This is a genomic window from Paenibacillus sp. (assembly GCF_035645195.1).
In the GTDB taxonomy this organism is placed as follows: domain Bacteria; phylum Bacillota; class Bacilli; order Paenibacillales; family YIM-B00363; genus Paenibacillus_AE.
The window spans coordinates 1-113,931 of record NZ_DASQNA010000041.1 but is presented as its reverse complement, the minus strand read 5'-3'; the positions used below and the strand labels follow the sequence as shown (position 1 = coordinate 113,931).

Here is a 113,931-nt window from a genome sequence, read left to right as displayed (position 1 = left end):
CCTCGATGTTTCCACCATGATAACTCCTTTCTCACATTATACATCTTTGCGCCCGCTTTCTGATTTTTTTCTTCCGCCTTCCGACGACCCCCGGAGCCGTAGGTTCGACTCCATAATAAAAGCGCTTACATTTCACGTAAACGGAACGTTTTCCCCCGCCTTCGGTTCCTCCCCGTCACTTGCGAACAACAGGCAAAATTCCCGGCCGCTCCGCGTTTTTTTCGATGTAGAAAATGATAAACTGGTGGAAAATGAAGAAAAAAGCCGCTTCGCCGGATGCGGCGAAGCGGCTGTCCCTCACAACTCGTTCCACAGGGTCCGTACGCGTTCCAAGCTGAGCCTCGAGCCGTACCGGCATTCCTCCAACCCTTCGAATTCGATGGAGATATACCCGTCGTAGCCGGAGCGCTTCACTTCCCTAAGAATCGCTTCCAGCGGCATGTCGCCGTGACCGGTGATCGCGCCTCGCAAGTAATCGCCGCCGGCCGTCCGGAACCAGCCTTCGCCCATGCGCGACGATGCGGGCCGCAGGTAAAAGTCCTTCAGATGCACCATCGAAGCGATCGGCAAATTTTTTCTCACCGCGACCAATGGGTTCTCATCGGCGCACATGAAATTGCCAACGTCCAGCGTCGTCCGGAAATTCGGACGATTCACCGCCGCCACGAGCCGTTGAACGCGGTCGGACGCCTGGATGTAATAGCCGTGGTTCTCCACGCTCGTCGTAATGCCGTATTGCGCCGCGTAATCGGCGATTTCCCGGCATGCGTCGGCCAGCCTCTCCAGATCGGCTTCGAACCGGTGGATCGTCGCTTCCTCCGGCGGCAGCGACGCGACGTCGTGCCGCATCAAGCGGACGCCGAGCCGCGCGGCGACGTCGACCTGCGCCTTCGCCGCTTCGATCGCGCGCCGGTATTCGGCTTCCGTCGGCTGGAGGAAGTTCGCCCCGACCGCGTAGTTCGATACGTCGATCCCCGCCTCCCGCGCCGCTTCTCGAATGTCGTCCGCGAGCGACGGACGTTCGATCAAGTCGAACCCGAGCGGCACGATCTCGACATGTTCGCCGCCGTGCTCCGCGATCCACCGCACCGCGTCGACGATCGTCATGCTGCCGCTTTTGATGCCCCGGTATAAGCTGTAGCTGCTAAGCCCCAATTTCACGCGAATCTCCCCTTTCCCTCGGCCGAGCCTGATCTCGTCACAATCGGATTTCCCGCCCCGTGCGTGCGGATTCGTAAATCGCGGTCAACATTTTCATCAGCTCGACGCCGTCTTGGACCGGGCTGAGCGTTTCCGCTTCGCCGCGCGCCGCCGCGATGAAATGGTTGATTTCGCGCTGGAACGCGTCTTTGAAATTGAACGTCACATCGTCGACTTGCGGCGTCGCGTTCAAAATCGTGTCGTGCCGCTCCAACACGAGCTGCAGCTCCGGCTCGAGCTCCGCGCCGCCGCGGTCGCCGTACAGCTTGACGGACAGTTCGTCTTTCTTCGCGTGCAGCGTGAAGCTGACGTCCACCATGAGCGACGCCCCGTTCTCGAACCGGATGAGCGCGTTGGCGAGATCCTCGACCGTGTTTTTGGCTGCGTCGTAATCGGCCGCCTTGTAGAACGACAACCCCTGAATATTGCTGCGGTTGCCCAGGCGGTTGTATGCGTTGCCGCTTACGCTGACGACCTTCGGCCGACCCATCAAATACCAGCAAATATCGATAATATGTACGCCGAGGTCGATGAGCGGCCCGCCGCCCGAGCGCTCGACGTCGGAAAACCAGCCGCCGGGATTGCCGAGCCTGCGAAGACAGGACGCTTTCGCGTAGTAAATGTCGCCGAGCTCGCCGTCGTCGATGAACCGCTTCAAGAGATTCGTATTGGAGGCATAGCGGCGCACGAACCCGACCTGCAGCACCTTGCCGCTCCGCTTCGCCGCCTCCTCGACGAGCAGCGCTTCCTCCACCGTCTTGGACAACGGCTTTTCCACCAGCACATGCTTACCCGCGTCCAGCGCCGCCGCGGCGATCGCCGCGTGGGTGTTATTCCACGTGCAGACGCTGACGGCATCCACTTCGGGCAGCGCCAGCAACTCGCGATAATCCGCGAACGTCTTCGAAGCGCCGTATTGGGCCGCTTTCGCTTTCGCCCGCTCCTCGTTCAAATCGCTGATCGCGTATACCTCGACGTCGGGATGATTCGCATACGATTGCAAATGCACATCGGAAATCGAGCCGGCGCCGATAACGCCGATTTTCATCTTTTCCATTTCGTAACCTCCGGTTCGCTTGGGAATTATCGAAGCATTCCTTTGTACACGCCTGGCTCCGAGCCGGGAATCGCCGCAGCGCCGACCGTCTTCTCGTAAAACGCCGTCGGGCCCGCTCCGCCGATGATCGCGTAGCCGTACCCTTCGTCGCGCATCGCGCGCAGGGCGGCGAGGAGCAGCAGCTTGCCGATGCCTCGCCCGCGCTCTGCCGCGTCGACGCCCGTCGGGCCGAAGAATCCTTTCATCGTCGCGTCGTAGCAGGCGAAACCGAGCAGCCTGCCGTTCTCGACGGCGATCAAGCACGTGATCGGCGACCTCGCGAACGACGCCTCCGCCTCGCTCACCCATCCGTCGTTGAAATGTTCGCCGATCCAGCGCGTCACGACGTGCTTCTCGGGCGCGATCGGGCGGCGGATCGTCACGCCGTCCGGGATGGCGAGCTGCGCGTCCGGCAGCTCGTACAGCTTGACCAACATATCCGGCATTGCGGCACCTCCAGAAGCTTTCAATTCGGTATCATTATATACATTTGAGATAGCCGTTTCGATTCCTGCTTTTTCCGGCGGTCGAAAAAAAGAATGATCCGTTCGCCCGCAGCCCGGCGCGGCTCGGACGGCCGCTTTATTCGACGAGTAGAATTTGCGAAAGCGGTAGAAAAACGGGAAATCGCGAAAAAACCCTGCCGCGCTGGCGGCAGGGTACCGGGTTACGATGACGCGAACAAATCGGAGGACAAATATCGCTCCCCGCTGTCGGGGGCGATGCTCAGCACCCGCGCCTCGGGCGGCAGCGCGCGGGCGACCTCGAGGGCGAAATAGGCGGATGCGGCCGACGAAGCGCCGACCAGAATGCCTTCTTCCTTCGCGAGCCGGCGGGCCATCGCCTGCGCGTCCTCGTCGCGAATATGCAAGATGCGATCGAAGACATCGCGATTCACGATGACCGGCACGAAGCCCGGCCCCGTGCCGGGAATTTTATGCGGCCCGGGCTGTCCGCCCGACAGGACCGGCGAGCCGGCCGGTTCGACGACGTAAATGGACAGCCCCGGGATTCGCTTCTTCAGCTCTTCGCCGACGCCCGTCACCGTGCCGCCGGTCCCTGCGGTTAGGACGAGCGCGTCGAGCTTCCCTTCGAACGCGTCGTAAATTTCGACGGCCGTCGTGTGCCGGTGCGCGTCCGGGTTGGCCGGATTTTCGAACTGCATCGGCATGAAGGCGCCCGTTCGCTCCGCCGCGAGCTCCTTCGCCTTCGCGATCGCCCCTCGCATGCCGAGCGGCGCCGGCGTCAAATGCACCTCGGCGCCGTACGCCTTCAGCACGTTCACCCGTTCCTTCGTCGCGTTCTCGGGCATCGTGATCATGCACGGGTAACCTTTCGCCGCGCACACCATCGCAAGGCCGATGCCGGTATTGCCGCTCGTCGGCTCGATGATCGTCGAGCGTCCGGGCGTGATGCGGCCTTCCGCCTCGGCGGCGGCGATCATGTTGAACGCGGCGCGGTCTTTTACGCTTTTCCCAGGATTGAAATATTCCAATTTCATATACACGGAAGCCGGAACGTCCGCAGCGACGCGGCGCAGCCGGACGATCGGCGTGTTTCCGATCAAATCGACGATCGACGTGACCATTCTAGGCATAGGCGCGCCTCCTTCGATGATCATTGTATGAAACTGCCAGCGCCCTCGTCAATCGAGACGTTTCGTCGGACGCTTACGGCGCGCCGGCCCGGGACACGCCGCCGCCGTCGCGGCCTGCGCCGACCGAACGGCCGCCGCGGGCGACGAGCGTCCCCATCGCCGCAAGCAGCAGGCCCGCGGCCACGAAAATCCAGTGGAACGACAAGAATAAGCCGAGACCGCCGCCGATCAACGGACCGATCATCGCTCCCGTCTGATTGGCGCTCGTCGTCAGGCCGAACGACCGGCCGCGGAACTGGTCGGGCGTGTTCTGCACCATGAGCGTGTTGACCGCCGGCGCGATGCCCGCCATGAACAGGCCGAACGCGAATTGAACCGCGGTGAACACGACTAGATCCGTCACGAAATACTGTACGGCGATGCTCGCTCCCGAAGCGATCAAGCAGAAGGCGAGCACGCCTCCGTAGCCCCGGCGTCCGCCGAGCTTGCCCCACAGCGGCGAAGCGACGATGCCGGCGATGCCGATCAAGGCGAAGACGACGCCCGACGTCAGCGCCGCGTTCGCCACGCCGCCCTGCAAATCCGCGATGTGAAGCGTCAGCAGCGGCTGAATCATATTAAACGAAAGCTGAAATCCGACCAGCAGCAGCAGCAGAGCGAGCAGCGTTCGATTGCCGAGCGCGCTCTTGATATCTTCCCGGATCTTCGTTCTCGGCGGCCTTTCCGCGGGTTTCCCTTCCTTCACCGCGAATATGACGGCGGCGGTCGCGGCGAAAATTACGACCGCCGCCGCGACGAACGACATCCGCTGCCCGAACCAAGAAGCGAGCAGCCCTCCGAGCGCCGGCCCGACGATCGAACCCGACATCGTGCCGGCCTGCATCATCCCGAGGCTCCAGCCCATCTTCTCCTTCGGCGCGACGCTCGCGACAATCGCCATCGATGCGGGCACGAAGCCGCCGACGAAGCCGTGCAGCATCCGCACGGCGACGAGCTCCCACGGATTGCGCACGAAGGCGATCAGCGCGTAGATGACCGCGAGGCTGAGCCCGGCGCGGATGACCATCTTCTTGCGGCCGTACCGATCCGCCACCGAGCCCCACAGCGGCGCCATGACCGCGCCGACCAGGAACGCCGACGAATGGACGACGCCGGCCCATAAGTCGACGGCATCCTCCCCGACGCCGAGATCGAACAGAAACAGCGGCAGGAAGGGCACTGCCATCGAGTAGCTCGCGCTGCACAGCAGGACGCCAGCCCACAAGATCCACATCGTTCGTTGCCATGATTGCATGCGTCGCCACTTCCGATTCTCGGTTTTGCTTCACTATACCCCTCCCCCGCCGGGCGTTCAACCGCCGGAATGCCGAGGAATCGCCAGCAAATAGGCCGTCCCTGCAGGAACGGCCCAGATGCGCGCCGATATTCGGGCGTCACCGCCGATTTTTAACCGTCGGCTCCGCTCAGCCTTTCGTGTCCAGCGGCTCGAGCTTCGCCTCGATCTGCGCCCGCTGCGCCTCGAAGTACGGCGGCAGCGACAGCCGTTCGCCGAGTCGCTCGAACGGTTCGTCTCCCTCGAAGCCCGGACCGTCGGTCGCCAGCTCGAACAAAATGCCGTTCGGCTCGCGGAAATAGAGCGATTTGAAGTAATAGCGCTCTACGAAGCCGGAGTTCGGAATGCCGGCCGCCGTCACCCGCTCGACCCATTTCCGCAGCTCCTCCTCGTTGTCTACGCGAAAGGCGACGTGGTGGACCGAGCCTCGCCCCGGCCGCTCTCGCGGAAGATCGGCGCACTCCGAGAGATGCACCTCCGCCCCGGTGCCGCCCTCGCCGGTTTCGTACACGACCACATCCGGCTGTCCCTCGACGTTCGACGGGTACGTCCCTTTGCGCCGATACCCCATCAGCTCCGTCAGGATGCGCGCCGTCCGCTCCGGCCGCGACACGGTCAGCTCCACCGGACCGAGCCCCACGATGCCGTGCTCGACCGGCACCGGACTATTCGCCCAAGGCCGACCGCCGGCGACGCCGACGTTCCCTTCGTCGGAGACGAGCGCGAGCCGCTGCCCTTCCGGGTCGCGGAACGCGAGGACGGCGCGCCCGCTCCGCCTGTCGACGTCGTCGTGGTCGACGCCGAGCGACTCGAAGCGGCTCTTCCAGTACGCAAGGGAGGCGTCGCTCGGCACGCGCAGCGTCGTCAACGTAATCGCGTTCGTGCCGAGAACGGTCTGCCCGGCCATCGGAATTTCGAAGAACGTCAAATCGGTGCCCGGATTGCCCCGTTCGTCCGCATAAAACAAATGATAGACGGACGTATCGTCTTGATTGACCGTCTTCTTCACGAGGCGCATGCCGAGCGTTTTCGTATAAAATTCGAAGTTGCCGCAGGCTTTCGCCGTAATCGCGGAGACGTGATGCTGTCCTTTCAGCGGCAAAACCGTCGTCATGGTTCGCCCTCCTTTTCGTCTTTCGATTCCACGTGCTTTGTACGATTTCAATTCGTGACTAGTAGTTTCCTCCGTTCCTGCAAACAATACGATTATTCCTTCATTATGGAAAGGATGGAAACGGATGTCCCCGAATTCGGAACAGATGACGCAATTTTTAACGGAACGGCTGCGGCGGGACGCGAGGCCGCTGCGCGGGCCGGACGATTACAAGCCGCTCTCCGACGCGGGGGCGGCCGCGCGCTTCGTCCTGCTTGGGGAAGCGTCGCACGGCACCTCGGAATTTTATGCCGGCCGCGCGGAGCTGACGAAGCGGCTCGTCGCGGAGCACGGCTTCCGGTTCATCGCCGTCGAGGGCGACTGGCCGTCGTGCTTCGAAATCAATCGATACATCAAGCGGCTGCCGGGCGCTCCGGCTTCGATTCGCGAAGCGATGCGCGCGTTCGAGCGGTGGCCGTCGTGGATGTGGGCCAACGAAGAAATCGCCGATCTCGCCGAATGGCTGCGCGCCTATAACGATTCGCTGCCCGAAGACGAGGCCAAGGTCGGCTTTTACGGCATCGACGTCTACTCGCTCTGGGAGTCGCTTGAAGAGATCATCCGCTATTTAACGGCGAAGAATTCGCCCGCGCTCGAGCAGGCGAAGCGCGCGATGGCGTGCTTCGAATCGCATCAGCGCGACGAACAGTCGTACGCCGTCGCCGCCGGGCTGTACGGCGAAGACTGCGAGGACGACGTCGTCGAGCTGCTCGCGCGCGTCCGCAAGGAGCGTCACCGCGATCTCGGCGCGGCCGCGGACGACCCGGAGGCGGCCTTGTCGGCGGAAATCAACGCGCTCGTCGGCGTCAACGCTGAAGCGTACTACCGGACGATGATCCGCGGCGACGCGGAGTCCTGGAACGTGCGCGACACGCATATGATCGAGGCGCTCGATCTCGTCGCGAAGCATTACGGACCGGAGGCGAAAGGCGTCGTCTGGGAGCACAACACGCACATCGGCGACGCGCGGGCGACCGACATGGCCGCGGAAGGCATGGTGAACGTCGGCCAGCTCACGCGCGAGAAATACGGTCCCGATCGCGTGTTCGCGATCGGCTTCGGCACGTACGAGGGCACCGTCGTCGCCGGCTCGTCGTGGGGAGCGCCGCTCGAGGTGATGACGGTGCCGCCCGGCCGGCAGGGCAGCTGGGAACGGCTGCTGCACGACGCCGGCGCGTTCGATAAATACATCGTCTTCCGCGACGATCCGGAGCCGTATCGGATACTTCTGCCGCATCGCGCGATCGGCGTCGTCTACGATCCGGCGCGGGAACGGTACGGCAATTACGTCCCTTCCGTCCTCGCCGACCGCTACGACGCTTTCGTTCATTACGACGTCAGCCGCTCGCTCCGGCCGATCAACCTCGAAGCGCGGGCGGCCGTCCCGCTCGCGTGACTGCCGGGAAGGCGCCGCCGACAAAAAACTCCGGACGACACTCGTCCGGAGTTTTTTCTGAATTACGCTTGTTTTACCGCCTGAATTTCGATCTCGACTTTCACTTCGTCGCCGACGAGGAAGCCGCCCGCTTCGAGCGCCGCGTTCCACGTAAGGCCGTAGTCGCTGCGGTTCAGCGTGCCGGAAGCGTGGAAGCCCGCCTTCGTGTTGCCCCACGGATCTTTGCCTTCGCCTTCGAATTCGACTTGGAACGTCTCGGAGCGCGTCACGCCGTGCAGCGACAAGTCGCCCGTCACGCTGTACTCGCCGTCGCCCGTCTTCTCGATCTTCGTCGCGGCGAACGTCAGCTTCGGATGGTTCTCGACGTCGAAGAAGTCCGCCGAACGCAGGTGGTTGTCGCGATCGTCATTGTTCGTGTTCACGCTCGCGAGATCGACGGAGAACGAGATGCTTGCCGTCGTCAGATCGCTCGGATCCGCCTCGATTGCCGCGTCGAAGCTCTTGAAGGAGCCGCGGACTTTGGAGAACATCATGTGTTTAATCGTAAAGTCTACGCCGCTGTGTGTCGGGTCCAACGCCCATTTGCTCAATGCCATGTCAGGTTTCCTCCCGGAATTATATCTCAAATTTATAATATCTAATTGGATTTTATTCGAATTTGAAATGTCTTGTCAATCTCTTTTTTTACGCTTCGCCGGGGCGGCTTGCGGCGGAATATGTTACGATAGAGGACGAACGTGCCCGCCGGGTCCGTTCGAAAGCCATGGGAGAGGATTTTGAACGCGCGCATGAAAACACTCGTGATCGCCGAGAAGCCCGATATGGGCCGCAATATCGCCGCAGCGATCGAGCCACGGGCGGTAAATAAGCGGACGCATCTCGAAGGCGAACGCTACATCATTACGTGGGCGATCGGCCACCTCGTTACGTTGGCCGAGCCTGATCATTACGACGACAAATATAAAAAATGGAATTTGGCGCATTTGCCGATTTTGCCGGAGTCGTTCAAGCTGCTGCCGAACCCGAAGACCAAGGACCAGCTCGCGGTCATCGCGGAGCTCGCGAAGCGCTGCGACCGCATCGTCAACGCTTGCGACGCCGGGCGGGAAGGCCAGCTCATTTTTTCGCTCATCCAGCGGTACTTGCGCCTCGCGCACCCGGTGCAGCGGCTGTGGATTTCCGACCTTACGCCGGAGACGATTCGCAGCGGCTTCGCGAATTTGAAGGATGCCGCCGAATACGAAAACTTGACGAAGGCGGCGCGGGCGCGCAGCGAGGCGGATTGGCTGATCGGCATGAACGGCTCGCGCGCGTTTACGACGAAGCACAACGTGCTGTTGTCCGTCGGACGCGTCCAAACGCCGGTGCTCGCCCTCATTTACGACCGGCAGGTGCAGATCGAATCGTTCGCGTCGGCCAAATTTTACGAGGTGCACGCCGTGTTCGCCCAAGGCGACGTCCGGTACAAAGGCGTGTGGCAGGGCGAGCGGATCGTCAGCCGGGAATTCGCCGACCGCATCGCCGCGAAAACGTCGGGCAAGCCCGGCCGCATCGCGAGCTACGAGGCGAAAGAGGTCAAGGAGTATCCTTATAAATTATTCGACCTTACCTCCCTGCAGCGCGACGCCAACGCGAAATACGGCTTCTCCGCCAAAAAGACGCTCGACGTCGCGCAAGCGCTGTACGAAAAACATAAAGTGATCTCGTATCCGCGGACGAACTCCAACTACGTGAACGAGCAGAACATTCCCGAAATGCACCGCGCGCTCGACGCGCTGCGGGGCACCGGCTACGACGCGCTGGCCGAAGGCGCTGCGAAGCGGTTCGTGCACAAAGGCAATCCGAACGTCTGCAACCCGAGCAAAGTCGAGGATCACCACGCCATCCTGCCGACGCACAAAAAACCGGGCGCGCTGTCGCCCGACGAGCAAAAAATTTACGATTTGGTCGTTCGGCGGTTTTTGTCCCACTTTTACCCCGCCGCCGAGTACAAGCAGCATGTGGTGCTTACCGAGGTGGAGCGCGAAACGTTCAAAACGAACGTGAAGCAGCTGCTCTCCCTCGGCTGGAAAATCGTTTACGCGGATATGGCGCCGGATAAGAAAAAAGCGAAGTCCAAAGCGAAGGATGAAGACGAAGGGGAAGACGCCGAGACGGAGACGGACGCCCCCTTCTCGCTCGAGCCGCAGGAGGGCGTGCGCAACGTCGCGTCCGAGGTGAAAGAGAAAGAAACGCAGCCGCCGAAGCCGTTCACGGAAGGCACGCTGCTGAAAGCGATGGAAAGCGCGGGCAAACAAATCGAGGACGATGAGCTGCGCGAGGCGATGAAGGATTCCGGCCTCGGGACGCCGGCGACGCGCGCGGCGACGATCGAGCGGCTGAAGCAGGTCGGCTACATCGAAATGCAGGGGAAGAGGATCGCGATTACGCGCAAAGGGCGCACCGCCGTCGAGGTGATCCGGGCCGCCGGCGTCGAGCTGCTGACGTCCCCGGAAATGACGGGCCATTGGGAACGGCGTCTGAACGACATCTCGCGCGGCAAAGCGGAGGACGCTTCGTTCATGGCGAAGGTGAAGCAGTTCGCCGCCTTCATCGTCGAGAAAGTGCGCGCCCAGCAGAGCGCGGCCCGCAGCGCTTTCGAGTCGGACGCCCCCTCTCCCGCCGGCCGCAGATCCGCAAGCCGGTCGCGGAGCGCGGCCGCCGAATCCCGCGCGGCGCCGTCCAAGGCGGCGGCGCCGAAGAAGGCCGCCGCGGCCGCCGCTTCGACGGGCACGATCGGCCCTTGCCCGCGGCCGGGCTGCGGCGGAACGATCTTCATGGGCCGCAAAGGGTACGGCTGCAGCCGTTACAAAGAAGGCTGCCGTTTCGTTATTTGGAAGGAAAGCTTCGGCAAAACGCTGTCCGACGCGATGATCAAATCGTTGATCGAGAAAGGACGCACGAACAAGCTGAAGCTGAAAAACGGGCAAGGCGAACCGATCGAAGCGCGCATCGTATTGAAAGACGCGCAAACCGGCGGGCTGGAGCTGGAAGCATAAGCTCCTCCCGCCTTTTTCGTTCCATAAAGTTTTCTCGGGACAACCGCGCGCGACTCATGGTATGATGCTATAGGATTTTTTACCTACACAACGCTGCGCAACGGGAGTTTGCTAACATGACCAGCCCTCTTTTGCTACCTATGGATATGTTCTCTGCTGCTACAATCGGCGACGCGGTTGGCACGAGCTTCACGCATCTTCTCCATCAAGGCGACAAATCGGTGTTTTGGACCGCCGGGCGCGCCGCGGGCTTGATGTACGCCCCGATCGGAGGGAAATACGTCGCCTTAGGCGATCCGTTCGGCTTGCCGGACGCTTGCGTGGATGCGGTCCGCGAATTCGCCGCCTTCGGCCGGTCCGCCGGACGCGGCAGCCTCTTCTACCATCTGGGCGAACGTTACGCCGAGGCGCTGCGCGCGGACGGCTGGCGGACGATCCAATCGGGAGAAGAAGCGATCGTGCGATTGCCGGGGTTTCATACGGGCGGGAAAGCGTGGCTGAAGCTGCGGACGAAGCAGAACAAGCTGCTGCGCGACGGATATCGGTGCGACGTGACGCGCGCCGATGACGGAAGCGTCGCATGGGGCGAACTGCAGCGCGTGTCGGACGCATGGCTCGGCCGCAGGACGGAGAAGTCGTTCTCGGTCGGCAGTTTCTCGGAAGCGGCCGTGATCGACCGTCCCGTGGCCTCGCTGCGTTCGCCGGAAGGCGCCTTGCTTGCGTTCGTCACGCTGGCGGAATATCGGGACGCGGACGGCGCGCAGCACGCGGTCGTCGATCTGATGCGATACCTGCCCGGCAGCCCGCCCGGCACGATGGAAGTATTGTTCCTGCACGCTCTCGGTTGGGCGAAGGAGCGCGGGTATGCGACCTGCAGCCTCGGCGTCGCGCCGCTCGCGAACGCCGAGGCGATGCCGCGGTACGTCAGACCGGCGGTCGCCCTGCTGTCGAAGCGCTATAACTTTCAAGGTTTGCGCCATTTCAAATCGAAGTTTCATCCCGAGTGGACCAAGCGGTACATCGCTGCGGACGGCTGCCCCGCATGGCTCGCGCTCGCCGCGATCGGCTTGCTCGTTCACCGCCGAACGCGGCCGGGCCGGACGCAGCCGTCCGGCCTGTACGCAGCCGCCGCGACGGCGGACTCGACGAGCTTACGCGATTCCTAAGAGGGCGAATTCGGCTTCGATCGCGCGGCGCAGCTCCCGTTTGTCCCCGTCGGACAGAAACGCGGCGTCGACGCCGTTCAGCACGAGCCGCCGGATTTCTTCCGGCCGAAAATCGAAATGCTGCTGAAGCATCGCGTATTCTTTGCCCAAATTCGTGTCGGAGACGGTCAAATTGTCCGTATTGACCGTCACGTGCAGCTCCCGGTCGAAATAGTCCCGGATCGGGTACGCGTGCCACGCGGGCGCCGCTTTCGTCTGAATATTGCTGACCGGGCACATCTCCAGCGGGATGCGGCGTTTGCGGATGAAGCGGTATACCTCTTCGTCCTCCCGCAGCCGAACCCCGTGCCCGATTCGTACCGCGCCGAGCTTCGTGACGGCGTCATATATATTTTTAGGGCCGGCCGCTTCGCCCGCATGAATTGTCACCGGGATGTCGCGCCTCCTCGCGATCGCGAACACGTCCGCGAACCGCTCGGCCGGGTACGACGCTTCGTCGCCGGCCAAATCGACCGCGACGATGCCCCCGCCGATAAATTTCGCCGCAGCCTCGATCACCTCGCGATTTTGCGCGTCCGAATGCGAGCGCAAGCACGTCGCAATGCCGCGCGCTTTGACGCCGAACGCCGCCTCTCCTCGGCCGAGCCCCTCCACGACGGCCTGAATCACTTCCTCGACGGACAGCCCCCGATTCCGATGCAGCTGCGGCCCGAAACGAACCTCCACGTACTTGCAGCGCTGCTCCGCGGCTTGCTCCACCAATTCGAAAGCGATTCGTTGCAGGGCGGACGGCGAATGCAGGAACGCGCCGACGAACGCGAATTTGCTTAAATATTCCTGCAGGCTGGCGCAATCGCCCTTCACCTGCATCAGGCGGGACAACGTATCCCGGTCCGTGCCCGGCAGCTCGACGCCCGCCTCCTCGGCCAAGTCCACGACCGTCTCCGGTTTCACGCTTCCGTCCAAATGAAGGTGCAAATCGACTTTCGGCAGCTTCGTTACATCGACCATCCGCTCCACTCCCTCTTCGCTCGTATTCTTATTTTCACTACTATATGCAAATGGGGAGTCTTTGTAAATATACATAACACACAAAAATGCATTTAACCTCAAACCATATCACATACCTAACATCTTATGATCTATCCATCCTTCATTCGCCGATTGGCATTGTTCTCGTCCTCCTGTTATGATAAGGGGAATCCCATTCGATCGGAGGCGACTCTCCCCTGGGCGTTAAGTTTCAACGAGAATACAAAGACATCGTAACCGATTTGGCCGGCGCGATCCGGACGATCGAAGACGGCTACGCCGCGTTCGAGATGAGCGAGGATGATTGGCTCGCGACGGACGAAGCCGAGCGATCGGAGTTTTTGCGCACGTTCGCCGACGACATCTTCTACGGCCTCGGCTCGCTGCCGTCGCTGCGCGTCGGTTCGGGCCGCATCGAATACGATGCGCCCCATCACTTGATTAAGGTTTATTCGTCGGACAACGTCGTGCATTTGATTTCGCTGATTTGATCCGTTAGCAGCAAGGCGGCCGCCCCTCGAACGCAGAGGGAACGGCCGCCTTTGTGTGTTGCGTTAATCCCGTTCGTAAATCGAGCCGGTTCGACTCGCGTACAGCTCGGAATACACCTTCTCCGCGTAAGCGTCGGTCATGCCTGCGATATAATCGGCGACCATCCGCTCCCACGTCCATTTGTTCCGATGTCTCGCGTAACTTTCGATCCAATCCGGCGGCAAGATGAGCCGTCCGGTGTCGTACTCGCTGAAGCTGTCCCACAGCCGCCGCACGATGATTTCGTTCCGCTTTTGCAGCCGCTGCACCCGAACGTCCTTGATCATCGTCACCCAAGCGAGCTTCTTCAAAATTTCCATCGTCCGTAGCAGGTCGAGATCCTCCTGCCCGTCGCGCACGAACGTTACGCGCTTCCAGCCGAGCGCGGCATCGTCGATAATGCCGACCTGATTCGCGAATTTGCCGACCCAGCGCGCTTTAATCTCCCGCCTCGCCCGAGATGCTTCCCGTCCGCACTGGACGTAAATCTCCTCCCACTGCTTGCAGTAATCGGCGAGCACGCGCCGCACCATCGCCTTCCGATCGACCTCGTCCCACCGCACCCCGCTGTTGCCCGCATCGTCGACGATCTCCTGCACGACGTTGTCGACGAGCCGCTCGTCCTCGAAGAACACTCGGGACATCGGAATTTTCCCGGCCCGCATGCCGTCTTCGATGTCGTGCGTCGAATAGGCGATATCGTCGCTCAAGTCCATCAGCTGCGCCTCCAGCGTCGGGCACCGCTCCGGCATGTTCCACACGTCGCGAAGCTGCTTGATTCCTTCCCATTCCATGCCGTATACGCCCTTCATGCGCCCCGGTTCATCGAGCGAATACGGATATTTGTTGATGGCGAGCAGCACCGCCGCCGTCAAATCGAGCCCCCGTTCGCTGCCCGCGCGCTTTTCCAAAAACATAAGAATGCGGAAATTCTGGGCATTGCCTTCGTATGCGAGGCCGTACCGCTCCCGCAGAATGCGGTTCAGCACCTCTTCTCCTTTATGCCCGAACGGCGGATGGCCGAAGTCGTGCGCGAGCGCGGCGCATTCCACCACCTCCGGATCCATCATGAGGCCGGGATGCTCCTTTTTGTTCAGGAACGGGTACGTTTTCCCGAGCCGCCGAGCGACCTCCCGCGCGATCTGCGACACCTCCAGCGAATGGGTGAGCCGCGTCCGGTAATAGTCTCCGGAACCGGCGCCGAATATTTGCGATTTGCCCTGCAGCCTCCGGAACGCGGGCGATTGGATCAGTCTCGCGTAATCCTTCTCGTATTCGTCCCGATCCTCGCTGGACAGGGCGTTCCCTGTATCGAACAGGCGCAGTTTCCGTATGTTCATTCCGCATTCCCCCGTCATTGTTCCCTGCTATACGGTATGCCGCCCTAAGCGGGAGGTTCCGATCCTAATGTCAATCCGATGTAATTTATAATAACATGCATTCCGAAGTTGTAAAGCGTCGGCACAGGCCGCGCGTATAGGACAATGCGACGCTCACATATACATCATCAAGGAGAGGATCGCGATGAGATTTACAATCCAATATATCCCTCTAAAACAAATCCATGCGGGCGCTCCCGTGCGTATGACGGACCGCATCAAACAGCTGCGGCGCGTCATTTGGGACAGCCCGCAGCTGCTCGCGGTTACGAAAAACCGCAAAGGCGGCTACACCGTCGTCGGCGGGCACGATCGGTACCGTTACTTAAAGGCGCATACCGACAAGATGTACGCGCCTTGCGTGCTCGACGATCGCCGAGAGAAGCGCGGCATTTCCGTGCCCGCCTGGCTGAAACGAATGCGCGGCCGCGGTTTCGCGGCGGCGCTCCCCAAGATGCACCCGGAGAACGTGACTCCGGCAGGTTGGTCGATTATCCGCGCGTTCTTGAAGGAAGAGCCCCGCTTCGCCGGCCTTACCCGGATGCAGCAGGCGCGCATCCTCCTCGTCGGCGTCCGCTACAAACGAACCGTCGTACGGGAAATGAAGCGGATGGTCGACGAGCTGCTCGGACCGGGCGCTTCATGACGAAGGCCGCCCGCTCCCCCTTGGCGGCGGGCGCGTACGGCCTTCTGTCGCGGCGTTCAGGCGCCGACGTCGATATGCTTCGTGCAATTGTACAGCTCGCACCGCCAGCCGGCTTCCTCAAGCCGCATGATCGTCACCGACGTGTTGCGAAGATGCGACGCCCAGTCCTCGTGCGGCGCCAGCGCCTTGAGCGTATTCGCAATCAACGCGCCGTGGCTGACGGCGAGCACCCGCCGACCGGGATACCGGCGCACGGCGTCTTCCGCGAACGCCGTTCCTCTCGCCGCCCCTTCCTCAGGCTTCTCGCGCCCGAATTCGAGCGTCTCCCAGTCCGAACCGTACATCAACAGCCGCTCCTCCGGCGTCGTGCCTTCCATTGTGCCGAACGACATCTCCCGCAGCCGAACGTCGGTTACGACGGGCAAGCCGAGCGCGCGCCCGATCGTTTCCGCCGTCTCCAACGCTCTCGACAAATCGCTAGAGTAGATCGCGTCCCATGCCGGCTCCGCCTGAAGCCGATCCGCCAACAAGCGCGCCTGCTCCCTCCCGATTTCGTTCAGCGGCACGTCCGTCTGCCCCTGCGCTCGTCTTTCCAAATTCCAGTCGGTCACGCCGTGGCGCACCCATCCAATCGTCGTCATTCGTCCGCATCCTCCGTCATGCTGCATTTGATCCAATCCGCCGCCCACAGCAGCGCTGGAATCATAATACCACAAGTCATCGCGAACGCGGGCCAATTTCGGATCGCCGACTCGTTAAAAGTGACGATGTTCGGGGCAACGGCCAGCGAAACGACGAGCACGAGTATGCCGACCGGCATCGCCAGCGGCGCCCCGCTCTTCCCTCCGAGCCATTGCGAAAATCCCGTGCACAAGGAGTACAGCGCGATCGTCAGCTTAAAGAAGATGGTGATAAACCAGGTTCCCGCCAGCACGATTTCCATCCGCTGCAGCCAATCGCCGAACGTAATTTGCCGCGAGACGCTGTATGTAGGATACTGCTGCCGCGCCGTCTCCTCCGCCCCCAAGACGAGGATGCACAGCGTTATGACGAGCAGCAGCGCGAGACCCCCGGTCAGCGCGCCGATCGCGAACGGCAGCCTCGTCCGGTCGGGGCTTTCCACCGCGGGCAGCACCATGAGGAACACGGAAAGTTCGACGAACGGAATGGCCGAAAACACATATATGCCGGGCAGCAGCGGCAGCACTCCGTTCTCCAAGATCGGCATCGCCTTCTCAAACTTCGCCTCCGGCAGCAAAAACACGACGCCTACGAAAAACATCAACACGATCCACGGCAAAAACACTTCCGCAGCGCGGGCGATCGTGTTGATGCCGAGCCGAGCGCCCCATACGGCAACGCCAAGAAACAGCATCATGATCGCCTGAATCGGCGTTTCCGGCAAAACGAGCGTCGTTAGGAAATCGCCGACCTCCCGAAGGAGGATGGAGCACAAGATGAACATGAACCACAAATATAAGAGGGAAATCGCTTTCCCCATCCATCGTCCCAGGACCGCTTCGCTGTATTGAACCAGCGTTTTATCCGGGTGTCTGCCGGCGATGCTGCAATAGAAGGAGACGAGGAGGAGTCCCACTCCGATGCTGGCGATACCGGCGATCCAAGCGTCCCGCCCCGTTTCGGCCGCCATGATGCCCGGAATGACCAGCACGGCGTCGCCGAGCGTATACAGCAGCACGGCGATCATTAATTCCCGCCGGCTGATTCCGACCCGCCGATTCGCCATACCGCCACGCCCCCCCCTAGTCCGACATCGAATAAATAAAATCGTTCAACGGCTCGAATACCCAAATCGTCAGCCGAAGCGGATTCGGGATCGGCGCCTGCGCGGCTTCGGCGACGCACAGCGCGAATGCTGCCGCATACAGCGCCGCGAGCGCGAGCCGGTACCTCGTTCTTCCGGCCTCCCGAAGCGCTTTATAATCTCTCCATCCCACTGCCAAGCCGACGACGATGATGATCGCAGCCCACACCGCTTATTCCTCCACTTCTTGCAAGAACGACTTGTTCGTCGTGCCGATGCGCCGAATCTTCACGTCCGCTTGGAACCGGACGGGCAAGTCTGCGAACGTTTCGTCCCACCGCTTTTCGAGTTTGCGCCACGCGCCCGGCGATGTCCGATGCAGTTCTTCGCCGAATCCGAAAATATCCGTACGAAGCTGCTGCGATCGTTCGACTGCGGCACTCATCAGCTCGACGATCTTCCGTTCCGCCGAATCCTCCAGCTTGCGAATTTCTTTCGGATTCGACACGTCGACGCGGCATCGCACTTCCCCGATGTTCGCTTCGGCGAACACATCGACGCTGAGCGACGGCCGGCCTCCCCCCGACTCCGCGCGCATGCTGGACTTCGAGCGCACGATCTCCAAGCTCAACGTTCCGCCGCCCGGGCAATCGATTACGCCGACGGAATTTTGCACATTATTGGTAATGTACGCCCAGCCCTTGCTCTCCTCCATCGTCAGCCAACCGACAATCTTATCTCCCTTCATCGCAACGAGATTCGAATAGGTCAAATTTGCCGGGCTGTCGATTTCTTCGACGTTCTTTTGCGTTTCGCCCGCCTTCTTATCCCCTTTAATTTCGATAGCCGTCAACACCGGATGCTTCCCCTTGCTGACGATGCTCGTTATCAGTTCGTCGAGCTGTACGCCATACGTCGGCGCCCACGCCTGCTCCGACGTCTGCAAAGACGTGAACAGCTTTTGGGCCGGCAGCTTCACGAGCGGCGTCAATTGGTCGAGCACTTCGTGGCCCTCTACGCCTTTCGCGGCGATGATATAAAAGTCGGTCCGCACTTCGTGGTCGCGGGACAAAAACTCGAGTTCTTTGGCGATGCCCTCCCGCAACAGCGATTCGCCGAACACGACGACGCGCAGGTGAGAGAAATAAATTTTGCGAGGCGACACGGTCGTCAATTTGCGGACGGCTTCGAATACCGACTCCCCCTTCGCGCTATACAGCGTTACAGGGGAGCGATTGCCGCCGCCGCCCCCGGCCGCTCGACCGCTCGCCACCTCGCCCGGTTCGACGACTTGGGCCGACACGCGGACCCCGCCGTCCTCCGCCCGATCGATCGCAAGGCCGACCGTGATCGCCAGCTCGTTCAGCTCCCTGCGGTTCCAGCATCCCGACAGGGCGGCGGCCGACACCGCAATGAGCAGCAGCAGGCCGATCCATTTTCGTACCACCTCGATGCTCGCACCTCCCTGCGGGGATCATTCGTCCTGTTTCGGCTCGCGGTCTACCCTCTTTACGTTTTTGACCCCGAGCTTTTTCGGCCGCGTCGACATCGCCCACATCGGCGCGCGGAAGATCGTGTCCTTCTGATCGCGCAGCACGAACGGCGCGAACGGCGACAAATACGGCACGCCGAACGAGCGGAGCGAGCTGAGATGGAGCACCAAAGCGAGCAGCCCGATCGTCACCCCGAACAATCCGAAGGACGCGGCGAGCCCCATGAGCACGAACCGCAAAATGCGCACCGCGATCGAGAGATTGAACGCCGGCAAAATGAAGGAGGCGACCGCCGTGCTGGAAACGACGATGACCATGACCGCCGATACGATGCCCGCTTCGACGGCCGCTTGACCGATGACGAGCGCTCCGACGATCGAGATCGTCTGCCCGACCGTCTTCGGCATCCGAATGCCGGCTTCGCGAAGAAATTCGAACGTAATTTCCATCATCATCGCTTCTACGAACGCCGGGAACGGAATGCCTTCGCGCTGCGCCGCCAAGCTAATTAATAGCGGCGTAGGAATCAGTTCCTGGTGAAACGTGATCACGGCAATATAGATGGAAGGGCCGAGCATCGTAATCATAAAACCCGCATACCGCAGCACGCGCAGCAGCGTGGCGATGTCGGCCCGCTGATAGTAATCCTCCGCGGCCTGCAAATTTTGCGCGAACAGCACCGGCACCAGCAGCACGAACGGCGTGCCGTCGACCAAGATGGCGACGCGCCCCTCGAGCAGTCCGGCCGCCACCGTATCCGGACGCTCCGTATTGAACACCGTCGGGAACGGCGTGTAGGTCTCGTCCTGAATAAACTCCTCGATATATCCGCCCTCCAGCACGCCGTCGATGTCGATGCGGTCGAGCCTCCGGCGCACTTCTTCCACGATGTCGTCGTTGACGATCCCCTTCACGTACATGAGCGCGACGGTCGTCTTCGTGACGCGCCCGACGTACCGATGCTCCATCCACAGCCTTGGATCTTTGATCCGACGGCGCACCAACGCGGTATTCGTGCGGATATTTTCCGTGAACGCTTCCTTCGGACCGCGAATGACCGTCTGCGTCGACGATTCGGATACGCCGCGCTGCTCCCAGCCGGGCGTGTCGAACGAGTACGCGACCGTTTGCCCTTCCACGATCACGACGCAGTTCCCGGACAAGATCGAAGTGTAGAGCATGTCCGGATCAGAGATTTCGGAAAGCTGCGGCACGCTGGGGAACGTATCTCGAAACCACCGAGCGTCGACATTCGGGGCCTCTTGAAGATGCGAATCGATAAGCATTTCGTGCATTTGGCTCGAATCCGCGAGCCCGTCGGTGTATATCAGCGCCGCTTGCTTCGAGGCGCCGATGCGGAATTCCCGGAACACGATATCGGGACTGCGGCCGAGATCTTCGCGCATAAGCGTAAGCATCCGCTCCACGTCGCCGTCGATGCGCCGCAGTTTTCTCGAAGCTGCCGCGTCGCGATGCACAGAAGCTTGAACCGACATGCTTCTCCCGCCCTTCGCTGTGACATAGGGGTATTTTGCGTAAAATTCCATTTTCTAATCAGCTGGAATCGCGACGGCGCTCACACGTACGCATGGAAAATCCGGTTCCGAACCAAAATAAAGGAAAAGGAGCCGTTCACCGGCGGGAGGGGAATGGCGATGGTCCGGGGGAACTTGACGTCCTTTCAATTGTTTTCGTTCATGTTTTTATTCGAACTCGGCAGCGCCATCGTCGTCGGCCTAGGCATGGACGCGAAGCAGGACGCGTGGCTCGCCGTGCTGCTCGGCATGTTGCCCAGCGTCGGGATCTTCGCTGTTTATTGTTACTTGTACTCGCATTATCCCGACCGCCCGGTGACCGACTACATTCCGATTATTTTAGGGCGTTGGATCGGTTACCCGATCGCCGTCGTCTACATCGCATATTTTATATACATCGCCGGGCGTATCCTTCGCGACGTCGGCGATTTGCTCATCGCGACCAATTACAATGAAACGCCCCTGTTCGTCGTGAACGGGCTGCTGTTGCTCGTTGTCCTGTACGGCGTCTATCTCGGCTTGGGCACGATCGGCAAGGCTGGGGAGCTGTTTTTGCTGATCGCGGTGTCGTTTATCTTGTTTCTGCTCGCCGCCCTGTTTCTTTCACCGCAGGCGGTGAAGCCCGAACAGCTGCTTCCCGTGCTCGAGAACGGCTGGAAGCCGGTGCTCGCGACCGCGTTTCCCCTGACCGCGACGTTCCCGTTCGGGGAGACGATCGCGTTCGCGGCGATTCTCCCCGCCTTGAAGCGCCGCAAATCCGCATGGCCGGCCGGCGCGTCGGCGATCGTGCTGAGCGGCTTGCTGCTCGCCGCCATCCGCGCCGTCGATATCGCCGTGCTGGGCGCCCAATACGCGGCGGGTTCGCAGTTCCCGTTCCTCGAGACGACGCGGCGCATCAGCATCGGCGACTTCGTCCAGCGGATGGACGCGCTCGTCCTGTCCACGCTCGTCATCAGCGCCTTCTTCAAGATCGCTGCGTTCGGTTATGCCGCCGTCGCCGGCATTCGATGCCTGCTGCGGCAGTGGAACGTTCCGGCCTGGCTGCCGATCGTCGCGGTCGCGGCCGCCGCGTACGTCGCATCGCTGAAAATGGCGCGCAACGTCGTCGAACATCTCGAAACCGGACTGGAGCTCGTCCCGAAGACGATGCACGTGCCGCTCCAATACGCGATCCCGCTGCTGCTGGCCGCCGTCGTCTTCATTCGCGGCGCCGTCGGCGCGAGCGGCCCGATGCCGGGCGCGAACGCCGACCGGTAACGACAAGAGCCTCCCCGGGAAGGGGAGGCTCTTGTCGTTTACGTTTTCGCCTTATCGACCAGCTTGAAATCGTCGTAATGGAACCCGGGCGCCACGATGCAGGTGACGAGGGCCGGCTCGTCGCCGAGCGGCCGCGCCGTCTGCCATACGCCGCCGGGCACGAGCGCCTGCGGTTCCTGCCCCGCGCTCCAGTCGGTGCCGAGCACAATCTCTTTCGCCGCTTTCGGATCGTCCCCGTCGCCGCCGAGCGTCAGCGCGATCGGGCTGCCGGAATGCCACAGCCACAGCTCGTCGGACAGCACTTTATGCCATGCCGACACTTCGCCGGGATGCAGCAGGAAATAGACGGACGTCGCGGCCGGGCGCGCGCCGGAATATTCGCCGCCGAGCAGCGATTTCGGAATTTCGAATTCAGTCCGCCACATTTCGCGGTACCAGCCGCCTTCAATGTGAGGCTTCAATTGCAATAGTTCTACGAGCGGAGACACTTGTTTCGTCGGTTGCATGATTATCCTTCTCCTCTGCGAAAATGTTTCCCCGCCGCCAGCGGCGCTCGGCTGCTTTTCCGAAAGACGATCAGGGCGAGCAAGGTGAGCGCGTACGGCAGCATTTCCACGAACTGGACCGGCACCTTCAGCAGCTGAAGCCGAATTTGCAGCCCTTGCGCGAGACCGAACAGCAGGCTGCCGGCATACGTGCCGAGCGGGTTCCACCCGCCGAAGATCGTGGCGGCGAGCGCGATGTAGCCGCGCCCCGCGACCATGTCGCGCCCGAACAAATTAATGTCGCCGATCGACAAGTACGCCCCGCCGATGCCCGCCAGCATGCCGCACAAAATGACGCAAGTATACTGCATGCGGTACACGTTCACGCCGAGCGTGTCCGCGACCTGCGGGTTGTCGCCGATGACGCGCAGCCGAAGTCCGAACACCGTTTTGTACAGCACGATCCAAGACAGGACGACGGCGACGATCAGGACATAAAACAAAATCGATGCGGTGCCGAATAACTGGCCGACGACCGGAATGTCCGAGAGGCCCGGAATCGTCACGGTGCCAAGCCCCGCCACCTCGTCCGACTTGCCTCGGTTGCCCCAAATGAGCTGCAGCAGCACCGTCGTCAAGCCGAGCGCCAGCAAGTTGATACCGAGGCCGCTAATGATATGATCCGTTTTGTACTGGATCGTTAATACGGCATGAATGAGACCGAACAGCCCGCCCGCGGCGATCGCGAACAACAGCCCGACGTACGCGCTGCCGGTGAGGTCGGAGCCAAGCACCCCCGCGAACGCGCCGACGAGCATCATCCCCTCGAGACCGATGTTCACGATGCCCGCCCGTTCGCAGAAGATCGCGCCGAGAGCGGCGAAGGCGATCGGGATCGAGATCCTGAGGCAGCTGGCCAGCAGCGACACGAGAAACTCGTAGTTTTCCGCGCTCATCGCGCTCCCCCCCGTTTCTTCAGCTTCAGTTTCCGGAACGCCCAAGGGATGGCCACGAATAGGATGACCAGCGCTTGGATGATGATGACAAAATCGCCCGGCACGTCGGTCGTCCGGTCGAGCAGCATCGAGCCGGAACGCAGCGCCCCGAACAAAATCGCCGACAGCACGATGGCGAGCGGGTGGTTTTTCGCGAGCACGGCGACGGCGATGCCGTCGAAGCCATAGCCCGGGGAAATGCCTTTAATGAAGTAATGATGCACGCCCATCACTTCGACGGCGCCGGCGAGGCCGGCGAACGCGCCGCTTGCCGCCATCGCGAACACGATGCGCTTCCCGACGGAGACGCCGCCCGTTCTTGCGGCGTCCGCGTTCGAGCCGACGGCCCGAATTTCGTAACCGGACACGGTATGCTTCAAAAACCAATACGCAAAGCCGGCCGCCGCCAAAGCGAACAAGAAGCCGATCGTCCATTGGCTGTGCGCCACGAGCCGCAGCAGCTGCGCGCTCTCCGCGATTTGTTCCGTCCGCGGAACCATGCCTTCGGCTTTAAACTTGTAATTGACGAGATAATCCGTCAGCGATAGTGCGATATAGTTCAGCATGATCGTCACGATCACCTCATGCGCCTGCCATCGCACCTTCATGAAGCCGGCGATCGACGACCAGAGCGCCCCCGCGGCGCCCGCGAGGATCATGACGACGGCGATATGCAGCGCCCCCGGCAGCCCGTTGAAGTACACGCCGGCAAGCGCCGCGGCGAGCGCGCCGAGATAAAGCTGTCCTTCCGCGCCGATATTGAACAGTCCTCCGCGGAAGGCGATGGCGACCGCGAGGCCGGTGAACACGAGCGGCGTCGCCTTCGCCAGCGTGTTCGCGACGGCGTCCATGTCGCCGAAAGCGCCTTTCGCGAGCGCGGCGTACGCCTCGAACGGGTCGTAGCCGGCCGCCGCGAGCACGAGAGCGCCGACGACGAAAGACAGCAGCAGGATGCCGGCCATCGAGCCGATTTCTTTTATCGAAAACCAAGATTTTATTCGCGCGATCACCGGGATCCTCCTTTGCCTTCCGCGTCCGCCGAACCGATCGTCATGAGCGCGCCGAGCTCGTTCTCCGTGAACGAATCTTTGCTGCCGACGGCCGCGATGCGGCCTTCGTACAAGACGGCGATCCGGTCGCTCAGCTTGCGAATTTCGTCGAGCTCCGCCGAGATTAGCAATATCGCCTTCCCGCGGTCCCGCATTTCGATCAACCGCTCATGAATGTACTCGATGGCGCCGATATCGACGCCCCGCGTCGGCTGAGCCGCGACGATCACGTCCGGGTTTTGCGACAGCACGCGTCCGATGACGATTTTTTGCTGATTGCCGCCGGACAGCGCGCGCGCCGGCGTCTCTACGCTGGCGGACTTAATGTTGTAACGCTCGCGAATTACCTTCGCATGCTCGTGAATGCGGGAGGTGCGCAGGATGCGGTACCGTTGGAACGCGGGTCTGCGATGCAGCCCCAGGATCGAGTTGTCCTTCAAGGAGAAGGCGCCGACGAGCCCGAGCTTATTGCGATCCTCCGGGATGTGGCCGATGCCCGCGGCGATCCGCTCGAGCGGCGCCGCGCGCGTGACGTCCTCGCCGCGAAAGCGAATCTCGCCTTCGTCGATCGGATGCAGTCCGGTGATCGCCTCGATCAGTTCGGTTTGACCGTTGCCTTCGACGCCGGCGATGCCCACGATTTCCCCGCTGTACAGCGTCAGGTCGATCTGGCGCAGCACCGGGACGCGCCGCTTCGTCATCGTGACGTTCTTGATCTCGAGCAGCGGCGTCCGCTCCGCATGCGCGGACGGCGGAGCCGGTTCGAACGACACTTTCCGGCCGACCATCAGCTCCGCGAGTCGTTCGGCGTCGGTCTCCTTCGTCTCGACGGTCGCGACGACGACGCCGCCCCGCAGCACGGTCGCGCGGTCCGCGAGCTCCATCGTTTCCTTGAGCTTATGCGTAATAATGACGATCGTCTTGCCTTCACTGCGGAGCTCGCGCAGGACGCGGAACAGATCGCCGACCTCGAGCGGCGTCAGCACCGCGGTCGGCTCGTCGAGGATCAGCACATCGGCCTTCCGGTACAGCGCCTTGAGAATCTCCACCCGCTGCTTGGCGCCGACCGGCAAATCGCCGACCTTCTGCCGCGGGTCCAGCTTCATGCCGAACCGCTCCGCGAGCGCGGCGACCTCCCGCTCCGCCCGCTTCGCGTCGAACAGCGCGCCTTTCCGCGGCTCGTATCCGAGCACGATGTTTTCCGCGACGGTGAGCGCGTCCACCAGCATGAAATGCTGGTGCACCATGGCGATGCCGAGCTCGATCGCATCCGACGGGCTGTGCAGCGTCCGGCTTTCGCCGCGGATGCGAATGTCGCCCGCGTCCGGACGAAGCATGCCGTATAGCATTTTCATCAGCGTCGTTTTGCCCGCGCCGTTCTCGCCGAGCAGGCTGTGAATTTCGCCGGAACGAATTTGCAGCGTCACCCCGTCGTTCGCCGTCGTAGGGCCGAACCGCTTCGTGATGCCGAGCATCTCCACTGCGTACATACGCGAATCCCCCTTGTTTCAGAAAGAAAGTAAGGGTACGGAATCCATACCCTTACTTCTCGGTTTCTTGCTTATTGACCTGCGAGGAACGGCTCGACTTGATCCAGTGCGCTCGGCACGACGATTTCGCCTGCGATGATCTTCGCCTTCAAATCTTCGACGAAATCGATCGCCTCTTGGGCCGTTTCGATGTTGGAACCTTCCACGCTGTAACCGACCGCTTCCTCTTTAAGGCCGAGGTCCTGCAGGCCGCCGGACCACGTACCCTCGACGACCGCCTTCACGTTGTCGAATACGACGTTATCGACTCGCTTGACCGTCGTGGAGGACAGGACGTCCGGCATTTGCGACGGCACCATGTCCGCGCCGACCGCCCATTTGCCTTTCTCCCCCGCCGCCGTGAAGACGCCGAGTCCGGAGCCGCCGGCCGCCGCGTACACGATGTCCGCGCCGCCGTCGTACATCGAGACCGCCATCTCCTTGCCGGTGTTCGGGTCGTTCCATGCGCCGACGTAGTTGACGAGCACTTCCGTCGACGGCTCCGCGAATTTCGCGCCGGCTTCGTATCCCGCCAGGAACGCGTTGATAAGCGGAATGTCCATGCCGCCGACGAAGCCGATTTTCTTCGTTTCGGATTTCTTCGCGGACAGCGCGCCGGCGAGGAAGGCGCCTTCGTGCGCTTTGAAGATCGCGGAAGCGACGTTCGGCGCTTCGACGACGGAGTCGATCAGCAGGAATTTCTGGTCAGGGAATTCGGCCGCTACTTTGCCGATCGCGTCGACTTGGTCGAAGCCGATGCCGACGATCAGCGCGTATTCGCCCGCTTTCGCAAATTCGCGGTGATGCGTCTCGAACTCGGAAATTTCTTGCGGCTCGACGTAGTCGTACTCGATGCCGAGCTCGGCTTTCGCTCTTTCGATGCCGGCGTAGCCGTTATCGTTGAACGATTTGTCGCCGAGGCCGCCCGTCGCGAACACGACCGCGATTTTCGCGGGCGCCGCGTCCGCCGGAGCTTCCTCCGCGGCAGCTTCGCCGCCGGCCGTCCCGGCGCCGCTCGCGCCGGAGCCGCCAGCCGGTTCGGCAGCGCCTCCTCCGCACGCGGCTACGATCGACATGAGCAGCACGAGACATGCCGCCAGCAACCAACCTTTATTTCTCATTTTCCCGTCCTCCTATGTTTCTCTTTTATATCAATAAAGCGCGCAACGCGCCGATTGATCGATGACAAGCTAGCACCTATGAATCGCTTAAAATTTTAGTATTTAATATACTATATTAGAAGGAGCGGGCAGATGTAAATATCCATTCCATCAAATTCGGTTCATATCACAATTCCGCCATAACTTCTTGCGGCGAGAGGCATAGATTTGTATCTTTTTCACAAAAACAAACGGAATCAACCGCGAAATCTTGACAAAACAGCGGCGTCAAACCGCCCTCGATATGATATACTTTTAAGTATTCTCGTAAGAACGGACAACTCGGCGGCGACCCAAGGGGAGATACGAGACGGTGGATGTTTCGAAGTTATCCAAGCTGTATATCGATACGACGGACGATTTGATCTTTTTGACGACGGTAGAGGGCGACGAGCCGCCGTTCACGTTCCGGTTCGCTGCGGTAAACCCGGCCTACTTGCGTCATACCGGATACATAGAAAGCGGATTCCTGAACCGCACGCTGCAGCAGACGCTCCCGGACGACGTCATCGACTTCGTGCAAGAGCGTTTTACGGAAGCGGTTACGCAGCGGCGGTCGATCAAATACGAGGAACCGGTCGTCTTTCAGGGCGTCGATTTGATTGTAGAAACGACGCTCACCCCGTTCTACGACGAGAACGGCCGGCCGGATACGCTGCTCGGGGTGACCCGGGATATTACGGAGCGCAAACGATCCGAACGAAGAGTTCGAGAAAGCGAAGAACGGTACCGGACGCTCGTCCAGCTGTCCCCGGATTCGATTTTGATTCACGACGAAGGGAAGATCGTGTTCTGCAACGAGGCCTACGCCCGCCTCGTGCTTGCGGACCGCCCCGAATCGCTGACCGGCTCGGATTTTTACGCGTTCCTGCCCGACGTTCGGCGCGGAATGAACGCCAGAATTCAGCGCATGCGCCAGACGGCCGCGGCCGACATTCCTCCGTTCGAGACGAAGCTCGTGCGCACGAACGGCGAGACGATCGACGTCGAAGGCACGTGCGCGTTCGTCGAGCATAACGGCAGGAAGCTGATGCAGGTCGTCCTTCGCGACGTAACGAAGCGAAGCCTCGAGAAGGAACGGCTGCAGAAGCTGTCCCAGCTCGACGGCCTTACCAATGTTGCGAACCGCAGATATTTCGACGCGGCGCTGCAGCGCGAGACGAAACGGGCGAAGCGCACGAGGCGGCCGCTCTCCCTGCTTCTGTTCGATATCGATAATTTCAAGAAGTTCAACGATAGGTACGGTCATCTAGAAGGCGACGATTGCCTGCGGCGCGTCACGGAGGCGGCCGCCGCCGTTTTGCAGCGCCCCGCCGACGTTCTGGCCCGCTACGGCGGGGAGGAATTCGCGGTGCTGCTGCCGGATACGGACGCTTCCGGCGCCGCGGTCGTCGCCGAGCGGCTGCGGGAAACCGTCGCCTCGCTCGCGATTCCCCACGCCGCATCCGACGCGGCGCCTTACGTTACGATCAGCGTCGGCGCGTCGCACACCGCGCATCCGGCATCGGCGGACGCGCTGCCGCTGATCGACCGAGCCGACCGCGCGCTCTACCGGGCGAAACGCAGCGGGAAAAACCGAGTCGAGCTGCTGTTCGAGCCGCTAGACGCCGCCGAGCGGCCCATCTCTTAATTTCTAGAACGAACGGAGGCCATCCATTTTGCGCAAATTCAACTTTACTCGCCCGCTCCTCATTTTGCTCGTCGCGTTCGTCGCCAACAACTTGGCCAAATTTATCTGCTTATCCTTCGGAATAGATCCCGCGACGACCGAGAACGTCGCCATGATGGCGATGGTGCTCGCCGCGTTGCTCGCTTACATGCGATTGACCCGGCACCGCCGCAAATAATCGTAACGACGAAGGACGAGGCGTTCCGCCTCGTCCTTCGTGCATTCATTCGCTCTTCCGGCTGTTAAATTCCAGCACATTCCCGTCCGGATCGGTCACGAACAGCTGATGCCAGCCGGTTACGCTCTGCGGCCGGTCGTCGTACGCCCACCCCGCCGCGTCCAGCCGCGCCCTTACCTCGCCTGCGTCGCGAACGCGAATGGCGAAATGGCCGTCCCGCGAATCGATGCCGCGCGTGCCGCGCAGCGTCTTCGCCCCTTCATGAACGATCAAGTGCAGCTGATCGGCGCCGATCGCGTACCACGCCCCCGGGAACGGGAACGCCGGCCGATCCGGCAGCTCCGCAAGGCCGAGCACGTCCCCGTAAAACCGCTTCGCGCGCGCCAAATCGGTCACGACGACCGCCGCATGATGCAGCGCCTCATACATCCGCTCTTCCCCCTCGTTCGCATGTACTTTATATCTACGTTCAACCGATAATATGAATGTCGAAATGCCCGATTCGACCGACATCGAGCGGAATGCTGACCGCTCGCTTTCCCCACTCGGGAGCGCCGTCGTCCATCAGCCGCGGCGGCGTAATGTCCACGTCGATGCCCCGGTGGTTCATCATCGTGCTCGCGTTGCCGCAGATCATATTGCCGAGCTCCGCCACCGCGCTCCGGCACATGTCGTCCAGTCCCGTCACCGTATAACCGCCAAGCATCGCCGAGACCATGTTCATCGCCATCCGTTCGGGAAACCCGAACAAAATGTCGCGCTCCACTTGACCATGTATGTTTATTTTCAACCACACGCAGCGCTCCGTGTACTGCACCTGTTTCAGCTGCAGCTGCCCTACCGTCGGCCTAACGTTAGCTAGCATTTCGATCACCTGAATCGAAGACGTCAGGAACGGGTTGATCAATTCGGCCTGCATCGTGAACCCCCCTCGGTTGCGCCGGCAACAAAAAAACGCCCGAAAATTACGCGGGCGTTCCATTCGAGTCCGAACGAGCCTTCTCCGTATTTTCGGCAACCCAGCCGCCTTAGGTCGTCCCTTTAGGCCTGTGGCTTTGCGTCCCTCCCTTTCGGGCAGGTTTGCCAGTTCGTTATAAGAAGATGCTATGGGATGATTCTACCATACAGATCGTTCTTTAGCACTACTAATATGATATATTTTTAACCTATTTAATGAAACTATAATCGCTGTACGTCCACCTCGACGATCAGCTGCTGGTTGGGCGTCCCGCGGTAAATGCCTTTCACCGGCACGATGTCGACATAGTCTCTCCCGTGGCCGAGTTTGATATAGCGTTCGTCGACCCGGTTGTTGTTGGTCGGATCGAATCCGAGCCAGCCGGTGCCCGGAATGTATGCCTCCACCCAAGCGTGGGACGCTTGTTCGAAATCGGCCGTTCGCGTCTGCAGATCGCCGATGAAATGGTACCCGCTCGCGTAGCGGGCCGGAATGCCCATCGCGCGGCAGGAGGCGATCATCAGGTGGGCGAAGTCTTGGCAGACGCCGGCTCGCCCGCGCAGCGCGTCGGACGCCGTCGCGCCGACATGCGTCGCGTTCGGTCGGTATTCGAATTCGGCGTAAATTTTGGACACGAGCGCCATCACTTGGTCGTACACGCCGGCGCCCGCAAGCCGCGCCTCGTTCGCGAACGCGGAGATGCCGTCGTCGAGAGAAGCGTAGTGCGTCGGCATCAAAAATTCGGCGTACTTGTTCTGCAGCTTGTCGTCGGCGAGCGTCGCCCAATCCTCCTCGGGCGTCAGCACGCGGCCGAGCATGCCGTCGTTGTCGTGCGTCACGACCGTCGATTCGGACGTGATGACGAGCTCTTGGTGCAATCGATTGACCGTGAACGCGTGGATGCGATTGCCGAAGCCGTCCTCGTACGTAAACAGCGGCGCCGTCGGCTCGACCGTGATCGAATGATGATAGCACGATTGGCGGAAATTGGTGCGCGGGGACAAGCGGATTTCATTGACACTGTCCGTGACCGGATCCTCGTACCGGTACGTAGTGATGTGACGAATTTTGAGCTTCATGCGTTGGCCCCCTGTTCGGTGCGAAAAAAGGAGTTCCCGACCGCGCTGCCGAGGCCGTTGATGACCGACATGCCGCGCAGCAGATGCTCGTGCAGCGAGCCGTCCGACGGGTCGGCCTCCAGCCAAGACATTTCGGATCTCGCCTTGACGACGAGCCGAATCGTTCTCTCGTACGTCGTATCCGAGCTGTCGATATTGCGCAAGCAGCGGAGGTGCTCCTCCAGCATGCTTAACCCGAATTGGACCGACCGCGGGAACCGTTCGTTCAGCAGCAGCAGGGAGACGACGTTCTCGATCGTGAAATGGTCCGTGTGCAGCCTGCGGAACACGTCCGCGCCGCCGATGGCGCGCACCGCCGAGAACAAGAAGAAATGAGTCCGTTTCGGCTCCTCCAAGATCGAATGGTAAACGGAGTCGAACAGCCTTGCCGCATTTTCCGCCCGTTCCAAAAAGCGGCCGCACTCGAGAATATGCCAATGATGATCGCGCATCATCGTATGGTGCGCCACGCCGTAAAACGTCCCAAGCCATTCTTTGACCCTCTTCAAAAAAAGAAACGGCGAATCGAGCAGCAGCTCGTCGGTTTCATTGCTCTTCAGCCAGAGCGCGAAGCCGTTCAAAATGTCCCACAGCTCGTCGGGCAGCCGGTCGCGAATCATTTTCAAATTCGATCTAGCTTGATTGACGCAGGAGTGAATCGAGTTGATATGCGCCGGGTCGAGGATCATATAATGCAGCACTTCCCGCTCGCCGTAGCTGCGGTACATCGATTCGAACACCGCCGGATCGCCGAGCGCCTGCACGATGCGAATCCACAGCCTCTCCCCCGTCGACGTTTCCTCGCGAATGTGATAGAACGCGTCGATCAAGCGTGCATGGTTTTCCGCTCTCTCCGTATACCGTCCGATCCAATACAACGATGCCGCAATGCGATTCATCATCGGGGACGCCTCCTTTTTATCGTTCCGGCGGATTCACTCCGCGAGCACCCAAGTATCCTTCACGCCGCCGCCTTGAGACGAGTTGACGACGAGCGAGCCCGGCTTCATCGCGACGCGGGTAAGGCCGCCGGGGATGACGTGCATGTCTTTCCCGGACAGGACGAACGCCCGCAAATCGATATGCCTCGGCTCGAACGCGCCGCCGTTGAAAATCGGCGCCGTCGACAGCCGAATCGTCGGCTGCGCGATATAATTGGACGGATTGGCGCGAATTTTGTCCGCGAACGCCTCGATTTCCCGCTCGGAGGCGGACGGGCCGATCAGCATGCCGTAGCCCCCGGAGAGCGAGGTCTCCTTGACGACCATGTCCCCGAGCCGCTGCAGCACGTATTCCCTTTCGTCCGGACGGCTCAATAAATACGTCGGCACGTTCGAGAGAATCGGCTCTTCGTTCAAATAATATCGAATCATGTCCGGGACGAACGTATATATCGCTTTATCGTCGGCGACGCCCGTGCCCGGCGCGTTCGCGATCGCGACGTTGCCGGCCCGATACGCGTTCATGAGGCCGGCGACGCCGAGCATCGAATCGGGACGGAACGCGAGCGGATCGAGGAAGTCGTCGTCGATGCGCCGGTACAGCACGTCGATGCGGCGAAGCCCGGAGCGGGTGCGCATATAAATATTGTGATCCATGCAGACGAGGTCCCGGCCTTCCACAAGCTCGATCCCCATTTGCTGCGCCAAATACGTGTGCTCGAAGTAGGCGGAATTGAAGCTGCCGGGCGTCAGCAGCGCGATCGTCGGCGACGATCGCCCCGACGGCGCCATGCTCTTGAGCGCGGCCAAGAAATGGTTCAAGCTGTGGTCCGTTTCCTCGACGGGGTAGGAGAAGTACAGCTCGCGGAGCATTCGCTTCGTAATCGATCGGGACGTAAACAAATACGAATATCCGGACGGCGAGCGCAAATTGTCTTCGAGCACGAAATAGTTCCCTTGGTCGTCGCGGATCAAATCGATGCCCGCGCACGTCGTGTACATGCCGTTCGGCACGCTCAAGCCGACCATTTCGGGACGGTAATAGCGGTTCGAGACGATCATTTTGCGGGGGATGATACAATCGTTCAGGATGTGCTGCTCGTGGTAGATGTCTTCGAGGAAGCTGTTGAGCGCCTTCGTGCGCTGGAGCAGCCCGCGCTCGAGCATGCTCCATTCGCCGCTCGGGATGATGCGCGGAATGAGATCGAACGGGATCAATCGCTCGAGCGGATCGGCTTGATCGGGATGGTACAGCGTGTAGGTGATCCCTTCTTCGAGCATGCGCTCGTTCATCGCCGCCTGCCGTCGAGCCAAGCTGTCCGGGGGCATACCGCGGAACGTTCCGTACACGCCTTCGTAATGAGCGCGAATTCGGCCTTCGGCACCGTGCATCTCGTCGTAGAAACGCGCCGCCGCTCCTGCCGCCGCCGCGCGATACAGGCCATGCTCCGACTTCGAAAGATTCATGCGAACGGCACCCCTTTGTGTTTTGTGATGATATATCCATATTAATAACGGAAAATGTTATTGTAAATGACATAGTTTCCATATTTTCAATTTATATCTTACACATATATTACATATTAGGGCGTTAAAAAAGGCTTCCGCTGCGTTTCGCGTAAGCCTTCCGTCTCAAAAATTACGCTTTATACCGGAGCATCCACCGATCCGCCGCTTTGACGACCGCCAGCAGTCCAAACAAAAACGCCAGCGCTACAAGCTCGAGCTGCGCGATGTACCACGGCCACGGCGCGAGCAGATCGAGCAGCGAACCTGTCGGAGGCTTGCGGGCGAGGAACATGAAGTTTTCGCCCGTGAACCGATTGGCGACGAACGCCGGCACGGCGAGCGCGTTCAGCCACAGCCAGGCGCGAAGCGCGGATCGCGCGGTCGGCCGATATCGGTCCACCGCGGCGAGGAAGACGCCGGCGGCGATGATCGCGATATGCGCGAAGAAGAAATGGAAATAGCGGAAATCCGGGAACGTCACGACCAAGTATGGCGTCAACAGCGCTTGCATCGCGCCTAATATGCCTAGGAAAAACGAAATTTCGAACGCGATGCGGCTTTTCGTCACCAGGGCGAGAACGGAGATCCATAGCGTCATCGTGCACAGCTGGAACGGCAGCGCGTACAGCCCCCACTGCCCCGTCGCCGTATACCATGCATATAGCGCGAGCTCGGAGCCGGCCAGCGCGGCGGCAAGTCCGTATCGGAACGCCCGATTCCGCGCCGGATGGCGAAGCTGCCGCCTCGCCGCCACGATCGCGGCAACGACGAGCGCCGCGGCGATCAGACCGGCCCAGTGCGCGATCGAAAACAGGACGAACGTTTCGCGCGCCATCGGCGTCGTCCGCCCTTAATAGCGCTTCGCGTCGCCGAGCAAATTGCGCGCCGGCGGCAAGCCGTCCAAGTACATGGCGAGATTGTCGAGGAAAATATCGACCGCTCTCGCGTTGTAATGCTCGGTAGAGCCCGCCGAATGCGGCGTCACGATCACGTTGTCCATCGCCCACAGCGGATGCTCCGGCGGCAGCGGCTCCTCCTCGAACACGTCTAGCCCCGCCCCGGCGATCCGGCCTTCCTGCAGCGCGGCGGCGAGCGCCGCCTCGTCGACGGCGGCGCCTCTGCCGACGTTGACGAAAAACGCCGTCGGCTTCATGGCCGCGAACTCGCGCTCGCCGAACATCCGCCGCGTCTCGTTCGTCGCCGGCGCCGCGTTGACGACGTAATCGCATTCGGCCAGCATGCTCGCGAGCTCCGAAGGCGGATACATCGCGTCGACGTTCGGCGAAGGCTTCGCCGAACGCCGCACCCCGAGCACCCGCATGCCGAAGCCCGCCTTCGCGATGCGCGCCGTCTCCTCGCCGATCGCCCCGACCCCGATCAGGCCGAGCGTCTTGCCGTGCAGCTCGAGCTTAAGGCCCCCGTGGTCCCAGACGCGCCGCGACTGGTTGCGGACATAGACGTGCAGCTTGCGCGTAAAGGCGAGCAGCATCGCGAAGATCGTCTCCGAAATCGGGAACGCATGGACGCCGTTCGCGCTCGTCAAATAAACGCCGCGCTCCAGAAAGCGGTCGATGTCGAGGTGATCCATCCCCGCGCTCCAGCTTTGCAGCCAGCGCAGCCGCGCGCCGTCCGCGAGCAGCTCCCGCTCCAAGCCGTCGCGCCAGCCGACGACGATTTCGGACTCGCGGACGGCCTCGTTCGTCGCCGCCTCGCCGGCATGAATCGTCCAGCCCGGCGCAGCGTCGCGGATGCGGCGGAGCTCCGGCTCTTTCAATTTCGGAAGGATCGTTATGCTTCTCATGGACATCCATCTCCTTTGCAGAAAAGAAAAGCCCCTGGACCGTCTCGTCCAAGGGACCTGGTTTATGCTTTCACGTCCAGCGCGCCGCCGAGAAACGGATGCGGGGCCGGCGCCGCCTGCGGCGTCTTCGGTTGGGCGTCCGCGAAGTCGGCCAGCAGCTGCGCGGACTGCTGTACGGCCATATCCTTAACCTTGCCGTACATCGCGTAAACGACGTCGCGCTTTAGCATCGCGGCTTCGATCGACATGATGCGGTTCCCCCTCCGGCGTATATTTCATAGATAGAGTGCTTCTATTATATCTTAGCGTTATTTGGAAATCAATGGCTTTTGCCGCCGCTCAACCTAGACCTGAGAAGGTTTACCAAGCCGTCTCCCCTCTACTATAATAGACCTGCGTTCAAGATCATAGAAACTAGGTGACATGCTGCCGATGACTGCTACCAACCACCCAACCGCCTCGGCGAGTCCTCCGACTTCGGGCCTGCATCCTCCGCCCGCGCCGGGACTCGCGAAGCCGCGGAAAAACCGAAGAACGCTGCGCAAGCGCATCGTTCGCAACATGCATTATTTATCGTTTATGAATTTGCTGCTGTTCTCCCTCGTGCTGATGGCCTTGTTCGTCGGCTTGTTCCGGACGGTCAGCTATTCGCTCTCCAACTATTTCGCCTCCTCGATCGCGGAAGACGTCACCTCCCCTACGATCCTCCATTCCTTCGGCGCCTCTACGTTGTCGGAACTCGATCCCGACGATCCCGCCGCGAACGGCTGGATTCTCGAACGGATCGAAAGAGTGACGAAATACGAGCAAGCGACATGGCTTTACGAAGTCACGAACGAAGACGGACGCTGGGGCGTCGAGCCGAAAGTGATGGAAGACGCGATCTACGTCGAGCTGCTGCTGCACGGCGAGACGGTCTACTCCAACGTACCGCAAATGGTTCGAATCCAGGACGAATCGGTTTCGAAATTGATAGAGTACTATAAAACCGAAAGCGTAAAGCCGCTCGTCGACGAATCGACCGGCGAGACGCACGGCACGATCAAGGTCGGCGTCAACCCGCTCATCCCGCTCGCGCTGACGTTCGTCATCGCCGTCGTCTTATTCGGGTTGTTCCTGATCGGCCTGCTGCTGTCGAAGCTGGTCATTCTTCTATTGACCGCCCCCTTGATCGCGCCGATCGCTCAGCTCGAACAGAAGGTGCGCGCGATCGCCGACGACGATTACGAGAGCACGCTGGAAGCGAAAATCGAGCTCAAACGTCCGCTCCGCGAAATCGAATCGCTCATGAACTCCACCAACCGGATTATGGATAAAATGAAGCGCTACGCCGATGAGCAGCAGCGCCAGAAGGCGACGCTGGAAGAGCAGTACGACGAGCTGGAAGCGCAGCACGACGAGTTGACCCGCTCGAAGCGGCAGCTTCAGGAAGCGCAGGCGCTCCTTACCGAGCGGGAGCGCAGCGTCCGCAACCTGCTCGACAACGCGAAGCAAGGATTTTTGACGTTCGGCCCGGAATTGCTCGTCGACGAAGAATACAGCCGCGAATGCCTCCGGCTGTACGGCGAGCCGATCGCGGGGCGCCCGTTCCCCGACATGCTCGCTTCCGGCGACGAAGAACAGCGGCGCTTCATCGCGAGCCTGCTCGGCAAGCTGTTCGCCGAACGCGACCCGGCGCGGCGCCAAGTGCTTCTCCCGCTGCTGCCGGACGAGACGACCGTCGGACAGAAGCACGTGCAGGTCGAATACGCCATGATCGCGGACCGTTCGGCGGCCGGCGGCGCGAAGGAACAATGCATGGTCATCCTGACCGACGTCACGGAAAAAAAACTGCTGCAAAGCCGCATGGAGCAGGAGCGAAACACGCTGCAGATGGTCGTCAAAGTCGTCGTCGACTACAACCAATACGCGTCGCTCGCGCGATCGTTCTCGGAATGGTGCGCTGCGCCGTTCGACGCCGGCGTGCCCGACGCGGAGATGAAATCGGCCTTGTTCGATTTGTTCCGGACCGTGCACACGTTCAAAGGCAGCTTCGCTCAAATCGGCATGTCCCGCATGGCCGATCGGCTGCACGGCGTGGAATCGACGATTTCGGCATGGAGCAAGCGAAGCGATCCGCCCTCGGCGGCCGAGGCCGCGGACCGGCTCCGCGAGCTCCGCATGCTCTCTTGGCTCGAAGAGGAGCAGGACGTGCTGCGCGGCGTGCTCGGCGACGCGTTCTTCGAGCAGGAGCACGTGCTGCTCGTCGACCGCTCCAAAATTATGGAGCTCGAACGCAAAATGATGGCGACCCTCTCCCCCGCCGACTGCAGCCTGCTGCTGCCGGAGCTGCGCAAAATCCGGTACAAGCCGTTCCGCGAGCTGCTCGCCTCGTATCCGGATTACGTGCTCGGCCTCTCGGAGCGGTTCGATAAGATGGTGGCGCCGTTCGACATCGAGGGCGGCGATTTCCTCGTGGACGGCGACGCGTACCTCGATTTGACCCGCTCGCTCGTCCACGTGTTCCGCAACGCGGTCGACCACGGGCTGGAAGGGCCCGACGAACGGCTCGCGGCCGGCAAGCCGGAATACGGACGCATCCGCTGCGCGGTCTCGCTCGAGGGCGACACGATCGAGCTGAGCGTCTCCGACGACGGCCGCGGGATCGACGTCGGCAAGCTGAAGCGGAAAGCCGTGGAGCTCGGCGTGCTGAGCGGCGGGGAAGCCGATGCGCTCGGCGACGAGGAGGCGATGCTGCTCGCGTTCCACGGCGAGCTGTCCTCCAAAGACGAGGTGACCGAGTATTCCGGCCGCGGCGTCGGGCTGTCCGCGCTGCGCTACGAGACGGAGCGGCTCGGCGGCGAGGTCGCGGTGCGCTCGACCGTCGGCGGAGGCACCGTCTTCACGGTGACGCTGCCGTACGACTCGCTCTCCCGTCTGCCGGACGTGACGCCGGCGTCGCTGCTGCTGCCGATCGCGGAGACGGCCGCGGCGTTCTTCGAGAGCCACGCGGAGCTGGGCTTTACCTTCGGCGACGTACGCGCCGAAGTCGGCGGCAAGATGGCGCTCCGCAACTTCTCGACGTTCATGCCGGTCCAAGGCGCCTGCAACGGCATGTTCGTGCTGACGATGGACGAGCCGACCGCGGACGCGCTGACCGAGCGGCTCGCTTACGGCGAGCTGACGCCGGAGGAGAAGCGATTGTATACGGAAGATACGCTCGCGGAAACCGCCAACATCGTATTCGGCAATTCGCTTCGGGCGATGGACGCGCTGGAAGCGTACCTTCAAATCGATCCGCCGATCACCGTCTTCACGCAGGGCGCTTCGATGAAGGTCGCGGAGTCGGAAATGTGGTCCGTCGACTTGCTCGGAACGGCGGGCGGCGTCGGCATCGGATTTATTAAAATGTAACGAGAAACGATACGGGAAAAGGACGGGACGAAGCCCATGGCAACGGTATTGATCGTAGACGATTCGATTTTGATGCGCCGCAATTTAAAGATGATGCTTACGGAGGCGGGTCACGAGGTCGTGGCCGAAGCGTCGAACGGGATCGAAGCATATAAGGAATATGTGAAAACGATGCCGGACCTCGTAACGATGGACATTACGATGCCGGTCATGAGCGGCATCGACGCGGTCAAAAAAATCATCGCCTCCTATCCGGAGGCGAACATCATAATGATCAGCGCGCTCGACCAGCGCAGCATGGTGTTCGACGCCATCCAGAACGGCGCGAAGCATTACATCCTTAAGCCGATTACGGCGGAGAAGGTGCTGCAGACGATCAACGAGGTGCTGCGGACGGAGCAGTCGGACGAAATCGCCGCAGCGTCCTCGCCGTCGGCGGCGGCGAAAGCGTCGGCCGCGCCGAGCGAAGCCGCGCCGTTCGAAATTACGAACAAGAACGGCGTGTTTCTCGTGACGCTGCGCGGGTCGGTCGGCGCCGCCGAACTGGATGCGCTGGGCGGCGCGGTCGCGGGCTTCCAGTTCATTAAGCCGCTGAAGGTCGTGTTCCTGTTCGATGCGTCCGAGGCGTTCGCCGAAGAAGCGCTCGAGCGCATCGTCGGCTATGCGCAGGCGATCCTGCAAGCCGGCGGCACGGCGAAGACGGTGTCGTCGTCCAAGCCGCTGAACGCCCGGCTGAAGGCGATGGACGAAAGCCTCTTCTCCACCATCTATTCGGACTTGTCCCAAATCGTCGTATGAACGACAGGAAATTGACGGAAGCGTACCATCGGTTCGTGCCCCATCAAATGCTGACCTACATGAATAAGGGTTCGATCGGCGAGCTGAGGCTGGACGATTACGTCAGGCTCGACATGACCGTGCTGTTTTCGGACATTCGCTCCTTCACGTCGCTGTCCGAACGATTGACGCCGGAGGAAACCCTCCGGTTTTTAAATTCGTATTTGTCCCGCATGGAGCCGAGCATCGAGACGTTCGGCGGATTTATCGACAAATTCATCGGCGACTCGATCATGGCGCTGTTCGGCACGACCGCGGACGACGCCGTTCGCGCTTCGCTGCATATGCTTGCTTGCCTCCGCGACTACAACCTGGGCCGGCTGCGCGCGGGCTACGAGCCGATCCGCGTCGGCATCGGCCTCAACAGCGGGCCGCTGCTGCTCGGCGTCGTCGGCGGCGAGAGCCGCCTGCAAGGCACGGTCATCGGCGATGCCGTCAACGTCGCGTCTCGGATCGAAGGGCTGAACAAGTCGTACGGCACCTCCCTCTTGCTGACGGGCAACACGGTGGAGCGCCTCGCCCGCGCGAACGAGTACGCGATGCGGCACATCGATACCGTCCGGGTTCGCGGGCGCCAGCGCTCCGAACGCATCTACGAGCTGTATCAGGCGGACGCGCCCGAAATTTATGAAAAGAAGGCGCAGACGCAAGAGATGTTCGAGCAAGCGCGAGCGCTGTTCGAGTCCGGGGATTACCAGGAAGCGAAGGCGCTGTTTCGCAGCGTATACGAACGCAACCGGTTCGATCTCGTAAGCTGGAAATATATCGCGCGCTGCGATCGCCCCGCCGACGAAGCCGGCGCGCACGAGCCGGCCGCGGCCGCGGACATCGGGCACGCCTTGGAGCGGAGCGCGAAGCGCCTCGCCGGCTGGCTGCATCCGTACGAGGACGATGCCGGGGCGCCGGCCGAAGCTCAGGGCGCGGGAGCTCCCCCCGCGCTGCTCGCGCGGATGGCGGAGGCCGCCCGCATTTACTTCGAGCATCATCTCGGCTTCCCCGCCGCGGACGCGCCGTTCGCTCCGATCTGGGAGCCGGCCGCCCCGCTGCTCGACGTCACCGCCTGCGCGTTCCTCGAAGGCGCCCTGGACGGCGGCTTGCTACTCAGCGTCGACGTCGACGGGGCGCTGCGTCTGCTGCATCGGATGAGCTACGGCGGCTGGAGCGCGGAAGAAGAAATGCCGCTGATGCTGGACGCGCTGGGCGAGGCGCTGAACATCGTCGCCGGCAACAGCCTCCGCATGTTCCACAACTATGTCGATTTCGTCACCATCGAGCCGCCCGTCGCCATGCGCACGCTCCGGCGGGCAGCGCGGCCGCCCGCCGGCATGTGGTCATGTACCTTTCCCCTGGGCGGGGGAGCAATCAAGCTGCTCGCCGCGATCGAGAGCTAAACTGCCCCTTGCCCGCCCGCGGAAACGAAAAAAACCCCGTCCACGGGACGGGGTCGGATGCGGGTTATGGGTTTTCGTGCGCTTCCTCGCTCACTTCTCGGCGGAATTTCGCGATCGATTGCTCGCGCCGCTCGTTCTTCGCGAGCAGCGTTTCCTTCTCTTGCTGAGGGATCTCCTCCCCGAACTCCTCCAAATAATCCTCGGTGTCGTGCAGTTTTTTCAACGTATTTTGGATCGCCTTCTGCAGGTGCGGCACGTTGTCGGCTCGATTATCCGGCTTTGCCATGTCGTTATCCCCCCTTTCCCATCGCAGTTAGTATGCGTCAATCGGGAATCGCCTCATACAGGTGAATGCGCCAAGCGGACTCGGGGTGGTCGAAGATGCGCAGCAGGCGCAGCCCGTTCGCTTCGGCGTTCGCGATCGGCACGGCGGATAGGATGTACCGCCCGCCGAGCCTTCGGAACGCCGCGGCGTCGAGCTCGAGCCGGCGCACCTTTTTTTTCGACGTTTTCCGGAAGTCGTATTTTTTTCCGAGCTCGTCCACGAATACGTAACAGCGGCCGCCCCATGTATCGAAATACGTCCGCAGCTTTTTGTTTTTGGCGAGCTCCTTCGCGATGATTTCCCGGAACGCGTGTTTATAGGCGAGCGGGTAGAAATTGTTGTACGTGTCCAGCGTGTAAAAGCCGTTGAATTGCGCCACGGCCGGATGCAGGCCGATGCTGGCGACGCGGTAGTCCTCGAACGGACGGCCGATGTGCGCGGCGATGTCCCGGAACTGCGCCTCCGCGTAAAACTCACGAAACGACGGCTCGTCGCGGTAGACGATTTCGTCGTTCGCCGCGAGAAGCACCGCTGTCTGAGCGGCGATCGCCGCGTAGACGAGGGCGCGCCCCCGCTTGCCGCCTTTCCGCCAAAACAGCGAACAGGCCAGCGCGAACGCGGCGTAGATGACCAGCGGGCGCAAAAAGTGGAATCGGGCGAAGTTGAACGTGTTCAGCAGGTCGAAGCGCTCTTTCCACGGCTGCCACGCCTCGTGAAACCAGAACGCGTACCACGTCGACAGCGCCGCGCTCAGCAGCAGCAGCGGCGGCAGCAGCCTGCCTTCCAAGCGATCCCGCCACGAACGCCGTCCCGCGGCTAGCAAAGCGCCGACGAACGTAACCGGCAGCACGACGGCCGTATGCAGCGTATGTACATGGTTATGGCCGAGCGTGAAATTTTTGAAGGCGAGCCGCACGCATCGCCACGTCGACAGCCGCGACGACACGAACTCCGACCGGCTCGTCGGCGCTTCGGCGAGCACGAGCGACAGCAGCAGCCGATATTCGATCGCGAGATAGATCGCGGTCATGAGCGCGACGGCGCCGAGCAGCGGCGCATTCCAGCGGCGCTTCGTCAAGGCGTCCCACGCCCACAGCCCGGACATCGCCGCGAGGAAGAAGAAAAAACCGAGCACGAAGCTCGAATACAGCGGGAGCAATACGATCGCCGCCCAATGCTTGAGGCGGCCGCCGCCGCGGCGGATGTGCAGGAACGCCCAGAGCGCGAGGGGCTGTCCGAGCGTGCTCAGCATGCCCGACGGCCAGAACGGCGTCAGCGCGAACGTCAGCGGCACGCCGATCCGCACGAGCCGAGGTCCGCCGCCCGGCAGCAAATGATCGCGCAGCAGCCAATACATCCCAAGGAACGCGAACGCGCGAACGAGCGTCTGGCTGACCGCGTACGCCAGCATCGGCGGGAACGCCGCATGAAGCGCGATCAAGAGGCTGAATTCCGTTCCGTACGCATTGCGCGGCAGTCCGTTCGCGATTTGGGGCACGACGGCATCGTGCGGCCCGAACCATTCGCCGCTGCGCAGCAGCACCCTATACCAAGCGATATTAGAATCCAAATTATCGTGAATGCGGACGTGCGCGTCTTGCCCCAGCACATACAGCGGAGCCAAATATAACGCTATCAGAAACGCGGCCGCCGCCAATCCGCTTCGCTCGCGACTCCCAGTTCGCATCGCCCTGCTCTACACCGTCCCGTCGCTAATATCGGTGCTTTAGTATTTCATTGGGGGCGCCGGAATATTTTCGGAATTCGGGGTCAAGCTAACGTCTGTTATTTTTCGATTCCGAGGGGGAACTCGCGTTGAGGAGCAACGCCTTCATTTACTTCGCCATCGCGGCGATTTGGGCGAAATCGTATTTGACGCAGCGTCTCGCGTTCGAGCTGCCGGTATCCGGCTGGGAGCAGGAGCTGTTGATGGCGCTCAATCCGCTCGCCTCCGTGCTGGCGATGACGGCGTTATGCGCGGCGGCGTTCCGCCGCAGACTCTCCGTCGCTTTGATCGCGCTCGCTTTCACGACATCGGCGCTGCTGTTCGCCGATTTGGTCTTTTACCGATTTTTTAACGATTTCATCACGATCCCGGTGCTGCTGCAGTCCGAACATATGAACGATTTGTGGAGCAGCGTGCTGCAATTGACGCAGCCGACCGACCCGCTCTTGTTCGCGGACGGGTTGCTGCTGTCGCTGGCCGCCGCGCGCCGCCGGTTCCGCCCCGCTCCGTGGAATCGCTATCGGACGGCCGCCGCCGCCGGCCTCGCCGCCGGGCTGCTCGCCTGCAACTATTCGATGGCCGAAAGCGTCCGTCCGGACCTGCTGACGCGGGCGTTCGACCGGCAAATCTTGGTGCGCAGTATCGGCGCGTACAATTACCACGTATACGACGCGGTGCTGAACGCCCGCATGGGCTCGCGTAAAGCGCTGGCGAGGGAAGCCGATTTCGAGGAGGCGGCGCGCATCTTCGACGAGCTCCCCCTAGATGGCGCCGATCCGTCCTTGTTCGGCGTCGCCAAGGGCCGCAATGTGTTTTTGATTTCGCTCGAATCGCTGCAGAGTTTCATGCTGGAGCGGCGCATCGACGGACGGGAAGCGACCCCGTTCCTCAATCGGCTGATGAAGGACAGCTTTGCGTTCGACGAGTTTTATCATCAAACGGGACAAGGCAAAACGTCGGACGCGGAGTTTCTCATCGATACGTCCCTGTTCCCGCTCCCGACGGGCGCTGTCTTCTTCACGCATGCGCAGAACGTGTACCGTACGCTGCCGATGTCGCTGAAGCGCGAGGGGTATGCGACGGCGGCGTTCCACGCGAACGATCCGTCGTTCTGGAACCGTGGCCGCATGTATCCGGCGCTCGGGTACGACCGGTTTTATTCGGTGCGGGATTACGCGGTAAACGAGGAAAATCGGATCGGCTGGGGACTGAACGACGTCTCGTTCTTCGAACAGAGCGTCGCGCTCGCGGCGAAGCTGCCGCAGCCGTTCTTCGCCAAATTGATTACGCTGACGAACCATTATCCGTTCGAGCTGGACGAGGCGCATCGGCTGCTGCCGGAGTATACGTCCAGTTCCCGGACGCTGAATCGGTATGTTCCGACCGTGCGCTACTTGGATCAAGCGGTAGAGCGGTTTTTCGAGGCGGTCAAAGCGCAGGGGTTGTACGAACGTTCCGTGTTCGTGCTGTACGGGGACCATTACGGCATCTCGACCAAGCACAACAAAGCGATGGCGCAGCTGCTCGGCAAGCCGTTGATTACGCCGTACGATACGGTTCGGCTGCAGCGGGTGCCGCTGCTCATCCATATCCCCGGCGTGCCGGGGCGCCGCATGCCGACGGTCGGCGGTCAAATCGATTTGTATCCGACGCTCCTCCACCTGCTCGGCGCGACGCCGGAAGATCGGTATTACTTCGGGCGGGATTTATTCGCCGCCGGCCGGCCGCAGTTCGTCGTCTTCCGAGACGGCAGCTTCGTGACCGACCGGCTCGTCTACACGAAGAACGCTTGCTATGACAAAGCGAGCGGCGGCCGAATCGACGCGGCGGCGTGCGAGCCGTTCAAGCGGCAGGCGATCGACCGGCTCACGTCGTCGGATGCGATCGTCTACGGGGACTTATTCCGGTTCATCCCGGGCGCGGATCCGGCCAGGAAGCTGTAGCCGGAAGGTATTACGGCGCCGCCGCGGCCAGCAGCGTATCGTGCAGCTGCTCGAACGGCACGGGCCGTCCGAGCCGGTAGCCCTGCATCCAGCGGCAGCCGAGTTCGCGCAGCGTCCGCAGCTGCGCATCCGTCTCGATGCCTTCGGCGACGACCGCGAGGCCGAGCCGCTCGCACATCGCCAGCAGATGCTCGACGATCGTACGGCTTCGCGGATCCCGGTCGATCTGTTCGACGAACAGCCGATCCAGCTTCACCTTCTCCACAGGCAGCTTCAGCAGCAGTCCGAGCGTCGAGCTGCCGTGGCCGAAATCGTCCAAGGCGAACGAAATGCCCTGCTCCCGCATGCGCATCACTTGCGGTTCGATCGCTTCGACGTCGAATAAGCTGATCCGTTCGTTCAATTCGAACTCCAGGCGGTCCGCCGGAAAGTTCGTCTCGCGCAAGATCGCATCGACCATCTCCGGAAAATCGGGCTGCCGCAGCTCGAGCGCGTCGCAGTTGACCGCGAGCTTCGCGATGCGGTTTCGCCAATCGGGCAGCTCCTGCACTTGCAAACAGGCGGTGCGGATCGTGTGCAAATCCATCTGCAGCAAATATCCCGATTGCTTGGCGGCCGGCAGAAACATGTTCGGTCCGACGATCCCCATCTCGGGATGCCGAATGCGCACGAGCGCCTCGACGGCCGATTCGCCGGTAGCGACCTCGACGATCGGCTGGTACACGATTTGGAAGCTGTTGAATTTCACGCTGCGGCGGACGCCGTTCTCCGGAATGAGCGGATGAAGCCGATCGTCGTACACGGCGATGCCCTGTTTGCCGTTCTTCTTGATTTGATACATCGCGGCGTCCGATTGCAAAATATGATCCCGCAGCGATCCGCCCTCCGCGCTGACGCCCATGCTGACCGTGACGCTCACCTCGCGGCCCATCACGAGGAACGGCTCGGTCAGCTTTCGGTATATGCTGGCCGCCGCCGCTTCGAGCTGCTCCTTCGTCCGGTGGAAGAAGATCGCCATAAATTCGTCGCCCGCGTAACGCGCCGGAATGCCCGCGCCGCGGACGGCGTTCCGAAGCCGCTCGGCGAACTGCCGAAGCAATTCGTCCCCGAAAGGCCTCCCGTACGTTTCGTTGATCGTCTTGCAGCGGTCGATGTCGATAAACACCGCCCCGACGTTCGCTTCTGCCGACAAATGATCGTAAAACATCTCTAAATACGTCCGGTTGTACAGCTCCGTTAATTCGTCTATGTAAAAACTGTTCTCTACGTCCAGTAAAACGCCGATAAACACGGCGGCCTGTTCCAACTGCGCCAGCGCCGTATCGTCGAAGCCGTGCGGACGGTCGATCGCGCAAATCGTGCCGTATCTGCGGCCGCCGCTTCGGTAGACGGGAACGCCGATGAAAGAACACGGACCGAGCCGCTCCGTCGCTTCGAGATGCATGGTGGACGGGTCCGCGCTCGTATCGGGGATCCAGGCGGGACCTTCCCGGTCGTAAACGATTTTGCAGTAAGTATGTTCGTATGAAAGCGCTGCTCCGGTCTTGACGAGCGGTTCGTTCCGATTCCAGGCGCTGACGATCCAATTCGTGGTGAGATCGTTCTCGGCGAGGAAGTACGACCTTCCGCCGAGGAGGCGACCCAAGTGCTCGAATACGACTTGCGAGGCTTCGTGTAAGACCTGTTTTCTATTCAATGCTGCTTCCACCTCTGCGACAGTGACTGACCATGTTGACAACATTCGACATTTACCGTCATTTTCCTGCTTTCTTTTACATTTAAATATTCCGCCTCGTATGCTCTCACGTGAAAAACCCCCTTCTCCCGAGTCGGGAAAAGAGGGTTTTTGCGGGACGCGAACGTTGGAGCCGTTACCGGTCCGCGAGCGAAAGGCGCAGCTTCCGCATGACGGCGCCGAACGTCGACGGCGGCGAAGCGGTAAAGACGCGCCCGTCGGGCAGCGTCACTTTCCACGCGTGCAGCAGCTGATGGTTGACGCCCTCGTACGGCCTGCCGCCGTATTTGACGTCGCCGAGCAGCGGATGGCCGATGCTTTGGAAATGCGAACGGATTTGGTGCGTGCGCCCGCTCTCGAGTTCGACCTCCACGAGCGTGTACCCGTTCGACGTCTGCAGCGCCGCGTAATGCGTGATCGCCTCCCGCGCGTCTTCGGCCGCCGACACCCTCGTCCGGTTCGACGTTTCGTCGCGCGAGAGCGCCGCGTCGATCGTGCCGGAGCCTTCCAACCGGCCCTGAACGATCGTCACGTAAAACTTGCCGATTTCTCTCCGCTGCACCCATTGGTTCAACCGATGAAGCATCCCGGCCGTCTTGCCGACCAGAACGAGGCCGCTCGTGTTGCGGTCGAGCCGATTGGCCGACGCGGGAAGAAACAGCTTGCTGTCGAGCGCGCCTTTGCGGTACAAATACGCGTGCACCCTCGTAATGAGCGTGTCCTTCTGCTCCGTCCGGTCGGGATGCGTCAGCAGCCCCGCCGGCTTGTTGACGACGAGCAGCTCGTCGTCCTCGTAGACGACGTCTATGTTCGCGTTCACCCCGACGAATTTCGGCTTTTTCTCCTCGCCGCCCGATTGCTCGAACGTCGCTTCGTCGACGTGGATCGCGATTTCGTCGCCGGCCGCCATCTCGTAATTTTGTTTCTTTCGTTTGCCGTTGACGCGCACTTTCCCTTGATCGATCATTTTGTAAATTTGGCCGAGCGGATAATTCGGCATCAAGCTGCGCAAATAGCGATGCAGCCGTTTGCCGGCTTCCGACGGGGTGACGGTGCGCGTGATCATCGTTCGCCTCCGCGTCCCCGCGCGGCGGACGTTGCGTCCGCCGCATCGATGTCGCTGCGCAGCGGCTCGGCGCCGAATGCGCCGGCGTCGGCGTCTCTTTTCCTCATAGCTGACCATCCTCCGTTACGTATGCCTCTTATTATAAACATCGCGCCGGAGGAATGGTAGCGCAGGCGAGCGTCAGGCCGCTCAGCCTTCGAGGAAGCGGATCTCTTCCTCGGTCAGCCGGAGCAGGCTCGCGTCTCGGCAGGAGCGGAGCTCGTCGAGATTCGCAGGACCGATCAGCGCGCAGGTCGGGAACGATTGGCTCAGCACGTATGCGAGCGCGATCTGGATCGTCGTGACGCCCTTCTCGCGCGCGAGCTCGCCGGCCCGGCGCTGGCGCGCCCAGTTGTCGTCGCTGTAAAATACGCGAACGAGATCGGCGTTCTCGCGATTGTCCGGCGTATACCGTCCGGAGAAAAATCCGCGCGCCTGCGACGACCAAGACAGCAGCGGCAGCTGGGACCGCTGGTGCCATTCGAGCGTCTCGTCGTCGACGGAGACGCAGCCGGCCCAGAACGGCTCGTTCGCCCGCGCGAGGCTGAAGTTCGGGCTGCTGAAGCTGAAGCCGACAAGGCCGTGCGCGGCGGCGTAGTCGTTCGCTTCTTGCAAACGCTGGTACGACCAGTTGGAAGCTCCGATCGCGGAAATCCGGCCGGCTTCGATATGCTCGTTGAGCGCCTCGAGAATCGGGCCGACTTCGACGGCCGGGTCGTCGCGATGGAGCGCGTACATCTCGACGCTGTCCATCTGCAGCGCCTCGAGGCTGTTCATCAGATCGTCGTAGATCGCGTCCTTATTGACGCGAGGCCCGTTCTTGTCGTGATGGGCGCCCTTCGTCCAGACGTTGATTTTTTCGCGGTTGCCCCGCTCTCGGATCCATTGACCGACCGCCGCCTCGCTGAGGCCGCCGGCGTAAACGCGGGCGGTGTCGAGCGTGTTGCCGCCGAGCGCGACGAATTCGTCCATGATCGGACCGATGCGGTCCATGATCTCGGGCTTGAAGTAGTCGGTGCCGAGGATGAGGCGCGAAACGCCTTTTTTCAATCCGGATACGTCGATCGTTTCGATCAAGGGTGTCGTTTGCATAGGAATGCTCCTCCTTTACAGTTGAACGCGAATTCGTTCGCGGGCGGATTTGAGGCAAGCGTCGACGACGCGCATATTGAGAATCGCGTCCTGCGGCTCGAACGGCAGCGGCGCCGTCCCGTTCGCCGCCGCGGCGATCGCGTCGGCCTGCAGCGTATAGGTGTTGAGCGTCGGCATGTCGAGCTCGGTGCGCTCGCCTTTGCGGTACAGCACGATGTTTTGCGGACCGATATACGCCGAAGGCACCTCGATGCGTCCCTGCGTGCCTAAAATTTCGAGCGTGTTGCGGAATTCCGCCCACATGCCGCAATCGAACGTCAGAGAGACGTCGTTCGGAAACTCGATCAGCCCGGACGCCATCATGTCGACGTCGCCGTGCTCCGGGGAGAAGAACGCCCGGCACGTGACCGCTTCGGGCTCCTGCCCCGTCACGAGGCGCGCCGCGGAAATCGGGTATACCCCGACGTCGTAAATCGATCCGCCGCCCCACTCTTTCACGAACCGGACGTTGCTTTTGTTCGCGGCGCCGTTGAACGTGAACGTCCCGTGGATGCCTCGCAGCTCGCCGATTTCCCCCGAGGCGATCAATTCTTTGATTTTGGCGTAGCGCGGGTGATAGCGGTACATGAACGCTTCCGCGAACACGACGCCCGCCTTCGCGCATGCGTCCGCCATCGCCGCCGCTTCGTCGGCGTTCAGCGCGGCCGGCTTTTCGCACAGCACGTGTTTGCCCGCTTCGGCCGCCTTCACCGTCCATTCGCAGTGCAGATGGTTCGGCAGCGGAATGTACACGGCATCGATATCGTCGTCGGCGAGCAGCGCTTCATACGATGAATACGCTTTCGGAATGCCGTGCTTCTCTGCCGTCTCCTTCGCTTTCGCTTCGTCGCGGCTTGCGATCGCCGCGACGACCCCCGTGCTCGACTCTTTGATCCCCGGAATCACCGCGCGCTGGGCGATGCCGGCGCAGCCTAGAATGCCCCAACGGAGCTGACGTTCTGCCATAAGGTACGGCCTCCTCGTTCACATCAAGATTGGTACGATATTCATATTATAAAAAAGGTGTGACACATGCGAAATAAAACATTTTTGGATCCTTATAGCACTATTTTCACATTGTTCCGCACCGACTTCGGCGTCCCCGGCTCCGCCGCTTGTCACCTGCGGCAAAAACCGTTATGATGCAAAAAAAACCGCCGCCGATTCGGCGCGGTTTCGGTATCGGGAAGGAGCGTTCAGCGACATGGCGTTTGGCGTCACCAGAGAGCAATTGAACGAATGGAAGCGGCAGGTCGCCAGCGGCCGGATCGCGTTCTTGACCCATTATTGGATTCATCCCCGCATCCCGGGCATCCGTTCGGTGACGAAGGTCGGCTGCGCGGATGTGGAACGGCTGCGGCGATGGGCCGTCTCGCACGGACTGCCGCCGCAGTACATTCATCACCGCGAATCGTATCCGCATTACGATATTTTCGGCGAGAAGCAGGCCGAAATTTTGCGGAAAGAAGGCCAGTGGGAGCAGCTCCGCAAATTCGTGTCGAACGACGACGGCCCGGCGGCCGATTAACGGCCGTCTCCCAGCCGCTCCTCGACCCAGCCCCACGCGGCATCCGCCGAAATGCGCAAATTCGAATCCCCGCGCTCGTTCACGAAAGGCGGAGCGGAGCGGAAATAATCCGGGTGTCCGCCGATCAGCCGGAGCGGAACGATCCGCGCCGGCGGCCGGCCGAGCCAGGCGCCCGCGCGGGCGACGCCGTCGACTGCCCGTCCGCTCTCGCTCGCGGCGTACAGGAAAGCGGTCTTGTCCCGCAGCGCAGCGGGAATCGGCCGCTTCGGCGAGCCGATCATCGCGATCGCCGCCACGTCGAATCCGCTCCGCTGAAGCAGCCGCGCCGCGTGCAGCGCGGCGATCCCGCCGCCGCTGTGGCCGAGCAGCGCGATGCGAGCGCTGCCCGCTCCTTCGCACAGCCGATCGGCATCGCGCGCCGCGCGAGCGCCGCCGACGAGCGGCCCGCACACGTCCGCCGCCACCTCGATCGCCTGCCGCAGCTTGGACCCGCTCCAATCGCCGTACGGCATGAGCGAATGCGCCTCGGCGTCCCATCCGCCTCGGCGGGCTCGCGCCAGGACGGCGTCCCGGAACCCGTCCATAAAATCCGGAGACGTGAACACGCCCGAGAGCGCGAACAGAACGAGCTTACGGGAGCGTTCGCTCATAGCGCAGCGCCTCCGCGATTCGTTCGCCGAGCGGCGGATGCGTGTACCGGAACCAGTACGACAGCGCCGGCGGGTGCAGCGTGCCGCGCGCCGACAGCGCGAGCTTCTGGTACAGCGACACCGCCGCTTGCTCGTCCCCGGTAAGCTCGTACGCGTACCGGTCCGCCGCCCGCTCCGCGCCGCGCGACACCGCGTTCGAAATCGGCGACGCGGCGAACGTCAGCACGGAAAGGACGAGCAGCATGAGCGGCAGCCCCGCCCAATCCGCCGGATTGCGAATGAACAAGAACGCTCGCCAGCGCTTCAGCGCGAACCGATACGCCCGGTTGCCGAGCCAAAGCAGGAAGAAAGCGGAGACGACCGCCCCGAACGCGCTCCACTGCAGATGCTTCATGACGTAGTGGCCGACCTCGTGCGCCGTCAGCACGACGATTTCCGGCGCCTCGAGCTTATGCAGCGCCGTATCCCAAATGACGATGCGCAAGCTCGGGCCGATGCCGTCGACGTACGCGTTGATCGCGTTCGTTTTCTCCGAATAGTTCGCCTCGAACACCCGCTCCGTCGGCACGCCCGCGCGCGACGTCATCTCGATGATGTGATGCCGCAGCTCGTTGTCGCCCAGCGGCGCGTATTTGTAGAACAGCGGATCGATGGCGAGCGGCCGGATGATCATCAAGAACAATATGAACGGGACCGCGCACAGCCACAGCCGGAACCACCACGTGCCGCCTTTGCGGGCGAGCGCGAAGACGACCGCCGTGACGGCCGTCATGAACACGTATTCGACGCCGAGCTGCACCCATTGGTCTCTCCACCAGCCGGCGAGCGACAGCGTCGATACGTCGTAGCTTTGCGCGATCGAATACGACAGAAGGCGCAGCGGCAGTCCGAGCGCGAACAGCGCGAAGACGATGCCCGCGACGTACAGCGGGAATCGGAAGACGACGTTCGGGAAGAGTCTCTTGAGCCCTTGGGACAGCGTCCGCGCGTACCCGCTCGTCATGAGCCACAGCAGCATGCCCCACTCCCATAAATACCCCGCGAAAAACAGCCAGTCGCGCAGCAGCGAATACCTTGCGGCGCGGTCGACGTCCGCGCCGCCCATGAACGTCCGCGGATCCGCGGGCGTGCCCGCCCACTCCGCCGGCAGCGGCAGCCGGTACGCGTACCAAAGATAAGCGCCGATCCCGGCGAGGGCCGCGAGGAAACACAGCATGTACGTTCGGAAAACGCGGACGCCCCGTTGGACGCTGCGGCTTGGATTGCGATTCGGATCGCGATTCGTGCTTCGATGCATGGTCCCGTTTCACCGCCTGTGTCGTTTTAGCCGAACCATTCGATAAGTGCGATCATCGTAATTAGTCCAAGAATGAAAGAAAACGTCGAAGAGCTTTCGTGACCGTCGCCGTGGCTTTCCGGAATAAGCTCCTTGTACACGACGAACAGCATCGCCCCCGCGGCGAACGCGAGGCCGTAAGGCACCAGGCCGGATACGTAGGACGTAAGGAAGAAGCCGAGCAGCCCGGTTGCGATCTCCACCGCGCCAGTGAGCGTCGCGATAACGAACGCATGCCATTTCTTCACCTTCTGCGTAACGAGGAACAGCGCGACGAGAAAGCCCTCCGGCGCGTTCTGCAGACCGATCGCGAGGGCGATCAGCGGTCCGAGTCCGCTGCTTTCGCTCGCGTAGCTGACCCCGACCGACAGCCCCTCCGGCAAATTGTGCAGCGTAATGGCGGTGATGATCAGCATGCTCTTCGCGTCGAACTGCACCGCCGATTTGGAATGCGCGAGGTCGATGTGCGGCAACGTTCGTTCCATGAGACTCAGCACGAGCGTGCCGAGCAGGATGCCGATCGTGACGGTCAGCAGGTTGGAATGATCGAGCGCGACCGGAATGAGATTGAACATCGTCGCCGAGACCATGATGCCCGCCGTGAACGCCAGCAAAATATCGCGCCAGCGATGCGTGACGACCTTCATGAGCAAAATCGGCACCGCGCCGAGTCCGGTCGCCATGGCGGAAACGATGCTACCGATAAGGACGTCTTGCATGCAGTTGCCCCCTGTTGTCATGAACCGATTGAGAATCCATAATTACTATAGTACCATTGAGTATCGAAGGTTGAAAATAAGGAGGACCCCCTTGTGAACGTACATGAATCCATCTCGGAGCACTCCAATAAGCAGCATATGCACCTAGTAGAATTTCAGCGCCTGGACGAGCTCCGCGAGGCAGCGATAGAAGAAGCCGTGCAGAAATGCAAAAACGGCGAACCGTTCGACGTCGACCGCATCAACGAAGCGACCGCCCGCATCAACGCGCACGCGCGACACGGCATTTCTCCTACTAGAAAATATGTTACGATCGAAATGGTGAAACAATTCGTGTTTTCTTCGCAAGAGTCGTAAAGCGTTACCTTGGTCCCGCTTTCGATTCAAGCAAAAAAGGCAGCAAGGCGTCCTGCGGACCGCCGTGCTGCCTATGTTTTTTTGCGATACTCGCTTACGGCGTAGGCCCTTGCTCCAAGAGCCTCTTCTTCAGCCGCGCCAGCTCCTCGTCGATGTCGGCCTCCGCGCCGAGCGCGCGCAGCTCGCGGTCCAGATCGCGCCGCTCGCCGAGCAGCGCGCCGCCGGCCTCGGCCTCCGCCTCCAGCTCCAGCACCTTCTCCTTCATCCGCTGGAATTCCGCGGCGGCGCTGCCTTTGCCGATGTGACCCATCGCCTCGTTCATGCGCTTCTGCGCTTTGGCGGCGGCGGCGCGGGCGGCGAGTTCCGCCTGCGTCTGTTTCATGCGAGCCAGCTCCTCCCGCATCTCCTGCAGCCGGCCGCGCAGCTCCTCCGTCAGCCGCTTCGCGGCCTCGTACTGCGCACGGTGCGCCTCCGCCTTCGCTTCGAGCTCCTTCTTGTCGGCGATCGCCCGCCGCGCCAGCGCCTCGTCGCCCGCCTGCAGCGCGAGCAGCGCCCCCTGCTCGCGCTGCTGCGCCTTCTCGGACGCTTCCTCGTACTGATGCTGCGCCCGCTTCTCCGCCGCCACCTGCTTCGCGAACGCGACCTCCGCTTCGGACAGCTCGGCTTCCATATCGCGAATATATTGATTCATCATCGCCACGGGATCTTCCGCCCGGTTCAGCAGCTCGTGCAGCGAGGAAAGCGAGATGTCGCGCAGCCGTTTAAAGATGCTCATCCGCTTTCGCCTCCTTGCCGCTCGCGACTTCCAGCGCCGCCGCGGGCGCCGTCGTCGGCTTCGGCTTTTGGGTTAATCCCTTGATGATCGCTTCGACGTCGATGCCGGAGACGTTCTTGAGCATTTCCGGCGCGGTCGCCATGAGCGACGTCACGTAGTTGCTGACGCGCGCGGCGCCTTCGCCGTGGCCGGTGTCGACGACCGTCAGCTTGTCGATGGACGAGATCGGCGCCGCCACTTTGCCCGCCAGCTCCGGCAGCATTTTCACGATAATATCGAGCACGGCCGCTTCGCCGAACTTCGCGAACGCCTCGGCCAGCTTCTCCTTCGCCTCGGCTTCCGCGAGGCCGCGCAGCCGAATGACTTCCGCTTCGGCCGTCCCCTTCGCCCGCTCGGCTTCCGCGATGGCGAGACCGTCCAGCCGCTTCTGCTCCGCCAGCGCCTTCGCCTCCGCTTCGATGCGGTACTTGTGCGCTTCCGCCTCCCGAATCGCTCTCGCCTTCGCCGCTTCGGCCGCCTGCTCCACCGCGTACCGGTCCGCGTCCGCCTTCTTCTTCACCTCTGCGTCGTACTGCTTCTCGCGGCGGGCGATCTCTTTCTCTTCGATGTCGATCTCCCGTTCCTTCTTCACGAGCTCGATGCGCATCTGCTCCTCGACGACCAGCTGCTTCGATCTCGCCTCTTGAATATGGTATGCCTGGTCCGCTTCGGCCTTCGCCATATCCTGCTCGCGTCGGAATTCGGCGATCTTCAGCTCCTTCGCTTTATTCGCCTCCGCTACGTTCGTATCGCGCAGCAGCTCCGCCTTCTGGCCTTCCTCGTCGGCGCGCGCCTTCTGAATGCGGGCGTCCCGGATCGCCTCCGCTTCGGCGATTTCCGCATCCCGCTTCACGGCGGCGATGCGCGGCTTGCCGAGCGCGTCCAAGTAGCCGTGCTTGTCGCGGACGTCCTTGATCGTGAACGAGACGATCTGCAGGCCCATCTTTTTCAAATCCCGCGCGGCGACGCCCTGCACCTCCTGCGCGAATTTATCGCGGTTGCGGTACACCTCTTCCACCGTCATCATCCCGAGGATGGCGCGCAGATGACCTTCGAGCACCTCCTGCGCCTCTCCCTTGAGCGATTCCGTGGGCTTGCCCATGAACTGCTCCGCCGCCGTGGCGACGTCCTCCACGCTGCCGCCGATCTTGATGATCGCCACCCCGTCGGCCATCACCGGCACCCCTTGTTCCGTGTACACCTCGGGGGTCGATACGTCGAGCTTATGAGAGAGCAGCGACAAAAACTCGGCTTTTTGGAAAATCGGCCATATGAAGGCGCCGCCGCCGCGCACGATTTTGATTTTGCGGCCCGAGTCGTCGACGAGCGTGTTTTTCGATCCTAACATCGAGCCGGTGACGACCATCGCTTCGTCCGGGCTGACCGTTTTGTACCGGGCCCAGAACGCCAGACCGAGCAGGACGATGACCCCGACGACGACCACCGGCACGATCAGACCGGCGTTTGCGAGCAAATTCATTTGCATTCCTCCAGATTATGTATTTTGGATTACGATTCCGACCAGCGGCATACCGTGACGACGCCTTCCTTCACGTCGATGGCGAGCACCTTCTCGCCGGCGGACAGCGGTTCGCGTTCGCGGGTGTCGGCGATGTGATGCACGAGACCGTGTCCGAAAGTGAAGGCGACTTCCCCGTACCCGCCGATTGGAATCGGCACCGTCACTTCGCCGAGCTTGCCCGTCAGCTCCGCCATGGAGTACGCGACGGACATTTCCGCCTCGTTCATCGGTTTCACGTAAAAGAAAAACAACAGCGTCGCGAGCAGCGCCGCGAGCAGAACGGCAAGGCATGCGACCGTCCACGGGCCGAACGGGCTGTACTGCGTCAGCAGGATGCCGGCGCCGCCGAAGGCCACGATGCCGCCGACGAGGACGATCGGATGGAGCGCGTCCGGCAGCGCGTCGAGCACGCCGTCGACGAATCCGCCCGCCGCCGTGTCGAACAGTACGAGCAGCACCGCGAAAACGGCGCCTCCGATAAAGCAAATCCAATAGATTTCTGCCATGCCGGCGAATCGATCCCTCCTTTTCTTTTACGGTATTGGGAGATATCACCACGTAATAATACGCATGCGCCGCGGGAAACGTTTCGTCACGTTAAAAAGTTGTATAAGCTCCCTTCGGATCTGGAACGCTAAATGCACAGATTTCCAGCAAAGGAGGAGCGTGCCATGAACGCGTGGATCGCCTCCGTCGGAACCAGCGTTCCGGCGAACCGGGTCGCCCAAGCCGACGTGCGGGAAACGGTGCGCGCCATGTTCGCGCCTCGCATGCCCCACCTCGAACGGCTGCTCGGCGTATTCGACAACGGCGGCATCGCGCATCGTCATTTCTGCATGCCGCTCGACTGGTACGCCGCCGCGCATTCGGTCGAAGAGAAGCACCGCCTCTTCGTCGAGCACGCCGTCGCGCTGGCGGAGAAGGCGGTGCGGCAGTGCCTCGACCGCGCGGGGGCGGCGCCGGCCGACGTCGGGCACATCGTGCTCGTGACGACGACGGGCACGGCGACGCCGAGCATCGACGCGCATCTGTGCAACCGCCTCCGATTTGCCGGGTCGGTGAAACGCTCGCCCCTGTGGGGGCTCGGCTGCGCCGGCGGCGCGGCCGGCTTGTCGCGCGCCTGCGAATACGTGGAGGCGTTCCCCGATGAGCTCTGCCTCGTCGTCGCCGTCGAGCTGTGCAGCCTGACGTTCCTGCGCGACGACGCGTCCAAGAGCAACTTGGTCGCGACGTCGCTGTTCGCCGACGGCGCCGCCGCCGCGCTCGTCGCGGGGAGCGGACGGCGCGGGCGCGATCCCGGCGCCCCGAGCGTCGCCGCGACGCGAAGCACGATTTGGCCGGACACGCTGGACGTGATGGGCTGGGACGTGACGAACGACGGCCTGAAGGTCGTGTTCTCCCGGGACATTCCGGCTTTGGTCCGGGAGCGGATGCCGGGCGCCGCCCACGAGCTGCTGGCGCCGCACGGCCTGCGGGCGGCCGAGCTCGCCCGCTTCGCCCTGCACCCGGGCGGCAAGAAGGTGCTGCAGGCTTACGAGGACGCGCTCCGCCTGCCGCCGGGGCGTCTCGCCGCCGCCGAACGCGTGCTGCGCGATTACGGCAATATGTCTTCTTGCACGGTGCTGTTCGTTTTGGAGGAAATGCTGCGCGCCGAAGGGCCGCCCGAGCGGGGCTCGTGGGGAATCGCCGGCGCCCTCGGGCCCGGCTTCTCGTCGGAGCTGCTGCTGCTTCGGTGGGCGTAACAAACGCATAGAGGAGGTTTCTCGACATGTCGATTTGGTTTTCGTGCTGGTTCGCCGCCGTCGTGCTGCAGCGGCTGCTCGAGCTTCGGCTCGCGAAGCGCAACGCCGCGCTCCTGAAGCGGCTGGGCGGCGCCGAAGTGCCCGGCGATTCGTACGGCCGCATCGTCGCGCTGCACATCGCGTTTCTCGCGTTCCTGCTCGTCGAATTCGTCGCGCGCCGCCCCGCCTTCGAGCCGTGGACGCTCGTCCCGCTCGGGCTGTTTCTGCTGCTGCAGGCGGCCCGCGTCTGGTGTATAAGGACGCTAGGCGTCTACTGGAACACGCGCCTCGTCGTGCTGCCCGGCATGCGCCTCGTCCGCGAAGGGCCGTACAAGTGGCTGAAGCATCCGAATTATGCGATCGTGACGCTGGAGATGCTCGTGCTGCCGCTCGCGTTCGGCTGCTTCCTCGCGGCCGCCCTCTTCCCGCCGATCAACGCCGCGCTCCTCCGCCGGCGCGTCGCCGTCGAAGAGGATGCGCTTCGCTCCGCGTCCTCTCAACCGTAAGGAGTCGATGCTGCATGGACCCACGCGAACCTACCAACGAACGGCCGGGGACGTACCCGTATACGCGGGGCATCTACCCGCGGATGTATCGCGAGAAGCTGTGGACGATGCGGCAGTACGCCGGCTTCGGCACCGCCCGCGAAACGAATCGGCGGCTGAAGCGGCTGCTCGCGCAAGGCCAAACCGGCTTGTCCGTCGCCTTCGACCTGCCGACGCAGCTCGGCCTCGATCCGGACGACGCGCGAGCGGCGGGCGAGGTCGGCAAAACCGGCGTCTCCGCGGCGACGCTCGCCGATTGGGACGCCGTGCTGCGCGGCATTCCGCTCGGCGAGACGAGCTTATCGATGACGGCGAACGCGACGGCCCCCGCCCTGTTCGCGTTCACCGCCGCGCTGGCATCGCGCCGCGGCGTTCCGCCGGCGTCGCTTCGCGGCACGGTGCAGAACGATATGCTCAAAGAATACGCCGCGCGCAATTTGTACGTGCTGCCGCCGGAGCCGTCGGTCCGCATGGCCGTCGACGCGATCGAATTCGGCTGCCGGCACTATCCCCGCTGGCATCCGGTCAGCGTCAGCGGCTATCATATGCGCGAAGCGGGCGCGGACGCGGCGCAGGAGATCGGCCTTGCGATCGCGAACGGCCTCGCCTACGCGGAAGCGGCGGCGCGGCGCGGCATCCCGGTCGACGAGACGCTGCCCCGCTTCTCGTTCTTCTTCGCGGCCGGCACCGATCTGCTCGAGGAAGCCGCGAAGTTCCGCGCCGCGCGCCGGCTGTGGGCGAAGCTCGCGCGGGAGCGTCTCGGCGCGGCGCGCCCGGAATCGTGGCGCATGAAGTTTCATGCGCAGACGGCGGGCTCGGCGCTCGCCGCTTCGCAGACGGACAACAACGTCGTCCGCGTGACGCTGCAGGCGCTCGCCGCGGTGCTTGGCGGCGCGCAGAGCCTGCATACGAACGCCAAGGACGAGGCGCTCCGGCTGCCGACGGCGGCGTCGGCGGCGCTTGCGCTGCGCACGCAGCATATCCTCGCGTACGAGTCCGGCGTGGCGGAGCGAATCGATCCGCTCGCCGGCTCCTACGAGGTGGAAGCGGCGACCGATCGGCTGGAGAGGGAAGCGCACGAATGGGTCAAGGCGATCGACCGCGTCGGCGGCGCGCTCCGCGCCGTCGAGAGCGGCTTCGTTCAGCGCGCGATCCGCGAGTCCGCGTACCGGGAGTACCGGCGCATCGAAAGTGGCGAGCGACAGATCGTCGGCGTCAACCGGTTCGCGGACGGCGAACCGGCGAGCGTCCGCGCGGCGTTCCCGCGCGCGGCCTCGAGCGGCGCGGAGGAACGCCGCGCGATCGAGGCGGTGCGCCGGCACCGCGAGGCGCGCTCCGAAGCCGACGCGCGCCGGGCGGTTGATGCGCTCGCGGCGGCGGCCGAACGAGGCCGCAGCGTTATGCCGGCGATGATCGACTGCGCGAACGCCGGATGTACGATCGGGGAAATGTACGGCGCGCTCGCGGCGCTGTTCGGCGAATATCGCGAGCCGCCGGAGGGAGCATTCGAAGAGAAGGAGGAACTCGGTTGAGATGAACGACGTTACAGAGACGGGAATCGTCGAAACATGGCATGCCGCAACGCGAACGACCGACGCGCCCGCGATCCTGATCGCCAAGGTCGGCCTCGACGGCCACGACCGCGGCGCGCTCGTCGTCGCCAGAGCGCTGCGCGAGGAAGGCTTCCGCGTCCATTACACCGGGCTCCGTTGCACGCCGGAGGAAGTCGCGGCCCAAGCGGTCGCCGCTAGCGTCGACTGCGTAGGCCTCTCGTCGCTCGCCGGCGCGCATCTCGAGCTGTTCCCGCGGGTCGCGGCGGCGCTGCGCGAAGCGCACTGGCGCGGCCTCGTCGTCGCGGGCGGCATCATTCCGCCGCAGGACGAGCCGGCCCTGCGCGCTTGCGGCATCGCCGCCGTGTTCCGCCCGCACCAGAGCGTCGCGGACGCCGCCGCCTTCATCCGCGAAGCGTTGCGCCGGCGGAATGGCATCTCGAGCGAAAATGAGGTAGGATAACCTAAAGCTCATAAATGGGAGTGGAAGGTCATCATGGAAAACATACTCGTCATCGGCGCGGGACCCTGCGGCCTCGCCGCCGCGATCGCTTTGCAGGATGCCGGATTCGAGCCGCTCGTCATCGAAAAATATAACGTCGTGCACTCGATTTACCGGTACCCGGCGCATTTGCATTTTTTCAGTACGCCCGAACTGCTCGAGATCGGCGGTTACCCGTTCCCGACGCCCCACGACAAACCGACGCGCCGCGAAGCGCTCGAATATTACCGCAGCGTCGCGCAGCGCCGCAAGCTGCGCATCCACGCGTATGAGGAAGCGACGATGATTCGCAAGACGTCCGAAGGCAGTTTCCTCGTCGAAACCGAACGCCGCGGCGTGAAGAAATTTTACGAGGCGCCCGCCGTCGTCGTCGCGACCGGCTACTTCGACCGGCCGAACTGGATCGGCATTCCGGGCGAGGAGCTGCCGCACGTCTCGCACTATTTCGACGAAGCGCATCCGTACGCAGGCACGAAGGTCGCGATCATCGGCGGCAACAATTCGGCCGTAGACGCCGCGATGGAGCTCGTCCGCGTCGGCGCCGAACCGACCGTCGTGTATCGCGGCGACGAAGGGAAGCAGCGCGTCAAGCCGTGGGTCCGCCCGCTCTTCGACAGCGCCGTGGCCAAAGGCGCGATTCGCATGTTGTATAAATCCCGCATCATCGAAATCAAGCCCGACGCCGTCACGATCGAACGCGAGGACGGCTCGCTCGAGACGGCCGAAGCCGATTTCGTGCTGGCGCTCACCGGCTTCCGTCCGGACCGAACGCTGCTCGCCGGCTCGGGCGCCGAAACGAAGCCGGAGACGGGCGCTCCCGTCTACGACCCCGATACGATGGAAACGACGGTCCCGGGACTGTACGTCGCCGGCGTCGTCGCCTCGGGGGAAGACGCGAACGAAATTTTCATCGAAAGCGGACGCCACCACGGAACGAAAATCGCTCGGCACTTACGCGCCGAGCGACAAGGATAGCACTTTATTTTCTTTTCTTCGATCTGCTCTCTTTGCCCTACTCTTCCTCGACTTACCCCAGAACGACTCTGTCGTCGGCAAGCCGTTCGCCGCGAATCGCGGCGAACCGGTCGAGGAGCGACGCGACCGTCAGCGACTGCTTCTCTTCCCCGCCGATGTCCAAAATAATTTTCCCTTTGTCCATCATAATGAGACGGTTGCCTAACCGGATCGCCTGCTCCATGTTGTGCGTCACCATCAGCGTCGTCAGCCGGCTGCGGCTCACGATCGCGTCGGTCAGCTCCGTCACGAGCGCCGCCCGGGACGGATCGAGCGCCGCGGTGTGCTCGTCGAGGAGCAGCACCTTCGGCTGCGTGAACGTCGCCATCAGCAGGCTGAGCGCTTGACGCTCCCCGCCGGAGAGCAGACCGACGCGCGCCGTCAGCCGACGCTCAAGGCCGAGCCCGAGGCTCGACAGCTGCTCGACGAACAGCGCCCGCTTCGCCCGCGTCACGCCGGAGCGAAGCCCTCTCGACTGGCCGCGCAGCAGCGCGAGCGCCAAATTTTCCTCGATCGTCATATGCGGCGCGGTGCCGGCCATCGGATCCTGGAACACGCGGCCGATCCACCGGCTGCGCTCGTGCTCCGACAGCGCGTTGACGACCGTCCCGTCGATCGAGACGTCGCCGATATCCGGCGTAAGCACGCCGGAGACGACGTTCATCAGCGTCGACTTGCCGGCCCCGTTGCTGCCGATGACGGTCACGAAATCGCCTTCGGCGAGATCGAGCGAGACGTTCGACAGCGCGATTTTCTCGTCGGCGGAATACGGGAAGAACACCTTGGTGACATTCGACAGCTTCAGCATGTTATTTCCCCGCTCCTTCCGCGAGCTCGAGGCTCCGTTTTCGTCCGATCTGCCGCAATTTCCTCCGCTTGTTCACCATCGGCACGATGAGCGCGACGGTGACGATCAGCGCCGTCATCAGCTTCATATCGGTCGCTTCCAGTCCGTAACGGATGGACAGCGCGATAACGATCCGGTAGACGACGGCCCCAAGCACGACCGCCAGCGTCGTCTGCCAAATCGACCGAACGCCGAAAATGACTTCGCCGATAATGACGGAGGCAAGGCCGATAACGATCATGCCGATGCCCATCTGCAGATCGGCATAGCCTTGGTACTGCGCGACGAACGCGCCGCCCATCGCGACGAGGCCGTTCGACAGGCTGACGCCCGTCACGATCGTATGGTCCGTGTTCACCCCGAAGCTGCGAATCATGCGCGAGTTATCGCCCGTCGCGCGGATCGCCATGCCGAGATCGGTGCGCAAAAACCAATCGAGCAGCGCTTTCACGAGCAGCACGACGATCGGCGCGAGCAGCAGCGCGTACGACGCTTCGATGAATGCCGTATCGATAAGCTTCCCTTCGGGAAACACCGTCTCTTGGTTGAGCAGCGGGATGTTCGGCCGGCCCATGATCCGATAATTAATCGTGTACAGCGCGATCATCATCAGGATGCCGGACAAGAGCGGGTTGATCTTCCCTTTGGTATGAAGCAGGCCGGTGACCGCGCCCGCCGCGAGGCCGCCGAAGAACGCGGCGATCGTCGCCAGCCACGGCGAGTAGCCCGCCACGATCATGCCGGCGGCGATGCCGGCGCCGGTCGTAAAGCTGCCGTCCACCGTAAGGTCCGGAAAATCGAGCACCCGGTACGTTAAATAGACGCCCAACGCCATCAGCGCATACAACAGGCCTAGCTCGACCGAACCGACGATCGAACCGAGCAGCGAACTCAAGAACATCAAAAACATCATAACGATAGATACCTCCGTAAAAGGTAAGAGTGGCCCGCGGAACGGGTCACTCTCCCTGGTCGAGCATTATTGCTGCACTTCTTTGACGACTTGAACGGCTTCGTCCGTAATCAGATCGCGGATCGCCTGCGTCACTTCGATGCCTTGCGCCGCAGCGGCCGGTTCGCTGTAGTACAGGTCGAGGAATTCCGGATAGCCGACCGGCACGTCGCCCGGGTTTTTGCCGTTCAGCAAAATGTCGGCGGCCAATTTCCCTGTCGTATAACCGATATCGTAATATTCGTAGCCGAACGTCGCGAACGCGCCGCGCTTCACAGAATCGATATCGCCCGCGAAAAGCGGGAGCTTGTTGTCGTTCGCAACGCCGACGACCGCTTCGAAAGCGGAGATGACGGTGTTGTCCTTCGGGATATAGATGGCGTCGACGCGGCCCGCGAGCGACTCCGCTGCTTGCAGCACTTCAGAGCTGTTCGTAACCGCCGCCTTCTGGATCTTAATCCCATGCTTGTCCAGCGCCGCTTGCGCACGTTCGATGGATACGACGGAGTTCGGTTCGCCTTCGTTGATGACCGTGCCGAGCGTCTTCACGTTCGGGAAATGCTCGGCGATGAAATCCATCAGCTTCGCGATTTCGTCCGGATGCGTGTCCGAGATGCCCGTCACGTTGCCGCCCGGCTTCGTCGGGTCCTGCAAGAGGCCCGCTGCCACCGGGTCTGTCACCGCTGTGAAAACGACCGGCGCGTTGTCGATGGCGTCCGCCAGCGCGACCGCCGACGGCGTCGCGATGCCGAGCACGAGATCTTTTTTGTCCGCTTTGAAGTTTTGCGCGATCGTCGCGTTCGTCGAGTTGTCGCCTTGCGCGTTGCTGTAATCGACTTCGAGGTTTTCGCCTTCCACAAGACCGCTGTCTTTCAAACCGGCCAAGAAGCCTTCGCGCGTCGCATCGAGTGAAGGATGCTCGACGATTTGCGAGATTCCGATTTTGTAAACCTTTTCTGCGCTGCCCGCGGGTTCGCCGCTGCCCGCCGTTTCCCCGCTGCCCGCGGAATTGCCGCAAGCCGCGAACACCAGCGTAGATGCGACTGCAAGCATTGCCAAAGCTGTCCGTTTCATCCGTCCGTCCCCCTACATTATCTTAAAATCTATTATTCTATATTATATTGGACGGCGGTTAACCGTCAATTCATAATAGATGATGTTAATTAATGGCAGAATGCAAAACGCGCCCGCCGCCCCCTTCTCCGGAGGCGCACGGACGCGTTTTTCGGTCGAGTCGAAACCGCCTTCTTGCCGAGCTTAGGTCGTCTTCCAGTCCTCGACCTGAATTTCGGCTTCCAGCGCGTATTCAAAATCTTCGATATCGAACACTTGGACCGGGATTTCATGCTCGATGACCCGCTCCAAGAAATCCAATTGATCGGTTACAATCGGGGCCTGTTCGCGGACCGACGTGAGCAGCAGCTCCGTTTCGATCGGATCGAACGTCTCGCCGTATTGCGCGTTCTCCATCGAATTGACGACGATGAACGTCACGTTCTCGTTGACGACGAGCGGCAGGCTCAGCTTCCAAGGCGCAGGAAACGCTCGTTCGATCTTCTTCCGATTGAACGAATCCTCGAAGAAGGCGATCATTTCCTCAATCTTCTTCTTCACGTGCGCGTCGTCCGACGGATCCGGCATGACGGGCTCCGGGTTATCTCTCATATCGTACAATTCTTGAACGGTGGAATACGGCAACAAATATTCTACCGGACGGTTCGGGACCATCAATTCTCCGTAAATGGCCGCCATGACCGCTTCGATGACAAAACGCCGTTTCATCTGGCGCCCTCCTTCCCGGACAATCCGAAATCGACTCTATACATACATATCATAAATGTCCGAAAAAGTTAAGATTCATTCCGCCCGATTCAAAATCGCGCGAACGGAAAAAGCCTCCGGCGCGGTTTCCTGCGCCGGAGGCCGTGACGTAAGCTGCAGCGTTACGCGTGGGAAGCCGTCGGCTTCGCCGCGTAACGAGGCGACAAGGACAACGGGACGACGTACAAATCCATGCACTCAAAGCATTGGTTCAAGTAGCAGTCGGCCTGCTCCAGCAGCAAATCGCCGCAGGTGCGGCACTGCTTGGGCGGCAGGTTGTCGAAAAAATGAACGACGGAAAGCTGTTGCATTCGCATTCACCGCCTTCGATTCGCCTCTGTTTCGATTGTACTATAACAGAGACTTGTCCGACAAGCGATTTTTTGCAAACGCTATCACACCGTCATTCCCGGTCTCCGGTCACTTCGACCGCGGTTACGATTTTTTGCAGGCGCAAATATTCGTTTCGCTCGAGCGTCGGCTTGAAATACCCGAATAAATACGCCGCTTCGATGAAGCTAAGGCTCGGGTAACAGACGACCTCGTGATTCGTGAACGGGTTGTCCATGAGGATTTGCCAGTCGCCGTTCCTCTCGGACGCCGGCACGGATTCGTAGGCGTACCGTTTCCAGCGCAGCTTCTCGCTCAGCTCGGCCCATACCTTCTGCCAGGTCGGGCTGAAGCGCGCCGGCTCCGGAAACAGCTCCGCCCCGGCGCGAAGGCGCGACGCCACATCGTCGAAGCCGTCCTCGCCTACCGTCTTCAAGGCGTTCTCCAGCTGGTCGACGAGCGCGCGGAACGCGTCGTATCCTCCGCGTTCGACTGCGGCTTTCAATTGTTCGCGCCGCTCGGGCGCGCCCAGAAGCTCGTAATAGTTCGTCGAGGTCAAAGACATGTCGTTTCCCTTTCCGCAACGTGCCTGCCTAAAAAACCGGTTCCGCCGTTAACGGGCGGAACCGGTCTCTACGCGAAGCGTTCCGTCGTCGTCGATAAACAACTTCCGGCTGGCATCGTTATTGAGTTTGACGTTCAACACTTTGAGCCGCTGCTCCGTTACCGAGAACGGCTCCCAATCCGGCCGGGCCGAGGCGGCCTCCGCCGCCTCTTCCTCAGTGTCCCACCATTCCGCGCCGTAATACACAAGATCGTATACGTTGCGGAGCTCACTCGCCGAGATTTCTCCCGTGGCGCGATGCTTGAGCACGTATGGCATCCCGATCTCCGATTACAAGTACGGATTTTCGTGCTTCGCCTTGAGACGGCTCCAGCGGCGGTCGACTTCGCCTTCGAACGCCTTGTACGCTTCTTCGTACTCCGGCTTCGTCATATGCTTCGTCTTGCCCAGTTGCTTCAGCCAGTCGCTAAGCGGCACCCGCTTGTTTTTCTCTTCCGGATTGTATGTGATGTTCGTCACGCCGCGCTCGATCTCGTACAGCGGGAAGAAGCAGGAGTTGACGGCGTTCTCGATGATCGTCGCGCCCTCTTTTTCCTCGGACAGCCAGTTGAGCGGGCACGTGATCAAAATTTTGCCGTATACCATGCCTTCGTTTTGCGCATAGTACTGCGCTTTCGCCGCTTTCCTCAGCAAATCCTGCGGATGCGCTTCGGAGCCGGTGAAGACGTACGGGATGTTCGTCGCCGCCATAATTTGCGCAGTGTCCTTGTGATGGAACAGCTTGCCGCCTTGATGCTTGCCGACGTTCGACGTCGATGTGCGGTGGCCGAGCGGCGTCGAGTACGACAGCTGCGCGCCCGTGTTCATGTAACCCTCGTTATCGTACTCGAGGATGATCATCTTGTGATTCCGCAGCGCAGCGCCGATCGCCGGCCCCATGCCGATGTCCATGCCGCCGTCGCCCGTGATCATGACGAACGTAAAGTCGTCCTTAAGGCCGTATTGATCGAGCTCGCCGCGGCGCTTGCGCTCCCAGAACATCTCGACGACGCCGGAGAGCGTAGCCGCGCCGTTCTGGAACAGGTTGTGAATGTACGTCGCCTTGTGGGACGAGTACGGGAAGCCGGTCGTGACGACCATCGCGCAGCCCGTCTGGTACAGCGCGACGATGTCGCCTTCGATGCCTTTGAAGAACAGCTCGAGACCCGAGAAAATGCCGCAGCCCGGGCAAGCGCCGTGGCCTGGCGCGAGGCGCTTCGGCTTTTTCGTCAATTGGCGGATCGGCGGAACTTTGACCTTCAGCTGCCCCGTCGCTTCGTCTTTGTCGACCGTGATGAGGCCCGTCTTGAGGTCCTCGTACGCCATCGGCTCAAGAACGCGCTTCGGCGCCTTGTCCGGGTCGCCCGGCGTGTGGCCGTAATAGTCGAACGGCTTCTCGACATATCCTTTGTTCGCCGCATCGATCGCGAGCTCGAACAGCGCGTGCGCGTCGTCGAGGAAGAAGTCTTTGCCGCCGAGGCCGTATACGCGGGAGATGACGTGAATGTCCTTCACGCCGTGCGTGAAGAGCGCCGCCTTCACTTCGTTGACCATGTTGCCGCCGTGGCCGCCGTACGAATCCGCGCGGTCGCCGACGACGATCGCTTTCGCGTTCTTCAGCGCTTCCGCGATTTGCTTCGCAGGGAACGGACGAATCATGTTCGGCGTGATCGAACCGGCTTTGACGCCTTTCTCGCGCAGCTGATCGACCGCCACCTTCGTGATTTCCGATGCGGAGTTCAGCATGAACAGCACGACTTCCGCGTCGTCCATCCGGTACAGGTCGAGGATCGGGTAGTCGCGGCCCGTGAGCTGAGCGTACTCTTTGCGGATTTCGTCGAACACTTCGCCTGCGTTGTACATCGCGACGGTCTGCTGATAACAGTTATTGATATAGTCCGGCTCGTTCATGTACGGGCCGACCGTGATCGGATTGTTCCGGTCGAGCACGTGCGGGTACCCTTCGGGCGGCTTCTCGCCGACGAAGCTGAGCACGTCGGAGCGATGCGCGAACGTCTGGACGCGGCGCTTCTGGTGCGACGTGAAGTAACCGTCGGACGCGACCAATACCGGAAGACGCACCTTCGGATGCTCGGCGAGCTTGATCGCCATGATATTCATGTCGTACACCGCCTGCGGGTCGCGGCACATGAGGATCGGCCAGCCCGTGTTCAGCGCGAAGTACAGGTCGGAATGGTCGCCGTGAATGTTGAGCGGACCGGATACCGAACGGCAGACGAGGTTCATGACCATCGGGAAGCGCGTGCCGGACTGCACCGGCATTTGCTCCAGCATGTACAGGTAGCCGTTGGCGCTCGTCGCGTTGAACACGCGGCCGCCGGCCGCGGACGCGCCGTAGCAGACGCCCGCCGAGCCGTGCTCGCCGTCCGCCGGAATCAGCTTAATGTCATGCTGGCCGTTCGCTTTCATCAAGTCGAGGAACTGCGCTACCTCGGTCGAAGGCGAAATCGGGAAATATCCCATGATATGATAGTTAATTTGATGCGCCGCGTAGGCGGCCATCTCGTTGCCGGATTCGTATACGATGCGCTGTTCGACGGTACCGCCGCCGACTTCCTTTTCGTATTCGATTGCCATGCTCGGTTCACCTCTCCCTTTCTGTCGAATCGATTACGCCCCTACCAGCTTGAACTTATGCGGCACGCGGTGCTCTTCGCCGTAGCCGTCCGTCTCGCGCGCGGACGACAGCGCCTCGGTCGGGCACGCCGTGACGCACTTGAGGCAGCCTTTGCAGTATTGGTAGTCGATGCCTTGGAGGAACATTTGCGGGCGGCCTTTCTTGTCCGGCTGCTCTTCCCATACGAAGCAGAAGTCCGGGCAAGCGGTGTCGCAAGCCGCGCAGTGAATGCACTTGTCGTCGTCGAAGTGCGGCATCATGCCGCTTCGGGAAATGCTCAAGTCCTTCAAGATCGAGTTACCCGGATTGATGACGACGCCGCCGATCGGCTGCGTTTCGTATCCGAGCACCGGAATGTCCCAACGCTTCGGCAGCGGCATTTCGACGCCTTCCGGCAGCGCGAACGTCTGGAACTTCACTTCGTCGTAGCCGCGCTGGAACGTACGAAGAGCCGGCTCGACCGCTTGCGGATATTTTTTCTCGAGCGATTTCCGGATGACGCCCTTCATGTGTTCCGCATCGAGGAAGTCGCACAGCCGGAACATCGCGCCCAGCATCGCCATGTTGACGCGGTTTTTCTCCTCGAGCGCGATGCCCGTGGCGTCGATGACCGCGACCGTGCCGCCGACGAGCTTCATTTTCTCTTTCAGCTCCTCCGGCGTGCGGGCGGAGTTCACCAATACGATGCTGTCCGCGTAAATGCCGCTGACGACGTTGACCGTCTTCGACAGGTTTTCGTGGAATATGCCGACGATATGCGGCCGTTCGACCGGCGTCGTATCCCGTATGTCCGCGTTAATGTCGCAAAACCGGATATGCGCTTTGACCGGCGAACCTTTTTTCTCGGAACCGTAAGACGAAAAGCTGACCCCGTTGAAGCCGCTTCCAACTACGCCCGATTCTGCCAGCATTTTACCAGCCAAGTTCGCACCCAGCCCGCCGATCGATTCCAGCCGAATCTCGAAAAAGCCGAGTTCGTTCGTTTTTGGCAACTGTGCCATGAAGCCCTCCCCTTCCCTCGTCCAACCGAACAATCTTTGAAACAGAAACTTACATTAGAGTATAACAGGATTTCCCTCGGTTGCGAACAATTTTTTTCCTATTCGAAAAAATAAAGCCGGGCGCTTTTTCGCGCTCCGGCAGTCCTCATGAAACTGTTTCAAACTATTGTATAACACAGTCTCCTATTGCGATTCTATTACCCAACAAGCTGCTCGATTTTCAGCTGGCTGTGCTTGCGCAGATCGTAAAATTGACCGTCCACCTGCACGAGCGGCCGGACCGGATCGTCCGGATAAATGAGAACGATGCTGCCCCGCTGATCGTTCGACAGCACCACTTCGCTGCCGATCGACATTTCCATCATTCGACGCACGAATACGTTGCACAAGAACGGGTCCATTTTCCCGAACGCGTCGTCCTTCATCTGCATGAGTACCTTATAAAAAGGAATCTCTCCGCGATACACCCGATTGGACGTCATCGCGTGAAACACGTCCGCCACCGCTACGATTTTGCTGAAGTACGTCATCTTGTCTCCCGTAATGCCGTGCGGATACCCGCGGCCGTCGAGCCGTTCGTGATGCTGCAGGGCGACGAGCGGCACCTCGGCATGCAGCTCGCTGCGTTTTTGCAAGATGTCGTATCCGAACGTCGTATGCCGCTTCATGAGCGCATACTCCTCGTCGGTGAACTTGCCCGGTTTGTTCAGGATATCGTCTTCGATCTTCACTTTCCCGATGTCGTGAAGCGCCGCCGCGAGCGTAAGCGTCTGCAGCTGTTCCGCGTCAAGGTTGAGCCACTTGCCCAGCATCGTGGACAGCACCGCGACCCCGATGTTGTGTCGGAACGTGTAGTCGTCCTTCGCCTGCAGCCCGGACAGCAGCCCGAACAGCGTCGGAAATTCGATCGCCTCTTGCACCGAAGGAATGAGATCCGATTTCATCTCGCTTACCGACGGGGGATCGCCGACGCGAAAACGAACGAATACTTCTTTCATTTCTTCGGTCGCCTTCGTGACGATCGCGTCGTTCGTCTTTGGGACCGCCTGCGGTATCGGCTGCGGCCGCGGCGCTGCGATACCGTTCGCCGGCGGAGCGACATGATGCGGAAGAAGCGTGATGCCGTGCTTGCGGATCAACTCGATATGCATTTCGGTCAACGTCGTATTCGCGGCGACAACCAGCAACCCCGATGCGTTGAAAACGTCGTTCTTGACCCCCCAGCCGATCCATTGCTCGAGCATCTTCCGATTCCCCCATATGTCGCTTCATGACCGGATTAACAAAATTTACTTATTTTCGATTAATTCAATTTTAAATGAAGGTAAGCCTTTCCGATAGTGACAGCTGTCATCTTTCGAAAAGGCTTACCGACATGCGTAGCGAGACTCGTTATCCGTGAAGCTGCTGGAACCCGGCCTCGCGCAAAAAGATGACCGCTTTCGCCCGATCCCGTATGCCGATTTTTTCGTATACGTTGCTGACGTAATTGCGGACCGTGCCGTCGCTGTACATCAGCGCCTCCGCGATTTGGCGGTTGCTCAGTCCGCGCGCCATCAGGAGCGAGATTTCGTATTCCTTCTCCGTCAAGCGAAAGCGCTCCGAAAGCGACTGCATGTGCTCATTGCCGTTCCGTTCGCCCGACAGCATGCGAAACAGCTTCGTCGACAGCTTTTTCGCGAGCCGTTCGGGCACGTACAGATGGCCTTGCAGGACGGCCCGGACGTATCCGAGCAGGTCGCTCCAATCGGTATCTTTGAGCAGGAAGCCGTCGGCTCCGGCGGCGATCGACCGAACGACGTCGTCGTCGTCCAGGTCGTCCGCGAACAAAATGATTTTCGTGTCCGGGCGATGCTCCTTCGCCCAAAATGTCAGGTCGATGCCGCCCCTGGGCTTCAGCCCGACGTCGACGATCGCCGCGGACGGCCGCAGCGTGCGAACCGCCGCGATCAGCTCCGCGCTGCTTTCGCACGCGGCGACGACGGACAAGTCCGGCTCCGACTCGATGATTTTACGCACTCCTTCGCGCAGGAGCGTCTGGCGCTCCGCGATCACTACGGTTTTAAGTTCCATCCTATGATTTCCAACCTCCGGCGGCGAGCGAACGCGGCTAGCCGAACGTTCCAGTAGTTTGTTAACATCTTCCAATCATTATATTGGATGAAACGACCTTATGGATATACAATTCAAACGCGTTAATTTCTTGTCCCTGCAGCGAAAAAAGTCGCCTCGGCCTGCAACCTTTTCGAATTCCGGGAAAATAAAAACCGACTCTCGTCAGGGACATGACAAGAATCGGTCTTTGCATAGGTCTATGGAACCAATTTATTTACGCGCCTGTCGCAAACCATTGAACGAGTCCTAACACGATCCCGATCGCGAAGCCGCAAACCGCCCCGTTCACGCGGATCCACTGGAGGTCTTTCCCGACATGTTCCTCCATCATGGCGATCAGCGTTTTGTCGTCGAGCTTGTCGGCGTTCTCCTTCACGAGCTGACCGATGACGCCGTGGTTGTTCTCCACGAATTGGGCCGCCTGCGCCGAGATCCACGCCTCGGCGGCGTCGACCCGCTCCGGCGAAGCGAGCCGCTCGAGCGCTTCTCGGGCGAGCGGTACGATGCGATTCGCGCAGTAAGCCGGGTCGGCCGCCCGCCGGCGAACCGCCTCGAACGCGCGCTCCAGCAGCGCGGCGACGACGCGATCCGTTTCCTCCCCTTCGAGAAACCGTTCCTTCCACCGCTCGGCTTCCGCCGCCGCGCGCTCGTTGCGCCCGAGCTCTTCGAGCGCGCCGCGCAGCGCGTCGAGCGCAGCGGTCCGATGCGCGTCGCCGGGGCGGCGCATGTCGTTCAGCAGCGTCAGCAGAAATTCTTGCAGCATGCCGCCCAGCTTGTCCTCGTTCATAAAGCCCGCGAAGGCGTTCACCGCAAAGCCCATAAAGCCGCCGAATTGGAGATTGTTGAGCGAGCCGAGCGCCGCGGCGCCCATCCGCTGGCGCATTTCGGGGCTCGCCGCGAACCGCTCGCCGATGTCGAGCAGCGCATCGAGCAGCGGCTGCTCGTACCCGCGCTCGACCGCCCCGCGGCCGAGACGCTGCAGCGCCGCTCCTGCGTCGATGCCGCGCAGCGCGTCCTTCGCCGCGCCGGCGAGCGCCGCGGCGAGGGCGTCTCGCGGCACCGCGTCGAGCGCGCCGGAAAGCAGCTTCGCCGTCCGTTCGCCGGCGTCCTCCGCTTCGAGGTACCGCTTCGCCGCGTTCGCAAGCCGATCCGCAATGCGGACGTCTTTCATTTTGGCGATGATGCTCTCTTTATGCAGCAGGTTCGTTTGGATGGCGTTCACGAGCGCGTCCGTCACCTTCGCCCGATTTTTCGGCAGCAGCGCCGTATGCGGAATCGGAATGCCCAGCGGATGCCGGAACAGCGCCGTCACCGCGAACCAGTCCGCGAGCCCCCCGACGAGTCCCGCCTCGAAGCCGCTTTGCAGCACGAAGCCGAACGGCGCATGCGCGATGCCGAACGTGCCCGCGAAGCCCGCCGCCATAACGCCCAATGATACGGTTGCGGTATGTCTCGCTTTCTTTTTCACCCTTGTCTTCCCCCTGATGGCCAACTCGGTGTACCTATGTATGCCTGACAGCAGTATACACTAGCCTTCGATTTGTTTCCAAAACGATGCGATCCTCGCGATCCGCCGCGCGGCGACTTCTTGGAACCGGCGTTCCGTCACGTCGCCGCGCCGGCGCAGCGCCGCGTCCCAGCCGAGCGTCATGAACGAATTGTCGATCATCATGACGGCGAAATCGTACATCAAATCGGCTTTCGCATCGCCGACGCCGGCGCGCAGCAGCCGCTCCGCATGCTCCTCCGCGACGTGCGACAGCACGTCGTCGTCGGGCTCGTCCTGCACGAGAATCGCGATGTCGCGCATCGGGGTCGACGCCCGGCACCATTCCCAGTCGATGAGCGTCAGCCGCCCGTCCAGCCAGAGCGCGTTCCCCCAATGCGTGTCGCCGTGCGTGAACGCGCGCGGCCCGCGCATCCTCGATTCCGAATACCCCGCGTAAAAGTCGTCCGCCAGCGCCGCGAGGCGCCGCACCGTTCCGCCGTCAAGCAGTCCGCCGGCCGCTTCGAGCATCTCGTCCGCCCACTCCCTGCTGTACGCGTACGACGGCACGCGGCCTTCCCGCGCCCAGCCGTCGACGGCCGGCGCCGTCCGCGCGTGCAGCTCCGCGAGCCGCTCCGCGACGATGCCGTACGCGGCGCGCCGTTCCGCGAGCGGCGCGCGCTCGGGCGCCTCCGGCGGCAGAAGCGGCTCCCCGGCGTAGCGCATGACGATCGCCCGAGGGTCGTCGAAGCGCCCCAGCACGTCCGGCAGCCACGGCTTCAGCTCGTCCCCCAGCTCGGCGAGCAGCTCGAATTCGCCCCGCCGGTCTTCCGGCGGCAATTTGTAGACGTAACGCGCCTCCGGCTCGTTCGGCCGGGACGCCCATACGTCGAATAACGTAGCGGCGAACGGCCCTGTGCGGTTCCGCAGCTCCCGGACCCGAAAGTCCATGGAGCGGAACCTCTCGCGCGCCGTCTCCGCCGCTTCTTCGATGGTCGGCATCTTCCCGCCAGCCTCCGTCAAAAAGATTCCAGACCGCTGTATCGCCCGATCGCCCGGAGCATCTCAGGCGCGATCGGCAGCACGAATTCGGTCGCGCCGAGCGTGAACAGTCCGCTTCGCGAATGCATGATTGCTCCGGTCGTATAAATGCGATAATGGTCCTTGCCGATGGCGAGTCCGTTCAGTTCGTGCGTCGGCACCCCGGTCCAGCCGCGCTTGCGGCCGCGAGCTTCCGTAGGTTCGTACGGCGTAATCGTGACGATGCCGTCGAGCCGGATAATGTAGTTGACATGGGGTTTTTGATATACGAGCTCTTTCGTAGACAAGGTGATCCCGAATTCCCGCTTTTTGTGAGACAGCTTCAGTTCGCCTTCGAGCGATTTGATCTGCAAAAAATCGTTATACATCGATCGCGGAACCCCCTTTCTAACCACAAAAAAGCCGCCAAGCGTTTTGTCGAGTGTACCACAAAACGCCGGACGGCTCCACCGGAGCCGCCGCGGCCGGCGGCTCCCGATTATTCCCAAAATCGAATATGGTCGATGAACGTATCTCTCGTAACCGCCGCCTTGCGGCCCAATGCGCCTGGCGCGATTTCGTTGTATTTTTCGATTTTTCTATTGACTTCTTCGAGCGAATCGTCGAGTCCGCCGAGCACGCCGAGCTCGGTCAATTTCTTCAGTTGCACGAGCCGATTCCGAATTTCCCCGCGCAGCGCCAGCCACTCCTCGACAGTCGTCTCCTCTTGCTGATCGTTCGCCCATCTTACCGCCGTGATCACCGCAACGCCCTCCCCGTGAGTTTGAGGCTCTTTACAATTTATTATAAATTGTCGAAGCGTCTCGCGGTGTGTCGAAATTTTGAACGTTTATTCGAATTTGTACGAATCGGCGGGCACGCCGGCGAGCAGCGGGGAAGGCGTCCCCTGCGCGAGCAGCGCGAGCCGGTGCAGCGCCCTCGTGCATACGGTGTAGAGCAGCTTGCGCTCCGACTCTTTGGCATACGTCGATGCGTCGGCGTCCCAGACGACGACCGCGTCGAATTCGAGCCCTTTCGCCAAATACGACGGCAGCGCCACGGCGCCGGGCGGGAACGTCTTCGCTTCCTTCGTCAGCTTCATCGCTTCGACGCCGGCTTCGAGCAGCGCCCGATGCGCCCGCTCGGCGGCGGCGGCCGTTTTGGCGATGACGGCGATGGAGACGACGCCCTCGCCCTGCAGGCTTCGGACGAGCCTCGCGGCGGCGGCGCCGGCCTCGGCCTCGGTCGTACGGACGACGACCGGCAGCGGTCCGTCGCGCTCGAACGGCTCGATCCGGCCCGGCTCCGGCAGCAGCGCGTTCGCGAACGCGACGATTTGGCGCGTGGAGCGGTAGCTTTTCGTCAGCTCGATGCGCGCCGTCTCCTCCGCCGGAAACTGCCGCGCGGACGCCATATGCCCTTCGCCGCCTTCCGTCTCGACGCCGCGGATCGCCTGGTTCGCGTCGCCGACGGCGGTTAGCCCCGCATTCGGGAACAACCGGCGCAAATAGGCCCACTGCAGCGGCGTATAATCCTGCGCCTCGTCCACGACGACGTGGCGGACGCGGTTCATCCGGGAGGCGCCGTGCAGCGCTTCGAGCAAATAGAGCATCGGCACGGCGTCTTCGTACGGCAGCGGCGCATCGGAGCTTAGCCGCTCGTCTGTGTCTCGGGCGATTTCCGCCCACAGCGCTTTTTCTTCCGGCGCGCCGTCGTACGTTTCGGCGAGCGAACGCAGCATGGCGCGGTACGTACCGGCGATATCGAGGAAGGCGAACGAAGCGACCTGCTCGCGGACGGGCTCGTACGCCTTTTTCGCTTTGGCGAGGCCGAGCCGCTTCAGTTCCTGCTCCGTCCCCATATACGTCGGCTCTTTGAGCCATTTCCGATACAGCGCAACCGCGCGCTTTTTCTCGAGCTCTCCGATCCGTTCGAGCAGCTTCTCCTTCATGGCTTCGAGGCGCAGCGGCGGACGCATCTTTTTCCATTCGCCGTAAAACATCGCCTCGAGCTCGGCGGCGTCGACGACGATTTTGTCCTTCCGCGTCAGCGGCCGGAATTTGGCGCCGCTCTCTGCGAGCGACTTCGCGTACGCGTCCAGCCGCTCCGCGAACGGCAGCTCCGATTTGAGCCGAATGCCTTCGCGCCGCGCGTCTCGCTCCCGATCCGCGGGCAGCGACAAGACGTATTCGAGCTGGTCGTACGGATGCTCGACGTCGCCCACATGGCGCAGCCGCCGCCAAACATAGTCGTAGAACGTCGTCTGCGGGATCGCGTCCTCGCCGAGCTCCGGCAGCACGTTGGAGACGTAATCGTTGAACACGTCGTTCGGCGAAAAGAGCACGATCTGCTCGCTCTCCCAATAATTGCGGTACTTGTACAGCAGATACGCGACCCGCTGGAGCGCCGCCGACGTTTTGCCGCTGCCCGCCGCGCCCTGCACGAAGACGTACCGGTGCTGCGTTTCGCGGATGATCCGGTTCTGCTCTTTCTGGATCGTCGTGACGATCGATTTCATTTTATCGTCCGCGCTCTGGCCGAGCATGCGCTGAAGCATTTCGTCCCCGATCGTCACGCCGGTGTCGAAGGCGGCCAGCAGCTTCCCGCCGCGGATGACGAACTGCCGCTTCAGCGTCATTTCGCCCGCAACCGTCCCGTCCGGCGCTTCGTACGCGGCGGGTCCCGGCCCGTAGTCGTAGTACATGCCTGCGATCGGCGCCCGCCAATCGTAGACGATCATTTCGTGCGTCTCCTCGTCCGCGAGCGACATCGTGCCGAGGTAAATCGGCTCGTCCTCGGCCGCGCCGCTTTCGCGGAAATCGAAGCGGGCGAAATACGGGTTCGACCGCAGCCGCTCGAGATGCTCGGCCCGCCCTTGCGCCAGCCGATAGCTTCTCGCCTGCTGCGACAGCTCTTGGGCTTGCTGCGTCAGCTGCACCGCCGCCTCGAACCAGTCGTCGTCCCGGTCGTAGACGAGATCTTCCCACAGCTCGCGTTTGCCGCCGACCAGCTGCTCCTTCCGGCCGCCGGCCGTCCGCCCGGACCGCTCGATTTCCTCTTCGATGCGCCGGAGCACGTCGGCCAGCTTCCGTTCCTCCCGCCGCAGCTCCTCCTCGTTCAAGCTCATCGTCAGTCCCCCCGTTGCGCTTCTCTATTTGTTACTCTACGTATACCACAATATGTAATCCAACTTCATCCCTAGGTCGGCGGGAACGCCTCAAGGCTCGGTTCCGTCCGTCATCGACGGCGGCCGAGCTCATCGCGTTTCCAACGCGCCAGTTCTTTATAGATCTCTACCATCTCTTCCAGCTTCATGCGCACGAGGCCGCTCGACGACGGGCCGACGAACTCGCGAATCCCCGGCACCTGCGACCGCTCGTCCGGCTGGAAGCCCCACCCTTCCGTCTTGCGGCCCGCGAACTGCTCGTACACGCCTTTCCCGACGAAGCACGCGGCGCGCGGGCGATACGCCGTCAGCTTGCGCAGCAGCTCCGCGCGGCCTGCCGCGTACTCGTCCTTCGTAATTTCTTCCGCCGTGCGGGTCGGCCGCGGCACGATGTTCGTGAAGCCGAAGCCGAGCCTAAGCAGCGCATCGCCTTCGTGCGAAGCGTACAGCCTCGGCGTCAGTCCGGCGCCGTGCAGAATGCGCCAGAACCGGTTGCTCGGATTCGCGTAGTGGTGGCCCGTTTTGCTGGATCGGATGCTCGGGTTGTACCCGACGAACACGATGTCGAGTCCCTCGGCGAGATGATCCGGGATCGGCGCCAGCTGCGCATCTTCGTCCGGGGCCGCGGTCGGTACGGAGTTGTGCGCCGGCTCCGAGGCGGCATTCGCGCCCGGCTCCGCCGCCGGATTCGGCTTCGAGTTCGTCATATCGTCACCTTCCTGGGCGTTCGTGGATATAGTAAGTGTAGAATCGAATGACTCGCCGCGCAAGCGGTCCCTTGGAACGTCTTGACAGGTCGCCGAATTGCCGGATAATAGTATACGGCACCCAATCGAATATATGCGAATGATCGTATAGGGAGAGATCGCCGCGGGATCGGATCCGCCTGTGTATCGGGCGGGCGGCCAGCGGAGACGCCGAAGGAGTAACCCCGGTTTCGGGAGAATCTCTCAGGCAAAAGGACCTGTGCGGGACGCGACTCTGGAGAGCATTCGGCGCGGCGGTTAGATGCCGCGAACGCGTCGGATCACCAAAGGAGAAACTCGCCGGGCGTAAGCGGCTCAGGCGGGGCAACTCTCAGGTACAAGGGACAGAGCGAAGGCACAGATCGGCGGCAGCGCCGGTCACGCCTTCCGCTGTGTCCTTTTTTATATTCAAAATCCATATTCGAAAGGCGGATGCTCGATGGCGATGGCGAAACCGCTGCGGCGAACCCCGTTGTTCCCGCTGTACGCCGCGCACGGCGCGAAGACGATCGATTTCGGCGGCTGGGAAATGCCCGTGCAGTTCGAAGGGATTCTGAAGGAGCACGATGCGGTGCGGACGCGGGCCGGCTTGTTCGACGTGTCCCATATGGGCGAACTGATCGTTACGGGAAGCGGCGCCCTGCCCTTCCTTCAGCGGGCGGCGACGAACGACGCCGCGAAGCTGGCCGTCGGCATGGCGCAGTATTCCCTCCTCTGCGCGCCCGACGGCGGTACGATCGACGACCTGCTCGTCTACCGGCTCGGCGACGAACGATATATGCTCGTCGTGAACGCCGCGAACATCGAGAAAGATCTCGATTGGCTGCGGGGGCTGACGCGACCCGGGGAGGACGTCGCCATCGAGGATGCGTCCGCCGAGACGGCGCTGCTCGCCGTGCAAGGACCGGCGGCGGCCGACGTCGTGCGGGCGGCGGCGGAGGCGGACGCGGGAGCGGGCGCGGGAGCGGGCGGCTTCGATCCTTCGACGCTTCGTCCGTTCCGCTTCGCGGCGGACGTTGCTATCCGCGGCGCGGCGGCGCTCGTCTCCCGCACCGGCTACACGGGCGAGGACGGCTTCGAGCTGTACGTCCCGGCGGAGCGGGCCGCAGACGCGTGGCGGGCGCTGATGGACGCGGGCGCGGCGTACGGCCTCGCGCCGTGCGGCCTCGGCGCGCGCGACACGCTTCGCTTCGAAGCGAACCTGCCCTTATACGGACAGGAGCTGTCCCTCGCCATCTCACCCCTCGAGGCCGGACTCGGCGCGTTCGTCAAATTCGACAAAGGCGATTTCGTCGGCCGCGGCGCGCTGCTCGCCCAGCGGGAGGCCGGACCGCCGCGCCGTCTCGTCGGCGTCGAGATGATCGACCGCGGCATCCCACGGCCGCATTGCGGCGTGTTCGACGCGCCGGACGGGCGGCTCATCGGCGAAGTGACGTCGGGGACGCAGTCCCCTACATTGAAGCGGGCCGTCGGTCTCGCGCTGCTCGACGCCGCGTACGCGGAGCTCGGCGCGAGCGTGTACGTCGACGTGCGGGGCAAGCGGCTTGAGGCGGCGGTCGTTCCGACGCCGTTCTACCGGAGGCGGAAGTAGCGATATCGGGAAAACGGAAAGGAGCTGAAGCGCATGGAACGCACGAAGCCGAACGCGGCGGCGCCGCATCGGTATTTGCCGGTAACGCCTGAGGATGAACGGGAGATGCTGGCCTGCATTGGCGCGTCGTCGATCGAGGAGCTGTTCGCGGACATTCCGGAATCGATCCGGTTCCGAGGGCGTCTCGCCGTCTCGGAGGCGCTGGACGAAGGCGCCCTGCTCGCGCATATGAAGCGGCTGGCCGGCCGCAACGTCGATCTCGATCGGGCGGTCAGCTTTCTCGGAGCGGGCATCTACGATCACCATATCCCCGTCGTCATCCAGCATTTGGCCGGACGGTCCGAGTTCTACACGGCCTACACGCCATACCAGCCGGAAATTTCGCAGGGCGAGCTTCAGGCGATCTTCGAATTCCAATCGTACATTTGCGAACTGACCGGCCTCGCCGTCGCGAACGCGAGCATGTACGACGGCGCCACCGCTTTCGCGGAGGCGGGCGCCCTCGCCTCCGGAGCGCTGCGTCGGCCCCGTCTCGCCGTCTCCCGAGCGGCGCATCCGGAAGCGCGCGAGGTGCTGACGACGACGGCGCGCGGGCTCGGCCTCGCGATCGATTGGATCGATGCGCCGAACGGCGTCACGGACCCCGACGCGGTGCGCGCCGCCGTCCGCACCGACACCGCCGCCGTCATGATCCAATCGCCCAATTTCTTCGGGGCGATCGAGGATACAGCGGCGATCGCGGCCGCCGCTCATGCCGCGGGAGCGCTGTGCGTCGTCAGCGCCAATCCGCTCTCCCTCGGCGCGCTGCAGCCGCCGGGGAAGCTCGGCGCCGACATCGTCGTCGGCGACGCGCAACCGCTCGGCATCGCCCCGTCGTTCGGCGGGCCGACCTGCGGCTATTTCGCCGTCAGCGCCGAGTATATGCGCCGCATCCCCGGCCGCATCGTCGGCCAAACGGTCGACCGGGACGGCAAGCGCGGCTTCGTGCTGACGCTGCAGGCGCGCGAGCAGCACATTCGGCGCGAGAAGGCGACGTCCAACATATGCTCCAACCAGGCGCTGCTGGCGCTGTGCTCCTCGATCTACTTGTCCGTCATGGGCAAACGCGGCCTTGCCGACGTCGCGGCGCTGAATATGCGCAAGGCGCATTACGCAATGCAGCGGCTTACGGCGATTCCGGGCGTCGAGCGGCGGTTCGCCGCACCGTACTTCAACGAGTTCGCGATCCGGCTGCCGGACGGCGCCCCTTCGATTCGCGACGCGAACGCGAAGCTGCTCGAACGCGGCTACCTCGGCGGCTTCGATTTGGGCCGCGTCGATCCGTCGTTCGAAGGCTGCATGCTGATCGCCGTCACCGAGCGGCGCACGAAAGAAGAGATCGACGCGTTCGCGTCGGAACTGGAGGCGATTCTGCGATGAACCACGCCAACACCGACCGCTCGGCCGCCGCTGCCGACACGCCGCTCGTGTTCGAGCGAAGCCGTCCCGGACGCGCCGCCTATTCGCTGCCCGCCTGCGACGTGCCGGACGTTCCGCTCGAAGAGATCGTTCCGGCCGCATACTTGCGAACCGAACCCGCTGCGCTGCCCGAGCTGTACGAAGTCGACGTCGTCCGGCATTATACGGCGCTGTCCCGCCGCAACTTCGGCGTCGACAACGGCTTTTATCCGCTCGGCTCGTGCACGATGAAATACAATCCGAAGCTGAACGAAGACGTCGCGCGCCTGACCGGCTTCGCCCGCATCCATCCGTACCAGGCGGAGGAATCCGTCCAAGGCGCTCTGGAGCTGCTGTACACGCTGCAGCGGGATCTGGCCGAAATTACCGGCATGGACCGCGTTACGCTCCAGCCGGCCGCAGGGGCGCACGGCGAGTTTACCGGCCTCATGCTCATTCGGGCGTACCACGAAAGCCGGGGCGAAACTCGCACGAAGGTCCTCGTGCCCGATTCGTCTCACGGCACGAACCCGGCGAGCGCGACGGCGGCCGGCTACGAGACGGTGACGATCCCGTCCGACGACCGCGGTCTCGTCGACCTGGACGCGCTGCGGGCCGCGGTCGGCCCGGACACGGCGGCGCTCATGCTGACGAACCCGAATACGCTCGGGCTGTTCGAGGAGCGCATCGAGGCCATCGCCGCGATCGTGCACGAGGCCGGCGGCCAGCTGTACTATGACGGCGCCAACTCGAACGCCATCCTCGGCATCGCCCGCCCGGGCGACATGGGCTTCGACGTCGTGCACCTCAATCTGCACAAAACGATGAGCACCCCGCACGGCGGCGGCGGGCCCGGGGCGGGTCCGGTCGGCGTCAAAGCGCATTTGGCGCCGTTCCTGCCCGCGCCGATCGCGGAAAAGCGCGAGGACGGCACGTATTATTGGAACGAGGACATCCCGCAGTCTATCGGCCGCGTGAAACCGTATTACGGCAACTTCGGCATCCTAGCGCGCGCGTACGCCTACATCCGCACGCTCGGTCCGGAGGGGCTCAGGCGCGTGTCCGAATTGGCGGTGCTGAACGCCAATTACTTGTTCCGCCGTCTCTCGCCGGCCTTCGACGTGCCGTACGACCGCATCTGCAAGCACGAATTCGTCCTGTCCGGCAAATCACTGAAGACGCACGGCGTCCGGACGCTCGATCTCGCGAAGCGGCTGCTCGATTTCGGCTATCATCCGCCGACGATTTACTTCCCTCTGAACGTAGAAGAGTGCTTAATGATCGAACCGACCGAGACGGAAAGCAAGGAAACGCTCGACGCGTTCGCCGACACGCTGCTCGCGATCGTCGAAGAAGCGAGAACGAACCCGGAGCTCGTGCGAGGCGCTCCGTACACGACGGCGGTGCGGCGGCTCGACGAGGCGACGGCGGCTCGAAAACCGGTGCTCAACTGCGCCTGCGGACCGTAAACGGGGAAGGCCGCTTGCGGAATCGCCAAGACGATTCTTTTCGCAAGCGGCCTTTTATTCGTCGCGAGCGCGCCGATTGTAACCTTTATCTTCGTACGGCTGAAGCCGTTCCAGCCACGCGGCCTCCATCCGTTCAAGCTCCTTGACGAGATTGTAGCTGCCGTCCTCCGGCGGCTTGAACGTTTCCAACACCTCGAATCGGAACGCGTCCGCTCCATACTTTCGCCAATCCGCCAGCAGCGCCTTCTTCGTGCTCGTGCCGAGGTTCAGCTCGAACGGCAGACGGTTCTCCATCGCCGGCAAATCCGGCGTCGACCCGACGTACGATTTTCCGCTTTCGACATGCACCATCCGGTAGACACCCGCCGGCCGACGAGCCAATACATACTCGTTCGCGAGCTCCTTTTTCCGCGCTTTATCCATGTACGACTTCTCCCTTCACCCAATATTCGCTGCCGTCGTCCCGGCGATCCATGAAGCCGTACTCGATCATATACCTGCGCAGCGTTACGAAGTCCGCGTACGCTTCCTTCAGCACCGCGTTCACTTCCTTCTCCGTGTACGTCCGATTGCGCTCGAAGCGCTTCAGCAGGTGGCGCAGCACCGCGATTTTCCGCTTCTCCTTCGACGGAAACTCGCGCAGCGGGCCTTCTAAGCCGTACGGGAAGTACGTCGCAAGCACCTTTTCGTTTTCCGCTTCCGTCATCGCGTACCGTTCGTCGACGGCGGTCGCCGTCCGATGAATCGGGACGAATTCCCGCCCTGCACTCGGCTTCGGCTTTTCGTCGAGCAGCGCCATCAGCGCGACGAACACCTTCGCCTGCTTTTCCTTCTCGCGCAGATGGAACCGGTGGTACCGCACCGTCGCCGGCTTGCTGCCGGTCGCGCTGGCGATGTCCGCGTCGCTCCGGCCATCGTAAAACATGCGCAGCACCTCCCGCTGCGCGTCCGTCAGCCCCGTCCATTTCTTATCGAGACCGAGCAAGTAAGTAAACATCGACTCGTGCGCCGCCGCGATATGCGAGCGCATGTACGCCTCGGCGTCGTACCAGCGATCGCCGACCGGATAGACGCGACCGAACTCCGCCGTTTCGCCGCACACCAGGCACCGATGCACGTTCTCCGCCGCCTCCGTCTTGTAGCCCCGCTTTAGCTCCTCCGGCGACGCTTCCCAAAACAGTTGATCCACATCCATGTGGTCACATCCCAACATTTTCGAATATCGTTTGTTCTTATACCAACATTTTAGCTGGAATGTCGTTATTCTGCAACATATTTTTATTTTGTTGGGGAATTCACAAACTACTCCATGTATTGTTTGTCCCTCGTTTTCCGGTGCCGGACCTTTTCGCCCGAAACTTTGGCCGCCGGGGATCATCCGACAGAACTCCTTAACACAGCACCCAACCGCCCGCCGCTCCCGCCTTCGGCCCATTTTGGGTAGCTTGGTTATTAGTTATGGGAACACCCCTCGCTTCTTTTGCTACCCCACTACCCATAACACAGCACCCGACCGCCCGCCGCTCCCGCCTTCGGCCCATTATGGGTAGCTTGGTTGCTTGTTATGGGAACACCCCTCGCTTCTTTTGCCACCCCACTACCCATAACACAGCACCCGACCGACCGCCGCTCCGCCAAACTCCAGCACTACACAAAAAAACGACCGCCCCCGGTTCCGGAGACGGTCATTACCGTTACATTTCAAACTCATCCAACGCCTTACTCTTGTACCGCCTCTTGCGCCGCCTCCTGCGGAGCTTCATCCGCGGCATCCCCCGACCCTGGTTCCCCGGCGGCCTCTTGCTCGACCGCTTGGTCCAGCATCGCCTGGGCCTCGGTTTCAATTTGGCTAAGCATCTCCTCAGCCGTCAGCTCGTCTTGCAGGAACGCCTGCCAGTGCTTATCCGCGATCCCGAAGAAGTTCGCGTTGAACGATTCCGGGAGGCGGCTGAAATCCGGCCCACTCGACGCCGACGAACTCGACGCGGAGGCGTAGAACGCCTCCAAGTTTTTGCCCTCGTCGTTGCGGATGTACTCGACGCGCGTCGGCAGTCCGCCGAACACGGGCGCGCGCGCAGTCACCCTTGCGAAATCGTCGGAATGGATGAATTTAACGAATTCCCACGCGGCCTCGACGTTCGTCGATTGAGCATTGATCGCGAAAATGTCCTGCAGTTGGAACGATGTCGAACCGTTCGGCGCGTTCGGGGCCGCGGGCACCGTCACGACGTCCCAATCGAGCTCTTTGGCTTCTTCCAACCGCTGGGCCGCTTCCTTCAACTGGTTGACATAGTACGCATAATCAGGCCGCATCGCGATGCGGCCCGTCAAAAACAGATCGCGCCGCAAAAACTCCTCGTAAGAGCCGCCGAAATCCGGATTTTCCGAATCCTGCTTGAACACGGCCTCCGACGTCGCGATGCGCTTTACCCGTTCCGCGACCTGCTTCCAGGAATCGGTATGAAGGGTAATCTTCTTCGAGTCCGGATCGAGATAGATCAACCCTTCCGCGGAGCCGAATTGAAACATGTTCCAGATGCTCGCATTTCCGCGGAACGCATCCAGGCCGTATACCCGCTCGCTGTCGCCGCCGTCCGTCGGAAACCGTTCGGCGAGCGCGACCAGCTCGTCCCACGTCATGCCGTCCGTCGGCAGCGGTACGCCGTGCTGCTCGAACAGCTTCTTGTTGTAAAACAGCGCTTGGCTCGAAAAACTCGGCGCGAGACCGTACAGCTTGCCGTCGCCCAACGAGCGCAAATGGTCGATCGCCGCGGGCAGGATGCCTTCCAGCCACTCCTCGTCCTGTGCGACCAGCGCGTCGAGCTCGTACAGCAGCCCGTCTTCCCGGAAGGAGCCGAAGTTGTAATCGTTCAACAGCAGTACATCCGGCTGCTCCTTCGCGACCAGCTCCTTCAACCCTTTAATCGGATCTTGCCCCTGCTGGTAAATGGACTGCGTCGACACGACTTCGAGCTCGACGTTCGGATGCTGCAGCAAAAACAAGTTGCCGAAATGCTGGTAAAATGCCGATTCGTCCCAGTACATCGCTTTGATGACCGCCGGTTCCGCCGATGTTTCCTCCGTTTCGCTCCCGAACGAGCACGCCGTCAATACCGCCAGCGCCAAGGACGCCGCGGCGCCGGCTTTCCGCCTCCAAATCCGTTTCAACCTTTCTTCCTCCCGACCCATCTTTTAGGACATGCATCCCATAACACAGACGAGTCGACAGGTGGAAAAGTTTCCCGTTTTTTGTGTTTTTTCGTCAAACGAGCAGCTGGAACAAATCCGGATGGTCCTTCAGCGCGATGAACGAGATGCCCTTATCCCGCATACGGGCGATCAGCGGCTCGTAATCGGCCGGCGATTTCAGCTCGATGCCGACGAGCGCGGGCCCGTTCTCCTTGCTGCTTTTCTTCGTATACTCGAATCGCGTGATGTCGTCGTCGGGACCGAGCACGCCGTCGAGGAACTCCCGAAGAGCGCCGGCGCGCTGCGGGAAATTGACGACGAAGTAATGCTTCAGCCCTTCGTACAACAGCGACCGCTCTTTAATTTCCTGCATCCGCTCGATGTCGTTGTTCCCGCCGCTGATGACGCACACGACCGTCTTGCCGCGAATGTCGTCCCGGAACGCATCCAGCGCGGACACCGGCAGGGCGCCGGCCGGCTCGACGACGATCGCGTTCTCGTTGTACAGCTCCAGAATCGTCGTGCACACCTTGCCTTCGGGCACCACGATCATATCGTCGAGCAGACGGCGGCAAATGTCGTACGTCAGCTCGCCCGCCCGCTTGACGGCGGCGCCGTCGACGAACCGGTCGATCTCCTCGAGCGACACGATCTCGCCGCGGTCGAACGCCGTCCGCATCGTCGGGGCTCCGGCCGCTTCGACGCCGACGATGCGCGTCGAAGGGCTGAGCCGTTTCACGTACGACGCGACGCCCGCGGCGAGTCCGCCGCCGCCGACGCCGACGAACAAGTAATCGATCGGCTCCGTCGCGGCGCCGAGAATTTCGGCGGCGACGGTGCCCTGCCCGGCGATGATCGCCGGATGATCGAACGGGTGGACGAACGTCATATTCCTCTCCGCCGCGTACCGGTTCGCTTCCGCCAGCGCGTCGTCGAACGTGTCGCCGACGAGGCGGATCATCACTTGGCCGCCGCCGAACCGTTCGACCTGCGATATTTTTTGCTTCGGCGTCGTCGCCGGCATGAAGATCGCGCCGGGAATGCCGAGCGCGCTGCACGAATATGCGACGCCCTGCGCGTGGTTGCCGGCGCTCGCGCAGACGACGCCGCGGGCGGCGACGTCCTCCGGCAGCCCGCGAATGAAGTTGTAGGCGCCGCGAATTTTAAACGATCGCACGACCTGCAGGTCTTCGCGCTTCAAGTACACGTTGCACTCGAAACGTTGGGAGAGCACCGCGTTGCGCTGCAGCGGCGTCTCCACGACTTGGTCCTTCATGCGGGTGTGCGCGATCAATATCTCTTCGATGGTGATTAGGGAAGCGTCCACTGGGGTTCAGCACCTACAATCTTAGTATGGTATTTCGGGATCGCGAAGCGCGTCGTTCGTTGTCGGCGGCTGCCGAACACGATCATGAACCGAGCCATGCCGAGCGCTTCTGGATTCATAATTTCATACGCGTTCCAATTTTTCAAGAGGCCGTCCAGATGGATACCCGCTTCGAGCTACAACGCGTTGCGGCCGGCGATCGATGGATTGAACGCAAAAGCCCGCCGTCTCCACTATCATGAGACGACGGGCTCGCCGGACGCCCTCGCTGCACCATCCCGCGGCTCTCTAGCATCCGATCAACCGTACCGCTCCCGTTCGTTGCGCGAATTTTCAATCCTCATAAGGGGGGCGCTTCCGTCTGGACTACCTCCGGATAACGCCGCGCCGACAATTCCTTGAAAATGTCGTAATCTTCATGCACCTGCGACCGGTAGCCGATCGACCACGCGGCGATCGTCGCCGCGAACGCGTTCGGATCCGACCCCATGGCGGCCCAAATTTCGTGCTCCGCATGATAGTCGATGATGCCTTCGCCTTCCCGCAAATCGTTGTCGGCGCGGGAATGAATTTTCGCGGTGATGCGGCCCATCTGCTTCAGCGTCGTGATCAAATCGTCGTGCGCGCCGATTTTGTCCGCTTTCAGCCGTTTCTTGAACGGCGACCGTTCGCGGACGTAAAAATGGCGGTCGTCGATCGTCAGCCAGCCGAGGAACGGGTCGGCCTCGTGCTGCATCGCCCGCTGCGTGGCCGCGACGCGCTGGCCGTGGTGCTCGTACAGCGCCCAGAACCGTTCATGATACGGCACGAAGTACGCCGGCACCGGCGCGCGCACCTCTTTGACCTCGAGAATGATGTCATCCCCGGCCGCCGGATCCCGGTGACCTTCGATCAGCACGTAATATCGATCGAGTCCGAGCGACGCCGTGCCGGAGCCGTGCTTCACCGCGACGTCCTTCACGGCGTAGAACGCCGCCTCCCGTTTCGCCGACGGATCCAGCGTCGCGACGTAGCCGTCCCACGCCGCGTGCAGGCGAGAGCGCTCCTCCGGCTCCGCCGGCGCAAGCTCGCTGGATTGAACGAAGCGTCGAATCGCGGACTCGGTGCGTTCCGTCACCTCGTCGAGAAACTCGCTGCGGCGCTTCTTCTCCAGCTTGCGCAGCAGCTTACGGATCGGCCCGGCCGTGTTGTCGGACGCGAACCGCATGGCGACCATATCGTCCTTGCGCTCCGAGAAGCGCCGGATCTGCTTATAATACGCCTTCAAATACGATTCGATCGCTTCCGCGGTCAGCTCGTCGTCGTAACCGAGCGATTCGCATACGAGTGCGACGCTGACGCTCATGCGAAGCAAATCGTACAAATACGAGCCGAGATATCCTTCGTCGAAATCGTTGATGTCGTAAACGATGCGCCCGTCGCGGCTTTGGAAGGCGCCGAAATTTTCGAAGTGAAGGTCGCCTTGAATCCACGTCGGCTTATCCATCGGCGTATGGTACGGGAAAGGAATGTGCGCGACGTCGAAATAAAACAAATACGCGCTGCCGCGGAAAAAACGGAAGGCGCTTTCCCGCATTTTCGCGTATTTGACCGCGCGGTCCTCGGATGGAAGCTCCATCAGCGCGCCGTCGAAATCGTCCAAAATCGCCTCGACGATTTGAGCGCGAATATCGCGCCGCATGCGGCGGATGCGTTCCGGATGGTAACGGTTCATGCCCTTCCCCTCTCTCTTACTGTTTACAATCGATTGTACCTTGGCGTCGAGGGGCAGGCAAATGTTTCCTTTTCCGGCCGTAAAGCGTTACCGCGCCAGCTCCTTCAGCGTGTCGCCGATGCTGCCGCGGAATACCGCCGCCGCCCGGCTGTCGTACGGCGTTTCGTCGCGGTTGATCAGCACGAGCCGATTCCCGTCGAATTCCCCGACCAAGCCGGCTGCGGGATAAACGGTGAGCGAGGTGCCGCCGACGATGAGCAGGTCGGCGCCGCGCACCGCCTCGCACGCTTTCGCCCAAGTCGATCGGTCGAGCGCCTCCTCGTACAAGACGACCTCCGGCTTGACGACGCCGCCGCACGCGGAACAGCCGGGGACGACGCCTTCCAGCGCAAGCATCTCCTCCAGCGTGTAGAACGCGCCGCAATCCATGCAGCGGTTCCGATGCACGGACCCGTGCAGCTCGTACACGGTCCGGCTGCCCGCCGCTTGGTGCAATCCGTCGATGTTTTGCGTCACGACCGCCTGCAGGATCCCCTCGCGTTCGAGCTTCGCCAGCGCTTTATGCGCTTCGTTCGGCTGCGCGCCGCGGTGAATCATATACTTTTTATAAAAGTCGAAAAAAAGCGCCGTATGCTCCATGAAAAACGTGTGCGACAGCATCTTCTCCGGCGGAAATCCGCTCCCCCCGCTTGTCGCGTACAGTCCCGCCGCCGAACGAAAATCGGGTATGCCGCTTTCCGTCGACGTGCCGGCGCCGCCGAAAAAGACGGCCCGCTTGCTTTCGCGAACCCATTGTCTCACCGTATCGATCATGCTCGTGCCTCCTCGATCTTTGCCGAAACTTAAAACAAGCCCGCGCTGCGCGGCCCGCTTTTCCATTGTACCCCAACTCGCCCCCGTCTTGCCGCAAAACGAAAAGCGGGCCATGCGGCCCGCTTCGCAGCTAAAAAATATTCGATTAGTCCTCGATCGTGGACAAGTCGCCGAGCGGCAGACCCAGCTCCTTCGCCTTCAGCACGCGGCGCATGATTTTGCCCGAGCGCGTCTTCGGCAGCTTGTCGATCACTTCGATTTCGCGCGGCGCCGCGTGGGCGGCGAGTCCCGTCTTCACGTGCGCCTTCAGCTCCTCGATCAGCTCCGGCGTCTCGACGTAGCCTTCGCGCAGCGAAACGAATGCTTTGATGATCTGGCCGCGCAGCGCGTCCGGCTTGCCGATGACGCCCGCTTCGGCGACGGCCGGATGCTCGACGAGCTTGCTTTCGACCTCGAACGGCCCGACGCGCTCGCCGGACGTGTTGATGACGTCGTCGACGCGGCCTTGGAACCAGAAGTACCCGTCTTCGTCCATGTACGCGGAGTCGCCGGATACGTACCAGCCCTTCAGGCGGAAATACTCCTCGTATTTCGCCGGGTTGTTCCAGATGCGGCGCATCATGGACGGCCAGCCCGCGCGAATGGCGAGATTGCCGAGCGAATACGGCGGCAATTCGTTGCCCTCGTCGTCGATGATCGCGGCCTGGACGCCCGGAATCGGTTTGCCCATCGAGCCGGGACGGATATCCATGCAAGGCACGTTGACGATCATGTGCGCGCCCGTTTCCGTCATCCACCACGTGTCATGAATGCGCTGGTTGTATACCTTCAGCCCCCAACGGATGACTTCCGGGTTGAGCGGTTCGCCGACGGACAAAATATGCCGCACGCTGGACAAGTCGTACTTCGCCACCGCGTCGTCGCCCGCCGCCATCAGCATGCGGAACGCGGTCGGCGCGCTGTACCAAACCGTCACTTTATAGTCCTGCAGCGTCGCGTACCATTTGTCGGCCGAGAAGCGGCCGCCGCGGATCAAGTTGGTTGCCCCGTTCAGCCACGGCGCGAAAATGCCGTACGACGTTCCCGTCACCCAGCCTGGGTCGGCCGTGCACCAATAAATGTCGTCCTCGCGCAGATCGAGCACCCAATGGCCGGTAATGTACTGCTGCAGCATCGCGCCGTGCACGTGCAGCACGCCCTTCGGCTTCCCCGTCGAACCGGACGTGTAGTGCAAAATCATCGGATGCTCGAGATCGACCCATTCGATGTCGAGTTCGTCGGACGCCGCGTCGATCGCCGGCTGGTACGCCACTTCGCGATCTTCGAGATCGCCCGCCGCGTCGATGAGCACGATGTGCTTCAAATGAGGAAGACGCTCCTTCGGAATGCGCGATTTGAGCGCCGTCGTCGTGACGATGACCGAAGCTTCGGCGTCCGCCAAACGATCCTCCACCGCGGCTTCCATGAACGCTTCGAACAACGGGCCGACGATCGCGCCGATTTTGAGCGCGCCTACGATGCCGGCGTAAATTTCCGGCGTGCGCGGCATGAAGAAGAAAATGCGGTCCCCTTTCGCGACGCCGAGCGACCGGAACACGTTGCCGAACCGGTTCGAAAACTTGCGCATCTCTTCGAACGTGTAGGCGCGCGTGCCGGCGTCGTCGACGTACAGCAGCGCCGTCTTCTCCTTGCGATCGGTCAGCGTATGCTTATCGATCAATTCGTAGCCCATGTTCACGTTGCCCGTCGTATGCCAGCTGAACTCGGCATGAATGTCCTCCCAGCGGAAGGAAGCGTACGTTTGCTCGTACGACACCAAATTGGAAGGCTTGCCTGTGCTCGGAATCGATTCGTGAGTGTGCATTTCTTGCATGGTCTCCGCTCCTTTCGAATGCGCGCTTGGTAAAGTAAGCGTTTTATATGAATTATATAAGCGTTTTCAAGAAAGCGCCAGTCCCGAAATCGCCTAAATCGCTTTTCTTCCAGCCGTTCCCTCCCTTATTACCATACGATACGCGCGTTCGCGGCCGACACAGAACCGTCACATTTTACTTTTTTTTAAGATTCCTTTCAGCTTTTTTTCAGGTTTTTCCCCTACTATCGAAATCGAAAATTTTCCAAGCCAGTTCAAGGAGGGTTCCAAACGTGAGAAAGAAAAAATCGTTGACATGGATGCTGACGGGCTCGCTCCTTCTCGCCGCGCTGCTGCCCGTCGGATCCGCGAAGGCCGCCGGGGAACTGACGCTGTACGTCGCCCAGCCTTCCATCGCCGTGACGCCGGGCGAGTCGGTCACCCACAGCGTCGAATTGATCAACAACACCGACGTCATCCAAACCGCTTCGCTGTCGGTCGACGGACTGCCGGACGGCTGGACGTACGAGCTGACGAGCGGCGGCAAGAACGCCCGGCAAGTGGCCGTCAAGCCGGACGGGTCCGTCACGGCGACGCTCGACGTCGACGTGCCGCTGCAGGTCGAACGAGGCGTCTACCGGTTCACGCTCTCGGCGGGGAACGGCAATGCGCTGCCGCTTTCGATCGAAGTGACCGAGCAAGGCATCTATGAATCGGAACTGACGACGGAGACGCCGAACATCGAAGGTCATGCCGATGCTTCGTTCACCTACAGCGTGTCGCTGCGCAACCGGACGGCGGAGCAGCAAATGTACGCGCTCCGGGCCGAAACGCCGGGCGCCGGCTGGGAAGTGTCGTTCACCGTCTCAGGGGAGCGCGTCTCCTCCGTCGATGTCGACGCGGGCGCGACCGAAACGATCTCGGTCAAAGTCGATCCGCCGGAGCAAATCGAAGCCGGCACGTACACGATTCCGATCGTCGCCGAGACGAATTCCTCTAACGCGAGGCTCGAGCTGGAAACCGCCATCATCGGCAGCTACGACGTGGAGCTGACGACGCCGTCGGGTCTGCTCAGCACGGACATTACGGCCGGCCGCGAGAAGAAGCTCGAGCTGCTCGTCAAAAATACCGGCACCGTCGAGCTGCGCGACGTCAATCTCTCCTCCAGCACGCCGATCGACTGGACGGTCGAATTCGAGCCGGCGACGATCGACGCGATCCCGCCGGGCGAATCCCGTACAGTCGTGGCGACGATGACGTCGTCCGACACCGCGCTCGCCGGCGACTACGTCGTCAGCGTGACCGCGTCCGCGCCGGAAGCGTCGTCCGATGCGCAGTTCCGCGTCGCCGTGAAAACCTCCGTCATCTGGGGCTGGTTCGGCATTCTGATCATCGTCGCCGTCGCCGGCGGGCTCGCCTACCTGTTCCGGAAGTACGGGAGGCGATAAGCGATGACGGCGCGGGAACCGATCATCCGGCTGAATCACGTCACGAAGCAGTACGGCGACTACAAGGCGGTCGACGACCTGAATCTGTCGATTTATCCGGGCGAAATTTTCGGCCTGCTCGGGCCGAACGGCGCCGGCAAATCGACGACGATTCTGATGCTGCTCGGGCTGTCGGAGCCGACGTCCGGCAAGGTAAGCATCTGCGGTCTCGACTCGGTGCGCCAGTCCATCGAAGTGAAGCGCAAGGTCGGCTACCTGCCCGACGACGTCGGCTTCTACGAAGATCGGACCGGATTCGAAAATCTGATGTATACGGCGCGCCTGAACCGGCTGTCCGAATTCGAGGCGCGCGCGCGGGCGGAGCGCTGGATCGAGCGCGTCGGCCTCTCGGATGCGGCCGATAAGCCGGTCGGCGCCTATTCCCGCGGGATGCGGCAGCGCCTCGGCCTCGCCGACGTGCTGATGAAAGAGCCCGAAGTGATGATTCTCGACGAGCCGACGCTCGGCCTCGACCCGGAAGGGATGCGGCAGCTGCTGGATCTGATTCTGACGCTGTCGCGGGAGCGGCAAATGACGGTGCTGCTCTCCTCCCACCACCTCCATCAGGTGCAGTCGATTTGCGACCGGGTCGGGCTGTTCGTCAAAGGCAAGCTCGTCGGACTCGGCGGCATCGCGGAGCTGTCGCGCTCGTTGTTCGGCGAGGAGCTGATCCGCATCGAGGCGCAGGCCGATCCGGTCGACGACGAGCTGCTCGCGGACATTCGCGCCGTCGAGGGCGTCACCCGCGCGGAGGTCGAGAACGGAACGATTCTCGTCGACGCCGAGCGCGACGCGACGGCGGACATCGCCCGCGTCGTCGTCGGACGGGGCGCGGCGCTCCGGGAGCTGAAGCGCAAACATTTCGGCTTGGATGAAATTTACCACCGCTACTTCGAAGGGAGGGGCACCGCATGAGCAAACCGGTCGCCGTATGGTTCGAAACGCTCCGGGCGAAGCTCGCGGCGCCCGAACGGGACGTCACGTACCATCCGTTCTACGCGATGGTGCGCAAAGAGCTGTCCGACCATATTCATAGCTGGCGGACGAACATTTTGCTGCTGCTCGTGGGCCTTACCTGCATCGCCTCGATTTACGCGGTGCTGAACGGGCTCGACCGGAACGCGGAGCTCGAGGAATCGGTGAAGCAGTTTCTGTTCCTGAAGCTGTTCACCGCGACCGACGGCACGATTCCGTCCTTCATTACGTTCGTCGGCTTCCTCGGACCGCTGCTCGGCATCGGCATGGGCTTCGACGCGATCCAGAACGAGCGCAGCCGCGGCACGCTGAGCCGAACGCTCGCGCAGCCGGTGCCGCGCGACTATATTCTGAACGCGAAGTTCGTCGCGTCGCTCGCCATCGTCGGCACGCTGTTCGTCGCGATGGGCTTCCTCGTCATGGCGCTCGGCATTCGCGCGACGGGCATTCCGCCGACGCCGGAGCAGTTCGCCCGCATGTTTCTGTTCCTGATCGCATCCGTCGTGTACGTCGCCTTCTGGCTGAACCTCTCCATCTTGTTCTCGGTTCGGATGCGGGGCGCGGCGACGTCGGCGCTCGCGGGGCTCGGGCTGTGGATTTTCTTCGTCCTGTTCTACCCGATCCTCGTGAACGTCTTGGTCGGCGCATTGGCGCCGCAGACGGAATACGCGCAGGCGATGTGGCAGCAATGGCTCCTGCGGCTCAGTCCGAACGCGCTGTTCCAAGAGGCGACCAGCACGCTTCTCGTGCCGGAAATGCGCACGATCAGCGGTTTCCTCACGATGGAGCAGGCGGTCGGCGCGATTCCGAGCCCGCTGCCGCTCGGCCAGAGCCTCCTGCTCGTCTGGCCGCAGCTGACGGCGCTCGTCGCCGCGACGCTCATCTGCTTCGGCATTTCGTACCTCGGGTTTATGCGGCAGGAAATTCGTTCCCGGTAATCTCGTTCGCCGGGCGCCGGGCAAAGAAAAAACCTTGCTCTTCGGAGCGGCCCATGAAGCCGTTCCAAGAAGCAAGGTTTTTTTTCATGGTTTCGTTGTTCCCGCGTTCGCCGCGCCGGGCGCCGACGCAAGCCACGCCAGCAGCTTCGGCATCGCCTCGGCGGCGTCCGATTCCCCGAGCGCGTACAGCTGTCCGAGCAGCGCTTTATCCTTCTCCATTCGCCCGACGGGCAGCAGCCGCGACGGCTGCACGACGAACGCGCGCCCTTCCGCCTCGAGCCGCCGCACGAGCGCCATCGACTCGTTATATACGCGCTCCCGTCGTTCCATCGCCGCCACGAGCTGCGGAAACCGGCGATACCACCAGGAGGCGAGGCGCTTCCGCTTGAACGGCTTGATCCGATACGACCGATCCTTCGTCAGCACGACGACGATCCGGTCGCAGCCGTCCTCGAGCGCCCGCGCCGCGGGAATCGGGTCCGCGACGCCGCCGTCGAACTGCAGCCGGCCCTCCACGGGAACGGGCGGCGAGAAGAACGGCAAACTGCTGGACGCCTTCAACACGCTCGCGAACGACTCGCGGTCGCGGGACCAAACGTCGTTCGCGTAATATGCCGGTTTTCCCGTCTCCGGGTCGGTCGTGCCGACGACGAACGTTTCGGTTATGGCGAACAGCGCGTCGAAGTCGAGCGGGTCGAGCTCGTTCGGAATGCGATGAAAGATGAAGTCCATGCCGAACATGCTGCCGCGAAGCAGCCAATTGCGGAAGCTGAGGTAATCCGGCCGATCGACGTAGTCGATCGTCACCCGCCGGTTCCTCCCCTTCTGCCTTGTTAAATACGACACCGCGTTGCAGGCGCCCGCCGATACGCCGATAACGTACGGGGCGAAGAACGACGCCTCCATGAACGTCTCCAGCACGCCGCCCGTATAGACGCCGCGCATGCCGCCGCCTTCCAATACCAGTCCGATCTTCTCCGCCATCCGCGGCACCCCGCATGTTTGTTTTCTCTATTGGAAATGACTGATTCCGTACGCGTTATTCGATCGTCAGCGTCTCCCCCGGCTTCAGCGGATAACCGTCGATGCCGCGTTCCGCGAGCCTCGCCGCGAACGCCGCGCCGTCCTGCCGAATCATCGGGAACGTATCGTAATGCAGCGGGATCACTCGCTTCGCGCCGATCCACGCCGCCGCATCCAGCGCGTCGTCCGGCCCCATCGTGAAGTGGTCCCCGATCGGCAGCGCGGCGACGTCGATCCGGTGCCGCTCCCCGATCAGCTTCAGGTCCGAGAACAGCGCCGTGTCGCCCGTATGGTACAGCGTCTTGCCGCCGATCGTCAGCAGCGCGCCGCAAGCGGGACCGGCGTACAGCACCTGGTCGCCGTCTTCGTACGACGAGCTGTGGAGAGCCGGCGTCAGCTTCACTCGGATACCGTCCCACTCGTACGTGCCGCCGAGGTTCATGCCGACCGTCTGCACCCCTTTGCGCGCCAAGATGCCCGCCAGCTCGACCGCGGCCACGATGCGGCAGCCGCATTCCGCCGCGATTTTCGCCGCGTCGGACGCGTGATCGCCGTGTCCGTGCGTCAGCACGACGCCGTCCACCTTGAGCTGCTCGGCCCGCATCGCCGCCATCGGGTTGCCGGTAAGGAACGGATCGATCGCGACGCGTTTGCCGCCTGCTTCCACCAGCAGTCCGGAATGTCCCAGAAAAGTAATTCGCATAAAGCATCCTCCTTTTCAAGCGCTTGTCTCTTCCTACGATATCATAAACTGGCCGCGTTTTGAAAAATGGAGGCTGCCAGACGCCGGACGTTCGCTTACAATATTAAGGTACGAACTTAGACTGCAACGACAAAGCGAGGGATTCGGCAGCATGTTCATCCAGACGGAGCGCGCGACGCTGATCGTGCACTATTATCGGTTCGACGAAACGTACGGCGGTTGGAACGCGTGGGCATGGCCGGAAGGCCGGGAAGGCGCTTCGTTCCCGTTCGAGGAACGGGACGATTTCGGAGCGACGGCGCATTGCCGTTTGGAGCATATGTCGGGCGTCACGCGCATCGGTTTGCTGCTGCGGCGTTCGACCGCGGAAGAGCTTTGGGCCGAGCGGGAATTCGACGACCGGTACGTGGAAGAGGTCGACGAGCGAGGCGTCGCCGAAGTGTGGATCGTCGAGGGCGACGAGCGTATGTATACGCGGGCGGAGCGGGCGCTCGCTTACGCGCGGCGGCGGCGGCGCATCGTCGAGGCCATGATGACGTCGCCGCATGCGGTGGACGTGCGGCTCAATCGGCTGCCGGACGGCATGGACGAGGCGGCAGCCGCGGCGGCGCTGGACGTCCGCCGCGCCGCCTGCGGCCGCCTGATTCCGCTGCGCGGCGTCGTTCCCCTGGGCGCGCGGACGTTCCGCGCCCTCACGGCCGAGCCACTCGACGTCGGCGAACGGTACGCCGTCCGCCTGCCGGGCGTGCCGGAAGCGGCCGTATCGCTGCGCGGCATGTTCGACTCGCCCGAGTTCGAGCGGCGCTTCGTCTACGACGGCGACGATTTGGGCGCGGCGTACGCCCCCGAGGCGACGTCGTTCCGGCTGTGGGCGCCGACCGCCGAACGGGCGAGTCTGGTCATCTACCGCGCGGCCGACGCGGCGGCGGGCGAAGAGCGCCCGATGGAGCCGTCGGCGAACGGCACATGGACGATCCGGCTCGAAGGGGACTGCCACTCGCTCTTCTATACATATAAAGTGTGGATCGACGACGAATGGCGCGAAGCCGTCGACCCGTACGCCCGTGCCGTGTCGGCGAACGGCCGGCTCGGCGCCGTCGTCGATCCGGCGCGCGCCGAGCCGGACGGCTGGGCGGCGGACGTCCGGCCGCCCTTCGGAGCGCCGACCGACGCCGTCCTCTACGAGCTGCACGTGCGAGACGCCACGGTGCATCCGGACAGCGGCGCCGCGCGGCCCGGAACGTACGCCGGCCTCGCCGAAGGCGGGACGCGCACGCCGGACGGTTTCGCGACCGGCCTCGACTACGTCACGTCGCTCGGCGTCACGCACGTGCAGCTGCTGCCGGTCGCCGACTTCGTCTCCGTCGACGAGACGGATCCGGCACGGGCCTACAATTGGGGGTACGACCCCGCCCATTGGTTCGCGCCGGAGGGCTCTTACGCGACGGATCCGTATGATCCGGCCGTCCGCCTTCGCGAGCTGAAGGCGCTCGTCGCCGCCTTCCACCGCCGCGGCATCCGAGTGTCGCTCGACGTCGTGTACAACCACCAATTTTCGCTGCTCCGCTCGTCGCTCGAGCGGCTCGTCCCCGGCTATTACTTCCGCTTCCGGCCGGACGGGACGCCGGCGAACGGCACCGGCGTCGGCAACGACACCGCGTCGGAGCGCGCGATGATGCGCAAGCTCATCGTCGATTGCGTCGCCTATTGGGCGGAATCGTACCATGTCGACGGCTTCCGGTTCGATCTGATGGGCATTCATGACGTCGAGACGATGCGGGCCGTGCGCGAGAGGCTCGACCGGATCGACCCGACGATTCTGGTATACGGCGAGGGCTGGGTGCTCGACACCCCGCTGCCCGAGGAGCGGAAGGCGTCGCTGCCGAACGCCCGGGCCGTCCCCCGCGTCGGCTTCTTCCACGACCGGTTCCGGGACGGCATTCGCGGCGGCGTCTTCTACGCGGAGGAGCGCGGCTTCGTCAGCGGCGAAGGCGCGCGGGCGCATGACGTCTGGATCGGGATCGTCGGCGGCATCGAGTACGGCCGCGGCATCGACGGCCATGCGCTCGAGCCCGAACAGACGATCAATTACGCCGAGGTGCACGACAATCATACGCTGTGGGATAAACTCGTGAGCTCCAACGCGGACGACGACGAATCGGCGCGTCGCGCGATGCAGCGCCTCGCGGCGTCGGTGCTCTTCACCTCGCAGGGGATCCCGCTGCTGCACGCCGGGCAAGAATGGTTCCGCACGAAGGGCGGCGAGCACAACAGCTACCGATCGCCCGACGCCGTCAACCGGCTCGATTGGCGGCGAGCCGAACGGTTCCGAGGCGACGTCGACTACGTCCGCGGGCTGATCGCCCTGCGCCGCGCGCACGCGGCGTTCCGTCTGCCGACCGCGGAGCTCGTGCGAACCTCGCTTCGCATCGTCGACACGCCGCCGTACGTCATCGCGTACACGCTGTCGCCGCCGAGCGGCGACAATCGCCTGTACTTCGTCGCCCATAACGCGGGACGGTGCGCTGCGGCGCTGCCGCTGCCCGACGCCGGAGCGTGGAGCGTCCTATGCGACGGCGAGCGGGCGTCGGCAGAACCGATCGACTCGTTCGAAGGGGCCGAAGCCGTCGTCCCCCCGCTCGCCAGCGTCGTCCTCGTCCTTGCGCGGGAGTAAAGCGTATCGCCCCCTAACAACGAAAAAACCGACCCCGGAGTGTCTGCTCCGGGGTCGGCCGCGTTGGCTACGGCAAATTTTTCTCGATCCGGTTCAAGTTCGGCGGGTACTCCTTCGCCTTTTCGGGCTTCAGCGTCACCGCTTCCTCCGCGAACTCGGACATGTTTTGTTGATCGTCGTAGCTTTTGCTCGCGCGCTTGCGCTGCGTCGGAAGATCCGGTCGTTCTTTCATCGCGGATGAACTCCTCTCTCGTTATCGACGTTGTTCGGCGAGCTGCCGCTGCGCCAGCTTGACGAGCTCGCGCACCATCAGGCCGCCGATGACGCCGCCGACCTTCCCCGCCGACTCCGTATCCAAATCCCCGTTATACCCGCGCCGGAGCGGGACGCCCAGCGACTGCGCGACATTGAATTTCGCCTCCGCAGGACGAGCCGGGTCGACTTCGTATCCTTCCTTGCGGAGCACTTCGGTTCGGAATGCCGCCAGCTCCCGCCGGGACTCCGGAACGAGCAGGCGGTTGCGGTTGTTTCTGCGCGCCATCGGCGTGTCACCTCCGTTCGTTTCGACTTTAGTATGACCCGTGCGGGGACATATAAAAATCGACGCAATCGGGGAAATTATGGCGAGAGGGACAAGCAAGAAAGGATGACCCGCCATAACCTGCCATCGGATCCGAATGTCGTTCCTCGCGATCCTCTTTTGGACGCTTGCGCCGCTCGCGGCGTTCGCTCTGCCGGCTCCTGCAGCGGCGGCCCCCGTCGAGGACGACATCCATCTTGTCATCAGCAAATCGAAGCATGTGCTCGTCGTTTACGTCAACGATACGCCGCAATACTGGTTTCCTGTGGCGACAGGCAAGGGCGCCTTAACGCCGGAAGGCGAGTTTGCGATCGCCAACAAAATCATGAACCCATGGTATTTGCGCAGCAACATCCCCGGCGGCGACAAACGCAACCCGTTCGGCACCCGCTGGCTCGGCCTCGCAGTGCCGAATACCGGCGGCTACCGCTACGGCATTCACGGCACGAATCGTCCGTACTCGATCGGCCACAGCGTCTCGTCCGGCTGCATCCGTATGCTGAACAAAGACGTGGAGTGGCTGTACCGCCACATCCCGATCGGGACGAAGGTAACCATTCGGAATTGAAACGGGCCGCCTCGAACGGGCGGCCCTCGCTTCGCTGCGTATCAAACGTGCGAAAACTTGCTGTATTTTTGTTTATAAAGCGATTCTAGTCCCTTCGACACGAAATAAAACCCTACGATCAGCGTCACGTAGAACGCCAGCGGCACGAACAAAATCCATTGATACACATAAATGCCGTTCCGCGCCGCGCCGATCAAACCGGCCCACTCGTTCGTTCGGCTCAAATATTCGACCGGGTCGACCGTCATCGTCGTGCCGCCGACGAACAAATTGAAAATCGCCAGCTGCCCGAACAAATTTAACGTCATGATGATTTCGTTCACGAACAAAATCAAGAAGCTTTCCTTCAAGTGCGGAAACAAATGGCGTCCGATCATGCGGGAGTGCCCGACGCCGAGCGATCGGGAGGCGAGCACGAACTGCCGCTCCCGGATTTCCGCCGTTTTTTCCTTCACCGTGGCGACGACGCTCGGAATGCCGATCACGAGGAACACGACCGCCATAATCATGGATAGCGCCGCCGGAGATACGGCGGGATTGATCGAGATGCCGTACAGAATGAAAAACACGATTAAAAATAAAGGGATGCCGTTCAATACGTCCAAATAGCCGTTGCCGGAAGGTTTCTTCGCGGCCTCCTTGCCGAAGTAGCCGAGGAACAAGCCGATGACGCCGCCGAGCGCCACTCTGGCGAACGCGATGCCGAGCGCAAGGAAAATCGTATATTTGGCGCCGTGTAAAATTTTCGTCAGTAAATCGTAGCCGTTGCGGTCGGTGCCGAGCGGGTATAACGCCCCCGGCGGCACCGGCGGCGCGATCAGATCGGCCTCGCCTTTTTCGTTGATATAAAATTTGATTTCCGCTTGATGTTCGAGGTCGTACGGCGCCAATCGCGGACCGACGAGACCGATCGCGATCATCATCGCCGTAATCATAAGTCCGGCTAGCAGCGTTTTGTTCATCGGGCCACCGCCTTTTTCCAACCGTATAAATACAGTCGCATGATCGCGTACAGCAGGGCGTATAGGACAAGCAGCGTCAAAATGCCGTTCACGACAAGATCGTATTGATAGCCCTGCGCCCCGAACGCGTCCGAGAACAGCAGCTTCGTGATCCCGTACATATTGTAGAAATACTCGACAATAAACAAGTTGCCGATCATAAGACCCATAAATTTATGCAAATCCGCTTTCACGAATGGAAGCACGTTCGGCAGCGCATGGAAAAACAAGATGTACGCTTTCCCGAGCCCGCGGGCCTTCGCGCTGGCGATATAATCTTCGGTGAGCGACAGACGCATTTGGAGCGCTACGTTACGAATCATATATAAGGATGGAATGATGATCATCGAAAGCAGCGGCAGCACGACGGCAGGCTCCTCCCCGCTCGAAACGTTCGCCACCTTGAAGACGACGATGCCGGTGCGTTTCGCGATTTCAACGATCGCGAACTGCAGCAGCAAAATGATGATGAAATCCGGGAGAACGCCTGTAATTTCGACGATCCGCTTCCACCATTCGCTGCGGGAGGCGGCGAAGCCGATGCCGAACAAGATGCCGATGGTCGTGCCGATCAACGCACCGGCGCTAATATACAAGAACGATACCTGAAAGTAACTGCCGATATGCGTCCAAAATGCATACTCGGAAAGCCCTGTGTAGAACGCAAACGAGTCCCCGGTGCCGATCCCGTGAAAGTAGTTTCGAATCTGGACCCACATGGACGACCAACGGAATTCGATCGACCCCGAATCCGGCCCGTTCCTCGACATTTGAAAGACGACCGGCGCCGCCGCAATCGCGAACACGAACAAAAGCACGCCAGGAAGCGCCAATATTTTTCTTACTGCATTCAACGCGCCGCTCTCCCTTCCATCCTATGACAGTATTGAGAAATTTTTTTCGTCTCGTAGACAAATAATAGTATAGCCGCTAACTTTTTGTTTTCAAGTCACGAAAGTCATAATTTGTGTCATAAATTCGCGCCAAATCGAAGCTACGGCGGTTGAACGAGAGCAAATGAACCTCCGGCAGACATTAAGGGCCGTTTCGCGACGATGCCGACGAAGGGCCGGGAAATCCCCCGCCTTACGTCCTTTGCAAAACATTTACATTTCGCTATAATGAAAACATTGTTCATTCATCGTGCGTGAAAAAGATAAAAAGGGGTGATGTCACGATGAAGCGATGGTCGTCCGCCGTCATGAATCCATTTGCGGCCGTAACCTTCTTGCTGACGCTGAAGTATTACGGGCTGCAATATTTTTTATTTCGCAATGTCAATCCTTGGGATTGTTTGGTCGTCGCTCTGCCGTCTTTGCTGCTGTTCACCGTTCCCGTCGAATTGGCGTTCAAAGACGAACGGAATAAGCGTACCGCGTACTTGCTGCTGAACGCCGTCCTGTCGGCTGCGATGGTGTCCGTCATCGTCTATTTCCGCCAATTCGGCATCGTCGTTACGTATCATGCGTTCATGCAGGCGCACCAGGTGCTCGACGTCAGCGACAGCATTTTGGACCTGCTTCAGCCGCTTTACGTGCTGTATTTTATGGATATTATCGTCTTCTTTCTTCTTCGCTGCTTTCGCCGAACGCCGTTCGCGAACGCTCCGCGGCCGAACCGCAAAATTCTCGCGCCGCTGTTCGGCGCTTCCGCAACGGTACTGGCCGCTTACAGCATCCTATACGGCAACTTGCTGAACGAGCTGAAGCAGGCCGAGCGCATGGGGCTTGTCGCTTACGAGGTGCATACCGTGCTGACGGGCGTGACCGAAGCGCGCGCCGCCGCGAACGCCGAACCGATTACGGCCGACGCGGTCCGCTCCGTGAAAAATATAACGATTCCGACGGAACCGTTCGGCTTCGGCGCGGCCGAAGGCCGCAACGTCGTCGTCGTGCAGCTCGAATCGTTCCAAAATTTCTTGGTCGGCCTCAGCGTCGACGGCCGGGAAATCACCCCCGTACTGAACGATCTCGTTCGGGAAAGTTACTACTTCTCGAACGTGTACCAATCGATCGGGCAGGGCAACACGTCCGACGCCGAATTTATCGTTAATACCGGATTCTACCCGCCTGCGCAGCAGGCCGCTTCGCAGGCGTACGGCAGCAAGCTGCTGCCGAGCCTCCCTCGCATCCTTAAAGAACGCGGGTATGCGACCGTAACGCTGCACACGAACGACGTGGCGTTCTGGAATCGAGTGCAGCTGTACCCGGCGCTCGGCTTCGACCGGCATTACGACAAAGCGTACTTCGGCGAAGAGGACATCATCGCGTTCGGCGCGTCCGACGAGGTGCTGTACGACAAAACGATTCCGGTGCTGCGGGAGCTTCGGGATTCGGGCAAACCGTTCTACGCGCACGTCGTCGCGCAAAGCTCGCATCATCCGTTCATTCCTCCCGAAGGCAAAGAAATGCTCCCGCTGCCGGAGGAATGGGAAGGCACCGATATCGGCAATTATTTGAAGATGACGAATTATTCCGACCATGCGCTCGGCTTGTTCATCGAACGTCTGAAGGAAGAAGGACTATGGGAGAATACGATGCTTGTCGTGTACGGCGACCATTTCGGCGTCTCCTCTCACTCGCTCGCCGCGGTGGACCGCGAGCTGCTGGAGAAGACCCTCGGTCACGAATACGACGCCCGCACCGTGCATAACATCCCGTTCTTGATCGCGATTCCCGGAGTCACCGACGAGGGCGCCGTCTTCGATCGGCTCGGCGGGCAGGTCGACTTCATGGCGACGATGAGCAATTTGCTCGGCGTAAAGCTGAACGCCCACATTCAATTCGGTCAAGATTTGTTGAACTCGTCCCACAACATCCTGGGCAGCCGGTTTTATTTGCCGACCGGATCGTTCTTTAACGACAAAATCATGTACATCTCGGGCGAAACGTTCGGCGAAGGCACGGTCATCCCGCTGTCGGCGGGCGATCCCGCGCTCGAGGCGGACCCGCTGCTGTACAAGGACGATTTCGTTCGCATCATGAGGCTGCTGCAGATGAACGACGCCTTCGTCGAATCGCTACCCGACCGGCATTAACCGAAACGAACGGCCCTGCGTCTATCCCGAGACGCCAGGGCCGTTTGCCGTTTTATCGAAACCACTCTCTGAGCTCGTCCAGTTTATAAAAGGTTCCCCGCCAGTACACGCCCTTCCGGATATGCGCCAAAGCGATCGAGCGGATCATCACCCATACGAACAGATAGACCGACACCGGCAGCGCCGCGGCGGTCAGTCCCCGATCCAGCGCGAGCCGGCGCGCGTGGAGCGCGTAGACGGCCGCAAACAGCGCCGCGGCGGCGGCGTACAGTCCGAACGCGGGACCGCGGGCCCACAGAAGCGCCGTCAGCGGCAGGGCGCAGCACAGCAGCTGCAAGCCGGCTCCGGCCCCCGCCAGCGGAAGCCGGAACGAGAAGCCGGAGTACAAGTTTTTTTCGAGTCCAAGAATCGCCGCCCGAAGCGACGGATACCATTCTACGGCGATCCGCTTCGCGCCGAGCGCGACGCGCTGGCGGCAGCCCGCCTGCTTCACGAGCATGCCGAGCCGCAAATCGTCGTCCGGGCGCATCGACAGCGCGCGATGCGTACCGATCCGCTCGTACGTCTCTCTGCGAATCAGATTGAAAGCGCCGACCCCCATGCCGGTTTTCTTCTGGCGATCGTCGTTCCCGAGCCACGGCGGCAGCCAGAGGCAAATGCTGAATAGAACGTACTGCACGAACCCCCGCAGCCAGAAGCCCCGGGCTTCCATCTTCGGCAGCAGCGTTACATGATCTGCTTTCTGGGCGATCGCGTAAGCGACCGCGTCGCGGATCGCATCCTCGTCGAATCGGACGTCCGCGTCGGTAAACAGCAAATAAGTGCCCCTCGCCTGCAGGCTGCCTTGATACAGCGCATGATTTTTGCCGAGCCACCCCTTCGGCAGCTGCGTTATATGCACTGCGGTGAGCCGCGGATGCTCCGAACGAAGGGCGTCGACCCACCGCTTGATGTCGTCGATTTTGGCGCCGGTCGCGTCGTTCGACCGGTCGTTCACCGCGATAATCTCGAGCCGCGGATACGTCTGCCGCAGGAGCCGCCGAATCGTCTCCTCTATATGGTCTTGCTCCTCCTTCGCCGCTACGACGACCGAGACGAGCGGCGGTTTCTCCGGCAGCGGCAGTCCGGACGGCAGCTCCCGCAGCGCGGCCAAGCCGAGCCAGGCGCGGACGAGCGCGAAGCCCCAGACGATGCAGAGCGCGAACGCGAGGGCGATGTCGAGCATATCAAATCTCTTCCTCTCGGTAGAATAGATTGGAAACGCGCCCCGCGCCGAATGGGCGGCGCCGGTTCGGGGAAGCGTAAAGACACCCAAATCGAAAGGAGATGCCGACCATGACATCCAATTCGCGAAAAACGAAAGATTCTTCGAAAACCGAACGCCGCGGCGACGAACGGATGAACGAGCGAATGGACGAAATCGCTCACGCCATGAAGCATACGTTCACCGGAGCCGGCACCGAGCAAGGGCGCGTCGGGAAGTAATCAATACTCGGCGGCCGCGCCCGAGCCGTCGACGACGCGTATGCGTTCGAACCCGAATTCGGGGGCGAACGCCAGCTTCTTCCCCATCTTCCGTTCGTATTTCCGAAGATCATAACCTTCTACATGGACCTCGAAACAGCCGTCCGCGCCCGCGGCGGCAATCCGTACGGCCGCCTCCTGCCGATGCTCGTAATCGAGCGCGTCGGCCAACCGCAGCAGCACCGCGAGACGCCCCGTCGCCTCCCGTTCCTTCCCCCGAAACCGGTGTTCGTCGAGCAACTTCCGCTTGCGATGATTGCGAACGAGCCAAGCGGCCGCCTCGCGCGTTCGATCGTCCAGCGCTTTCAACGCCGCGTCGTGCATCAGCAAATACGCGCCGTGCGCATGATGCTCCTCCTCGTCGATATAATGGCCGATATCGTGCGCGAACGCCGCGAAGGCGAGCAGCGAACGGCTCGATTCGCTTACCCATCCGCACTCCCGCGCGCCGTCGAACAACCGCATCGCGAGCCGCTCGACATGCTTCGCATGGTCCGGTTTGAGGCCGTATTTGTCCAGCAGCGCGATCCCCAGCGCCTCCGCCTCTTCCATCGTAAGCATTTCCATCCCGCCCCGCGTTTTGATATATTGAAGCTAATCCTAATATTATCTAAATCTTCTATTGAAGCAAAGGAGCATGCCCTATGTCTACGCCTTCCGAACTGCCTTCCGTAGAACAGCACCGCCAAGAAGCCCCTTCCTCCGTGCGGTGTATGGTCGTCACCGTGTCCGACACGCGGACGCCGGACACCGACAAAAGCGGCGCCTTGATGCGCGAGCTGCTGGAGCAAGGCGGATACCAAATCGTTCGGTACGAAATCGTGAAAGACGAGTACGATCAAATTCGCGAGATGATTCGGGAAGCCGCGCAGGATTCGAACGTAGAAGCGATTTTGTTCAACGGCGGAACGGGCATCGCTCCTCGGGATACGACCTACGAGGCGGTGCGGGATTCGTTGGATAAGGAGATGCCGGGCTTCGGGGAAATTTTCCGGTATTTAAGCTTTGCGGAGGATATCGGACCTGCGGCGATCTTAAGCCGCGCCGTCGCCGGCGTCGTCGGCACGACGGCCGTCTTCTCGACGCCGGGGTCCAGCGGGGCGGTCAAGCTCGCGATGACGCGAATCATCGTGCCCGAGCTTCGCCATGTGATGCGGGAGATATATAAGAAATCTTAAGCTTATTGGATGCGGCGGACCCAGAAGCCCCCTTTGAAAAACTTCGGTTCATACGAGACGATGAACGCTTTGGGAGAGAGCTCCTGCAGCTGCGCCATCAACCGGCTCTCGTTGCTGCGTTTGACGAGCACCTGCATCATGAGACGCTTGCCGTCCTTGCCGTCGGCAGTCCATGACGTGACGCCGTAGCCGAGGGCTCGCAGCCGGACGGGCAGCTCCGTTTCGAGCGAATCGACGATCACCTGCAATTGGGAGTAGCCGAGCGCAAGACGCTCCTCGATGCGGCCGCCGAAATACACGCCGAGGCCGTAACCGAGACAATACGCCGCGACGTTCCAAGGATTGTTCAAGCTGTCCAGCACGATCGTAAGCCCCATCAGGTAGATGAATACTTCGAATACAGAAAGGACAGAGGCCAAGGCCTTCTGTCCTTTGATCGTTAAGATCATGCGCAGCGTAAACATCGACACGTATACAACGTTAATGGCGACGATGATTCCGGCAAACGTCACTGCCCACCACATGAAATGCACTCAATCCCTTGTCGCGATATAGTCGGGCCGCGGCTTGCTTGCCGCGAACGGCGTCGTCAGCTTGTTCTCGACGCTGTTGAATACGAAGAACGCATTGCTTCGCGGGTACGGGGTAATGTTGCTGTTCGAGCCGTGCATGATGTTGCAGTCGAAGAAGACGACCGAGCCCGCCTTCCCCGCAGGCTGTTCGATGCGGCTTTGGTTCACGAGCCAGGTCAGGCTTTCCTCGTCCGGCACGCCGATCTCCTGACGCCGGAGCGAATTTTCGTAATTGTTTTCCGGCGTCTCGCCGACGCAGGCGACGAAATGGCGGTGCGAGCCCGGGATGACCATCAGCGGTCCGTTGAACGGATAGTTGTCGCTGAGCGCGATCGAGCACGACAGCGCCCGCATGCGCGGCATGCCGTCCTCCGTATGCCATGTTTCGAAGTCCGAATGCCACTGGAATTCCTTCCCTTTGAACCCCGGCTTGAAATTGATGCGCGACTGATGCACGTACACGTCGCTGCCGAGAATCTGCCTCGCGGCGTTCACGAGCTTCGGATGCTCGGACAGCGCCTTGAATACGGCGTTGTCCCGGTGGACGGCGAAGATCGAACGCACTTCGTCGCCGTCCGGCTCGAGAATCACTTCCGGACGGCGTTCCCCGCGGCTCCCCTCCAACAGCCGTCGCAGCTCCGCTTGCAGCGCCTCTGTCTCCTCCGGCGTGAAAAACTGCTCCGCGAACAAGTAGCCGTCCCGCTCGTAAGCGGCCAAGTCGTCCTTCCCGAGCGGGCCTTCGAAGTCGTTCGGATATACGACCGGGTCTTTCCGCTCCAAAATGCGCGGCTGCGCCTCTACGCGGGACGGGTACAAATCAAGCACGGTTTCGTTCGTCTTCATTGTCCATTTTCCCCTTTCCGTAGCAAATTATGTGACTTACGTGGTGAGCAGCGGGTACGCGCCGTCCTCATCATGCGTCTCGCGGCCCGTGCACGGCGGATTGAACACGCAAACGACGCGCAAATCCCGCTTAACGTCCAACCGATGCCGATCGTGTTTGTCGAGCAGATACATCGTACCCGGTACGATCTCGTACGTCCGCCCGGTTTCTTTGTCCGTCAGCGTCGCTTCGCCTTCAATGCAGTACACCGCTTCGATATGATGCTTATACCACATGTCGGTCGACGTCCCGGCGTACAGCACCGTATCGTGCAGGGAGAATCCGACGCCGTCGTCGTTCAGGATGAGGCGGCGGCTCTCCCACGTCTCCGCCTTCACGTCGCGGTCGGTGCCGCGGATGTCCTTCAAGTTGCGAACGATCACGATTTCACAGCCCCTTTCCGTTTTCGTACGGCCGCCGCTACCGCTTCTTCGATGCGCGAGAAGCCTTCGCGGAACCCGTCGTCATCCATAATGAGCGGCGGCAGCAGCTTAAACACTTCATCGCTCGGTCCGGACGTCTCCATGATGACGCCGCGCGCGAACGCTTCCTTGCAAATGTCGGAGGCGAGCTCCGCTTCCTCGCAGGCGATGCCTTGGATCATGCCCCGGCCGCGCAGCTTGCCGCCAAGCTGCGGATAACGGTCGATCAACCCGGCGAGGAACGAACGGATCCGTTCGCTCTTGCGCGCCGTCGCCTTCTCGAACGCGCCGTCGCTCCAAAACTGGCGCAGCGCGGCGGCGGCCGTGACGAACGCCAAATTGTTGCCGCGGAACGTACCGTTATGCTCCCCCGGCGACCAGCAGTCGAGCTCGGGCTTCATGAGCGTGAGCGCGAGCGGCAGACCGTAGCCGCCGATCGATTTCGACAGCGTCACGATGTCCGGGCGAATGCCGGCGGACTCGAAGCTGAAGAATGCGCCGGTGCGGCCGCAGCCGACTTGAATGTCGTCGACGATGAGCAGTATGCCGTACCCGCGGCAAATCGCCTCGAGACCGCGCAGCCATTCGTCGGACGCCGCGTTGAGTCCGCCCTCGCCCTGCACCGTCTCCACGATCACCGCCGCGGGTAGCTCCATGCCGCTGCCTCCGTCCGCAAGGTAACGGTCGAGATAATCGAGCGTATTGACGTCCTGGCCGAAATAGCCGTCGAACGGCATCGACACCGCATGCGTGAGCGGCACCCCGGCGCCGCCGCGTTTGAAGCCGTTGCCCGTAACGCTCAGCGCGCCCAGCGTCATGCCGTGGAAGCCGTTCGTAAAGCTGACGACCGTTTGACGTCCCGTCACCTTCCGCGCCAGCTTCAGCGCCGCTTCCACCGCATTCGTCCCCGTCGGTCCCGGGAACATGACTTTGTAGTCCATGCGCCGTGGCTTCAAAATCACGTCTTCGAACGCTTCGAGCAGTTCCTTTTTCGCGGCCGTCGCCATGTCCAAGCTATGCGCGATGCCGTCTTCTTGAATGTATTGGATCAACCGCTTTTTCAGCGCCGGATGATTATGACCGTAATTCAGCGCTCCGGCCCCTGCGAAAAAGTCGAGATATGTCTTTCCTTCGGCGTTTTGCAGCGTATACCCGCTCGCTTTCGTGAACAGCGTCGGAAAGCCGCGGCAGTAGCTGCGCACTTCCGATTCGCGTCTTTCGAACGTCGTAAGCTCCGATTCCGTTTGCGCCAACAGTTCCATGGCCATGGTTGGATCTCCTCCCAAGGTTTAAGGTAGTAAGGGGCCGATGCGATACAGCGGCTCCTCCTCGTGCGATGCATTCGGAAACCATTCCTGCCGAAATCCCGGCAGCCGCCGCATCTCCGCGCGGCGGTCGCGCGCGAACGCTCGAAACAGCGCGAGCGACGCCGCGTTAGACGGCGAGATCGTCGCCTCGACGTAACGGATGTCTTGATGTTCGGGGCGCGAGAGCACATGCTCGAGCAGCTCGCGGCCGAGACCGCGCCCCCGCGCCTCCGCGGCGACCCCGATTTGCCAAACGAACCACGTATCCGGCCGCTCCGGCGGGCGAAACCCCGTTACGAAGCCGATCGGCTTCCCGTTCTCCTCCGCCAAAGCGCAGGCGGAGCCGAAATATTCGCCGAGCAGCATATAGCAGTAAGCGGAATTCGGGTCGAGCGAGCCCGACTCGCGCACGATGTTCCAGGCAGCCGCGCCGTCCTCCGCCCGCATGCGCCGGAGCGTCCAACGCGCCGCATCCGCGCGCGCCGATGCCGCCGGCCTCGTCATGCCGTCCCCTCTTCCCGCTCCAAGCCCCGGAATCGGGCAAGGAACGTTTGCAGCCGCTCGCTCTCCGGACGGTCGAATATTTGCTCCGGCGGCCCCTGCTCGACGATGTTGCCTTCGTCGAAGAAGACGACGCGATCGGCGACGTCGCGAGCGAACGCCATTTCGTGCGTGATGAGCAGCATCGCCATGTCGCCTTCCGCAGCGATTTCGGCGATGACGCGCAGCACCTCCCCGACGAGCTCCGGGTCGAGCGCCGACGTCGGTTCGTCGAACAGCATCACCTTCGGCCGCATGACGAGCGCCCGGGCGATGGCGACTCGCTGCTTCTGCCCGCCGGACAGCTGCGACGGATACGCGTCGGCCTTATCTAGCAGGCCGACCTTCTCAAGCATTTCAAGCGCTCTCGCCTTCGCCTCCGCTTTCGGAAGACCGAGCACGTGGATCGGCGCCTCCGTACAGTTGCGAAGAATCGTCATATGCGGGAACAGGTTGAAGTGCTGGAACACCATGCCGATATTCCCGCGCACCCGCTGCAGATGCTTTTCGCTCGCCCGAACGAGCGCGCCGCCGCGCCGTTCGTGCCAGAGCAGCTCGCCGTCGACCTCGATCGTGCCGTCCGTCGGCTCCTCCAAGGTCATGAGCAGCCGCGCGATCGTCGTTTTGCCCGAACCGCTCGGGCCGATGACCGCTACTTTCTCCCCCGGGTAAATGTCGAGATCGATGCCGCGCAGGACGTGCAGATCGCCGAACTTTTTGTGTACGCCGCGGTATTTTACGATCGGCTCCGCGCCATTCCCCGGCGCTTGCGTCTGCGTCTCGGAAGCGGCGGACGGATGCAGCTTCTCCATGTTCGCGATCACGGGTCGTTCACCTCCGGTTCCATTTCAAATCCAATCGATGAATCAAATACGACGCCGGCAAGCTGATCAACAAAAAGATCGCGCCGGCCATGGTGTACGCTTCGATATATCGGAAATTCGCCGAGCCGTACATTTTCGCCTGAAGCAGCATTTCCGGCAGCGCGATGACGATCAAAATCGGCGTTTCCTTAAACATCGTAATGAAGTAGTTCCCTAACACAGGAATGACCGGCGGAACGGCTTGCGGCAGCACGATGTTCCGCCACGTCTTCCATTTCGAAAAATTGAGCGCCCGGGCCGCTTCCCATTGCCCGCGCGGGATGTTGTCGATGCCGGCGCGGTACACTTCCGACAAGTACGTCCCGTAATGCAGCCCGAGCGTGACGATGCCCGCCGCGAAGCTGCCCAGCATGATCCCCCAAGACGGGAGCACGTTGTAAATGAAGAAAGCCTGAACAAGCAGCGGCGTACAACGGATGAAGTCGATGAACGCGCCGCTGACCGCGCGCACGATGCGGATCGACGATCTGCGCAGCAGGGCGAACAGCAGGCCGACGAGCATCGCGACGAAAAATCCGACGAACGTCGCCGCCACCGTCATGCGCGCGCCGTCGAGCAGCAGCGGCAGCACTTCGACGACGGATTCCCAGCTCCATTTCTGCGACATCGTTCCTTACCTCCCCGCCGTCGCTCTGCGCTCGTACCAGCGAACGAACCGCAGCAGCGGGTATGCGATGGCGAAATACAGCAGCAGGAGCACGATATAAATTTCTTCCGTCCGGTACAGCGTGTTGTTCAGCACGTTCGCCCGGAACGTCATATCCGCGATCGTAATCAGCGAGACGAGCGAAGTCGATTTCAGCAGCTCGATCAGCAGGTTGCCGAACGACGGAAGCATCATCGGAAACGCTTGCGGCAGTACAATGAAGCGGAGACGCTGCAGCGGCGTAAAGTTAAGGGCGATCGACGCCTCCGTCTGCCCTTTGGGCACCGCCTGGACCGCGCTGCGGACCACTTCCGAGCCGTACGCGCCGTAATTGAGCCCGATCGCCAACATCCCCGCCAGGAACGGCGGCATGCTGCGAACGTCGAACAAAATCGGGAACGCGTAGAAAAACCAAAACATTTGCACGAGCAGAGACGAACCGCGGAACGTTTCGACATAGGCGGTCGTGAACCACCGGAGCGCGCGGTTTTTGGACAGGCGGCTGAGTCCCGCGAGAAAGCTCACCACGAACGCGACCACGGCGGACGACACCAAGATTTGGATCGTGACGATCGCTCCGCTCGCGAACAGCGGCAGCAGGTCGAACGGGGCGGGCAGCATAGCGGCTACGTTACGCTCCGCACAGCTGTTCGGCCGTCACGTCGCCCGGGAGCTCCGTTTCCGTAAAGCCGAACTCGGTTAAAATTTCCAACAGCTTGCCGCTGTCCTTCAGCTTCTGCAGCCCTTCGTTGAACGCCGCGCGGAAATCCTCGTCCTCGATGCGGAACGCGGTCGCGCCGTAGCCCCATACCTCTTTCCCGTCCACGACCGGCTGCTTGAAGTCCGCTACTCGTTCGATCCCTTGCGCTTGATCGGAATTCAGGAACGCTTGCAGGGACGGCCCGGTCATCGTCACCGCGTCGACGCGGCCGGCGTTGAACTCGGCGATGACCGCAGGCTGATCGTTCAGGATGACGATTTGGTCGTCCGCGACGCCGGCCGCTTTCATGTAATCGATCTCGACGGCGCCGACCATGACGCCGACCTTGACGCTCGGATCCGCGGCGATGTCTTCGTAGCTATGTAAGTTTTTCGGATTGCCCGTCTTCACGCCGAGCGCTTCCCCGACGCGGTATTCCGGATCGGCGAACGCGACTGATTTGCAGCGGTCCGGATTGATGAACATGCCGGCCGTGACGGCGTCGAACTGCTTCGCCTGAAGGCCCGAAATCAACGAGCCGAAATCGACGAGCTTTCCTTCCATTTCGTCGATCCCCATCTCTTGGAAAATCGCGCGGGCGACTTCGACCGCTTCACCCGTCAGCTGGCCGTCGGGCGTTTCGTATGCGTACGGGTTTTCGTTCGCGAAGCCGACGACGATTTTCCCTTCCGCCTTCGCTCGCTCAAGCGCCGATTGCTCTCCCGCCCCGGTCGTTTGGCCGCAGGCCGAAACGATGGATGCGATCAAGACGAATACCCCCGCGATCGCGATTATTCCTGACTTCCGCCTTCGAGTTGTCATATGTATCCCTCCTTATTCATATTTTATAAATCCGACTTATGGATTAACTCCGTGAAATACCTGAGTCAGATTTATAAACAATACTTATGACACCTCATATGGTACCATAGTATGCCAGGTCGCTCACCCTTGCTGAGGCGGCCTGAGGACCGCTCAGAGAGGCTCACCCGGGCTCTCCGGCGATTACCCTGCCGATCCTCCCTTTTCCTCCCACATCCTCCCATATCCGGTCGGGAACGCCACGGGGTCCGGTATCGAAGCAGAAAAAGAAAACAAGCTTCCCTTGGTCGGGAAGTGGTATTATCCCCTCATGGTAGACAGTGAAAAAAGAGTCCATGGTATCATGGATGAAACACTGTTGACCGGAGGGGATTTTTCTATGCCGCCAAAGAAAGGGCAAAAGTTCACCCAGTATCCTGAAGAGACCAAGGCTGAA

General features: G+C 61.8%; 111 protein-coding genes and 2 riboswitches. Of the genes, 30 read left to right on the top strand and 81 right to left on the bottom strand.

Annotation, left to right across the window (positions count from 1 at the left end; genetic code table 11):
- Positions 1–297: 297 nt before the first annotated feature.
- The 6 genes from VE009_RS22780 to VE009_RS22755 all read right to left on the bottom strand — a co-directional run bounded on the left by VE009_RS22780 (position 298) and on the right by VE009_RS22755 (position 6,340).
- A complete protein-coding gene (locus VE009_RS22780) occupies positions 298–1,161 on the bottom strand; it encodes a sugar phosphate isomerase/epimerase (protein WP_325011661.1) in 864 nt (287 codons plus the stop codon).
- A 37-nt stretch (positions 1,162–1,198) separates the two neighbouring features.
- Positions 1,199–2,257, bottom strand: a complete 1,059-nt coding sequence (locus tag VE009_RS22775) for a Gfo/Idh/MocA family oxidoreductase (RefSeq protein WP_325011659.1) — start codon at positions 2,255–2,257, stop codon at positions 1,199–1,201.
- A 26-nt stretch (positions 2,258–2,283) separates the two neighbouring features.
- On the bottom strand, positions 2,284–2,742 hold the full coding sequence (locus VE009_RS22770; RefSeq protein WP_325011657.1) for a GNAT family N-acetyltransferase: 459 nt from the start codon (positions 2,740–2,742) through the stop codon (positions 2,284–2,286).
- A 221-nt stretch (positions 2,743–2,963) separates the two neighbouring features.
- Positions 2,964–3,884 carry a cysteine synthase A gene (cysK, locus tag VE009_RS22765; protein ID WP_414694928.1) on the bottom strand — a complete coding sequence of 307 codons (921 nt, stop codon included), beginning with the start codon at positions 3,882–3,884 and terminating at the stop codon, positions 2,964–2,966.
- A gap of 82 nt (positions 3,885–3,966) precedes the next feature.
- A complete protein-coding gene (locus tag VE009_RS22760) occupies positions 3,967–5,187 on the bottom strand; it encodes an MFS transporter (protein ID WP_325011654.1) in 1,221 nt (406 codons plus the stop codon).
- Positions 5,188–5,356: 169 nt separating this feature from the next.
- Positions 5,357–6,340 (bottom strand): ring-cleaving dioxygenase, encoded by a 984-nt coding sequence (locus VE009_RS22755; RefSeq protein WP_325011652.1) that lies wholly within the window; start codon positions 6,338–6,340, stop codon positions 5,357–5,359.
- 124 nt (positions 6,341–6,464) lie between these two features.
- Between VE009_RS22755 and VE009_RS22750 the strand changes: the two genes are divergently transcribed.
- Entirely contained in the window at positions 6,465–7,775 is a 1,311-nt protein-coding gene (locus VE009_RS22750) for an erythromycin esterase family protein (protein ID WP_325011650.1), read from the top strand.
- 62 nt (positions 7,776–7,837) lie between these two features.
- Here VE009_RS22750 and VE009_RS22745 read toward each other — a convergent pair whose 3' ends face one another.
- Positions 7,838–8,371 (bottom strand): YceI family protein, encoded by a 534-nt coding sequence (locus VE009_RS22745; protein ID WP_325011648.1) that lies wholly within the window; start codon positions 8,369–8,371, stop codon positions 7,838–7,840.
- Between the two features lie 192 nt (positions 8,372–8,563).
- On the opposite strand from VE009_RS22745, the gene VE009_RS22740 reads away from it, so the two are divergent.
- Together VE009_RS22740 and VE009_RS22735 are read left to right on the top strand one after the other, a co-directional pair.
- Positions 8,564–10,813 (top strand): DNA topoisomerase 3, encoded by a 2,250-nt coding sequence (locus VE009_RS22740; protein ID WP_325011646.1) that lies wholly within the window; start codon positions 8,564–8,566, stop codon positions 10,811–10,813.
- A 116-nt stretch (positions 10,814–10,929) separates the two neighbouring features.
- Positions 10,930–11,979 carry a bifunctional lysylphosphatidylglycerol flippase/synthetase MprF gene (locus VE009_RS22735; RefSeq protein ID WP_325011644.1) on the top strand — a complete coding sequence of 350 codons (1,050 nt, stop codon included), beginning with the start codon at positions 10,930–10,932 and terminating at the stop codon, positions 11,977–11,979.
- On the opposite strand, the gene add is transcribed toward VE009_RS22735, so the two are convergent.
- Entirely contained in the window at positions 11,965–12,990 is a 1,026-nt protein-coding gene (gene add, locus VE009_RS22730; RefSeq protein ID WP_325011642.1) for an adenosine deaminase, read from the bottom strand. The two genes, VE009_RS22735 and add, sit on opposite strands and share 15 nt — an antisense overlap.
- A 263-nt stretch (positions 12,991–13,253) precedes the next feature.
- On the opposite strand from add, the gene VE009_RS22725 reads away from it, so the two are divergent.
- Positions 13,254–13,502 carry a hypothetical protein gene (locus VE009_RS22725; RefSeq protein WP_325011641.1) on the top strand — a complete coding sequence of 83 codons (249 nt, stop codon included), beginning with the start codon at positions 13,254–13,256 and terminating at the stop codon, positions 13,500–13,502.
- Positions 13,503–13,565: 63 nt separating this feature from the next.
- Here the strand turns inward: VE009_RS22725 and VE009_RS22720 are convergent, their stop codons facing one another.
- Complete coding sequence (locus VE009_RS22720) at positions 13,566–14,882, bottom strand: dGTP triphosphohydrolase (RefSeq protein ID WP_325011639.1); 1,317 nt, start codon at positions 14,880–14,882, stop codon at positions 13,566–13,568.
- A 184-nt stretch (positions 14,883–15,066) separates the two neighbouring features.
- On the opposite strand from VE009_RS22720, the gene VE009_RS22715 reads away from it, so the two are divergent.
- On the top strand, positions 15,067–15,567 hold the full coding sequence (locus tag VE009_RS22715) for a hypothetical protein (protein ID WP_325011637.1): 501 nt from the start codon (positions 15,067–15,069) through the stop codon (positions 15,565–15,567).
- Between the two features lie 56 nt (positions 15,568–15,623).
- Here the strand turns inward: VE009_RS22715 and VE009_RS22710 are convergent, their stop codons facing one another.
- The 5 genes from VE009_RS22710 to VE009_RS22690 are packed head-to-tail and all read right to left on the bottom strand — an operon-like array spanning position 15,624 to position 20,321.
- The gene (locus VE009_RS22710) at positions 15,624–16,208 is read right to left on the bottom strand and encodes a histidine phosphatase family protein (protein WP_325011636.1); all 585 of its coding nucleotides are present in this window, start codon (positions 16,206–16,208) and stop codon (positions 15,624–15,626) included.
- Positions 16,205–17,314, bottom strand: coding sequence for an endospore germination permease (locus tag VE009_RS22705; RefSeq protein WP_325011633.1), 1,110 nt, complete (start codon positions 17,312–17,314; stop codon positions 16,205–16,207). The genes VE009_RS22710 and VE009_RS22705 overlap by 4 nt, the downstream gene beginning before the upstream one ends.
- Before the next feature lie 16 nt (positions 17,315–17,330).
- Complete coding sequence (locus VE009_RS22700) at positions 17,331–17,561, bottom strand: hypothetical protein (RefSeq protein WP_325011631.1); 231 nt, start codon at positions 17,559–17,561, stop codon at positions 17,331–17,333.
- A 3-nt stretch (positions 17,562–17,564) separates the two neighbouring features.
- Positions 17,565–18,779 (bottom strand): Ger(x)C family spore germination protein, encoded by a 1,215-nt coding sequence (locus tag VE009_RS22695; RefSeq protein ID WP_325011629.1) that lies wholly within the window; start codon positions 18,777–18,779, stop codon positions 17,565–17,567.
- Between the two features lie 27 nt (positions 18,780–18,806).
- Positions 18,807–20,321, bottom strand: a complete 1,515-nt coding sequence (locus VE009_RS22690) for a spore germination protein (RefSeq protein ID WP_414694925.1) — start codon at positions 20,319–20,321, stop codon at positions 18,807–18,809.
- 159 nt (positions 20,322–20,480) lie between these two features.
- Here VE009_RS22690 and VE009_RS22685 point away from each other — a divergent pair, with 159 nt between their 5' ends.
- Positions 20,481–21,617: a GerAB/ArcD/ProY family transporter gene (locus VE009_RS22685; RefSeq protein ID WP_325011627.1), complete on the top strand. Its 1,137-nt coding sequence runs from the start codon at positions 20,481–20,483 to the stop codon at positions 21,615–21,617.
- A 38-nt stretch (positions 21,618–21,655) separates the two neighbouring features.
- Here VE009_RS22685 and VE009_RS22680 read toward each other — a convergent pair whose 3' ends face one another.
- From VE009_RS22680 to VE009_RS22660, 5 genes are all read right to left on the bottom strand, one after another.
- Positions 21,656–22,123 carry a cupin domain-containing protein gene (locus VE009_RS22680; RefSeq protein ID WP_325011625.1) on the bottom strand — a complete coding sequence of 156 codons (468 nt, stop codon included), beginning with the start codon at positions 22,121–22,123 and terminating at the stop codon, positions 21,656–21,658.
- A 2-nt stretch (positions 22,124–22,125) separates the two neighbouring features.
- Entirely contained in the window at positions 22,126–23,058 is a 933-nt protein-coding gene (locus VE009_RS22675) for an ABC transporter permease (RefSeq protein WP_325011623.1), read from the bottom strand.
- On the bottom strand, positions 23,055–24,107 hold the full coding sequence (locus tag VE009_RS22670; RefSeq protein ID WP_325011621.1) for an ABC transporter permease: 1,053 nt from the start codon (positions 24,105–24,107) through the stop codon (positions 23,055–23,057). Before VE009_RS22670 ends, VE009_RS22675 begins: the two co-directional genes overlap by 4 nt.
- Positions 24,104–25,636 carry an ABC transporter ATP-binding protein gene (locus tag VE009_RS22665; RefSeq protein ID WP_325011619.1) on the bottom strand — a complete coding sequence of 511 codons (1,533 nt, stop codon included), beginning with the start codon at positions 25,634–25,636 and terminating at the stop codon, positions 24,104–24,106. Before VE009_RS22665 ends, VE009_RS22670 begins: the two co-directional genes overlap by 4 nt.
- Positions 25,637–25,707: 71 nt before the next feature.
- The gene (locus VE009_RS22660) at positions 25,708–26,796 is read right to left on the bottom strand and encodes a BMP family ABC transporter substrate-binding protein (protein ID WP_325011617.1); all 1,089 of its coding nucleotides are present in this window, start codon (positions 26,794–26,796) and stop codon (positions 25,708–25,710) included.
- 352 nt (positions 26,797–27,148) lie between these two features.
- Between VE009_RS22660 and VE009_RS22655 the strand changes: the two genes are divergently transcribed.
- Positions 27,149–28,465: a diguanylate cyclase gene (locus VE009_RS22655; RefSeq protein WP_325011615.1), complete on the top strand. Its 1,317-nt coding sequence runs from the start codon at positions 27,149–27,151 to the stop codon at positions 28,463–28,465.
- Positions 28,466–28,493: 28 nt separating this feature from the next.
- Positions 28,494–28,682 carry a hypothetical protein gene (locus VE009_RS22650; protein WP_325011613.1) on the top strand — a complete coding sequence of 63 codons (189 nt, stop codon included), beginning with the start codon at positions 28,494–28,496 and terminating at the stop codon, positions 28,680–28,682.
- A gap of 45 nt (positions 28,683–28,727) precedes the next feature.
- Here the strand turns inward: VE009_RS22650 and VE009_RS22645 are convergent, their stop codons facing one another.
- The 8 genes from VE009_RS22645 to VE009_RS22610 form a co-directional block, all read right to left on the bottom strand.
- Positions 28,728–29,111, bottom strand: a complete 384-nt coding sequence (locus VE009_RS22645; protein WP_325011611.1) for a VOC family protein — start codon at positions 29,109–29,111, stop codon at positions 28,728–28,730.
- Positions 29,112–29,151: 40 nt separating this feature from the next.
- Positions 29,152–29,601 (bottom strand): chemotaxis protein CheX, encoded by a 450-nt coding sequence (locus VE009_RS22640; RefSeq protein ID WP_325011609.1) that lies wholly within the window; start codon positions 29,599–29,601, stop codon positions 29,152–29,154.
- Positions 29,602–29,692: 91 nt separating this feature from the next.
- Positions 29,693–29,777, bottom strand: a riboswitch (cyclic di-GMP riboswitch).
- Positions 29,778–29,861: 84 nt separating this feature from the next.
- On the bottom strand, positions 29,862–30,719 hold the full coding sequence (locus VE009_RS22635) for a transglutaminase family protein (RefSeq protein WP_325011607.1): 858 nt from the start codon (positions 30,717–30,719) through the stop codon (positions 29,862–29,864).
- Positions 30,716–31,660 (bottom strand): alpha-E domain-containing protein, encoded by a 945-nt coding sequence (locus VE009_RS22630; RefSeq protein ID WP_325011605.1) that lies wholly within the window; start codon positions 31,658–31,660, stop codon positions 30,716–30,718. The genes VE009_RS22635 and VE009_RS22630 overlap by 4 nt, the downstream gene beginning before the upstream one ends.
- A gap of 33 nt (positions 31,661–31,693) precedes the next feature.
- Positions 31,694–33,091 carry a circularly permuted type 2 ATP-grasp protein gene (locus VE009_RS22625; protein ID WP_325012144.1) on the bottom strand — a complete coding sequence of 466 codons (1,398 nt, stop codon included), beginning with the start codon at positions 33,089–33,091 and terminating at the stop codon, positions 31,694–31,696.
- A 247-nt stretch (positions 33,092–33,338) separates the two neighbouring features.
- A complete protein-coding gene (locus VE009_RS22620) occupies positions 33,339–34,043 on the bottom strand; it encodes a TIGR02206 family membrane protein (protein ID WP_325011603.1) in 705 nt (234 codons plus the stop codon).
- Between the two features lie 15 nt (positions 34,044–34,058).
- Complete coding sequence (locus tag VE009_RS22615; RefSeq protein ID WP_414694924.1) at positions 34,059–35,015, bottom strand: D-2-hydroxyacid dehydrogenase; 957 nt, start codon at positions 35,013–35,015, stop codon at positions 34,059–34,061.
- Positions 35,016–35,071: 56 nt separating this feature from the next.
- Positions 35,072–35,257 (bottom strand): hypothetical protein, encoded by a 186-nt coding sequence (locus VE009_RS22610; protein WP_325011599.1) that lies wholly within the window; start codon positions 35,255–35,257, stop codon positions 35,072–35,074.
- A gap of 184 nt (positions 35,258–35,441) precedes the next feature.
- On the opposite strand from VE009_RS22610, the gene VE009_RS22605 reads away from it, so the two are divergent.
- The 3 genes from VE009_RS22605 to VE009_RS22595 are packed head-to-tail and all read left to right on the top strand — an operon-like array spanning position 35,442 to position 40,630.
- Positions 35,442–38,402 (top strand): ATP-binding protein, encoded by a 2,961-nt coding sequence (locus tag VE009_RS22605; RefSeq protein ID WP_325011597.1) that lies wholly within the window; start codon positions 35,442–35,444, stop codon positions 38,400–38,402.
- A gap of 36 nt (positions 38,403–38,438) precedes the next feature.
- Positions 38,439–39,200, top strand: coding sequence for a response regulator (locus VE009_RS22600; RefSeq protein ID WP_325011595.1), 762 nt, complete (start codon positions 38,439–38,441; stop codon positions 39,198–39,200).
- Complete coding sequence (locus VE009_RS22595; protein WP_325011593.1) at positions 39,197–40,630, top strand: adenylate/guanylate cyclase domain-containing protein; 1,434 nt, start codon at positions 39,197–39,199, stop codon at positions 40,628–40,630. The genes VE009_RS22600 and VE009_RS22595 overlap by 4 nt, the downstream gene beginning before the upstream one ends.
- Positions 40,631–40,694: 64 nt before the next feature.
- On the opposite strand, the gene tlp is transcribed toward VE009_RS22595, so the two are convergent.
- Both tlp and VE009_RS22585 read right to left on the bottom strand, forming a co-directional pair.
- Positions 40,695–40,916, bottom strand: coding sequence for a small acid-soluble spore protein Tlp (gene tlp, locus VE009_RS22590; RefSeq protein WP_325011591.1), 222 nt, complete (start codon positions 40,914–40,916; stop codon positions 40,695–40,697).
- A gap of 37 nt (positions 40,917–40,953) precedes the next feature.
- Positions 40,954–42,642 carry a DUF6044 family protein gene (locus tag VE009_RS22585; RefSeq protein ID WP_325011589.1) on the bottom strand — a complete coding sequence of 563 codons (1,689 nt, stop codon included), beginning with the start codon at positions 42,640–42,642 and terminating at the stop codon, positions 40,954–40,956.
- Positions 42,643–42,770: 128 nt separating this feature from the next.
- On the opposite strand from VE009_RS22585, the gene VE009_RS22580 reads away from it, so the two are divergent.
- Positions 42,771–44,624, top strand: a complete 1,854-nt coding sequence (locus VE009_RS22580) for an LTA synthase family protein (RefSeq protein WP_325011587.1) — start codon at positions 42,771–42,773, stop codon at positions 44,622–44,624.
- A 10-nt stretch (positions 44,625–44,634) separates the two neighbouring features.
- On the opposite strand, the gene VE009_RS22575 is transcribed toward VE009_RS22580, so the two are convergent.
- The 4 genes from VE009_RS22575 to VE009_RS22560 form a co-directional block, all read right to left on the bottom strand.
- A complete protein-coding gene (locus VE009_RS22575) occupies positions 44,635–46,320 on the bottom strand; it encodes a bifunctional diguanylate cyclase/phosphodiesterase (protein ID WP_325011585.1) in 1,686 nt (561 codons plus the stop codon).
- Between the two features lie 175 nt (positions 46,321–46,495).
- Positions 46,496–47,425, bottom strand: coding sequence for an RluA family pseudouridine synthase (locus VE009_RS22570; RefSeq protein ID WP_325011583.1), 930 nt, complete (start codon positions 47,423–47,425; stop codon positions 46,496–46,498).
- A gap of 189 nt (positions 47,426–47,614) precedes the next feature.
- The gene (locus VE009_RS22565; RefSeq protein WP_325012142.1) at positions 47,615–48,538 is read right to left on the bottom strand and encodes an aldo/keto reductase; all 924 of its coding nucleotides are present in this window, start codon (positions 48,536–48,538) and stop codon (positions 47,615–47,617) included.
- Positions 48,539–48,571: 33 nt separating this feature from the next.
- A complete protein-coding gene (locus VE009_RS22560) occupies positions 48,572–49,561 on the bottom strand; it encodes a Gfo/Idh/MocA family oxidoreductase (protein WP_325011581.1) in 990 nt (329 codons plus the stop codon).
- Between the two features lie 238 nt (positions 49,562–49,799).
- Here VE009_RS22560 and VE009_RS22555 point away from each other — a divergent pair, with 238 nt between their 5' ends.
- Positions 49,800–50,123, top strand: a complete 324-nt coding sequence (locus tag VE009_RS22555) for a hypothetical protein (protein ID WP_325011579.1) — start codon at positions 49,800–49,802, stop codon at positions 50,121–50,123.
- Here VE009_RS22555 and VE009_RS22550 read toward each other — a convergent pair.
- The 3 genes from VE009_RS22550 to VE009_RS22540 are packed head-to-tail and all read right to left on the bottom strand — an operon-like array spanning position 50,120 to position 52,828.
- Entirely contained in the window at positions 50,120–50,773 is a 654-nt protein-coding gene (locus VE009_RS22550) for a hypothetical protein (protein WP_325011577.1), read from the bottom strand. The genes VE009_RS22555 and VE009_RS22550 overlap by 4 nt on opposite strands.
- A complete protein-coding gene (locus tag VE009_RS22545; RefSeq protein WP_325011575.1) occupies positions 50,754–52,070 on the bottom strand; it encodes a M48 family metallopeptidase in 1,317 nt (438 codons plus the stop codon). The genes VE009_RS22550 and VE009_RS22545 overlap by 20 nt, the downstream gene beginning before the upstream one ends.
- 26 nt (positions 52,071–52,096) lie before the next feature.
- On the bottom strand, positions 52,097–52,828 hold the full coding sequence (locus tag VE009_RS22540; protein WP_325011573.1) for a ZIP family metal transporter: 732 nt from the start codon (positions 52,826–52,828) through the stop codon (positions 52,097–52,099).
- 93 nt (positions 52,829–52,921) lie between these two features.
- On the opposite strand from VE009_RS22540, the gene VE009_RS22535 reads away from it, so the two are divergent.
- The gene (locus VE009_RS22535; protein ID WP_325011572.1) at positions 52,922–53,185 is read left to right on the top strand and encodes a DUF2533 family protein; all 264 of its coding nucleotides are present in this window, start codon (positions 52,922–52,924) and stop codon (positions 53,183–53,185) included.
- Positions 53,186–53,279: 94 nt separating this feature from the next.
- On the opposite strand, the gene VE009_RS22530 is transcribed toward VE009_RS22535, so the two are convergent.
- The 3 genes from VE009_RS22530 to VE009_RS22520 are packed head-to-tail and all read right to left on the bottom strand — an operon-like array spanning position 53,280 to position 56,027.
- Entirely contained in the window at positions 53,280–53,960 is a 681-nt protein-coding gene (locus VE009_RS22530) for a PspA/IM30 family protein (RefSeq protein ID WP_325011570.1), read from the bottom strand.
- On the bottom strand, positions 53,947–55,479 hold the full coding sequence (locus VE009_RS22525) for a flotillin family protein (RefSeq protein ID WP_325011568.1): 1,533 nt from the start codon (positions 55,477–55,479) through the stop codon (positions 53,947–53,949). The genes VE009_RS22530 and VE009_RS22525 overlap by 14 nt, the downstream gene beginning before the upstream one ends.
- Before the next feature lie 29 nt (positions 55,480–55,508).
- Positions 55,509–56,027 carry a protease gene (locus tag VE009_RS22520; protein WP_325011566.1) on the bottom strand — a complete coding sequence of 173 codons (519 nt, stop codon included), beginning with the start codon at positions 56,025–56,027 and terminating at the stop codon, positions 55,509–55,511.
- A 165-nt stretch (positions 56,028–56,192) separates the two neighbouring features.
- Between VE009_RS22520 and VE009_RS22515 the strand changes: the two genes are divergently transcribed.
- From VE009_RS22515 to VE009_RS22495, 5 genes are read left to right on the top strand one after another with little or no spacing between them, the layout of a single operon-like run.
- Positions 56,193–57,263: a type III polyketide synthase gene (locus VE009_RS22515; RefSeq protein ID WP_325011564.1), complete on the top strand. Its 1,071-nt coding sequence runs from the start codon at positions 56,193–56,195 to the stop codon at positions 57,261–57,263.
- A gap of 26 nt (positions 57,264–57,289) precedes the next feature.
- The gene (locus VE009_RS22510; protein ID WP_325011562.1) at positions 57,290–57,808 is read left to right on the top strand and encodes an isoprenylcysteine carboxyl methyltransferase family protein; all 519 of its coding nucleotides are present in this window, start codon (positions 57,290–57,292) and stop codon (positions 57,806–57,808) included.
- Between the two features lie 14 nt (positions 57,809–57,822).
- Positions 57,823–59,379 (top strand): acyl-CoA mutase large subunit family protein, encoded by a 1,557-nt coding sequence (locus tag VE009_RS22505; RefSeq protein ID WP_325011560.1) that lies wholly within the window; start codon positions 57,823–57,825, stop codon positions 59,377–59,379.
- A 1-nt stretch (position 59,380) separates the two neighbouring features.
- The gene (locus VE009_RS22500) at positions 59,381–59,860 is read left to right on the top strand and encodes a cobalamin-dependent protein (protein WP_325011558.1); all 480 of its coding nucleotides are present in this window, start codon (positions 59,381–59,383) and stop codon (positions 59,858–59,860) included.
- A 33-nt stretch (positions 59,861–59,893) separates the two neighbouring features.
- Positions 59,894–60,874: a YpdA family putative bacillithiol disulfide reductase gene (locus VE009_RS22495; protein ID WP_325011556.1), complete on the top strand. Its 981-nt coding sequence runs from the start codon at positions 59,894–59,896 to the stop codon at positions 60,872–60,874.
- Positions 60,875–60,926: 52 nt separating this feature from the next.
- Here VE009_RS22495 and VE009_RS22490 read toward each other — a convergent pair whose 3' ends face one another.
- The 17 genes from VE009_RS22490 to VE009_RS22410 form a co-directional block, all read right to left on the bottom strand.
- Positions 60,927–61,721: an ABC transporter ATP-binding protein gene (locus VE009_RS22490; RefSeq protein ID WP_325011554.1), complete on the bottom strand. Its 795-nt coding sequence runs from the start codon at positions 61,719–61,721 to the stop codon at positions 60,927–60,929.
- A 1-nt stretch (position 61,722) separates the two neighbouring features.
- Positions 61,723–62,673 carry an ABC transporter permease gene (locus tag VE009_RS22485; protein WP_325011552.1) on the bottom strand — a complete coding sequence of 317 codons (951 nt, stop codon included), beginning with the start codon at positions 62,671–62,673 and terminating at the stop codon, positions 61,723–61,725.
- Between the two features lie 66 nt (positions 62,674–62,739).
- Positions 62,740–63,786 (bottom strand): ABC transporter substrate-binding protein, encoded by a 1,047-nt coding sequence (locus tag VE009_RS22480; RefSeq protein WP_325011550.1) that lies wholly within the window; start codon positions 63,784–63,786, stop codon positions 62,740–62,742.
- Between the two features lie 183 nt (positions 63,787–63,969).
- A complete protein-coding gene (locus VE009_RS22475) occupies positions 63,970–64,494 on the bottom strand; it encodes an ADP-heptose synthase (RefSeq protein WP_325011548.1) in 525 nt (174 codons plus the stop codon).
- Positions 64,495–64,655: 161 nt separating this feature from the next.
- On the bottom strand, positions 64,656–64,844 hold the full coding sequence (gene yhfH / locus VE009_RS22470; protein WP_325011546.1) for a protein YhfH: 189 nt from the start codon (positions 64,842–64,844) through the stop codon (positions 64,656–64,658).
- Between the two features lie 92 nt (positions 64,845–64,936).
- Positions 64,937–65,428, bottom strand: a complete 492-nt coding sequence (locus VE009_RS22465) for a hypothetical protein (RefSeq protein ID WP_325011544.1) — start codon at positions 65,426–65,428, stop codon at positions 64,937–64,939.
- A gap of 48 nt (positions 65,429–65,476) precedes the next feature.
- Entirely contained in the window at positions 65,477–65,746 is a 270-nt protein-coding gene (locus tag VE009_RS22460) for a hypothetical protein (RefSeq protein WP_325011543.1), read from the bottom strand.
- A 12-nt stretch (positions 65,747–65,758) separates the two neighbouring features.
- The gene (locus tag VE009_RS22455; protein ID WP_325011541.1) at positions 65,759–68,065 is read right to left on the bottom strand and encodes a thiamine pyrophosphate-dependent enzyme; all 2,307 of its coding nucleotides are present in this window, start codon (positions 68,063–68,065) and stop codon (positions 65,759–65,761) included.
- A 33-nt stretch (positions 68,066–68,098) separates the two neighbouring features.
- On the bottom strand, positions 68,099–69,106 hold the full coding sequence (locus tag VE009_RS22450; protein WP_325011539.1) for a 2-oxoacid:acceptor oxidoreductase family protein: 1,008 nt from the start codon (positions 69,104–69,106) through the stop codon (positions 68,099–68,101).
- A 197-nt stretch (positions 69,107–69,303) separates the two neighbouring features.
- Entirely contained in the window at positions 69,304–70,350 is a 1,047-nt protein-coding gene (locus VE009_RS22445) for an HD-GYP domain-containing protein (protein ID WP_325011537.1), read from the bottom strand.
- A gap of 148 nt (positions 70,351–70,498) precedes the next feature.
- The gene (locus VE009_RS22440; protein ID WP_325011535.1) at positions 70,499–71,179 is read right to left on the bottom strand and encodes a response regulator transcription factor; all 681 of its coding nucleotides are present in this window, start codon (positions 71,177–71,179) and stop codon (positions 70,499–70,501) included.
- Between the two features lie 256 nt (positions 71,180–71,435).
- Entirely contained in the window at positions 71,436–72,689 is a 1,254-nt protein-coding gene (locus VE009_RS22435) for a DUF445 domain-containing protein (RefSeq protein WP_325011534.1), read from the bottom strand.
- Positions 72,690–72,749: 60 nt separating this feature from the next.
- The gene (locus VE009_RS22430; protein WP_325011533.1) at positions 72,750–73,709 is read right to left on the bottom strand and encodes an aminoglycoside phosphotransferase family protein; all 960 of its coding nucleotides are present in this window, start codon (positions 73,707–73,709) and stop codon (positions 72,750–72,752) included.
- 17 nt (positions 73,710–73,726) lie between these two features.
- Positions 73,727–74,116, bottom strand: coding sequence for a hypothetical protein (locus VE009_RS22425; RefSeq protein ID WP_325011532.1), 390 nt, complete (start codon positions 74,114–74,116; stop codon positions 73,727–73,729).
- A 110-nt stretch (positions 74,117–74,226) separates the two neighbouring features.
- On the bottom strand, positions 74,227–74,490 hold the full coding sequence (locus tag VE009_RS22420; protein ID WP_325011531.1) for a hypothetical protein: 264 nt from the start codon (positions 74,488–74,490) through the stop codon (positions 74,227–74,229).
- 87 nt (positions 74,491–74,577) lie between these two features.
- Entirely contained in the window at positions 74,578–76,854 is a 2,277-nt protein-coding gene (helD, locus tag VE009_RS22415) for an RNA polymerase recycling motor HelD (RefSeq protein ID WP_325011530.1), read from the bottom strand.
- 110 nt (positions 76,855–76,964) lie between these two features.
- The gene (locus VE009_RS22410; protein ID WP_325012140.1) at positions 76,965–77,495 is read right to left on the bottom strand and encodes a mismatch-specific DNA-glycosylase; all 531 of its coding nucleotides are present in this window, start codon (positions 77,493–77,495) and stop codon (positions 76,965–76,967) included.
- 244 nt (positions 77,496–77,739) lie between these two features.
- A riboswitch (glycine riboswitch) is annotated at positions 77,740–77,869 on the top strand.
- 215 nt (positions 77,870–78,084) lie between these two features.
- On the opposite strand from VE009_RS22410, the gene gcvT reads away from it, so the two are divergent.
- The 3 genes from gcvT to gcvPB are packed head-to-tail and all read left to right on the top strand — an operon-like array spanning position 78,085 to position 82,136.
- Positions 78,085–79,230 (top strand): glycine cleavage system aminomethyltransferase GcvT, encoded by a 1,146-nt coding sequence (gene gcvT / locus VE009_RS22405; RefSeq protein WP_325012138.1) that lies wholly within the window; start codon positions 78,085–78,087, stop codon positions 79,228–79,230.
- A gap of 33 nt (positions 79,231–79,263) precedes the next feature.
- Positions 79,264–80,649 carry an aminomethyl-transferring glycine dehydrogenase subunit GcvPA gene (gcvPA, locus tag VE009_RS22400; RefSeq protein WP_325011529.1) on the top strand — a complete coding sequence of 462 codons (1,386 nt, stop codon included), beginning with the start codon at positions 79,264–79,266 and terminating at the stop codon, positions 80,647–80,649.
- A complete protein-coding gene (gene gcvPB, locus VE009_RS22395) occupies positions 80,646–82,136 on the top strand; it encodes an aminomethyl-transferring glycine dehydrogenase subunit GcvPB (RefSeq protein ID WP_325011528.1) in 1,491 nt (496 codons plus the stop codon). Before gcvPA ends, gcvPB begins: the two co-directional genes overlap by 4 nt.
- A 54-nt stretch (positions 82,137–82,190) precedes the next feature.
- On the opposite strand, the gene VE009_RS22390 is transcribed toward gcvPB, so the two are convergent.
- The 8 genes from VE009_RS22390 to acsA all read right to left on the bottom strand — a co-directional run bounded on the left by VE009_RS22390 (position 82,191) and on the right by acsA (position 91,052).
- On the bottom strand, positions 82,191–82,559 hold the full coding sequence (locus VE009_RS22390) for a GIY-YIG nuclease family protein (RefSeq protein WP_325011527.1): 369 nt from the start codon (positions 82,557–82,559) through the stop codon (positions 82,191–82,193).
- Positions 82,552–83,331, bottom strand: coding sequence for a DUF2087 domain-containing protein (locus VE009_RS22385; RefSeq protein WP_325011526.1), 780 nt, complete (start codon positions 83,329–83,331; stop codon positions 82,552–82,554). Before VE009_RS22385 ends, VE009_RS22390 begins: the two co-directional genes overlap by 8 nt.
- A gap of 524 nt (positions 83,332–83,855) precedes the next feature.
- Complete coding sequence (locus VE009_RS22380; RefSeq protein ID WP_325011525.1) at positions 83,856–85,304, bottom strand: ABC transporter substrate-binding protein; 1,449 nt, start codon at positions 85,302–85,304, stop codon at positions 83,856–83,858.
- Between the two features lie 94 nt (positions 85,305–85,398).
- The gene (gene ilvA / locus VE009_RS22375; protein WP_325011524.1) at positions 85,399–86,652 is read right to left on the bottom strand and encodes a threonine ammonia-lyase IlvA; all 1,254 of its coding nucleotides are present in this window, start codon (positions 86,650–86,652) and stop codon (positions 85,399–85,401) included.
- Complete coding sequence (locus VE009_RS27295) at positions 86,637–86,798, bottom strand: hypothetical protein (protein WP_414694923.1); 162 nt, start codon at positions 86,796–86,798, stop codon at positions 86,637–86,639. The genes ilvA and VE009_RS27295 overlap by 16 nt, the downstream gene beginning before the upstream one ends.
- 194 nt (positions 86,799–86,992) lie before the next feature.
- Positions 86,993–88,366, bottom strand: a complete 1,374-nt coding sequence (locus VE009_RS22370) for a DUF2252 domain-containing protein (RefSeq protein WP_325011523.1) — start codon at positions 88,364–88,366, stop codon at positions 86,993–86,995.
- Positions 88,367–88,453: 87 nt separating this feature from the next.
- Complete coding sequence (locus VE009_RS22365) at positions 88,454–89,179, bottom strand: NAD-dependent protein deacylase (RefSeq protein WP_325011522.1); 726 nt, start codon at positions 89,177–89,179, stop codon at positions 88,454–88,456.
- A 145-nt stretch (positions 89,180–89,324) separates the two neighbouring features.
- Positions 89,325–91,052 (bottom strand): acetate--CoA ligase, encoded by a 1,728-nt coding sequence (gene acsA / locus VE009_RS22360; protein WP_414694922.1) that lies wholly within the window; start codon positions 91,050–91,052, stop codon positions 89,325–89,327.
- Positions 91,053–91,324: 272 nt separating this feature from the next.
- Here acsA and VE009_RS22355 point away from each other — a divergent pair, with 272 nt between their 5' ends.
- The 3 genes from VE009_RS22355 to VE009_RS22345 are packed head-to-tail and all read left to right on the top strand — an operon-like array spanning position 91,325 to position 94,431.
- A complete protein-coding gene (locus tag VE009_RS22355; protein ID WP_325011521.1) occupies positions 91,325–92,479 on the top strand; it encodes an NEW3 domain-containing protein in 1,155 nt (384 codons plus the stop codon).
- A 3-nt stretch (positions 92,480–92,482) separates the two neighbouring features.
- The gene (locus tag VE009_RS22350) at positions 92,483–93,433 is read left to right on the top strand and encodes an ABC transporter ATP-binding protein (protein ID WP_325011520.1); all 951 of its coding nucleotides are present in this window, start codon (positions 92,483–92,485) and stop codon (positions 93,431–93,433) included.
- Complete coding sequence (locus VE009_RS22345) at positions 93,430–94,431, top strand: ABC transporter permease (RefSeq protein ID WP_325011519.1); 1,002 nt, start codon at positions 93,430–93,432, stop codon at positions 94,429–94,431. Before VE009_RS22350 ends, VE009_RS22345 begins: the two co-directional genes overlap by 4 nt.
- A gap of 84 nt (positions 94,432–94,515) precedes the next feature.
- Here VE009_RS22345 and VE009_RS22340 read toward each other — a convergent pair whose 3' ends face one another.
- Positions 94,516–95,415, bottom strand: coding sequence for a patatin family protein (locus VE009_RS22340; protein WP_325011518.1), 900 nt, complete (start codon positions 95,413–95,415; stop codon positions 94,516–94,518).
- Between the two features lie 55 nt (positions 95,416–95,470).
- The gene (locus tag VE009_RS22335) at positions 95,471–96,157 is read right to left on the bottom strand and encodes a metal-dependent hydrolase (protein ID WP_325011517.1); all 687 of its coding nucleotides are present in this window, start codon (positions 96,155–96,157) and stop codon (positions 95,471–95,473) included.
- 151 nt (positions 96,158–96,308) lie between these two features.
- Between VE009_RS22335 and pulA the strand changes: the two genes are divergently transcribed.
- Complete coding sequence (gene pulA / locus VE009_RS22330; RefSeq protein ID WP_325011516.1) at positions 96,309–98,831, top strand: type I pullulanase; 2,523 nt, start codon at positions 96,309–96,311, stop codon at positions 98,829–98,831.
- A 67-nt stretch (positions 98,832–98,898) separates the two neighbouring features.
- Here the strand turns inward: pulA and VE009_RS22325 are convergent, their stop codons facing one another.
- Both VE009_RS22325 and VE009_RS22320 read right to left on the bottom strand, forming a co-directional pair.
- Entirely contained in the window at positions 98,899–99,063 is a 165-nt protein-coding gene (locus VE009_RS22325; protein ID WP_325011515.1) for a hypothetical protein, read from the bottom strand.
- Positions 99,064–99,084: 21 nt separating this feature from the next.
- Entirely contained in the window at positions 99,085–99,372 is a 288-nt protein-coding gene (locus VE009_RS22320; protein WP_325011514.1) for an alpha/beta-type small acid-soluble spore protein, read from the bottom strand.
- 136 nt (positions 99,373–99,508) lie between these two features.
- Here VE009_RS22320 and VE009_RS22315 point away from each other — a divergent pair, with 136 nt between their 5' ends.
- Positions 99,509–99,979, top strand: a complete 471-nt coding sequence (locus VE009_RS22315; protein WP_325011513.1) for a L,D-transpeptidase — start codon at positions 99,509–99,511, stop codon at positions 99,977–99,979.
- 41 nt (positions 99,980–100,020) lie between these two features.
- Here VE009_RS22315 and VE009_RS22310 read toward each other — a convergent pair whose 3' ends face one another.
- Positions 100,021–100,941, bottom strand: a complete 921-nt coding sequence (locus tag VE009_RS22310; RefSeq protein WP_325011512.1) for an ABC transporter permease — start codon at positions 100,939–100,941, stop codon at positions 100,021–100,023.
- Positions 100,938–101,834 (bottom strand): ABC transporter permease subunit, encoded by an 897-nt coding sequence (locus tag VE009_RS22305; RefSeq protein WP_325011511.1) that lies wholly within the window; start codon positions 101,832–101,834, stop codon positions 100,938–100,940. Before VE009_RS22305 ends, VE009_RS22310 begins: the two co-directional genes overlap by 4 nt.
- 323 nt (positions 101,835–102,157) lie before the next feature.
- On the opposite strand from VE009_RS22305, the gene VE009_RS22300 reads away from it, so the two are divergent.
- On the top strand, positions 102,158–104,017 hold the full coding sequence (locus VE009_RS22300) for an LTA synthase family protein (RefSeq protein ID WP_325011509.1): 1,860 nt from the start codon (positions 102,158–102,160) through the stop codon (positions 104,015–104,017).
- A gap of 52 nt (positions 104,018–104,069) precedes the next feature.
- Here VE009_RS22300 and VE009_RS22295 read toward each other — a convergent pair whose 3' ends face one another.
- Positions 104,070–105,242 (bottom strand): glycosyltransferase family 2 protein, encoded by a 1,173-nt coding sequence (locus tag VE009_RS22295; RefSeq protein WP_325011508.1) that lies wholly within the window; start codon positions 105,240–105,242, stop codon positions 104,070–104,072.
- Positions 105,243–105,352: 110 nt separating this feature from the next.
- On the opposite strand from VE009_RS22295, the gene VE009_RS22290 reads away from it, so the two are divergent.
- Positions 105,353–105,502: a hypothetical protein gene (locus VE009_RS22290; RefSeq protein ID WP_325011507.1), complete on the top strand. Its 150-nt coding sequence runs from the start codon at positions 105,353–105,355 to the stop codon at positions 105,500–105,502.
- Here VE009_RS22290 and VE009_RS22285 read toward each other — a convergent pair whose 3' ends face one another.
- Positions 105,503–106,102, bottom strand: a complete 600-nt coding sequence (locus VE009_RS22285) for an HD domain-containing protein (protein ID WP_325011506.1) — start codon at positions 106,100–106,102, stop codon at positions 105,503–105,505.
- Between the two features lie 83 nt (positions 106,103–106,185).
- On the opposite strand from VE009_RS22285, the gene VE009_RS22280 reads away from it, so the two are divergent.
- Positions 106,186–106,719: a MogA/MoaB family molybdenum cofactor biosynthesis protein gene (locus VE009_RS22280; protein WP_325011505.1), complete on the top strand. Its 534-nt coding sequence runs from the start codon at positions 106,186–106,188 to the stop codon at positions 106,717–106,719.
- Positions 106,720–106,721: 2 nt separating this feature from the next.
- On the opposite strand, the gene VE009_RS22275 is transcribed toward VE009_RS22280, so the two are convergent.
- The 9 genes from VE009_RS22275 to ehuB are packed head-to-tail and all read right to left on the bottom strand — an operon-like array spanning position 106,722 to position 113,495.
- The gene (locus VE009_RS22275; protein ID WP_325011504.1) at positions 106,722–107,243 is read right to left on the bottom strand and encodes a DUF2179 domain-containing protein; all 522 of its coding nucleotides are present in this window, start codon (positions 107,241–107,243) and stop codon (positions 106,722–106,724) included.
- Between the two features lie 9 nt (positions 107,244–107,252).
- Positions 107,253–108,134: an ectoine hydroxylase gene (gene thpD, locus VE009_RS22270; RefSeq protein WP_325011503.1), complete on the bottom strand. Its 882-nt coding sequence runs from the start codon at positions 108,132–108,134 to the stop codon at positions 107,253–107,255.
- 36 nt (positions 108,135–108,170) lie between these two features.
- Positions 108,171–108,557, bottom strand: coding sequence for an ectoine synthase (locus VE009_RS22265; protein ID WP_325011502.1), 387 nt, complete (start codon positions 108,555–108,557; stop codon positions 108,171–108,173).
- Positions 108,554–109,858, bottom strand: coding sequence for a diaminobutyrate--2-oxoglutarate transaminase (ectB, locus tag VE009_RS22260; RefSeq protein ID WP_325012133.1), 1,305 nt, complete (start codon positions 109,856–109,858; stop codon positions 108,554–108,556). The genes VE009_RS22265 and ectB overlap by 4 nt, the downstream gene beginning before the upstream one ends.
- Positions 109,859–109,885: 27 nt before the next feature.
- Entirely contained in the window at positions 109,886–110,407 is a 522-nt protein-coding gene (gene ectA / locus VE009_RS22255) for a diaminobutyrate acetyltransferase (protein WP_325011501.1), read from the bottom strand.
- Positions 110,404–111,255, bottom strand: a complete 852-nt coding sequence (gene ehuA / locus VE009_RS22250; protein ID WP_325012131.1) for an ectoine/hydroxyectoine ABC transporter ATP-binding protein EhuA — start codon at positions 111,253–111,255, stop codon at positions 110,404–110,406. Before ehuA ends, ectA begins: the two co-directional genes overlap by 4 nt.
- Before the next feature lie 19 nt (positions 111,256–111,274).
- Positions 111,275–111,934, bottom strand: coding sequence for an ectoine/hydroxyectoine ABC transporter permease subunit EhuD (gene ehuD / locus VE009_RS22245; RefSeq protein WP_325011500.1), 660 nt, complete (start codon positions 111,932–111,934; stop codon positions 111,275–111,277).
- Positions 111,935–111,940: 6 nt separating this feature from the next.
- Positions 111,941–112,594, bottom strand: a complete 654-nt coding sequence (gene ehuC, locus VE009_RS22240; RefSeq protein WP_325011499.1) for an ectoine/hydroxyectoine ABC transporter permease subunit EhuC — start codon at positions 112,592–112,594, stop codon at positions 111,941–111,943.
- A 10-nt stretch (positions 112,595–112,604) separates the two neighbouring features.
- Complete coding sequence (gene ehuB, locus VE009_RS22235; protein WP_325011498.1) at positions 112,605–113,495, bottom strand: ectoine/hydroxyectoine ABC transporter substrate-binding protein EhuB; 891 nt, start codon at positions 113,493–113,495, stop codon at positions 112,605–112,607.
- Positions 113,496–113,931: the final 436 nt, after the last annotated feature.

Bases quoted from the DNA above. Each gene is read 5' to 3' on its own strand.
- VE009_RS22775 (WP_325011659.1), bottom strand. From the start codon at position 2,257: ATGGAAAAGATGAAAATCGGCGTTATCGGCGCCGGCTCGATTTCCGAT.
- VE009_RS22770 (WP_325011657.1), bottom strand. From the start codon at position 2,742: ATGCCGGATATGTTGGTCAAGCTGTACGAGCTGCCGGACGCGCAGCTC.
- cysK (WP_414694928.1), bottom strand. From the start codon at position 3,884: ATGGTCACGTCGATCGTCGATTTGATCGGAAACACGCCGATCGTCCGG.
- VE009_RS22760 (WP_325011654.1), bottom strand. From the start codon at position 5,187: ATGCAATCATGGCAACGAACGATGTGGATCTTGTGGGCTGGCGTCCTG.
- VE009_RS22755 (WP_325011652.1), bottom strand. From the start codon at position 6,340: ATGACGACGGTTTTGCCGCTGAAAGGACAGCATCACGTCTCCGCGATT.
- VE009_RS22750 (WP_325011650.1), top strand. From the start codon at position 6,465: ATGTCCCCGAATTCGGAACAGATGACGCAATTTTTAACGGAACGGCTG.
- VE009_RS22745 (WP_325011648.1), bottom strand. From the start codon at position 8,371: ATGGCATTGAGCAAATGGGCGTTGGACCCGACACACAGCGGCGTAGAC.
- VE009_RS22740 (WP_325011646.1), top strand. From the start codon at position 8,564: ATGAAAACACTCGTGATCGCCGAGAAGCCCGATATGGGCCGCAATATC.
- VE009_RS22735 (WP_325011644.1), top strand. From the start codon at position 10,930: ATGACCAGCCCTCTTTTGCTACCTATGGATATGTTCTCTGCTGCTACA.
- add (WP_325011642.1), bottom strand. From the start codon at position 12,990: ATGGTCGATGTAACGAAGCTGCCGAAAGTCGATTTGCACCTTCATTTG.
- VE009_RS22720 (WP_325011639.1), bottom strand. From the start codon at position 14,882: ATGAACATACGGAAACTGCGCCTGTTCGATACAGGGAACGCCCTGTCC.
- VE009_RS22715 (WP_325011637.1), top strand. From the start codon at position 15,067: ATGAGATTTACAATCCAATATATCCCTCTAAAACAAATCCATGCGGGC.
- VE009_RS22710 (WP_325011636.1), bottom strand. From the start codon at position 16,208: ATGACGACGATTGGATGGGTGCGCCACGGCGTGACCGACTGGAATTTG.
- VE009_RS22705 (WP_325011633.1), bottom strand. From the start codon at position 17,314: ATGGCGAATCGGCGGGTCGGAATCAGCCGGCGGGAATTAATGATCGCC.
- VE009_RS22690 (WP_414694925.1), bottom strand. From the start codon at position 20,321: ATGTCGGTTCAAGCTTCTGTGCATCGCGACGCGGCAGCTTCGAGAAAA.
- VE009_RS22685 (WP_325011627.1), top strand. From the start codon at position 20,481: ATGGTCCGGGGGAACTTGACGTCCTTTCAATTGTTTTCGTTCATGTTT.
- VE009_RS22680 (WP_325011625.1), bottom strand. From the start codon at position 22,123: ATGCAACCGACGAAACAAGTGTCTCCGCTCGTAGAACTATTGCAATTG.
- VE009_RS22675 (WP_325011623.1), bottom strand. From the start codon at position 23,058: ATGAGCGCGGAAAACTACGAGTTTCTCGTGTCGCTGCTGGCCAGCTGC.
- VE009_RS22665 (WP_325011619.1), bottom strand. From the start codon at position 25,636: ATGTACGCAGTGGAGATGCTCGGCATCACGAAGCGGTTCGGCCCTACG.
- VE009_RS22660 (WP_325011617.1), bottom strand. From the start codon at position 26,796: ATGAGAAATAAAGGTTGGTTGCTGGCGGCATGTCTCGTGCTGCTCATG.
- VE009_RS22645 (WP_325011611.1), bottom strand. From the start codon at position 29,111: ATGTATGAGGCGCTGCATCATGCGGCGGTCGTCGTGACCGATTTGGCG.
- VE009_RS22640 (WP_325011609.1), bottom strand. From the start codon at position 29,601: ATGCAGGCCGAATTGATCAACCCGTTCCTGACGTCTTCGATTCAGGTG.
- VE009_RS22635 (WP_325011607.1), bottom strand. From the start codon at position 30,719: ATGAAGCTCAAAATTCGTCACATCACTACGTACCGGTACGAGGATCCG.
- VE009_RS22630 (WP_325011605.1), bottom strand. From the start codon at position 31,660: ATGATGAATCGCATTGCGGCATCGTTGTATTGGATCGGACGGTATACG.
- VE009_RS22625 (WP_325012144.1), bottom strand. From the start codon at position 33,091: ATGCACGGTGCCGAAGGCCGAATTCGCGCTCATTACGAAGGCGTGTAC.
- VE009_RS22620 (WP_325011603.1), bottom strand. From the start codon at position 34,043: ATGGCGCGCGAAACGTTCGTCCTGTTTTCGATCGCGCACTGGGCCGGT.
- VE009_RS22615 (WP_414694924.1), bottom strand. From the start codon at position 35,015: ATGTCCATGAGAAGCATAACGATCCTTCCGAAATTGAAAGAGCCGGAG.
- VE009_RS22610 (WP_325011599.1), bottom strand. From the start codon at position 35,257: ATGTCGATCGAAGCCGCGATGCTAAAGCGCGACGTCGTTTACGCGATG.
- VE009_RS22605 (WP_325011597.1), top strand. From the start codon at position 35,442: ATGACTGCTACCAACCACCCAACCGCCTCGGCGAGTCCTCCGACTTCG.
- VE009_RS22600 (WP_325011595.1), top strand. From the start codon at position 38,439: ATGGCAACGGTATTGATCGTAGACGATTCGATTTTGATGCGCCGCAAT.
- VE009_RS22595 (WP_325011593.1), top strand. From the start codon at position 39,197: ATGAACGACAGGAAATTGACGGAAGCGTACCATCGGTTCGTGCCCCAT.
- tlp (WP_325011591.1), bottom strand. From the start codon at position 40,916: ATGGCAAAGCCGGATAATCGAGCCGACAACGTGCCGCACCTGCAGAAG.
- VE009_RS22585 (WP_325011589.1), bottom strand. From the start codon at position 42,642: ATGCGAACTGGGAGTCGCGAGCGAAGCGGATTGGCGGCGGCCGCGTTT.
- VE009_RS22570 (WP_325011583.1), bottom strand. From the start codon at position 47,425: ATGATCACGCGCACCGTCACCCCGTCGGAAGCCGGCAAACGGCTGCAT.
- VE009_RS22560 (WP_325011581.1), bottom strand. From the start codon at position 49,561: ATGGCAGAACGTCAGCTCCGTTGGGGCATTCTAGGCTGCGCCGGCATC.
- VE009_RS22555 (WP_325011579.1), top strand. From the start codon at position 49,800: ATGGCGTTTGGCGTCACCAGAGAGCAATTGAACGAATGGAAGCGGCAG.
- VE009_RS22550 (WP_325011577.1), bottom strand. From the start codon at position 50,773: ATGAGCGAACGCTCCCGTAAGCTCGTTCTGTTCGCGCTCTCGGGCGTG.
- VE009_RS22545 (WP_325011575.1), bottom strand. From the start codon at position 52,070: ATGCATCGAAGCACGAATCGCGATCCGAATCGCAATCCAAGCCGCAGC.
- VE009_RS22540 (WP_325011573.1), bottom strand. From the start codon at position 52,828: ATGCAAGACGTCCTTATCGGTAGCATCGTTTCCGCCATGGCGACCGGA.
- VE009_RS22530 (WP_325011570.1), bottom strand. From the start codon at position 53,960: ATGAGCATCTTTAAACGGCTGCGCGACATCTCGCTTTCCTCGCTGCAC.
- VE009_RS22525 (WP_325011568.1), bottom strand. From the start codon at position 55,479: ATGAATTTGCTCGCAAACGCCGGTCTGATCGTGCCGGTGGTCGTCGTC.
- VE009_RS22520 (WP_325011566.1), bottom strand. From the start codon at position 56,027: ATGGCAGAAATCTATTGGATTTGCTTTATCGGAGGCGCCGTTTTCGCG.
- VE009_RS22515 (WP_325011564.1), top strand. From the start codon at position 56,193: ATGAACGCGTGGATCGCCTCCGTCGGAACCAGCGTTCCGGCGAACCGG.
- VE009_RS22510 (WP_325011562.1), top strand. From the start codon at position 57,290: ATGTCGATTTGGTTTTCGTGCTGGTTCGCCGCCGTCGTGCTGCAGCGG.
- VE009_RS22505 (WP_325011560.1), top strand. From the start codon at position 57,823: ATGGACCCACGCGAACCTACCAACGAACGGCCGGGGACGTACCCGTAT.
- VE009_RS22500 (WP_325011558.1), top strand. From the start codon at position 59,381: ATGAACGACGTTACAGAGACGGGAATCGTCGAAACATGGCATGCCGCA.
- VE009_RS22495 (WP_325011556.1), top strand. From the start codon at position 59,894: ATGGAAAACATACTCGTCATCGGCGCGGGACCCTGCGGCCTCGCCGCC.
- VE009_RS22490 (WP_325011554.1), bottom strand. From the start codon at position 61,721: ATGCTGAAGCTGTCGAATGTCACCAAGGTGTTCTTCCCGTATTCCGCC.
- VE009_RS22485 (WP_325011552.1), bottom strand. From the start codon at position 62,673: ATGATGTTTTTGATGTTCTTGAGTTCGCTGCTCGGTTCGATCGTCGGT.
- VE009_RS22480 (WP_325011550.1), bottom strand. From the start codon at position 63,786: ATGAAACGGACAGCTTTGGCAATGCTTGCAGTCGCATCTACGCTGGTG.
- VE009_RS22475 (WP_325011548.1), bottom strand. From the start codon at position 64,494: ATGAAACGGCGTTTTGTCATCGAAGCGGTCATGGCGGCCATTTACGGA.
- yhfH (WP_325011546.1), bottom strand. From the start codon at position 64,844: ATGCAACAGCTTTCCGTCGTTCATTTTTTCGACAACCTGCCGCCCAAG.
- VE009_RS22465 (WP_325011544.1), bottom strand. From the start codon at position 65,428: ATGTCTTTGACCTCGACGAACTATTACGAGCTTCTGGGCGCGCCCGAG.
- VE009_RS22460 (WP_325011543.1), bottom strand. From the start codon at position 65,746: ATGCCATACGTGCTCAAGCATCGCGCCACGGGAGAAATCTCGGCGAGT.
- VE009_RS22455 (WP_325011541.1), bottom strand. From the start codon at position 68,065: ATGGCAATCGAATACGAAAAGGAAGTCGGCGGCGGTACCGTCGAACAG.
- VE009_RS22450 (WP_325011539.1), bottom strand. From the start codon at position 69,106: ATGGCACAGTTGCCAAAAACGAACGAACTCGGCTTTTTCGAGATTCGG.
- VE009_RS22445 (WP_325011537.1), bottom strand. From the start codon at position 70,350: ATGCTCGAGCAATGGATCGGCTGGGGGGTCAAGAACGACGTTTTCAAC.
- VE009_RS22440 (WP_325011535.1), bottom strand. From the start codon at position 71,179: ATGGAACTTAAAACCGTAGTGATCGCGGAGCGCCAGACGCTCCTGCGC.
- VE009_RS22430 (WP_325011533.1), bottom strand. From the start codon at position 73,709: ATGCCGACCATCGAAGAAGCGGCGGAGACGGCGCGCGAGAGGTTCCGC.
- VE009_RS22425 (WP_325011532.1), bottom strand. From the start codon at position 74,116: ATGTATAACGATTTTTTGCAGATCAAATCGCTCGAAGGCGAACTGAAG.
- helD (WP_325011530.1), bottom strand. From the start codon at position 76,854: ATGAGCTTGAACGAGGAGGAGCTGCGGCGGGAGGAACGGAAGCTGGCC.
- gcvT (WP_325012138.1), top strand. From the start codon at position 78,085: ATGGCGAAACCGCTGCGGCGAACCCCGTTGTTCCCGCTGTACGCCGCG.
- gcvPA (WP_325011529.1), top strand. From the start codon at position 79,264: ATGGAACGCACGAAGCCGAACGCGGCGGCGCCGCATCGGTATTTGCCG.
- gcvPB (WP_325011528.1), top strand. From the start codon at position 80,646: ATGAACCACGCCAACACCGACCGCTCGGCCGCCGCTGCCGACACGCCG.
- VE009_RS22390 (WP_325011527.1), bottom strand. From the start codon at position 82,559: ATGGATAAAGCGCGGAAAAAGGAGCTCGCGAACGAGTATGTATTGGCT.
- VE009_RS22385 (WP_325011526.1), bottom strand. From the start codon at position 83,331: ATGGATGTGGATCAACTGTTTTGGGAAGCGTCGCCGGAGGAGCTAAAG.
- VE009_RS22370 (WP_325011523.1), bottom strand. From the start codon at position 88,366: ATGAACCGTTACCATCCGGAACGCATCCGCCGCATGCGGCGCGATATT.
- VE009_RS22365 (WP_325011522.1), bottom strand. From the start codon at position 89,179: ATGATCGATACGGTGAGACAATGGGTTCGCGAAAGCAAGCGGGCCGTC.
- acsA (WP_414694922.1), bottom strand. From the start codon at position 91,052: ATGCAAGAAATGCACACTCACGAATCGATTCCGAGCACAGGCAAGCCT.
- VE009_RS22350 (WP_325011520.1), top strand. From the start codon at position 92,483: ATGACGGCGCGGGAACCGATCATCCGGCTGAATCACGTCACGAAGCAG.
- VE009_RS22345 (WP_325011519.1), top strand. From the start codon at position 93,430: ATGAGCAAACCGGTCGCCGTATGGTTCGAAACGCTCCGGGCGAAGCTC.
- VE009_RS22340 (WP_325011518.1), bottom strand. From the start codon at position 95,415: ATGGCGGAGAAGATCGGACTGGTATTGGAAGGCGGCGGCATGCGCGGC.
- VE009_RS22335 (WP_325011517.1), bottom strand. From the start codon at position 96,157: ATGCGAATTACTTTTCTGGGACATTCCGGACTGCTGGTGGAAGCAGGC.
- pulA (WP_325011516.1), top strand. From the start codon at position 96,309: ATGTTCATCCAGACGGAGCGCGCGACGCTGATCGTGCACTATTATCGG.
- VE009_RS22325 (WP_325011515.1), bottom strand. From the start codon at position 99,063: ATGAAAGAACGACCGGATCTTCCGACGCAGCGCAAGCGCGCGAGCAAA.
- VE009_RS22320 (WP_325011514.1), bottom strand. From the start codon at position 99,372: ATGGCGCGCAGAAACAACCGCAACCGCCTGCTCGTTCCGGAGTCCCGG.
- VE009_RS22315 (WP_325011513.1), top strand. From the start codon at position 99,509: ATGTCGTTCCTCGCGATCCTCTTTTGGACGCTTGCGCCGCTCGCGGCG.
- VE009_RS22310 (WP_325011512.1), bottom strand. From the start codon at position 100,941: ATGAACAAAACGCTGCTAGCCGGACTTATGATTACGGCGATGATGATC.
- VE009_RS22300 (WP_325011509.1), top strand. From the start codon at position 102,158: ATGAAGCGATGGTCGTCCGCCGTCATGAATCCATTTGCGGCCGTAACC.
- VE009_RS22295 (WP_325011508.1), bottom strand. From the start codon at position 105,242: ATGCTCGACATCGCCCTCGCGTTCGCGCTCTGCATCGTCTGGGGCTTC.
- VE009_RS22290 (WP_325011507.1), top strand. From the start codon at position 105,353: ATGACATCCAATTCGCGAAAAACGAAAGATTCTTCGAAAACCGAACGC.
- VE009_RS22285 (WP_325011506.1), bottom strand. From the start codon at position 106,102: ATGCTTACGATGGAAGAGGCGGAGGCGCTGGGGATCGCGCTGCTGGAC.
- VE009_RS22280 (WP_325011505.1), top strand. From the start codon at position 106,186: ATGTCTACGCCTTCCGAACTGCCTTCCGTAGAACAGCACCGCCAAGAA.
- VE009_RS22275 (WP_325011504.1), bottom strand. From the start codon at position 107,243: ATGTGGTGGGCAGTGACGTTTGCCGGAATCATCGTCGCCATTAACGTT.
- thpD (WP_325011503.1), bottom strand. From the start codon at position 108,134: ATGAAGACGAACGAAACCGTGCTTGATTTGTACCCGTCCCGCGTAGAG.
- ectB (WP_325012133.1), bottom strand. From the start codon at position 109,858: ATGGAACTGTTGGCGCAAACGGAATCGGAGCTTACGACGTTCGAAAGA.
- ectA (WP_325011501.1), bottom strand. From the start codon at position 110,407: ATGACGAGGCCGGCGGCATCGGCGCGCGCGGATGCGGCGCGTTGGACG.
- ehuA (WP_325012131.1), bottom strand. From the start codon at position 111,255: ATGGAGAAGCTGCATCCGTCCGCCGCTTCCGAGACGCAGACGCAAGCG.
- ehuD (WP_325011500.1), bottom strand. From the start codon at position 111,934: ATGTCGCAGAAATGGAGCTGGGAATCCGTCGTCGAAGTGCTGCCGCTG.
- ehuC (WP_325011499.1), bottom strand. From the start codon at position 112,594: ATGCTGCCCGCCCCGTTCGACCTGCTGCCGCTGTTCGCGAGCGGAGCG.
- ehuB (WP_325011498.1), bottom strand. From the start codon at position 113,495: ATGACAACTCGAAGGCGGAAGTCAGGAATAATCGCGATCGCGGGGGTA.